This window comes from Bradyrhizobium sp. 164, assembly GCF_023073715.1.
Classification (GTDB): domain Bacteria; phylum Pseudomonadota; class Alphaproteobacteria; order Rhizobiales; family Xanthobacteraceae; genus Bradyrhizobium.
Map to the genome: position 1 here is coordinate 1 of NZ_JADPKA010000076.1, position 96,845 is coordinate 96,845.

Sequence of the window (96,845 nt, forward strand, 5' to 3'; positions counted from 1 at the left end):
CGGCCTTTGAGCGCGACCGGGCTCAGATCCAGCAACGGGCGGTTTTGCGAGAACCGCCCGTTTGCACATTCTGGCAGATTTCCCAGACACAAGAGCGCGACATAAGCCGTTCCAACCATCCGCGCAGGGAAGGCCGGGATGTCTCCGGTTGCCCTGTTGTCCGCTATGCATGAAGCACACGCAATCTGCTCTTGGCATGGCGGCCCATGGGAGCCAACCGGCTCCCGGTCTTCCCTGCGCCCTCTTTCATGAGAGGGCAAGGCATCGAAGCAGAGCTCGGGCGAACAAGCCGCGAAGATGCGAAGGTGTGTCTGCAATTGAAAGCGAATTGAAAGCGCGATGCCATCACCCCACACTCCGTCATTGCGAGCGCAGCGAAGCAATCCAAAAATGTATCCGCGGATAGATTCTGGATTGCTTCGCTGCGCTCGCAATGACGATGTTGATACAGGCGCGCGACAAAACTCTCCGCTCGTGCCCTGGACGCAGCGCAGCGCTTCTTCAGCGGTGCGCTGCCGAGCCGGGGCCCATCCGCTAGTGCGGTGGCCTGCTGGGTCCCGGCTCTGCGCCACATCGCTTGCGCGCTGCGTCGCGTCCGGGACACGAGACCTTCAGTTAAACCGGCTTGCCCGTATACGGCATCGATGCCGTCAGGCCGCCGTCGACGGGGAATGCCTGACCATTCACGTACGAGGCCTCGTCGCTGGCCAAAAACAGTCCCATCGCCGCGAGCTCGTGCGGCTGGCCGGGGCGCTTGAGCGGGTTGAGCTGGCCGATCTTGTCTTGAGTGCCGCGCTCCTTGGCGCGGTCGAAGATCGGTTTGGTCATGCCGGTCTCGATCAGGCCGGGGCACACCGCGTTGATGCGCACGCCGGTGCCGGTGAGCGAATAGGCTGTGGTCTGCACCAGGCTGATCACGCCCGCCTTGCTCGCCGCATAGGGATGTCCGCTGGCGCCGGCCTTGAGGCCGGCGACGGACGCCGTCAGCACGATCGCGCCGGACTGTTGCTTGACCATGTGCGGCATCGCGTATTTCACCGCGAGGAACGGCCCGATGAGGTTGACGCGCAAAATCTCCTGCCAGTGCTCCACCGTCTGCTCGGCGAGCGGGATGAGCCCGCCCGAGATGCCGGCATTGGCCCAGATCACGTCGAGCCGGCCATGCGCCTTCACGGCCTTGTCGATCATTGCGATGACGTCCGTCTCGGAGCCGGCATCCGCGATCATGGCTTCCGCGATGCCACCGGCGTTCTTGATCTCCTCGACGGTCTCCTTCACCGCTTCGGTGCGATCGACGGCGATGAGCTTTGCGCCTTCCCTGGTGAAAAGCAGCGCAGCGGCGCGGCCGATGCCGCTGCCGGCGCCGGTGATGATGACGGATTTGCCTTGCAAGCGGCCCATGCGCTTCTCCCTTTGGCTCGCACGCGGCCCTTGCCGCGCGACGGAATTTCAAACAACATTTCAAACGGCAAAGTGTCTTGAGACACGTTCGCTACTGACGTACAGCGACATCACGCGGGATGGAAGGGTTTCGATGGCAGGCGCAGACAAGCCGAATGTGGTCACGACACGGTGGTGGTGGGTCCGGCACGCGCCGGTGCGCGATGACGGCGGCAACATCTACGGCCAGTCCGACATCGCCTGCGACATCAGCGACACCTATGTGTTCAACGCTGTTGCCAAGGTGCTGCCACGCAACGCAGTCTGGTATTCGAGCAATCTAATGCGCACACATCAGACGGCCGAGGCGATCTGGGCAACAGGCTTTCCACGGCCTGCGTCGATGAAATGGGAAGCGGATCTCGCCGAGCAGAATCTCGGCCGCTGGCAGGGCATGAACCGCGCCGAGTTCATCGCGAGCCGCCCCGTCGGCGCCAGCTGGTTCGCCGACATCAACGAGCCCGCGCCCGGCGGCGAAAGTTTCATGGACCTCTATAATCGCACGCGGCGCACCATCGAACGGATCAATGTGGAAGCGGCCGGGCAGGACATCATCGCGGTCGCGCATGGTGGCACCATCAAGGCGGCCGTAGGCCTTGCGCTCGGCGGCTTGCCGGAGCAGGGGCTCGCATTCGATATCGACAATTGCTCGGTGACGCGGCTCGATCATTTCGCAAGCCCCAAGCGCACGGTCTGGCGGTTGCCGATGGTGAACCAGCAGCCGTGGATCGCCGATGCTGCGCACGCAGCGATGCACCAGCCTGCGGGACCGGAAGTCAAGAAGCTTGCGTGAGCCGTTGTCCGGCCGCGCGGCTGCGGCGTAAGGTTCAAAGCCAAGTCAAATCATACTCTGGGAGAGAAACATGACCTTGTTCGACATGAAGGGGAAAGTTGCCGTCATCACCGGCTCGACCCGCGGCATCGGGCTCGCGATCGCCGAGCGTATGGCCGAGCACGGCGCTAAGGTGGTGATCTCCTCGCGCAAGGCCGACGTTTGCGAGCAGGTGGCCAATAGCATCAACGATAGATTCGGCAAGGGCACCGCGGTCGCGATCGCCGCCAACATCTCCTCGAAAGAGAATCTGCAAAACCTCGTCGACGAGAGCAACCGCGCTTTCGGCAAGATCGACGTGCTGGTCTGCAACGCGGCGTCGAACCCGTACTACGGTCCGCTCGCCGGCATCTCCGATGATCAGTTCAGAAAAATCCTCGACAACAACATCGTCGCCAACAATTGGCTGATCTCGATGGTGGTGCCGCAGATGATCGAGCGCAAGGACGGCTCGATCATCATCGTCTCGTCGATCGGCGGCCTCAAGGGCTCGACCATCCTCGGTGCCTACGCGATCTCGAAAGCCGCCGACATGCAGCTCGCGCGCAACCTCGCCTGCGAATACGGCAAGCACAATATCCGCGTGAACTGCATCGCGCCCGGCCTGATCAAGACCGACTTTGCGAAAGCGCTGTGGGACAATCCGGAGAATCTGAAAGCCTCGACCTCGCGCTCGCCTCTCTTGCGCATCGGCATGCCAGACGAGATCGCGGGCGCGGCGGTGTTCCTCGGCTCGAAGGCCGGCGACTTCATGACCGGGCAGACCATGGTGATCGACGGCGGCGCGACGATCAGTTGAGGCTTTGGCGTGATCCCGGGGCACGCGAAGCGTGAACCCGGGATCGCGAGATTCTCAGGTGCGCAATTGCGCACCATAGTTCGATGCTTTGCATCGCCCCGGAATGACCCTTCGGGTCACTCCACCGCCGCGTAAACCAGATCCCGCACCAGCGTACGCGTATAGTCGCGTTGGCCCGGGCCTTGGCTCATGAACACCGCGAACAGATCCTCCTTCGGATCGATCCAGAAGAACGTGCCCGCAATGCCGCTCCAGAAATACTGGCCGACGCTGCCGGGGAAGGGCGCGATGCCGGCCTCGCGGCGCACGGCAAAGCCGAGACCGAAGCCGTGGCCGGGCGACAGCAGCGTGCCATTTGTTGCAACATGCGGCCCGAGATGATCGGACGCCATCAGCTCCAGCGTCTTACGGCCGATGATCCTGTTGCCGTCGAGCGTGCCGCCGTTGCGCAGCATCAGGCAGAAGCGCGCATAATCCATCGTGGTCGAGACCAGCCCGCCACCGCCGGACTCCATCACCGGCTGCTCGAGCATGTTGAAGAGCGCGACCTTGTCGCCGGTCCAGGGATCGGCCGCGAACGGTTCGGCGAGGCGGCCGGAATTGGTCTCGGGCGTCGCAAAGCCGGTCTCGGCCATCTGCAAGGGCGCGAGGACGCGTTCGGCGAGGTACGCGCCGAGCGACTTGCCGCTGACGACTTCGACGATGCGGCCGAGGATGTCGGTGGAGCGGCTGTAGTTGAACTCGTCGCCGGGATGGCAGATCAACGGAAAGCTCGCCACCAGCGCGGCGTGCTCGGCATTGGTGATCTTGCGGCTGCGGACGCGGGACTCCTGGTAGAGCTTGTGCACCGGGCCGTCGCCCTGGTGCTCGTAGGTCAGGCCCGAGGTGTGACGGAGCAGGTCCTGCACCGTCATCGGCCGCCTCGGCGGAACCAGGTTGAGCCGGCCGCCGCTGACCACGCCGACCTTTTGCTCGGCGAACTCCGGAATGAACTTGGCGACCGCGTCGCTGAGAAGGAGATGGCCATCCTCGATCAGCGCCATGATAGCGACCGAGACAATCGGCTTGGTCATCGAGAAGATCCGGAAGATCGAATCGCGCGCCATCGGCGCCGCGCCCGTCGGGCTCTGCCGTCCCAGTGCCTCGAACCAGCCGATTTGGCCGCGGCGGGCCACCAGCACGGTGACGCCGAGAACGGTTCCCCTGTCGATCTCGCGCTTGAAGGCGTCCGACATGGCCTGGAGGCGGGGACGCGACAGCCCGAGCGTCTCGGGGCGGGCTTCCGGCAGAGGCGGGGTCTGCGGCGCGATCGTGGCGTGTTGGGCGGCTGTGGCGGTCATGGGCGCTCCCGGTTGCTCTTGATTATCTGGAATGGACTGTGGCCCCAAAACCCCGGCACAAACAAGCGAAGCCGGCGCGGTTCACCCTTGCAAACCGGCCGTCCCCTGTGCTTGAAAGCGGCCCTGATCCTAAGGCGACGCGGGGTCTGTAGGAGTGTAGCTCAATTGGTAGAGCACCGGTCTCCAAAACCGGGGGTCGCAGGTTCGAGCCCTGCCACTCCTGCCAGCAAAATCAATTAGGCGGCTCGATCCGCTCGCTTGCCGCGCAAGCCGTCCCCATATCTTGACCTTTGGCCCCATCCGCAGTATTTACCCCGCACTCGCAGCCGGCCCGTTAGACGCGGATTTCCGGCGCGGCTTTGAAATCCCCGAACAATCGAGCCCGGTTTCCGGCTCATCCTTCAGACGAGGGCTGGGCCAAAGGCGGCTGTTCGGATCCCTTTGAAATCAGTAGCCGTCTTGCGACGGACGTTGGACATCAAACGATGGCAGTCAGCCCGTTCAAGTTCTTGCAGGAAGTGCGCTCGGAGACCGCCAAGGTCACCTGGCCGACCCGTCGTGAGACCACGATCACCACCATCATGGTGTTCGTCATGGTTGCCGTGGCCTCGGTCTTCTTCTTCGCCGCCGACCAGATCATCCGTTACCTCATCACCTTCCTTCTGGGCATCCACTGATGGCAACAGCAACCGCTCAAGTGTCCGACAAGCGCTGGTACATCGTCCACGCCTATTCGAACTTCGAGAAGAAGGTCGCCGAATCGATCCGCGAGCAGGCCAAGCAGCGCGGGCTCGAGGAGCTGTTCGACCTGGTACTGGTGCCGACCGAGAAGGTCACGGAAGTGCGCCGCGGCCGCAAGATCGACGCCGAGCGCAAGTTCTTCCCCGGCTATGTGCTGGTGAAGATGAAGCTGACCGACGAGGCGTTCCATCTGATCAAGAACACGCCGAAGGTGACGGGATTCCTCGGCGCCGAGAACAAGCCGATGCCGATCTCGGAAGCCGAGGCCATGCGCATCCTGCATCAGGTGCAGGAGGGCGTGGAACGGCCGAAGGCGTCGGTCTCGTTCGAAATCGGCGAGAACGTGCGCGTGGCCGACGGCCCGTTCGCCTCGTTCTCGGGTGTGGTCGAGGAAATCGACGAGGCGCGCTCGCGCGTGAAGGTCGCGGTGTCGATCTTCGGCCGCGCCACGCCGGTCGAACTGGAATTCGGTCAGGTCGAGAAGGTCTGACCGGGTAGGCGTGAGACTTCGGTCTTGCGCAGCAAGAGGCCGTGGGAGGGAGAGGGCGGTTGCCAGCCGCATCCGACCCAGACCACGAACCTGAAACCGCCGGCGGACATGCCGGCACAACAGGAGTGATACATGGCAAAGAAAGTGACCGGATACCTGAAGCTTCAGGTCCCGGCCGGTGCGGCGAATCCTTCGCCCCCGATCGGTCCCGCGCTCGGTCAGCGCGGTCTCAACATCATGGAGTTCTGCAAGGCGTTCAACGCGCAGACCCAGAAGGAAGAGAAGAACACCCCAATCCCGGTGGTCATTACCATCTATGCGGACCGTTCCTTCACTTTCGAGATGAAGACGCCGCCGATGTCCTACTTCCTCAAGCAGGCCGCCAAGATTCAGTCCGGCTCGAAAGCACCGGGCCGTGACAAGGCGGGCAAGGTGACCAAGGCGCAGGTGCGCGAGATCGCCGAGAAGAAGATGAAGGACTTGAATTGCGACAGCATCGAATCGGCCATGAAGATGGTCGAGGGCTCCGCCCGTTCGATGGGTCTGGAAGTTGCGGGGTAAGCGGTCATGGCAATCGGAAAGCGTTTGAACAAAGCCCGCGAAGGCATTGATCGCGAAAAGCTTTACCCGCTCGCGGACGCGATCAAGATGGTCAAGGAACGCGCCAAGGCGAAGTTCGACGAGACCATCGAGGTCGCGATCAATCTCGGCGTCGATCCGCGTCACGCCGACCAGATGGTTCGCGGCGTCGTGACCCTGCCGAACGGCACCGGCCGTACGCTCCGCGTCGGCGTGTTCGCCCGTGGCGCCAAGGCCGACGAGGCAAAGGCGGCGGGTGCTGACGTCGTCGGCGCCGAGGACCTGGTCGAGAAGGTGCAGAACGGCTCGATCGATTTCGACCGCTGCATCGCCACCCCCGACATGATGCCGCTGGTCGGCCGCCTCGGTAAGGTGCTCGGCCCGCGCGGCCTGATGCCGAACCCGAAGATCGGCACGGTGACCATGGATGTCACCGGCGCGGTGAAGGGTGCCAAGGGTGGCTCGGTCGAGTTCCGTGTCGAGAAGGCCGGCATCCTGCAGGCCGGCGTCGGCAAGGCGTCGTTCTCCGAGGAGAAGCTGGTTGAGAACATCAAGGCCCTGGCAGACGCCGTCTCCAAGGCGAAGCCGGCCGGCTCCAAGGGCACCTACATCCAGCGCGTTGCGGTGTCCTCGACGATGGGCCCCGGCGTGAAGGTCGAGCCGGGCACCATCCTCGGCTAAGGCTTGCCTCGGCTGAGATTTGCAAATTGCATGAGGCGAGGGGCGGAATTGGGCAACCGATTCCGCCCCTCGTCGTTTGTGACCGCGTTCACGGGAAACAAGAACAATGGCTGACAAGGTCCTGATCTACTCCCGCTTTCCCAAGACGATGATGGTGCTTTTCGCCGAGCGCTTCGAACTGCTCGACACTGGCGGCAAGCCCGCGCGCGAGGTGTTTTCGGCCGACGAGCTCGGCGGCATCCGCGCGGTACTGACGGCAGGCGGCACCCCGCTGGGAGCGGAGGCGATGGACCTGTTTCCCAAGCTCGGTGCGATCGTCTGCTACGGCACCGGCTATGACGGCGTCGACTTGGAGGCGGCCGCCGCGCGCAACGTTGCGGTCGGCCACAGTCCGGGTGCCAACGCAGCTTCGGTCGCCGATATTGCGATGACCCTGATGCTGGCGACGACGCGGCGGATCCTGGCTGCCGACCAATATGTCCGCAGCGGCGATTGGGCGGCGTCAAAACCCTCGCCGATGATGCGGCCACAGACGGGCATGCCCGGCCGCCGCATCGGCGTCTACGGCATGGGTGAGATCGGCCGCAAGATCGCGGCGCGCTGCGCCGCTTTCGAGAGCGAAGTCGGCTATTTCAGCCGCACCAAATACGATTTGCCGTATCAATATTTCCCGTCGCTGGAAGGACTCGCCGACTGGTGCAGCGTGCTGATGATTGCGGTCCGGGCAGGGGCCGAGACCCAGCACGTCGTCAGCGCCGACATCCTGAGGCGCCTTGGCGCGGACGGGTATGTCATCAACATCTCCCGCGGCTCGGTCATCGACGAGAAGGCCCTGGTCGCGGCGCTGACCGACAAGACCATCGCCGGCGCCGGCCTCGACGTCTATGAGAGGGAACCGCACGCGCCCGACGCGCTAACCGCGCTGCCCAATGTGGTGCTCGCCCCCCATCTCGGCGGCCATACCCTCGAATCGCACGTCGCCATGCAGAATTGCGTGCTGGCCAACCTGACCGCGTTTTTCGATGGCAGGCCGCTGCCCTATGAGGTCAAAAAGGCCTGAATCGATCCTTCTCTGCCCTAATTGGTCAAACGCTTGCGGCAGCGGCTTGGAACTGGTGCGAATTTTGCTCTTGGCAAGCCGGCTCCGAGCGGTTAAAGAACCGCTTCCGGACGTGCCGGCCTCGGCTGGCGCGTTCGTGCTCGCATTCCGAAAACCCGACACGACAGGAGATCATTCCTTTCCAGGACGTCCGTAAGGATTTTCCGGACAAGGAAAGAGAGCCCGTCATTTGGTGGAATGCGGACAGAGGTCGGACGGTTCGCCGGCTGACCTTGTCCTGTCCAAGACTGCAGGCGTCCGCGGGGAATTTCGATTTCTCAACGGCTTAATCGCATGGCCTGCATAGACGGGTGAAGACCGGATTTCACTTCGCGCCCCAGCTTCAAAACTGGCTTCGCGAAACGGGGTCTGGTTCGGACCTCGACACGCCGTGGGCCTCATGGGCTCCCGGAGGGCAGGCTTTGAATTGTCGTCTTGCCCGGCGTGTCCGATGGGTTTGGCCCGGAGGTTCAGGTTTGGGCGGGACGATGGGTGCAACCCGGCGGTCCCGCTTCTCGCGATGACCGCCAACCGGAGAGAGCTTGCTGTGGAACGAGCGGCAAAAAAGGAAGCGGTCGAACAGCTCAACGAGGTCTTCAAGACCACGAGCGTCGCGATCGTTGCTCAATATTCCGGCCTCACCGTTGCCCAGATGCAGAAGCTGCGCACGCAGATGAAGCAGGCTGGCGCCTCGGTGAAGGTCTCGAAGAACCGTCTCGCCAAAATTGCTCTTGAAGGCACTGACGTCGTTGCCATCGGCCCCATGCTGAAGGGGCCGACCGTGATCGCGACTTCCAACGATCCGGTAGCGGCGCCAAAGGTCGCCATCGAATTCGCCAAGGCGAACGAAAAGTTCGTCATCGTCGGCGGCTCGATGGGCAAGACCGTCCTGAATGTCGACGGGGTGAAGGCGCTTGCCTCGCTGCCGTCGCTTGACGAACTGCGCGGCAAGATCGTCGGCCTCATCGTGGCCCCGGCGACCAAGCTCGCTCAGCTCGCCAACGCGCCCGCGGGCAAGCTCGCGCGCGTCATCCAGGCTCATGCCTCAAAGGGCGAAGCGGCCTGACACCCTTCGCAAAACTCAAACCCGAACCAGACTTACACGTAAGGAAACTGAACAATGGCTGACTTGCAGAAGATCGTTGACGACCTCTCGAGCCTCACCGTGCTCGAAGCTGCCGAACTCGCGAAGCTCCTCGAAGAGAAGTGGGGTGTTTCGGCTGCCGCGGCTGTCGCCGTGGCCGGCCCGGCCGCTGGCGGCGCCGCTGCCGCTCCGGCGGAAGAGAAGACCGAGTTCACGGTCGTTCTCGCCAGCGCTGGCGACAAGAAGATCGAGGTCATCAAGGAAGTCCGCGCCATCACCGGTCTCGGCCTGAAGGAAGCAAAGGACCTCGTCGAGGGTGCTCCCAAGCCGCTGAAGGAAGGCGTGAACAAGGAAGAAGCCGAGAAGATCAAGGCGCAGATCGAGAAGGCTGGCGCCAAGGTCGAGCTCAAGTAAGCGCAGCTTGCTGGTGAGGTCCCGGGCGAGCATCAGCGCGACCCGGGGTCTTGGTCCGCTCCTCATCGAAGGGGTGAGCCGGATGCAAAAGGCGTGCGACGGAACGTCCCGACGCAGGCCGAACACGAAAAAGTGTGGGGATTTGAGGGTTTACCCCTCGAATCTCCACTATTGTCGCCCCATATCGGGTCGGCAGCACGAAAGCGCGGTGGGCAGGGATGCCGGATTTCCCTGTAAGCCGTTGGGAGAGCAGGCTATTTCGGGCTTTTGCAGTCCGTGAAGACAATCGTTGTGACGGGCGGGCGCGCTTCTGCGCCCCGCGCGTCGTTTTGCGTTTTGAAGGTCTGAAGAACAGATTCAGGACATTCCCGCCTGAACTGAGCTTTTGGCCCCCAAGACGGGTTCGAAAAATTCAACCCGGGAGCGGCGGCAGCCGCGTTCCGGACGGCGCGCCCAAGCGGGCGACGAAATGAGAGGCCACGATGGCGCAGCAGACATTCACCGGTCGCAAACGCGTTCGCAAGTTCTTCGGACACATCAAGGAAGTCGCCGAGATGCCGAACCTCATCGAGGTTCAGAAGGCGTCGTATGACCAGTTCCTGATGGTCGACGAACCGCCGGGCGGCCGTCTTGACGAGGGTCTGCAGGCGGTGTTCCGCTCGGTGTTTCCGATCTCCGACTTCTCGGGCACCTCGATGCTGGAATTCGTCCGCTACGAGTTCGAGCAGCCGAAATACGACGTCGACGAGTGCCGCCAGCGCGGCATGACCTTCGCGGCTCCGCTCAAGGTAACGCTGCGCCTCATCGTATTCGATATCGACGAGGAGACCGGCGCGAAGTCGGTGAAGGACATCAAGGAGCAGGACGTCTACATGGGCGACATCCCGCTCATGACGATGAACGGCACCTTCATCGTCAACGGCACCGAGCGCGTCATCGTCTCGCAGATGCACCGTTCGCCCGGCGTGTTCTTCGACCACGACAAGGGCAAGACCCATTCCTCGGGCAAGCTGCTGTTCGCCGCCCGCGTGATCCCGTACCGCGGCTCCTGGCTCGACATCGAGTTCGACGCCAAGGACATCGTCTATGCGCGTATCGACCGTCGCCGCAAGATTCCGGTGACGTCGCTGATGTTCGCGCTCGGCCTCGACGGCGAGGCGATCCTGTCCACGTTCTACAAGAAGATCCTCTACAAGCGGACCAAGGAAGGCTGGCGCGTTCCGTTCGACGCCAATCGCTTCCGCGGCTACTCGACCGTCAACGATCTGATCGACGCGGATACCGGCAAGGTCGTGCTCGAGGCCGGCAAGAAGCTCACCGTCCGTGCCGCCCGCCAGTTCCAAGAGAAGGGGCTGAAGGCGCTGCGCATGGCCGATGAGGAACTGGTCGGCAACTACGTCGCCGAAGACCTCGTCAATCCGAAGACGGGCGAGATCCACGCTGAAGCCGGCGAGGAAATCACCGACAAGCTGATGAAGGCGCTCAACGAGCAGGGCTACAAGGAGCTGCCGCTGCTCGACATCGACCACGTCAATGTCGGCCCCTACATTCGCAACACGCTCTCGGCCGACAAGAACATGACGCGTGAGGACGCGCTGTTCGACATCTACCGTGTGATGCGTCCGGGCGAGCCGCCGACGCTGGAATCGGCGCAGGCCATGTTCCAGTCGCTGTTCTTCGACGCCGAGCGGTACGACCTCTCCGCGGTCGGCCGCGTCAAGATGAACATGCGCCTCGACCTCGATGCGCCCGATACTCAGCGTACCCTGCGCAAGGAAGACATCCTCTCCGTCATCAAGACGCTGGTGGATTTGCGCGACGGCAAGGGCGAGATCGACGACATCGACCATCTCGGCAACCGCCGCGTGCGTTCGGTCGGCGAGCTCATGGAGAACCAGTACCGCATCGGCCTCCTGCGCATGGAGCGCGCGATCAAGGAGCGCATGTCCTCGGTCGACATCGACACGGTGATGCCGCAGGACCTGATCAACGCCAAGCCGGCGGCCGCCGCCGTGCGCGAGTTCTTCGGCTCCTCGCAGCTCTCGCAGTTCATGGACCAGACCAACCCGCTCAGCGAGATCACCCACAAGCGACGCCTGTCGGCGCTCGGACCGGGCGGTCTGACCCGCGAGCGTGCCGGCTTCGAGGTGCGCGACGTGCATCCGACGCATTACGGCCGCATCTGCCCGATCGAGACGCCGGAAGGCCCGAACATCGGCCTGATCAACTCGCTCGCGACCTTCGCGCGCGTGAACAAGTACGGCTTCGTCGAGACGCCGTACCGCAAGGTCAAGGACGGCCGAGTCACCGACGAGGTCGTGTACCTCTCGGCGATGGAGGAGGGCCGCTACACGGTCGCGCAGGCCAACGTGCCGCTCGACCCGAAGGGCCGCTTCACCGAAGACCTCGTGGTCTGCCGTCACGCCGGCGAAGTCTTGCCGGTGACGCCTGACAAGGTCGACTACATGGACGTGTCGCCGAAGCAGCTCGTTTCGGTGGCCGCGGCGCTGATCCCGTTCCTCGAGAACGACGACGCCAACCGCGCGCTGATGGGCTCGAACATGCAGCGTCAGGCGGTGCCGCTGGTTCGCGCCGAGGCGCCGTTCGTCGGCACCGGCATGGAAGGCGTGGTTGCGCGTGACTCGGGTGCCGCGATCGCGGCGCGCCGTTCGGGCGTGATCGACCAGATCGACGCGACCCGCGTCGTCATCCGCGCCACCGAAGATCTCGATCCGACCAAGTCGGGCGTCGATATCTACCGGCTGATGAAGTATCAGCGCTCCAACCAGTCGACCTGCATCAACCAGCGTCCGCTGGTGAAGGTCGGCGACGTCGTCAAGAAGGGCGACATCATCGCCGACGGTCCCTCGACCGATCTCGGCGAGCTCGCTCTGGGGCGCAACGTGCTGGTCGCGTTCATGCCGTGGAACGGCTACAACTTCGAAGACTCGATCCTGCTCTCCGAACGGATCGTGAAGGAAGACGTCTTCACCTCGATCCACATCGAGGAGTTCGAGGTGATGGCCCGCGACACCAAGCTCGGGCCCGAGGAAATCACCCGCGACATTCCGAACGTCTCGGAAGAAGCGCTGAAGAACCTCGACGAAGCCGGTATCGTCTACATTGGTGCGGAAGTGCGCGCCGGCGACATCCTGGTGGGCAAGATCACGCCCAAGGGCGAAAGCCCGATGACGCCGGAAGAGAAGCTCCTGCGCGCCATCTTCGGCGAGAAGGCTTCCGACGTTCGCGACACCTCGCTGCGCGTTCCTCCGGGCGTGCAGGGCACCATCGTCGAAGTGCGCGTGTTCAACCGTCACGGCGTCGACAAGGACGAGCGTGCGCTGGCGATCGAGCGGGAAGAGATCGAGCGTCTGGCCAAGGACCGCGACGACGAGCAGGCGATCCTCGACCGCAACGTCTACAACCGTCTTGCCGAGCTGCTCGAAGGGCGGCAGGGCATCGCCGGTCCGAAGGGCTTCAAGAAGGACACCAAGATCACCCGTGCGGTGCTCGAGGAGTACCCGAAGTCGCAGTGGTGGCTGTTCGCTTCGCCGAACGACAAGCTGATGGCCGAGATCGAGGCCATGCGGAAGCAGTACGACGAGTCGAAGAAGGGGCTGGAACAGCGCTTCCTCGACAAGGTCGAGAAGCTTCAGCGCGGCGACGAATTGCCGCCCGGCGTGATGAAGATGGTCAAGGTCTTCGTCGCGGTGAAGCGCAAGATCCAGCCCGGCGACAAGATGGCCGGCCGCCACGGCAACAAGGGCGTGGTGTCCAAGATCGTGCCGATCGAGGACATGCCGTTCCTCGAAGACGGCACGCATGCCGACATCGTGCTCAATCCGCTGGGCGTGCCCTCGCGCATGAACGTCGGACAGATTCTCGAGACCCATCTCGGCTGGGCCTGTGCCGGCCTTGGCAAGCGGATCGGCCAGACGGTCGATGCTTACCTGTCGAAGCAGGACATCAAGCCGCTGAAGGAAACCTTGAAGAAGGTCTATGGCGAGGACGAGACGATCAAGTCGCTCAACGACAGCGAACTGATCGAGCTCGGCCACAATCTGAGCCGCGGCGTGCCGATTGCGACGCCGGTGTTCGACGGCGCCAAGGAAGCCGACATCGAGGAGATGCTTAAGCTCGCCGGTCTCGACGCTTCGGGGCAGTCGACCGTCTATGACGGCCGTACCGGCGATCCGTTCGATCGCAAGGTGACGGTCGGCTACATCTACATGCTCAAGCTGCACCATCTCGTCGACGACAAGATCCACGCGCGTTCGATCGGTCCGTACTCGCTCGTCACCCAGCAGCCACTGGGCGGCAAGGCGCAGTTCGGCGGCCAGCGCTTCGGCGAAATGGAGGTGTGGGCGCTCGAGGCTTACGGCGCGGCGTACACGCTCCAGGAGATGCTGACGGTGAAGTCGGACGACGTCGCCGGCCGCACCAAGGTGTACGAGGCGATCGTGCGCGGCGACGACACGTTCGAGGCCGGTATTCCGGAATCGTTCAACGTGCTGGTCAAGGAAATGCGCTCGCTCGGCCTCAACGTCGACCTGCACAACTCCAAGATGGGACCGGCGCCGACGTCGGAAGCGGCCGAGTAATTCGACCTGTCGTGCCCGGCCTTCGCGGCCGGGCATTGGCGCCCCGCCTGAGGCCTTGAGGGCAGGGCGCCCCGCTAAGTGATTTTCGAATTTGCGGCCGGAGGCGACCGGCACGCGAGGAGAAGACGATGAACCAAGAAATTATGAATCTCTTCAACCCGACGACGCCGGCTCAGGTCTTCGACCAGATCCGGATCTCGATCGCGTCTCCAGAGAAGATTCTGTCCTGGTCCTACGGCGAGATCAAGAAGCCGGAGACCATTAACTACCGTACCTTCAAGCCCGAGCGCGATGGCCTGTTCTGCGCCCGCATCTTCGGGCCGATCAAGGACTACGAGTGCTTGTGCGGCAAGTACAAGCGCATGAAGTACAAGGGCATCATCTGCGAGAAGTGCTCGGTCGAGGTCACGCTGTCGCGCGTCCGGCGCGAGCGCATGGGCCATATCGAGCTCGCAGCCCCCGTCGCCCACATCTGGTTCCTGAAGTCGCTGCCCTCGCGCATCGGCCTCCTGCTGGACATGACGCTGAAGGATCTCGAGCGGATCCTCTACTTCGAATATTACGTCGTGCTGGAGCCGGGCCTCACCGCGCTGAAGGACCGTCAGCTCTTGTCGGAAGACGAGTATCTGAAGGCGCAGGACGAGTACGGCCAGGATTCCTTCACCGCCATGATCGGCGCGGAAGCGATCCGCGAGCTGCTCAAGGGCATGGACCTCGAGAAGCTCGAGGCCTCGTTGCGCCTCGAGATGCAGGAGACCGACTCCGACATCAAGCACAAGAAGCTGGCCAAGCGCCTGAAGATCGTGGAAGCGTTCCGCCACTCCGGCAACAAGCCGGAATGGATGATCATGACCGTGGTCCCGGTGATCCCGCCGGACCTGCGTCCGCTGGTGCCGCTGGACGGCGGCCGCTTTGCGACCTCGGACCTCAACGACCTCTACCGCCGCGTCATCAACCGCAACAACCGCTTGAAGCGGCTGATGGAGCTGCGCGCGCCCGACATCATCATCCGCAACGAGAAGCGCATGCTTCAGGAAGCGGTCGATGCGCTGTTCGACAACGGCCGCCGCGGCCGCGTCATCACCGGTGCCAACAAGCGCCCGCTGAAGTCGCTCGCCGACATGCTCAAGGGCAAGCAGGGCCGCTTCCGTCAGAACCTGCTCGGTAAGCGCGTCGACTATTCGGGTCGTTCGGTGATCGTGGTCGGTCCCGAGCTGCGTCTGCATCAGTGCGGCCTGCCGAAGAAGATGGCGCTCGAGCTGTTCAAGCCGTTCATCTATTCGCGGCTTGACGCCAAGGGTCTGTCCACCACCGTGAAGCAGGCCAAGAAGCTGGTCGAGAAGGAGCGGCCCGAGGTCTGGGACATCCTGGACGAGGTGATCCGCGAGCATCCGGTGCTGCTCAACCGCGCACCGACGCTGCACCGCCTCGGCATCCAGGCGTTCGAGCCCGTGCTGATCGAGGGCAAGGCGATCCAGTTGCACCCGCTGGTCTGCTCCGCGTTCAACGCCGACTTCGACGGCGACCAGATGGCCGTGCACGTTCCGCTGTCGCTCGAAGCGCAGCTGGAAGCGCGCGTGCTGATGATGTCGACCAACAACATCCTGCATCCGGCGAACGGCCAGCCGATCATCGTGCCGTCGCAGGACATCGTGCTGGGTCTGTACTACGTCTCGATCATGCGCGAAGGCCTGCCCGGCGAGGGCAAGGTCTTCGGCGACATGGCCGAGCTCGAGCACGCGCTACACGCGAAGGTCATCCACCTCCACACCAAGATCAAGTACCGGTGGGAAGGCATGGACGAGACCGGCAAGGTCTCCAGGCGCTGGATCGAGACCACCGCCGGCCGCGTGATGCTGGGCAATCTGCTGCCGAAGAATCCGCGGATCTCGTACGAGATCATCAACAAGCTGATGACCAAGCGCGAGATCTCGGGCGTGATCGACCAGGTCTACCGTCATTGCGGCCAGAAGGAGACGGTGATCTTCTGCGACCGCATCATGGCGCTCGGCTTCTACAACGCGTTCAAGGCCGGCATCTCGTTCGGCAAGGACGACATGGTCGTGCCGCACGGCAAGTGGAAGATCGTCGATACCACCCGTACGCTGGCGAAGGATTTCGAGCAGCAGTACAACGACGGCCTGATCACTCATGGCGAGAAGTACAACAAGGTCGTCGACGCCTGGTCGAAGGCCACGGAAGAAATCGCCAAGGCGATGATGAAGGAGATCTCCGCCACCAAGAAGACGGCGAGCGGAGCCGACGCCGACATCAACTCGATCTACATGATGGCTCACTCCGGTGCCCGCGGTTCGCCGGCCCAGATGCGTCAGCTCGCCGGCATGCGCGGCCTGATGGCCAAGCCGTCGGGTGAGATCATCGAGACGCCGATCATCTCGAACTTCAAGGAAGGCCTCTCGGTGCTCGAGTACTTCAACTCGACCCACGGCGCCCGCAAGGGCCTCGCGGACACCGCGTTGAAGACCGCGAATTCCGGCTACCTGACCCGTCGTCTGGTCGACGTGGCGCAGGACTGCATCATCACGCAGAGCGATTGCGGCACCAAGCTCGGCATCAAGATGCGTGCCATCGTCGATGCCGGCACCGTGGTCGCCTCGCTTGGTTCGCGCATCCTCGGACGCACGGCCTGCGAAGACGTGCGTGACAGCTCGGGCAAGGTGATCATCAAGCGCGACACGCTGATGGAAGAGAGCCATCTGGATGCCATCCAGCAGGGTGGCGTGCAGGAGGTGAAGATCCGCTCGGCACTGACTTGCGAGCTCGTCAACGGCATCTGCGGCAAGTGCTACGGCCGCGACCTCGCCCGCGGCACGCCGGTCAATCACGGCGAAGCGGTCGGCGTCATCGCGGCGCAGTCCATCGGCGAGCCGGGCACCCAGCTCACCATGCGCACCTTCCACATTGGCGGTGCGGCGCAGCTCAACGAGCAGTCCTTCGTCGAAGCCAACTTCGACGGCAAGATCATGATCAGGAACAAGGCCATCGCCCGCAACAGCGAAGGTCACCTGATCGCGATGGTGCGCAACATGGTGGTGGCGATCGTCGATGCCGACGGTACCGAGCGTGCGACGCACCGTATCCAGTACGGCTCGCGCCTGCACGTCGACGAGGGCGACAACGTCAAGCGCGGCCAGCGCATCGTCGAGTGGGATCCCTATACCCGTCCGCTCCTCACCGAGGTCGAGGGCACCATCGGCTTCGAGGATCTGGTCGAAGGGCAGTCGATCTCGGAAACGCTGGACGAGGCCACCGGCATCGCCAAGCGCGTGGTCATCGACTGGCGTTCGACCCGCGGCGGTTCGGACCTGCGTCCGGCCATCGTGGTCAAGGGCAAGGACGGCAAGGTGCTCAAGCTCGCCCGTGGCGGCGATGCCCGCTACATGCTGTCGGTCGACGCCATTCTCTCGGTCGACATCGGAGCCAAGGTTCAGCCGGGCGACATCCTCGCCCGTATCTCGACCGAAAGCGCCAAGACGCGCGACATCACCGGCGGTCTGCCGCGGGTGGCGGAGCTGTTCGAGGCACGGCGTCCGAAGGATGCGGCGATCATCGCCGAGATCGCGGGCACCATCCGGTTCGGCCGCGACTACAAGAACAAGCGTCGCATCTCGATCGAGCCGATGGACAAGACCGAGGAGCCGCGCGAGTACCTGATCCCGAAGGGCAAGCACATCCACCTTCAGGACGGCGACGTCGTCGAAAAGGGCGACTTCATCGTGGAAGGCAACCCGGCGCCGCACGACATTCTGGCGATCAAGGGCATCGAGGAACTCGCGGCCTATCTGGTCAACGAGATCCAGGAGGTCTACCGGCTCCAGGGCGTGCTCATCAACGACAAGCACATCGAGGTGATTGTTCGCCAGATGCTCCAGAAGGTGGAAGTCACCGACCAGGGCGACACGGACATGATCTCGGGCGAGCAGGTCGACAAGATCGAGTTCGACGCGCTGAACGAGAAGGCCAGGGAAGAGGGCAAGAAGCCCGCCACGGGAACGCCGGTTCTGCTCGGCATCACCAAGGCCAGCCTCCAGACCCGCTCGTTCTTCTCGGCGGCCTCGTTCCAGGAGACCACCCGCGTCCTCACGGAAGCGGCGGTCAACGGCAAGATCGATCCGCTCGAAGGCCTCAAGGAGAACGTCATCGTCGGCCGGCTGATCCCGGCAGGCACCGGCGCCTCCATGGCCAAGATCCGCGAAGTCGCCATGAAGCGCGACAAGCTGATCCTGGACGAGCGCGAGAAGCAGGCGGCCGTCGTGTCGCCCGCCCCGGAAGCGGAGCCGATGGCGCTGCCGCCGGCGGAATGATGCTTCATCCGTAGGAATACCGAGGACAATGAAAAGGCCGGCTTTTGCCGGCCTTTTTGCTGCTTTCCATGTTTATTGCGATGCGGGATCAGCTCTTGTTCATCTTTCCTTCAGCCGCAAAAGCGCTTCTGCTAGGAGAGCTTAGGCCGGTGGTCCCGTGTCGGGGGCAGGGCCGGAGACCACGGAACTCACATGCTTGATCTTGCAATCGTAGGCGGCGGCCCCGGCGGGCTGATGAGCGCTTGGTATCTGAAGCGCAAGCTCGGCGACCTCTGCCGCGTCACCATCTTCGAGGCATCCGATCGGCTCGGCGGCAAGATCGTCACGCGCAAATTCGATTCTGCGCCCGCGATGTACGAGGCCGGCGTGGCCGAGATCTACGACTACTCGATGACCGGCCCCGATCCGCTGCGCGAACTGATCCAGCATTTCGGGCTTCAGACCATTCCGATGGATGCCGAGCAGGTCCAGTTCGGCGGCGAGCTCCTCAACGACGTCGCGGGCATGCGCCGCAAATATGGCGCCAAGACCGCGGCCGCGATCGAGGCATTCCGCAAGCGCTGTACCGAGGTGATGTCGCCGATCGAATATTACGAGGGCGTCGGCGCGCACGACAACGAGAACCCCTGGGCCTACAAGACCGCCGAGCAGGTCCTCGACGAGGAGGTCGAGGACGAGACGGCAAAGCGCTTCTTCAAGGTCATGGCGCGCTCGGACATTGCGACCGAGAGCCACAACACCAACGGCCTCAATGCGCTCAAGAACTATCTGATGGACGTCGACGGCTATATCGGCCTCTATTCCATCCAGAACGGCAACGAGCAACTGATCGAGTGCCTCCAGTCGGAAGTCAATGCCGACATCCAACTCAACCACCGGGTGCTCACCGTCGGCAAGGCGCCGACCGGTCGCTACCAGCTCAAGATGATGAACGGCAGGGGGCCCGAGACGCGCGATTTCGATCTCGTGCTGATGTGCCTGCCGCATTCCTGGCTCGCCACCGTCGGCTGGGAAGGCGAGCAGCTGCGCAAGTCGATGGTCAAGCACGTCTCATACTTCGACCGCCCCGCGCATTACCTGCGCGTCTCGATCCTGTTCGACGAGCCGTTCTGGGGCCAGAAGATTTCCGGCGCCTGGTTCATGTCGGAGGCCTTCGGCGGCTGCTGCGTCTACAATGAGGGCGCGCGCCACGACGTCGGCAAGCATGGCGTCTTGAACTGGCTCATTGCCGGCTCTGACGCGCTGGCCTTTGCCAATCTGTCGGACCAGGAGCTGATCGACGCGGCGCTGAAATCGCTGCCGGCATTCCTCGGCAACGCGCGTTCGCATTTTATGGAAGGCAAGATCCACCGCTGGCTGTCGTCGGTGAACGCGCTGCCGGGCGGTCTGCCGGTGCGCGACGTGATGACCAATCACCGGCCCGAGCCGAAGGAGCATCCCGGTATCGTCGTGGTCGGCGACTATCTGTTCGACTCGACGTTGAACGGTCTGCTCGACTCCTCGGATGCGGCGACCGACATCATCCTGACGGAGATGATGCGGCTGCGCCGCGAGCGCGCGCAGGAGGACAAGCCGCGCTCCGACAAGATCGACCGCAATTATTTCGAGAACTATCGCGGCCTCGGTCCCTATCACGAGGCGTGGCGCCACTTCACCGATCCCGATTATCTCACCAAGCTGGTCGGCATCGTCTGGGGCGAGCCGAGGGGCGCCAAGCTGCTGGTCGCGGGCTCCGCCAGCGGCGAACTGGTCGGTGCACTGCGCGATCGCGGCATCGATGCATGGGGAATCGAGAACAACCGCGCCATTCATGCCAAGACGCCGAAGGCACTGAAGAAGTTCAACAAGCTCGGCTCGATCACAGACATGCCGTTCAAGGACGGTGCGTTCGACTTCGTGTTCGAGACCAGCCTCTGCCACGTTTCCCCGAAACAGGTGGCCCGCGCGATCCGCGAGCTGAATCGTGTGGTCAAGACCGGCGTCGTGTTCGGCTCGATCACCTCGGACATGGCGCCGGCACTGATCGACCGCTACGACCTGCTGCGCGGGGTCAAGAAGCTCGGCACCTGGTGGGAATGGTCCGAACTGTTCTTCGGCAACGGCTTCGATCTGTCGATGCACCGCAAGGACTGCACCGATGCGCTCTGGGAGGCCACGCTCGCCGCCAACAAGGGGCCGGGCCAGTGGTATGCCGACGCTGACAGCTTGCGCTATTCCTTCTTCGACAAGGTCGAGGACGAGGACGACGACTAGCAAGCCGCGGCCCCCCCGAATTTGCCAATTGTTTGCCGAATTCATCTTGATCGCATAGAATCGGTGCAATAGCGGTTGCCGCTATTCCTGCTTTCTCTGCGGTCATGCCGGCCGTCAGCATCGGTTGGTTTCATGGCGTCCAAGCCCCTCTCGCCCGACAAACAGAAGCCCGCCGTGGAAGAGGCGGCCGAGCGCGACGACAGGCTCGCCTCCAGCGCCAAGCCGGACCTCGAGGACCATGAGGATGACGAAGGCAAGGGGAAGCATGAGCTGGAGCTCGATGAGGACGATGAGGACGAGGATCTCGTCGTCTTTACTGCGCGCGAGGCTGCCGGTGCGCTCGCCACCATTGTCGGGTTCGTCAGGCCCTATCTGACCAACTACAAGCGGATGCTGTCATTCGTGGCGTTCGGCGTCTTGGTCGAGACCCTGTTCAACGTCATCATGCCGCTCAGCCTGAAGTACCTCATCGACGACGCGCTCGGCGAGGAGGACTTCCAGGCCCTCTACAAGATCCTCGGCGTGCTCGCGGTCGCCGGCATCTTCACCTCGATCGTCGCGGTCTGGTACGAGCGCTGGGACGCGCGGCTCGCTGCCTGCATCATTTCCGACGTGCGCAAACGCCTGTTCGAGCACGTCCAGGATCTGCCGGCGGCCTATTTCGGCCGCACCCGGCGCGGCGAGATCCTGTCGCGCTTTTCCGTCGATCTCTCGGCCTTCGAAGGTTCGGTCAAGACCTTTGCCAATAGCGCAGCGCTGCCGTTCCTGGAGCTGATCGCCGGCATCATCCTGATGGTGTTCCTGAACTGGCAGCTCGCGGCGGTCGCGCTGCTGGTGTTCCCGATCACGCTGATCGGTCCGCGCATCCTCACTCCGAAGGCAGTGCAGGCCAATTACGAGCAGAAGCTCAACGAGAGTGCGCTGCTCGGCATGGTGCAGGAGAACGTGGCGGCCCAGGCCGTGATCAAGGCGTTCAGCCTGCAGCGCAAGATGTTCGGCTTCTTCACCTTCCGCAACGACGAGACGCGCAACAAGATCGCCTCCGCCGCGTTCCTGTCGACCATGGTGGAGCGGACGGTCACCATCTCGGTGCTGCTCCTGCACCTGGTCGTGCTCGCGATCGGCGCATATCTGGCGACCAAGGGCCAGATCACCATCGGCACCTTCGTCACCTTCGAGAGCGCGTTCTGGGAGGTCTCCTACAACATCGCCCATGTGATGCATTTCATTCCGGTGTCGATCTCCTCGGCCGCCGCGATCCGGCACATCCAGGAATTGCTGGACGAACCGACGCGCGGCGCCGATCGCCCTGGCGCGCCCGACCTGCCACGCATCACCCACGACATCACCTTCGACCGTGTGACGTTCCAATACGAAGGCAGCCAGACGCCGGTGCTGGACAATCTCAGCCTTAAGCTCAATGCCGGCAAGCGCATTGCCATCGTCGGTCCCTCCGGCTCCGGCAAGAGCACGCTGCTCAATCTGATCCTGCGGCTCTACGTGCCCGACGAAGGCCGCCTCACCATCGACGGCGTCGACGTCCGCAAGGTGACGCTGGATTCGCTGCGCCGGAGCATGGCGGTAGTGTTTCAGGAGAACATGCTGTTCAACATGTCGATCCGCGAGAACATCCGGCTCGGCAAGGAGGGTGCGACCGATGAAGAGGTGGAGGAGGCGGCCAAAAAGGCCGAGATCCACCGCTACATCATGGGCCTGCCGCAGCGATACGACACCCCGGTGGGCGAGCGCGGCGATACGCTTTCGGGCGGCCAGCGCCAGCGCATCGCGATCGCGCGCGCGATCATCCGCAATCCGTCGGTGCTGCTGCTGGACGAAGCCACCTCGGCGCTCGACCAGACCACGGAAGCCGCGATCAACCGCACGCTGCTGAAGGTCGCCAAGGGCCGCACCATGATCTGGTCGACCCACCGCCTGACCTCGGTGGTCGAGATGGACGAGATCATCGTGATATCAGGGGGCAAGGCGATTGAGCGCGGCTCCCATGCCGAGCTGCTCGCCAGCAACGGCACCTATCGCAAGCTGTGGAACGATCAGGTCCACCAGCCCCATGGCGCGGTGGCTCACGCCGACGGCGACAGCGACGATGTTGACGAGGATGAAGACCTCGATGATGATGAGGACGACGAGGAGGAGTGACCGGGGTCGTTCGGCTGCAAAGCAATCGCCGTGCGCGATCCATGTCTCCTCGCCCAGAACGCGGACCCCGGCACCGAGTCGCTGATTCCCTGATGCGTGGCGTTCGGCCGACGCGAAGCCGCAGATTTTCGGCCCTTGGATTGGGCGCGCCGGCCCATCGGGGATCGACCAACGCTAGCCGAAAATCCAGGCGAGACTGGGCATCGTGGCGCGCCACGGAAGACTGGAAAGCCTGCCACGAGCCAGCGGATTGGGGTGTGGGCTGGAAAACACGCTCACTTTGGTAATAAAGCTACATTTAGTCCGGGTATAATTGTCTTCGGACCTAGCAAATCGAGCGCTTCATTCCCATGTGAGGCAGGGGCAGTGAGGTGGCCAAGAGGCTGTTTCTGCAGGCGCCTGAAGCGCTTTGTGACTGTCGTTTCACCTTGACTTGATCGATTCTCACTTATAGAAAGCGCCTCACTTAACGACAGGCGGTGAGCATCGCCAGCGTCGGAACGGGCCACCCGTTTGATCCCTCAGGGGATCGCTAAGGCGGGCACCAACCTCGACGAATGCCGCTCAAACGCTGTCGATCATAGCTAGGCAATGCCAGTGCGATTTTAGTTCTCTTGAGCACGTTCTCATGAGATCGAACTCGGATGCATGACCTCAGTGCGCGGGCCACGGCATTGTGCTGACCGGTCCAATACTGCGGTCCTCTGTGGCGTCGAAGCGCTTTCCGCTCGGTGATGGAGCGGTTGGCGCAATTTCGCTTTGTGCGGATTGATCTGCGCAAGGCGGCTCCGTCGGGCCGGTAGCTCGAAAGAATTTGCGGTCCCGGCAACGGGCCGCGGCAAGACAGCGGACCCGAAAGGGGCCGCGGCAGAACAAAGGGTAAGGCCAGGATGCCGACGATCAACCAGCTGATCGCTCAACCGCGGGAAGTGCAGAAGTCGCGCAAGAAGGTGCCGGCGCTGCAGCAGTCGCCGCAAAAGCGTGGTGTTTGCACCCGCGTCTACACCACGACCCCGAAGAAGCCGAACTCGGCGCTTCGTAAGGTCGCCAAGGTGCGCCTGACCAACGGCTTCGAGGTGATCGGCTACATCCCCGGCGAAGGTCATAACCTCCAGGAGCACTCGGTGGTCATGATCCGCGGCGGCCGCGTCAAGGACTTGCCCGGCGTGCGCTACCACATCCTCCGCGGCGTTCTGGATACCCAGGGCGTCAAGAACCGTAAGCAGCGTCGTTCGAAGTACGGCGCCAAGCGTCCGAAGTAAGCGGGAACCTCGTCCATGTCTCGTCGCCATTCTGCTGAAAAGCGTGAAGTCCTTCCCGATCCGAAGTTCGGGAACATCATCGTCACGAAGTTCATGAACTCGGTGATGTATGCCGGCAAGAAGTCGGTCGCCGAGGGCATCGTCTACGGTGCGTTCGGTATCATCGAAACCAAGACCAAGCAGAACCCGCTCGGCGTGTTCGAGCAGGCGCTCGAGAACGTCATGCCGACGATCGAAGTGCGTTCCCGCCGCGTCGGCGGCGCGACCTACCAGGTTCCGGTCGAGGTTCGCTCGACCCGCCGGCAGGCTCTCGGCATTCGCTGGCTGATCGCGGCCGCGCGCGAGCGCAACGAGAAGACGATGACCGAGCGGCTCTCGGCGGAGCTTTTGGACGCATCGAACAACCGGGGGAACGCCGTCAAGAAGCGCGAAGACGTGCACCGCATGGCGGAAGCCAACCGCGCCTTCTCGCACTATCGCTGGTAACGGCGAAACCAACGGACTCGCAAGGAACACCCATGCCCCGCCAACATGCCATCGAGGACTACCGTAATTTCGGTATCATGGCGCATATCGACGCCGGCAAGACGACGACGACCGAGCGCATCCTCTATTACACCGGCAAGAGCCACAAGATCGGCGAAGTGCACGAAGGTGCCGCGACGATGGACTGGATGGAGCAGGAGCAGGAGCGTGGCATCACGATCACCTCGGCTGCGACCACCGCGTTCTGGAACGGCAAGCGCCTGAACATCATCGACACGCCCGGCCACGTCGACTTCACCATCGAAGTTGAGCGCAGCTTGCGCGTGCTCGACGGCGCCGTCTGCGTGCTCGACTCGAACCAGGGCGTCGAGCCCCAGACCGAGACGGTCTGGCGCCAGGGCGACAAGTACAAGGTTCCGCGCATCGTCTTCGCCAACAAGATGGACAAGATCGGTGCGGACTTCTTCAAGTGCCTGGCTGACATCGTCGATCGCCTCGGCGCCAAGCCCGTCGCGATTCAGCTTCCGATCGGTGCCGAGAACAACTTCAAGGGTCTCGTCGACCTCGTGAAGATGAGGGGCGTCGTCTGGAACGATGAATCGCTCGGCGCGAAGTTCGACTATGTCGATATTCCGGAAGAGCTCGTCGATCAGGCCAAGGAATACCGCGAGAAGATGGTGGAAGCCGCCGTCGAGCTCGACGACGACGCCATGGCCGCTTATCTCGACGGCAAGGAGCCGGACGAGGCGACGTTGAAGCGGCTGATCCGCAAGGCGGTGCTGACCGGCGCGTTCTATCCCGTGCTGTGCGGCTCGGCCTTCAAGAACAAGGGCGTGCAGCCGCTGCTCGACGCCGTCGTCGACTATCTGCCGTCGCCGCTCGACGTGCCCGCGATCAAGGGCACCGACGACAAGGGCAACGAAGTCGTGCGCAAGGCGGACGACAAGGAGCCGTTGGCGCTGCTCGCGTTCAAGATCATGGACGACCCGTTCGTCGGCACCATCACCTTCTGCCGCATCTACTCCGGCGTTCTACAGAGCGGCACCGGCGTCGTGAACTCGACCCGCGAGAAGAAGGAGCGCATCGGGCGCATGCTGTTGATGCATGCGAACAACCGCGAGGACATCAAGGAAGCCTATGCCGGCGACATCGTCGCGCTGGCCGGCCTGAAGGAAGCGCGCACCGGCGACACGCTGTGCGATCCCGACAAGCAGGTGATTCTGGAGAAGATGGAATTCCCCGAGCCGGTCATCGAGATCGCGATCGAGCCGAAGTCCAAGGCCGACCAGGAGAAGCTGGGCGTGGCGCTGGCCAAGCTCGCCGCGGAGGATCCGTCCTTCCGCGTGTCGACCGACCACGAGTCCGGCCAAACCATCCTCAAGGGCATGGGCGAACTTCATCTCGACATCAAGGTCGACATCCTCAAGCGCACCTACAAGGTCGACGCCAACATCGGTGCGCCGCAGGTGGCGTTCCGTGAGCGCATCACCAAGCGGGTGGAGCACAGCTACACCCACAAGAAGCAGACCGGCGGTACCGGCCAGTTCGCGGCCGTGTCGTTCATCGTCGAGCCGAACGAGCCCGGCAAGGGCTTCGAGTTCGAATCGAAGGTCGTCGGCGGCGCGGTGCCGAAGGAATACATCCCCGGCGTCGAGAAGGGCCTGGAGAGCGTGCTGTCGTCCGGCGTGGTCGCTGGCTTCCCCGTGGTCGACGTCAAGGTGACGCTCGTCGACGGCAAGTATCACGACGTCGACTCGTCGGCGCTCGCCTTCGAAATCGCCTCGCGCGCCTGCTTCCGCGAAGCGCTCCAGATGGGCAAGTCCGTCCTGCTCGAGCCGATCATGAAGGTCGAAGTGGTGACCCCGGAAGACTACACCGGCTCGGTCATCGGCGACCTGAACTCCCGGCGCGGTCAGATCCAGGGTCAGGACATGCGCGGCAACGCCAACGTCATCAATGCGATGGTGCCGCTCATGAACATGTTCGGTTACGTGAACAATCTGCGCTCGATGAGCCAGGGTCGCGCGACCTTCACCATGCAGTTCGACCACTACGCAGAAGCGCCGGCCAACGTGTCGGCAGAAGTCCAGAAGAAGTTTGCCTGATTGTCGTCGGTCTCAAGCTGACGATTGAACGGAGAGTCAAATGGCCAAAGCAAAGTTTGAACGTAACAAGCCGCACTGCAACATCGGCACCATCGGTCACGTCGACCATGGCAAGACGTCGCTGACCGCGGCGATCACCAAGATCCTCGCCGAGACCGGCGGCGCGACGTTCACCGCGTACGACCAGATCGACAAGGCGCCGGAAGAGAAGGCGCGCGGTATCACCATCTCGACCGCCCACGTCGAGTATGAGACGAAGAACCGCCACTACGCCCACGTCGACTGCCCCGGCCACGCCGACTACGTCAAGAACATGATCACCGGCGCCGCCCAGATGGACGGTGCGATCCTGGTCGTGTCGGCCGCTGACGGCCCGATGCCGCAGACCCGCGAGCACATCCTGCTCGCCCGTCAGGTCGGCGTGCCCGCGCTCGTCGTGTTCCTCAACAAGTGCGACATGGTTGACGATCCGGAGCTGCTCGAGCTCGTCGAACTCGAAGTCCGTGAGCTGCTCTCGAAGTACGAATTCCCCGGCGACAAGATTCCGATCATCAAGGGTTCGGCACTGGCCGCTCTCGAAGATTCCGACAAGAAGCTCGGCCACGACGCCATCCTCGAGCTGATGCGCAACGTCGACGAGTACATCCCGCAGCCGGAGCGTCCGATCGACCAGCCGTTCCTGATGCCGGTTGAAGACGTGTTCTCGATCTCGGGCCGCGGCACCGTCGTGACCGGCCGTGTCGAGCGCGGCGTCGTCAAGGTCGGCGAGGAAATCGAGATCGTCGGTCTGCGCGCGACCCAGAAGACCACCGTCACCGGCGTCGAAATGTTCCGCAAGCTGCTCGATCAGGGCCAGGCCGGCGACAACATCGGCGCGCTGCTCCGCGGCACCAAGCGCGAGGACGTCGAGCGCGGCCAGGTTCTGGCCAAGCCCGGTTCGGTCAAGCCGCACACCAAGTTCAAGGCAGAGGCCTACATCCTCACCAAGGAAGAGGGCGGTCGCCACACCCCGTTCTTCACCAACTACCGTCCGCAGTTCTACTTCCGCACCACCGACGTGACCGGTGTCGTGCACCTGCCGGAAGGCACCGAGATGGTGATGCCGGGCGACAACATCGCGATGGAAGTGCACCTGATCGTGCCGATCGCGATGGAAGAGAAGCTCCGCTTCGCGATCCGCGAAGGCGGCCGCACCGTCGGTGCCGGCGTCGTCGCCTCGATCATCGAGTAAACAAGCGAATAGGGAATGGTGAGTGGCGAATAGGGAGTTCTATTTCGCTACTCGCTACTCGCCACTCTACTCAAAGAAAGCACGGCAATGAACGGCCAAAACATTCGTATCCGTCTCAAGGCGTTCGACCATCGTATCCTCGATACGTCGACCCGTGAGATCGTGAACACGGCGAAGCGCACCGGCGCGCAGGTCCGCGGACCCATTCCGCTGCCCACCCGCATCGAGAAGTTCACCGTCAACCGTTCGCCCCACGTCGACAAGAAGAGCCGCGAACAGTTCGAGATGCGCACTCACAAGCGCCTGCTCGACATCGTCGATCCGACCCCGCAGACCGTCGATGCTTTGATGAAGCTCGACCTTGCCGCCGGTGTCGACGTCGAGATCAAGCTCTAAGATTTTGGATCCCGTTCGCGTCAAGCGGACAGAAAGAACAGGAAGCAAGCCGATGCGCTCCGGAGTGATCGCACAAAAGGTCGGGATGACGCGGGTCTTCACGGAGGCCGGCGAACATATCCCCGTGACCGTGCTGAAGCTCGGCAATTGCCAGGTCGTAGGCCACCGCACCGAAGAGAAGAACGGTTACGTCGCGCTCCAGCTCGGTTCTGGCAGCCGCAAGACCGTTTACATGCCCAAGGCCGAGCGCGGTCAGTTCGCCGTCGCCAAGGTCGAGCCGAAGCGCCGGGTCGAGGAATTCCGCGTCACCGCGGATGCCATGATCCCGGTCGGCGCCGAGATCCAGGCCGATCACTTCGTCGTCGGCCAGTTCGTCGACGTGACCGGCACCTCCGTCGGTAAGGGTTTTGCCGGCGGTATGAAGCGCTGGAACTTCGGCGGTCTGCGCGCCACGCACGGTGTGTCGATCTCGCACCGCTCGATCGGTTCGACCGGTGGCCGTCAGGACCCCGGCAAGACCTGGAAGAACAAGAAGATGCCCGGCCACATGGGTGTCGATCGCATCACCACGCTCAATCTTCGTGTCGTCCAGACCGATGTCGAGCGCGGCCTGATCCTCGTCGAAGGCGCCGTTCCCGGCTCCAAGGGCGGCTGGATCCGCGTGCGCGACGCCGTCAAGAAGCCGCTGCCGAAGGAAGCTCCGAAGCCCGGCAAGTTCAAGGTTGCTGGCGAAGCGGAAGTCGCCCCGGCTGCGCAGGAGGCGTGAGATGGAATTGAAGGTCACGACCCTCGAAGGTAAGGAAGCCGGCTCGGTCCAGCTTTCCGACGCCATTTTCGGCCTCGAGCCGCGCGAGGACATCATCGCGCGCTGCGTGCAGTGGCAGCTCAACAAGCGCCAGGCCGGCACGCACAAGGCCAAGGGCCGCGCCGAGATCTGGCGCACCGGCAAGAAGATGTACAAGCAGAAGGGCACCGGCGGTGCTCGTCACGGCTCGGCCCGCGTGCCGCAGTTCCGTGGCGGCGGCCGTGCCTTCGGCCCGGTGGTGCGCTCGCACGCCACCGACCTGCCGAAGAAGGTCCGCGCGCTCGCGTTGAAGCATGCGCTCTCGGCCAAGGCCAAGGACGGCGATCTCGTCGTGATCGAGAAGGCCGCGCTGGAAGCCGCCAAGACCAAGGCGCTGCTCGGTCACTTCTCGGGCCTGGGACTCACCAACGCGCTGATCATCGATGGTGCCGAGCTCAACAACGGATTTGCCGCGGCCGCGCGTAACATCCCGAACATGGACGTGCTGCCGATCCAGGGCATCAACGTCTATGACATCCTGCGCCGTCAGAAGCTCGTTCTGACCAAGGCCGCCATCGATGCGCTGGAGGCGCGCTTCAAATGACGAAGAACATTGAGCCTCGCCACTACGACGTGATCCTGTCGCCGGTCGTGACCGAAAAGGCGACGATCGCCTCGGAGCACAACAAGGTGCTGTTCAAGGTGGCCGCGAAGGCGACCAAGCCGCAGATCAAGGAAGCGATCGAGAAGCTGTTCGACGTCAAGGTCAAGAGCGTCAACACGCTGGTCCGCAAGGGCAAGACCAAGGTCTTCCGCGGCAATCTCGGCTCGCAGTCGAACACCAAGCGCGCGATCGTGACCCTCGAAGAGGGTCACCGGATCGACGTCACCACCGGTCTGTAAGGTCGTACGACGATGGCACTGAAGACATTCAATCCCACGACGCCGGGCCAGCGCCAGCTGGTCATGGTCGATCGTTCGGCCCTTTACAAGGGCAAGCCGCTGAAGGCGCTGACCGAGGGCAAGAAGTCCTCGGGCGGTCGCAACAACACCGGCCGCATCACCGTGCGCTTCCGCGGCGGCGGTCACAAGCAGACGCTGCGCACCGTCGACTTCAAGCGCGAGAAGATCGACGTGCCCGCGACGGTCGAGCGGCTCGAATACGATCCGAACCGCACCGGATTCATCGCCCTGATCAAGTATCAGGACGGCGAGCAGGCCTACATCCTGGCGCCGCAACGCCTGGCCGTTGGCGACACCATCGTCGCCGGCAACTATGTCGACGTGAAGCCGGGCAATGTCATGCCTCTCGGCAACATGCCGGTCGGCACGATCATCCACAACATCGAGGTCAAGATCGGCAAGGGCGGCCAGCTCGCCCGTTCCGCGGGCACCTACGCCCAGCTCGTCGGTCGCGACCAAGACTACGTCATCATCCGCCTGAACTCGGGCGAGCAGCGCCTCGTGCACGGCCGTTGCCGCGGCACGATCGGCGCCGTGTCGAACCCGGATCACATGAACACCTCGATCGGCAAGGCCGGCCGCAAGCGTTGGATGGGCCGTCGGCCGCACAACCGCGGTGTCGCGATGAACCCGATCGACCATCCGCACGGCGGTGGTGAAGGTCGTACCTCGGGCGGTCGCCACCCGGTCACTCCGTGGGGCAAGCCGACCAAGGGCAAGAAGACCCGCACCAACAAGTCGACCAACAAATTCATCCTCCTAAGCCGCCACAAGCGGAAGAAGTAAGGAACGCCGGACATGGTTCGTTCAGTCTGGAAAGGCCCGTTCGTCGAGGGTTCTCTGCTCAAGAAGGCAGATGCCGCGCGCGCGTCCGGCCGTCACGACGTCATCAAGATCTGGAGCCGTCGCTCGACGATCCTGCCGCAGTTCGTCGGCCTGACCTTCGGCGTCTACAACGGTCAGAAGCACGTGCCGGTGGCCGTCAACGAGGAAATGGTCGGTCACAAGTTCGGCGAGTTCTCGCCGACCCGGACCTTCCATGGCCACTCCGGCGACAAGAAAGCCAAGAAGGCTTGAGGATTAAACGATGAGCAAACCTAAGCGCGAACGGAGCCTCGCCGACAACGAGGCCAAGGCGGTCGCCCGGATGCTGCGGGTAAGCCCGCAGAAGCTCAACCTGGTCGCCCAGCTCATTCGCGGCCGGAAGGCGTCTGCCGCGCTCGCTGACCTGCAGTTTTCGCGCAAGCGGATCGCGGTCGATGTGAAGAAGTGCCTGGAATCGGCTATCGCCAATGCCGAGAACAATCACGACCTCGACGTCGATGATCTCGTCGTGGCGCAGGCTTTCGTCGGCAATGGCCTCGTGATGAAGCGCTTCGCCGCCCGCGGCCGTGGCCGCTCGGGCCGTGTCTACAAACCATTTTCGCAACTGACGATCATCGTTCGTCAGGTCGAAGCCGAAGCAGCAGCCGCTTAAAGGCGCAGGAGAACACGATGGGTCAAAAGATCAATCCGATCGGTCTGCGTCTCGGCATCAACCGGACCTGGGATTCTCGCTGGTTCGCCGGCAAGCAGGAATACGGCAAGCTGCTGCACGAGGACGTCAAGATCCGCGAGATCCTGCACAAGGAACTCAAGCAGGCCGCCGTCGCCCGCATCGTGATCGAGCGTCCGCACAAGAAGTGTCGCGTCACCATCCACTCGGCCCGTCCGGGCGTGGTGATCGGCAAGAAGGGCGCCGACATCGACAAGCTGCGCAAGAAGGTCGCGGACATTACCTCGTCCGACGTCGTCATCAACATCGTCGAGATCCGCAAGCCGGAGCTCGACGCGACGCTGGTGGCCGAGTCGATTGCGCAGCAGCTCGAGCGCCGCGTGGCGTTCCGCCGCGCCATGAAGCGCGCCGTGCAATCGGCAATGCGTCTCGGCGCGGAAGGCATCCGCATCAACTGCTCGGGACGCCTTGGCGGTGCGGAAATCGCGCGCATGGAGTGGTACCGCGAAGGTCGCGTGCCGCTGCACACGCTGCGCGCCGACATCGACTACGGCGTTGCGACCGCGTTCACAACCTTCGGCACGTGCGGCGTCAAGGTCTGGATCTTCAAGGGCGAGATCCTCGAGCACGATCCGATGGCCCAGGACAAGAGAATGGCCGAAGGCGAGACGGGCGGCAGTGGTGATCGTGGTGGCCGTCAGCGCCGCGATTCGGCTGCAGCCTGAGCCAGCACAGGAATTTGAGGGCTTAAAGCCATGATGCAACCTAAGAAAACGAAGTTCCGGAAGGCGCATAAGGGCCGCATCCACGGCGTTGCGTCTTCGGGCGCGACGTTGGCCTTCGGCCAGTACGGCTTGAAGGCGACCGAGCCTGAGCGCGTCACCGCGCGGCAGATCGAAGCCGCCCGCCGCGCGCTGACCCGCCACATGAAGCGCGCCGGCCGCGTCTGGATCCGCGTGTTCCCCGACGTTCCGGTGTCGAAGAAGCCGGCCGAAGTCCGCATGGGCTCCGGCAAGGGTTCGCCGGAACTGTGGGTCGCGCGCGTCAAGCCGGGCCGGGTGCTGTTCGAGATCGACGGCGTCAACACCCAGACCGCGCGCGAGGCGCTGACCCTGGCGGCCGCCAAGCTGCCGATCAAGACGCGCTTCGTCGAGCGCATTGCGGAGTAATGCCCATGGCCCAGATGAAGATCGAAGACATCCGCGCGATGAGCCCCGACCAGCAGGATGATGCCATCCTGAACCTGAAGAAGGAGCGCTTTAACCTGCGCTTCCAGCGCGCCACTGGGCAGCTCGAGAACACCTCGCGCCTGCGCGAGGCTAGGCGCGACATCGCCCGGATCAAGACCGTCGCCGCGCAGACGCGCGCGAAGAAGAAGTAAGAGGCTTACGAAGATGCCGAAACGTACTCTGCAGGGCGTGGTCGTCAGCGACAAGCAAGCCAAGACCATCGTGGTGCGCGTCGACCGCCGCTTCACGCACCCGATCTACAAGAAGACGATCCGCCGTTCGAAGAACTATCACGCGCACGACGAGAGCAACCAGTTCAAGCCGGGCGACGTGGTGTGGATCGAGGAATCGAAGCCGATTTCGAAGTTGAAGCGCTGGGTCGTGATCCGGGGCGAGCACAAGAAAAGCGCCTGATCTGTTGGCTTTAGCCGACCGACTTCAGGGAAATGTTGAGCGCCGGCTGGGCTGGCGCAAAGAGAAGAGGACGAGGTGCATCAATGATTCAGATGCAGACCAACCTCGACGTGGCCGACAATTCTGGCGCACGCCGTGTCATGTGTATCAAGGTGCTCGGAGGCTCCAAGCGCCGCTACGCCACGATCGGCGACATCATCGTCGTCTCGATCAAGGAAGCCATTCCGCGTGGCAAGGTGAAGAAGGGCGACGTGATGAAGGCCGTCGTGGTGCGCGTCCGCAAGGACATCCGCCGCGCCGACGGTTCGGTGATCCGCTTCGACCGCAACGCGGCCGTCCTGATCAACAACCAGGCCGAGCCGGTCGGGACCCGCATCTTCGGGCCCGTGCCGCGCGAGCTGCGCGCCAAGAACCACATGAAGATCATTTCGCTCGCGCCGGAGGTGCTGTGATGGCTGCGAAGATCCGCAAGGGCGACAAGGTCGTCGTGCTGACCGGTCGCGACAAGGGCCGGACCGGCGAGGTGTTCGAGGTGCGCCCCGACGCCGGGACCGCGCTCGTGCGCGGCATCAACATGGTCAAGCGTCACCAGAAGCAGACGCAGGCCCAGGAGGGCGGCATCATCTCGAAAGAGGCGCCGATCCAACTGTCCAACATCGCGTATGTCGGCAAGGACGGAAAGCCGACCCGCGTCGGATTCAAGATTCTGGCGGACGGCAAGAAGGTCCGCATCGCCAAGAGCTCGGGAGCTGAGATCGATGGCTGAGGCCGCTTACACGCCGCGCCTGCGCGCGGAATATGATGCGAAGATCCGCACGGCTCTGACCGAGAAGTTCGGTTACGAGAACGTCATGCAGGTTCCGCGTCTGGATAAGGTCGTGCTAAATATGGGCGTTGGCGATTCCGTCAACGATCGCAAGAAGGCCGAGACCGCCGCTGCCGAACTGACCCAGATCGCCGGCCAGAAGGCGATCGTGACCTATTCGCGCGTCGCGATCGCGACCTTCAAGCTGCGTGAGAATCAGCCGATCGGCTGCAAGGTCACGCTGCGCAAGGCGCGCATGTACGAGTTCATCGATCGCCTAGTGACGGTCGCGCTGCCGCGCGTCCGCGACTTCCGCGGCCTGAACCCGAAGAGCTTCGACGGCCGCGGCAACTACTCGCTCGGCATCAAGGAGCACATCATTTTCCCCGAGATCGACTTCGACAAGGTCACGGAAGCCCGCGGTATGGACATCACCGTCTGCACCACGGCCAAGACCGACGAAGAGGCGAGGGCCTTGTTGACCGCTTTCAATTTCCCGTTCCGGCAGTGAGACGCTGAGCTAAAGCCTCTCAAACGCGGATACCCAGGAGCCAAGCATGGCAAAGAAGAGTTCAGTCGAGAAGAACAACCGGCGCAAGCGGATGGTGAAGAACGCCGCCGCCAAGCGCGAGCGGTTGAAGGCGATCATCGCCGACAAGAAGCTACCGATGGAAGAGCGCTTCGCTGCGACGTTGAAGCTGGCGGAAATGCCGCGCAACTCGTCGGCGACCCGCATCCGTCTGCGTTGCGAGCTGTCGGGCCGTCCCCGCTCGAACTACCGCAAGAACAAGCTGTCCCGTATCGCGCTGCGCGACCTTGGCTCCAAGGGCATGGTCCCGGGCCTCGTCAAGTCGAGCTGGTAAGGAGGGTCGTTTAGATGTCTACGCACGATCCAATCAGCGATCTGATCACCCGCATCCGCAACGCGCAGATGCGCTCCAAGACCAAGGTCTCCACGCCTGGCTCGAAGATGCGCGAGAACGTGCTCGAGGTGCTGAAGTCCGAGGGCTACATCCGCGGTTACGCCACGCTTGAGCATCCCTCGGGCCGCAGCGAGATCGAGATCGAGCTGAAGTATTTCGACGGCGAGCCCGTCATCCGCGAGATCGAACGGGTCTCCAAGCCGGGGCGTCGTGTCTACGCCTCGGTGAAGGCTCTGCCGCGGGTCAACAACGGACTCGGCATTTCGGTGTTGTCGACGCCGAAGGGGATTATGGCCGACCACAGCGCGCGCGACGCGAATGTGGGCGGCGAAGTCCTCTTCACGGTGTTCTGAGAAGGATTTTTGATCCATGTCACGTGTTGGCAAAAGGCCTGTAGCGGTTCCGTCGGGCGTTACCGCGACCGTTGATGGGCAGACCGTCAAGATGAAGGGGCCGAAGGGCCAGCTTCAGTTCGTCGTCCATGACGACGTCGAGGTGAAGCTCGAGAGCGGCGAGATCAAGGTCAAGCCGCGGTTCGAGACCAATCGCGCGCGGGCGCTGTACGGCACCGCTCGCGCTCAGGTCGCGAACCTCGTCGAGGGCGTCACCAAGGGCTTCGAGAAGAAGCTCGAGATCACCGGCGTCGGCTACCGCGCCGCGATGCAGGGCAAGAACCTGCAGCTTGCGCTCGGTTACAGCCACGACGTGATCTATCCGATCCCGGAAGGGATCACGATCACCGTGCCGAAGCCGACCGAGATCACGGTGACCGGCAGCGACGTCCAGCGCGTTGGCCAGGTCGCAGCCGAGATCCGCGGCTATCGCCCGCCGGAGCCCTATAAGGGCAAAGGCGTGAAGTATGTTGGCGAATTCATCTTCCGCAAGGAAGGCAAGAAGAAGTAACGGAGCCGTCATGTCGAAAGCCAAGGTTACGAATGCCCGGCGCAAGCGGAGTGTGCGGCTGAAGCTGCGCCGCTCCGGTGGTGGCCGTCCGCGCCTGTCGGTGTTCCGCTCGTCCAAGCACATCTACGCCCAGGTCATCGACGACCTGAAGGGCGAGACGCTGGCCTCTGCCTCTTCGCTCGAGAAGTCGATGCGGGACGGCGGCAAGACCGGCGCCGACATCGATGCGGCGAAGGCGGTCGGCAAGCTGCTGGCGGAGCGCGCTGCCGAGAAGGGCGTCAAGGAAGTCGTGTTCGATCGCGGCAGCTATCTCTATCACGGGCGCGTCAAGGCTCTTGCCGACGCCGCGCGTGAGAGTGGGCTGAGCTTCTAACAGAATTTGAGGATTGAGGCGCAAGCCTCTGAAGGATTGGAAAAACCATGGCAGCTGAACGCGAACAACGTGGTGGACGCGATCAACGCGGCGGCGGACGTGAACGCAGGGAGCGCGAGGAGCGCGACAGCGAGTTCGTCGACAAGCTCGTCCACATCAACCGCGTGGCCAAGGTCGTCAAGGGCGGCAAGCGCTTCGGTTTCGCAGCGCTGGTCGTGATCGGCGATCAGAAGGGCCGCGCCGGCTTCGGTCACGGCAAGGCGCGCGAAGTGCCTGAGGCGATCCGCAAGGCGACCGAATCCGCCAAGCGCAACCTGACTCGCGTGTCGCTGCGCGAGGGCCGCACGCTCCATCACGACATCGCCGGCCGTCATGGCGCGGGCCGTGTCTACCTGCGTGCCGCCCCGGCCGGCACCGGCATCATCGCCGGTGGCCCGATGCGCGCCGTGTTCGAGACGCTCGGCGTCCAGGACGTGGTGGCGAAGTCGATCGGCTCGTCGAACCCGTACAACATGGTTCGCGCCACCTTCGACGCGCTGAAGCATCAGGATTCGCCGCGCTCGGTTGCTGCCCGCCGCAACATCAAGGTGTCCACCCTCCAGTCCCGTCGTATCGGCGGTGACGCCGAGGCGACTGCCGACTAACGGAAGCTTTTCGGAGTAGACTCCCATGGCCAAGGCCGCAAAGACGATCAAGCTCGAGCAGACCGGCAGCGCGATCCGCCGCCATCACTCGCAGCGCTCGACGCTGATCGGGCTCAAGCTCAACAAGATCGGGCGCACCAGCGAACTGCCGGATACCCCGGCCGTTCGCGGCATGATCGAGAAGGTTCACCATCTCGTCCGCATCGTCGACGAGAAGTAAGAAGCGGCGCAGGATCCCGAAAAGCGGGCACCCGGTTTTCGGTGAAGATCGTGCGCAAGACACAAGGAGAAGGGCGATGAAGCTCAGCGATATCGCCGACAACGCCGGCTCGCGCAAGAAGCGTATGCGCGTCGGCCGCGGCATCGGTTCGGGCAAGGGCAAGCAGTCGGGCCGCGGCGGCAAGGGCCAGACCGCGCGTTCGGGCGTGCGCATCAAGGGTTTCGAAGGCGGCCAGATGCCCATGCATCGCCGTCTGCCCAAGCGCGGCTTCAACAACATCTTCCGCGTCGAGTTCGCCGAGATCAATCTCGACCGGCTCCAGGAGGCAGTCGATGCCAAGAAGATCGACGCCGGCAGCGTCGTGAACGTCGAGGCGCTGGTGAAGGGCGGCGTGCTGCGCCGCGCCAAGGGCGGTCTGCGGCTGCTCGGCCGCGGCGAGCTCAAGTCCAAGCTCAACATCGAAGCGCATGGCGCCTCCAAGACCGCGATCGCGGCGGTCGAGAAGGCCGGCGGTTCGGTGAAGATCCTCGCCCCTGCCAAGGAAGAAGGCGAGGCGGCGTAACAACTGCGTCATTGGCCCGCGCCTCGCGGGCCTTTACGCATGCGGGACGATGGACTTATCGGAGCCGAGCCCCAGATAATGTCCGGCGTCCGCTAAAGCATGATCGGGACCCGAAGGACCGCGTTAACGCAAAGTGTGAAGCGGTTTTCCGAGAAGATCATGCTGAAAACGACAATCTAGAGCGCGACGGTGAGGCATCCTGATCTCATCGCGCTTTAGAGTAGCCCGGCCGCGGGCATGACGGCGCAACAGGCGGCGGGAGAAAGTCCAAGATGGTCTCTGCAGCGGAACAACTGGCAGCCAATCTCAATTTCGGCGCGTTCGCCAAGGCCGACGAACTGAAGAAGCGCATCTGGTTCACTCTGGGTGCGCTGCTCGTTTATCGGCTCGGCACCTACATCCCGCTGCCCGGCATCGATCCCAACATCTGGGAGCAGGTGTTCCGGTCCCAGGCGGGCGGCATCCTCGGCATGTTCAACATGTTCGCCGGCGGTGGCATCCACCGCATGGCGATCTTCGCCCTGAACATCATGCCGTATATCTCGGCCTCGATCATCATCCAGCTCCTGACCACCGTCTCACCGCAGCTTGAGGCGCTGAAGAAGGAAGGCGAGGCCGGCCGCAAGACGCTGAACCAGTACACCCGCTATCTCACCGTCATCCTGGCCGCGTTCCAGTCCTACGGCATCGCGGTGGGCCTCGAGGGCGCCGGCAACGTCGTCAGCGAGCCTGGCCTATTCTTCCGCCTGTCCACGGCGATCACACTGACCGGCGGCACCATGTTCCTGATGTGGCTCGGCGAGCAGATCACCTCGCGCGGCATCGGCAACGGCATCTCGCTGATCATTCTCGCCGGCATCGTCGCCGAGCTGCCCGCGGCGCTCGCCAATATGCTCGAGCTCGGCCGTCAGGGTGCGATGTCGACCGGTCTGATCCTGGTCGTCATCATCATGGCGGTCGCCGTGATCGCCTTCATCGTGTTCATGGAGCGCGCGCAGCGCCGCCTGCTGATCCAGTATCCGAAGCGTCAGGTCGGCAACAAGATGTTCGAGGGCCAGTCCTCACATCTGCCGCTCAAGCTCAACACCTCGGGCGTGATCCCGCCGATCTTCGCGTCCTCGCTGCTGCTGCTGCCGACCACGGTGGCGAACTTCAACGCCGGCAGCGGACCGGAATGGTTCCAGTGGATCACCACCCAGCTCGGCCACGGCCGTCCGCTGTTCCTGATCATGTATCTGGCGCTGATCGTTTTCTTCGCCTTCTTCTACACCGCGATCGTGTTCAACCCGACCGAGACCGCGGACAATCTGAAGAAGCACGGCGGCTTCATTCCGGGCATCCGTCCCGGCGAGCGCACCGCCGAATATATCGACTACGTGCTGTCACGCATCACCGTGCTCGGCGCGATTTATCTGGCGATCGTCTGCTTGATTCCGGAGATCCTGATCTCCTACGCCTCGGTGCCGTTCTACTTCGGCGGCACCTCGCTGCTGATCGTCGTCAGCGTCACCATGGACACCGTGGCGCAGGTGCAGGGCTATCTGCTGGCGCATCAGTACGAAGGCCTGATCCGCAAGTCGAAGCTGCGCGGCCGCCGCCGCTAAGCGCAGCGTCCCCCGAAGGCGGCGCGATTGCGCCGCCGATTCGCTCCGCCAGCAACACGCGGCGCCTGCACGGCAGCAGCAGCCATTCGGTCATATCGGCAGAGCTGTTCTCACAGCAGCACAATCACTGATTTCAAAGCCCTTCTTGGCGACAGCCCATCCGCTCCCCTATGATGTGGGTAGCGGTGCAGCGCCGATTATGGTTTGCACTGTCCTTGATCTTCAAACACAGGTGCGCGACGTATCGCTCACCAATCCGGGGGGCGTACGCCGATGAGAATTATACTTCTGGGACCGCCGGGGTCGGGCAAGGGGACCCAGGCGCAGCTGCTGGTGCAGCGCTATGGCATCGTCCAGCTCTCGACCGGCGAGATGCTGCGCGCGGCCGTTGCGGCAGGAACGCCGGTCGGGCTGAAGGCCAAGGAGATCATGGCGAGTGGCGGCCTCGTGCCCGACGAGGTCGTGGTCGGAATCATCTCCGACCGCATCGACCAGCCGGATGCCAAGAACGGTTTCATCCTCGACGGTTTCCCACGCACCGTGCCGCAGGCCGAGGCGCTGGACGAGCTGCTCAAGCGCAAGCATCTCAAGCTCGATGCCGTGATCGAGCTGCGTGTCAACGAGAGCGCACTCCTGAACCGCGTCGAGACCCGCGTCGCCCAGATGCGCGAGCGCGGGGAGGAGGTCCGGGTCGACGACACCCCGGAGGTCCTGACCAAGCGCCTCGCCAGCTACCGCAGCCAGACGGAACCGCTGATTCACTACTATTCCGAGCGGCGGAAGCTCTCGACCATCGACGGCATGATGGCCATCGACGAGGTCACCCGTGCCATCCACCGCCAGCTCCTGGCGCTCGGGGCGGTCGAGCCCAAGACCCACGGCAAGACGCATGCCCGCAGCGCGGCCAAGGCTGCGCCGGCCAAGAAGGCGAAGACAGCGAAGACAGCGGCCAAAAAGCCGGCAAAAACGGCCAAAAAGGCGGCCAATTCCGCTAAAAAGGCCGCCAAGAAAGCCCTGAAGAGCGCCGGGAAGGCCACCCGGAAGACAGCAAAGAAGGCGACCAGGAAGACTGCCAAGAAGGCCGTCAAGAAGGGTGCCAAAAAGGCCGCAAAAAAGGTCACGAAAAAGCGAGCCAAACGCTAGCAGCGGTTGACGAGCGCCCCCGGAATCCCCTAATAAGCCCCGCATCCAAGTCGGATAGTTTCAGACGATGCCGGGCCCCAGGAAGACCGGGGGTGGGCGTCGTGTTCGCGTTTGTGAACACCTGCCCGAGAACACAAGCACTTAAAGCCCGATCCTGACGAGGATCGGCGATAGGAGAGAAGGCCGTGGCCCGTATTGCCGGCGTGAACATTCCCACCAACAAGCGCGCGCTGATCGCGCTCCAGTATATCCATGGCATCGGCCCGAAGATCGCCAGTGAGATCCTGGAGAAGGTGAAGATCCCCGCGGATCGTCGCGTCAATCAGCTCAGCGACGCCGAAGTGCTCCAGATCCGCGAAGTGATCGACCGCGACTATCTCGTCGAGGGCGATCTGCGTCGTGAGGTCGGTATCAACATCAAGCGTCTGATGGACCTCGGCTGCTATCGCGGCCTGCGTCATCGTCGCGGTCTGCCGGTGCGCGGTCAGCGCACTCATACCAACGCGCGCACGCGCAAGGGCCCGGCGAAGGCCATCGCCGGCAAGAAGAAGTAAGTTTTCGCAGCCAATCGCGGCGTGTGGTGAACGGGGGATGACCCGTTCGCCACGCGCCTTTCGTTCCACAGGTGTAGCCGCTGGCATTACGGCGGCGTTTGAGATCGTCAGGAAAGGGACTCAATGGGCAAGGAAGCCACCCGCGTTCGCCGTCGTGAGCGCAAGAACATCGCCTCCGGCGTCGCGCATGTGAACTCGTCGTTCAACAACACGACCATCACCATCACGGATGCGCAGGGCAACACGATTGCCTGGTCTTCCGCCGGCACGATGGGCTTCAAGGGCTCGCGCAAGTCGACCCCGTATGCCGCGCAGGTTGCAGCCGAGGACGTGTCCAAGAAGGCGCAGGAGCACGGTATGCGCACGCTGGAAGTCGAAGTGGCCGGTCCCGGTTCGGGCCGCGAATCGGCGCTCCGCGCGCTCCAGGCCGCGGGCTTCACCGTCACCTCGATCCGCGACGTGACCACGATCCCGCACAACGGTTGCCGTCCCCGGAAGCGTCGGCGCGTTTAATACGAAATTGCGAGCGCGTCGGCGCTCGCGATGTTTTTTTTGCGAAGCCGCGGGAATCATCCGCGGCCTTTCTCCAACGCCAGTATTTGAGTTTTTCAAATTGACTGGCCTGTATGGGTGAAACAGTGACGATCCAGAAAAATTGGCAAGAACTGATTCGACCGAACAAGCTCCAGGTTACGCCTGGCAGCGACTCGAACCGTTTCGCGACCATCGTCGCCGAGCCGCTCGAGCGCGGCTTCGGCCAGACCCTCGGCAACGCGCTGCGGCGCATCCTGCTCTCCTCGCTCCAGGGCGCGGCGGTGCAGTCGGTGCACATCGACGGCGTGCTGCACGAGTTCTCCTCGATCGCTGGCGTCCGTGAGGACGTCACCGACATCGTGCTCAACATCAAGGACATCTCGATCAAGATGCAGGGCGAGGGCCCCAAGCGCATGGTCGTGAAGAAGCAGGGCCCGGGCGTCGTCACCGCTGGCGATATCCAGACCGTCGGCGACGTCACCGTGCTCAACCCGGACCTCCAGATCTGCACCCTCGACGAGGGTGCGGAGATCCGCATGGAGTTCACGGTCTCGACCGGCAAGGGTTACGTGCCCGCCGAGCGCAACCGTCCCGAGGACGCGCCGATCGGCCTGATCCCGGTCGACAGCCTGTACTCGCCGGTCCGCAAGGTCTCCTACAAGGTCGAGAACACCCGCGAGGGTCAGATCCTCGACTACGACAAGCTGACCATGACGATCGAGACCAACGGTGCGATCTCGCCGGATGATTCCGTGGCCTACGCCGCGCGCATCCTCCAGGATCAGCTCAACGTGTTCGTCAATTTCGAAGAGCCGCGCAAGGAAGTTGCCCAGGAGATCATCCCGGACCTCGCCTTCAACCCGGCTTTCCTCAAGAAGGTGGACGAGCTCGAGCTCTCGGTGCGTTCGGCCAACTGCTTGAAGAACGACAACATCGTCTACATCGGCGATCTCGTGCAGAAGAGCGAAGCGGAAATGCTCCGCACCCCGAACTTCGGCCGCAAGTCGCTGAACGAGATCAAGGAAGTGCTGGCCCAGATGGGGCTGCACCTCGGCATGGAAGTGCCGGGCTGGCCGCCGGAGAACATCGACGAGCTCGCCAAGCGCTTCGAGGATCACTACTGATCGACTTCACCGTCGTGGCCGGAGACATCCGGCCACGATTTTCATGGGCGAACGCAGGAAGCCCACCTGAGCAACTTGTCCGACGAACCGTCGCGGCAGTTCATACGTAAGGAATAAACACATGCGTCACGGCAAGGTTCATCGGAAGCTCAACCGCACGGCCGAGCATCGCAAGGCGATGTTCGCTAACATGGCGGCTGCGCTGATCAAGCACGAGCAGATCGTCACCACGCTGCCCAAGGCCAAGGAGCTCCGCCCGATCGTCGAGAAGCTCGTCACCCTCGGCAAGAAGGGCGGCCTGTCGCTGCGCCGCCAGGCGATCGCGGAGCTGCGCGACCTCGACATGGTCAAGAAGCTCTTCGATACGCTCGCGACCCGCTACAAGGACCGCCAGGGCGGCTACACCCGCATCATCAAGGCCGGCTTCCGCTACGGCGACAACGCCCCGATGGCCGTAATCGAGTTCGTCGATCGCGACGTCGATGCCAAGGGCCAGGATTCTGGTCCGGTGCAGGAAAAGGAAGCCGAGGCGGCGTAAGCCTTTCGGCAGTACGAAATTTGAAAGCGGCGCCCTCGGGCGCCGCTTTTTTTCCGTGCCGTGCTTCGAGCGCCGGAAGGGTGGAGCTTCGCTTTTTTGGAGCAGCGGGAATCCGAAGGAGCTCGATCAAAGCCATCGGAGGATCAGCAGCAAGCCCTACGATAGCCGCGGAACGTGGCTTGTGCATGTGGATGTCTCTTCCGAAGTTTGGAAGACGCCCGACCCGGATCTGCAGAATTCGGCGACCGTGCGTTTCGCACCGAACGCTGCAGAAAGCTTCGCGAGCACTCTGAATGATGGCACGCTTTCGCTTTGCGCGCCCTAAGATTCCCGTGTTGTGGCCGTTGGTACTCACGCGTCGGTGAGCGGTGATTGCGATGGCACGTGGGGCACATATCTCCACCAACCTCAATGGAGATAACGCATGAACATCGACCTTTCGGGAAAAACCGCGCTGGTGACCGGCTCCACTGCCGGCATCGGCCGCGCCATCGCCAAGGGCCTTGCCGCTTCGGGCGCCAGCGTCGTGATCAACGGCCGCGGCCGGAACAAGGTCGATGCCGCCGTCCGCAAGCTGGAAGAGACCGGCGCCAAGATCCGTGGCATCGCCGCCGACGTCTCAACGGCGGCAGGCTGCGAGGCGCTCGTGGCGGCGCTTCCCGAGATCGACATCCTCATCAACAATGCCGGCATCTTCGAGCCGAAGGAGTTTTTCGAGATTCCCGACGAGGACTGGAGTCGCTTCTTCGAAGTCAACGTGATGAGCGGCGTCCGTCTGTCGCGGGCGTATATGAAAGGCATGTTGAAGCGCAATTGGGGCCGCATCGTCTTCATCTCCTCGGAGTCCGGACTCAACATTCCCGTCGAGATGATTCACTACGGCATGAGTAAGACGGCCCAGCTCTCGGTCGCGCGGGGCCTCGCGCAGCTCACTCGCGGCACCGGCGTCACAGTTAATTCCGTGCTGCCCGGCCCGACCATGTCCGAGGGCGTCGAGACCTTCGTTAAGGATCTCGCTGGGCAGAACGGACAGTCGGTGGAAGAGGCCGCCGCCAATTTTGTCAGGCAGCATCGCCCGAGTTCGCTGCTGCAACGCTTCGCCAGCGTCGACGAGATCGCCAACATGGTGGTCTATGTCGCGTCCAAGGAAGCATCCGCGACCAACGGTGCGGCGTTGCGGGCGGAAGGCGGCATCGTCAACACCATTGCGTGAGGCCGGCATGACAGCCTATGTGATTTCCGAAGTCGAGATGCGCGATCCCGATGAATTTGAAGCCTATCGTACGCTGGCCGCGAAGACGATTGCGCAATACGGCGGGCGTTATCTGGTCCGCGGCGGCAAGGCTGAACTGGCCGAAGGTAATCTTCCACCGAAGGCTATCGTCATCGTCGAATTTCCGTCGATGGCGAGGCTGAAGGAATGGTACGCTTCAACGGAATATGCCGAAGCGCTAAGAGTGCGGCAGACGGCGCTGGAGCGGCGGCTGATGTTCGTCGAAGGCGTGGCGGAAACGTAGGGTGGGTTACGCCTTCGGCTAACCCACCCTACGCACCGACGCCGGAGCCGCTACCACCCCTCCAGCACGATCTTGCCGCGTGACTTGCCGCTTTCGAGCAGCGCGTGCGCGCGCTTGAGGTTGGCCGCATTGATGGTGCCGAAGGTCTGGTCGAGCGTGGTGCGCAACACGCCCTTGTCGATGAGGTCGGCGACGTCATTGAGCAGATGATGCTGCGCGATCATGTCGGGGGTCTGGAACGAGGAACGCGTGAACATCGACTCCCAGTGCACCGAGATCGCCTTGCCCTTGAATGTGCTCATGGCGAATTCCTGCGGATCGTCGATCAGGCCGAACTTGCCCTGCGGTGCCATGAACTCAGCGATCGCCTTGTAGTGCTGGTCAGTGAAGGTGAGGCTTGCGACCAACGCGACCGGCGGCAGCCTCAAGCTCTCGATCTGCTCCTTCATCGGCTTGCCGTGGTCGATCACCGCATGGGCGCCGAGATCGAGGCACCATTTTTGCGACTCCGGCCGCGTCGCGGTCGCGAGCACCGTGAGGCCAGTGAGGCGGCGGGCGAGCTGGATCAGAATCGAGCCGACGCCACCGGCGCCACCAGTGATCAGCAGTGTGCGCGGATCGACGCTCTTGCCGGGTACTGCGCCGAGACGGTCGAACAGAAGCTCCCATGCGGTGATGGAGGTGAGGGGAAGGGCGGCCGCTTGCGCGAACGACAGGCTCTTCGGCTTGTTGCCGACGATGCGCTCCTCAACCAGGTGGTATTCCGAGTTGGTGCCCTGACGCAGAATAGAACCAGCGTAAAACACTTCATCACCTGGCTTGAACAGCGTGACGTCGGGACCGATGGCATCGACGACGCCCGCCGCGTCATAGCCGAGGATCTTGATCTCGCCCTCGGACGGGGTGGCGCGCTTGCGCACCTTGTAGTCGACCGGGTTGGCCGAAATCGCCTTCACGGCGACGCGGATGTCGCGCCCTCCGGGCTCGGGTTTTGCGGTCTCGAAATCAATGAGTGAATCCGCGTCCTCGATCGGAAGCGATTTCTTGTAGCCGACGGCCTTCATGGCTTGTCTCCATCAGATGGCTTCTGTTCGCCCGCCGCCCTAACTGTCGCTCTGGCCCCGATTTGGCAAGTACTGTAAATTTGGGGATATAGTCCCTGTTTGGATACTATCGGGAAAACACGCATGAAACGGCGCAATTTTGCCCGGCGCCCCGGCTGCTCGGTCGAGGCGACGCTGGATCTGATCGACGGCAAGTGGAAGGGTGTCATCCTCTACCACCTCCAGAGCGGCACCCAGCGCTTCGGCGAATTGCGCCGCCGGATGCCCGGCATCACCCAGCGCATGCTGACCAAGCAGCTTCGCGCGCTGGAGGAGGACAAGCTCGTGATTCGGAAGGTCTATGCGGAGGTGCCGCCGCGCGTGGAGTATTGCCTCTCCGAACTCGGCGAGAGCCTCAAGCCAGTCATCGACATCCTGAAGGCCTGGGGCGAGAGCCACCAGCAGCGGCTGTCCTGTGCGCCGCCGCCGGTCGTGGTGAAGAAGCCGAAGCGCGCGGCGTAAACATCCGGGAGCGGATCGTTCTGCTCCCGGATGAGATTGCCTCAGAACGCGAACTGTGTGCGCATCGCGACGGCGTCGAACTTCGAGCCGACATCGGCGGTCGAGATCGGCGCGGCCTGCCGTGACACAGTTCCGTGCAGGTAGTCGAGCATGAAGCGGACGTTGCCGTTGACGTACCAGTTGAGCGCGAGCGTGTAGACCGTCTGCCGTCCGCCGGCGACGCCGTTGGCGGTTGCCAGCTGGTCGTTGAGATCGATGGTGGAGAAACGTCCCGCGATCTCCCAGGCGCCCCAGCCGCCACCGTCGAGCGAGAACGGGTGCGCCGGCTTGACGCCGCTATAAGCCGCGTTCGCCGCATTGTAGGTCCGGCCTTCGCCCGTCAGCACGTATCCGGCCTGGGCATAGCCGCCCTGGAATTTCAGGCTCGGTGCGCCGACCAGCGGCACGCCGGTATTGGCTGTGCGATCGACATTGTACCAAAAGTACTCACCCTGAACGATGAACGGGCCGTACGTCGCCGCTGCCTCGACGCTGTAGACCTGCGCGCCTGAGGCATTGGCGATAGCGCCGGTGGAGATCAGCGTGGTCGGGTCGAGACGCAATTCCGGACGGTCGCTGAGCGTGACCGTCTGCGTGTTGGCGATCAGGTTGCGCGGCGGCTGGATCAGCCATTGCGCGTCGGCGCCGATATGCACCGAATAGTCCTTGCCGCTGATCGGATTGCCGGCCACGCGCGCCACGGCGCCATATTGCTCGCTGGTACCGGGTGGTGCCGCGCTCGACGCGGAGTGGATCGCACCGGTCGACGGTCCCGTGACATAGCCGCCGATCCAGAGCTGGTCGTTGAACCAGCGCGCACCGGCTGCGGAGCGGAAGTCGCCGGCCGCGATGTTGGTGGCGATCACGCCGGGCGAGGCGCGCTCCATGAACATGATGTCGTTGGAGCTCGTCGCCTCGTCCATGGTGTAGGGCAGGTCCATGATGCCGGCCTCGATCGCCATCCGTCCGCCGAACGGCTTCAAGCCGGTGTAGCTGAGATAGGCGTTCTCGACCCCGGAGACGCCACCGCCCGGAAGGGATCCCGGCGCCGCGCCGCCAAATCCATCGGACGAGCCGCCGAAGTCGTAGACCAGCGCGAAGTTCCAGTCGTTGAAGAACTTGCCGGTCAGGCCGATGCGCGCGCGGCGAACGTTCTGGCCGCTGTCGAGCTTCTGCGGCACGGTCGCCGCGGTGTTTGGACGATAGTCATAACCACCGACATCCCAGTGCAGGCGGCTGGTGATGGCGACGCAATTGGCCTGGTCGGCGGTGCAGACAGTTGGCCGGTTGTTCGGCATCGTCACGACCACACCGGAGGCCGGCGCCGGTCCTTTGACGGGGATTGCCGCATTGGCGTTGGCAACGACGGCCTTTGCCTCCGAGCGCGCCTCGGCCTTGGCTTCAGCCTTCGCTTCGGCTCTGGCCTTCGCCGTAGCCGCCGTGTTCGCCGCGGTCTGGCTCTGGAGCTTGTCGAGCTTCTGCTCCAGCATCTTCAGCTGCTGCTTCAACAGCGCGATCTCCTGCTCGCTGCTGCTTACCGTTTGGGTCTGGGCTTGGGCCTGCGAGGCCGCCAGCGCGCCGGCGAGACCGATCGCCGTGGCCGCAATCCTTGTTCTGCTCATGTCATGACTCCATCGTTTGACGAACTTCCCCAAGTCGCTGGCGGAGCCTAGGTGTGATCGATGACTGCCCCGCGACGCTGCGCCCGGTTGCGCGGTTCCCACTGATGCCAATTCGCCGCAACCGAATCCGCTCGACACTACAATGGTGGATGACGCGCATCATGCCAATCCATCACTCTGGCAAATTGCCGCTTAGTACGCTGTGCTTGCATCTCGGACACCACGGGGAAGAGGCCGAATATTGCCGCCCGGCGCCCTTCTATTGGCGGGCGAACGCGCCTATATTCCGGCGTCTTTTCCAAGAGGTAGGAATGTTTCGATCGACCTGGAGCGCCGTCGTCGCGGCCCTGTGCATAGCGTTTTCAGCCCACTTCAATCCGACTGCTGCGCAGGACCGTCGGGTGCCATCGTCGCCGGCCGAGCTGCGGCTGTCCTATGCACCGATCGTGCAGCGTGTGCAGCCGGCCGTCGTCAACGTCTATGCCGCCAAGGTGGTGCAGAACCGCAATCCGCTGCTCGACGACCCGATCTTCCGCCGTTTCTTCGGCGTGCCGGGCCAGCAGCCCGAGCAGATGCAGCGTTCGCTCGGCTCCGGAGTCATCGTCGATGCCTCCGGCCTCGTCGTCACCAACGTCCACGTCATCGAGGGCGCGGACCAGGTGAAAGTGTCATTGTCGGACAAGCGCGAATTCGAGGCCGAGATCCTGCTGAAGGATTCCCGCACCGATCTCGCCGTGCTCCGCCTGAAGGACTCCAAGGAGAAATTCCCGACCCTGGACTTCACCAATTCCGACGAATTGCTGGTCGGTGACGTCGTCCTCGCCATCGGCAATCCCTTCGGCGTCGGCCAGACCGTGACCCACGGCATCATCTCGGCGCTGGCGCGCACGCAGGTCGGCATCACCGATTACCAGTTCTTCATCCAGACCGATGCGGCGATCAATCCCGGCAATTCCGGCGGCGCGCTGGTCGACATGAGCGGCAAGCTCGCCGGCATCAACACTGCGATCTATTCGCGCTCCGGCGGCTCGCAAGGTATCGGCTTTGCCATTCCCGCCAACATGGTGCGCGTCGTCGTCGCTTCCGCCAAGAGTGGCGGCAAGGCAGTGAAGCGGCCGTGGCTGGGGGCAAAATTGCAGGCGGTGACGCCCGAGATCGCCGAAAGCCTCGGCTTGCGTTCGCCGACCGGCGCGCTGGTCGCAAGCGTGGTGCCGAATGGCCCCGCGGCGAAGGCCGGCCTGAAATCCTCCGACCTCATCACCGGGATCGACGGCCAGATCGTGGACGATCCCAATGCCTTCGACTACCGCTTCGCAACCCGTCCGCTGGGCGGTACCGCGCAGATCGACGTGCAGCGCGGCAGCAAGCCGGTCAAGCTGACGGTGGCGCTGGAGACTGCCCCCGACACCGGCCGCAACGAGCTCGTCGTGACCGCGCGCTCGCCATTCCAGGGCGCGAAAGTCTCGACCATCACGCCGGCGCTCGCCGACGAATTGCATCTGGATGCCGACACCGAAGGCGTCGTGATCACCGATATCGGCGGCGATACCGCGGCCGCAAATGTCGGTTTTCAGAAAGGCGACATCATCCTGGCCGTCAACAACCAAAAGATCAGCAAGACCGGGGACCTCGAGAAGGCTGCCGGCGAGCGGTCGCGGATCTGGCGCATCACGCTGGTGCGCGGCGGCCAGCAGATCAACGTCACGCTAGGCGGATGAGTTCGAAGCGACCACAGGAGACGCCAACTCTCTTCGCCGCGGCGGGGCTCGATCACGACGCTCCACATCCGCTGCCGGACCGGCTGCGTCCGCGCGCGCTGTCGGAGGTTGTGGGCCAGGACCACATCCTCGGTCCGGACGGTGCGCTGACGCGCATGCTGGAGACGCGCACGCTCGGCTCGCTCATCTTCTGGGGGCCGCCGGGTACCGGCAAGACCACGGTGGCGCGGCTGCTGGCGGATGCAACCGACCTGCATTTCGAGCAGATTTCCGCGGTGTTCTCCGGTGTCGCCGATTTGAAGAAGGCCTTCGATGCCGCGCGCGCCCGCCGCGAGACGGGCAAGGGCACGCTGCTGTTCGTCGATGAGGTGCATCGATTTAATCGTGCCCAGCAGGATTCGTTTCTGCCTGTGATGGAAGACGGCACGGTGGTCCTGGTCGGCGCCACCACCGAGAATCCGTCGTTCGAGCTCAACGCGGCGTTGCTCTCTCGCGCGCGCGTCCTGGTGTTTCGCTCGCTCGATGCTGCCGCGATCGAAAAGCTGTTCGCCCATGCCGAGGCGGTCGAGGGCAAGAAGCTGCCGCTCGATGCCGAGGCACGCGCGGTTCTGGTGCGCATGGCCGACGGCGACGGACGTGCCTCGCTGACGCTCGCCGAGGAAGTCTGGCGCGCCGCGCGCAAGGACGAGATTTTCGACGCCGCGCAGCTGCAGGAGATTTTGCAGCGCCGCGCCCCGATCTACGACAAGTCGGCCGATGGCCATTACAACCTGATCTCGGCGCTGCATAAATCGGTGCGCGGCTCTGATCCCGATGCCGCGCTCTATTACCTCGCGCGCATGCTCGATGCCGGCGAGGATCCGCTGTTCCTGGCCCGCCGCGTCGTGCGCATGGCCGTGGAGGACATCGGGCTTGCCGATCCACAGGCGCTCGTCATCGCCAATGCGGCTAAGGACGCCTTCGACTTTCTCGGCCATCCCGAGGGGGAGCTCGCGATCGCGCAGGCCGTGGTCTATCTCGCCACCGCGCCGAAATCGAACGCGGTCTACACTGCCTTCGGCACGGCGATGCAGGTGGCAAAACAGGCCGGCTCGCTCCTGCCGCCAAAACACATCCTCAATTCCCCGACCAAGCTGATGAAGTCGGAAGGCTACGGCGCAGCTTACGAATACGACCACGACACGCCGGAAGCCTTCTCCGGCCAGGATTATTTCCCGGAAGCCCTGGGCCGCCAGACTTTTTATGACCCGCCCGAGCGCGGTTTCGAGCGCGAGATCAGAACACGGCTGGATTACTGGGCCAAGCTGCGCAAGGAGCGGGGTGGCTGAGGCCCAATCGCCATTTCGTCGTGACGAAAGGGCTCTTTTGGGATAGGCAGGCAGCCATGAGCCGCCGCATCAAGAGAATGAACCCAAAGCCCCGTTCGCGCGACGAGCGCGGTGACGCGCGTCCCTTCAAGGCGCGCAGCGCGCAGAAAGCGGGGCCGCGGCCGGGCGGCAAGGCAGCGAGCAAGCCGCCGCGCTTTGCAGGCGAGCGCGCCGAGCGGCGCGCACCCAAAGCTGCGCTGGAAAAGACCGCGCCGGAAAAGTCCGTCGAGGCATTGCTGCCGACCAAGGTGCAGACTGTCACCGTCACGGCCGACGAGAACAACATGCGCGTCGACCGCTTTCTCGAAGCACGCTTTCCCGGCCTGTCGTTCTCCCACATCCAGCGCGTCGTGCGCAAAGGCGAGCTGCGCGTCGACGGCAAGCGCGTCGACAGCAAGGACCGCCTGGAGGAGGGCCAGAGCGTCCGCATTCCGCCGCTGAAGCTCGACACGCCGAAGGCCGCCGGCCCACTCTCGGAAGCCGCGCAGAAGACGCTGGCCGCGCTGAAGGAGATGACGATCTGGGAGGACGATGACGTGCTCGTGCTCAACAAGCCCGCCGGACTTGCCGTGCAGGGCGGCTCGGGCATGACGCGGCACATCGACCAGATGCTGGAGGTGATGCGCGATTCCAAAGGCCAGAAGCCGCGCCTCGTGCACCGTATCGACCGGGAGACGTCGGGCTGTCTCCTGATCGCCAAGACGCGCTTTGCCGCCTCGCATCTGACCGGCGCGTTCCGCTCGCGGTCGGCGCGAAAGGTCTATTGGGCGCTGGTCCCGGGCCTGCCGAAGCCGAAGCAGGGCCGCATCTCGACCTTTCTCGCGAAGGAGGAGGGCGAGGACGACACTATCATGCGCATCGCCCAGCATGGCGATGAGGGTGCAAGCCACGCGGTGACCTACTATGCGATGGTCGAGACCGCCGGCAACAAGCTGACCTGGGTGTCGCTGAAGCCGGTGACGGGACGCACCCACCAGCTCCGCGCCCACATGGCCCATATCGGCCATCCCATCGTCGGCGACCCCAAATATTTCAACATCGAGAACTGGCAGCTGCCGGGTGGCTTGCAAAACCGTCTGCATCTCCTGGCACGCCGGATCGTCATTCCGCATCCGCGCGGCGGCGTGATCGACGCCACGGCACCACTGCCGCCGCATATGCAGCAATCGTGGAATCTGCTCGGGCTCGACGCAACCCGGTTTGATCCGATCGAGAACGCGCCGGAGGAGTAGGGCTAGGCGCCGGGGCCAGCCAAAGCCCGGCGAACGGGCCGCAATGCCCGCAAGTTCCCTTATGCCTGCCGCTCGCTTTGTCGCCCGCCGCCCTTATCTTTGAAAGCTTAGCACTCAGCGACCGGGACCGAAGACTCACATGCGCGAATTGTTCGAAGAAGCTGCGGGGCAACCCGCGTCGGATCCGCAGGAATCGGCGCGCGCCTCCGCGCGCGCGCCCCTGCGCAAGCGCTTCTACAAGGATGCCGGCGCAGTCGAGGCCGAGGGCGGTTTCGCCATCGCCCTCGACGGCAAGCCGATCCGCACGCCCTCCGGCCGCCAGGTGCTGATTCCCTCGCGCGAGCTCGCCGATGCGGTTGCTGCCGAATGGGCGGCACAGGGCGAGACGATCGATCCCGTGACCATGCCACTGACGCGGATCGCCAACAGTGTAGTCGAGGGTGTGATCGACCGGATCGATCTCGTCAGCGACGACCTCGCAAAATACTTCGAGACCGACCTGTTGTTCTATCGCGCCGGCCACCCCGAAGGGCTGGTTGCCCGCGAGGCCGCGCATTGGGACCCCGTGCTGTTTTGGGCCGCAGAGACGCTGGGCGCGCATTTCATCCTGTCCGAAGGCATCATGCATGTGAAGCAGCCGGACGAGGCGGTCAGGGCCGCGCGCGCCGCGCTGCCGGGGGATGCCTGGTCGGTCGCGGCGCTCCATATGGTGACAACGTTGACCGGCTCGGCGCTGCTGGCGCTGGCCCTGGCCCATGGCGTGCGCGATGCTGGGCAGGTCTGGGCCGCCGCCCATGTCGATGAGGACTGGAACATCGACCAATGGGGCGTGGACGAGGAAGCGGCCGCTCGCCGCGCCACGCGCCTGCGGGATTTCGAGGCCGCCGTGACGGTCTTGGCGACGGTAAAGCCGCAAGCACCGGAAGGTCCTTAACGAGAGGTTTACGAGGCGGCCTTAGGGTGGCGCCAGCATTCCCTGGGCCCTTCGAGATGCCGACGCCGATAAGCTCGATCGTTCCGATCAGCGCCGCCAGCCCTGTGGCTGACGCGGCGACGCCCGATCTCGTGCTTCAGGCCGGCAGCGTTGTCGACGCCAAAGTGGTCAGCGTGCTCGCCGACAATCTCGTGCGGATCGCAATCGCCAACCTTTCGATGGACGTGATGTCGGAAGTGGCGTTGTCGCCGGGGCAGAATCTCCAGCTCGCGGTGTCGCAGAACGACGGCACCATCCGGCTCGCCGTCGTCGTGGGCGGGGCAGACGGGGCGGCGTCCGATCAGATTACGCTGACGCCGGCTGCGGCCTCGCTGATGGATAGCCCGCCGCTTGCGCCGTCGACGAGCGCTGCGCGCAATACGCTGACGCCAGCGGAGCAGATTGCCGTCACTGCGGCGTCCGCCGAGGCCGTGACCAGGCAGGGCAGCCAAGCGCCGCTATTCGCCAATCTCGCCGCGGTCGTCGTCGGCAGCGATTTGCCGGCGGGGCTGAAGCAGGCCGTGCTGGACGTGCTGGCGCAGCAGACGCCGCTCAACGCCGGGCTCGACGGCGGCGATATCGAGACTGCCTTCCAAAAGTCTGGCCTCTTCCTCGAAGCCTCGCTGGCCGCCGGCCGCACGCCGGCGTCCGGCGCAACGCCCGATTTGAAAGCGGCGTTGCTCGTGCTGCGCCAGACGCTGGCCGCGCTCGGGACAACCTCGCCTCAGACGCAAGGCGCCGCCATTCCTGCCAGCGCCACGGGCACACCGCAGGTCAACGCCGCGCCGGCGCAGGCAGCAGGTGAGGCCGCGCAGGCCGCATTGTCGTCAGCGGCCCCCGATATTGCCCAAACGGCGCAACATCCGCGCGGCGCTAATCTCGCGGCCGCGGTCCTCGCCGACATGGCTGCCAAGGCGCCACAAATGGCGATGCCGCGAACCGTGACGGCCGGCCTTGCCGCCAGCCTCTTGCAGGAGATGACGCAGAACCTGCCGCGGATCATCGGCAACGTGCCCGGCTCCAACAAGGCCGTACCGGATGGCCACATCTTCGAGGTGGCCACCCATGCGACCGCGCCACCACCGTTCCGCGGCGCATTGCCGGTGCCCCAACCCATCGCCTCGCCATCGCTCGCGCCCGATACCCCGCTCGCTGCAACCGTGCACCGTCTGCTCGACGACACCGATGCCGCGATCGCGCGGCAGACATTGCTTCAGATCGCCTCGCTCCCTGATCGCGCCGATGCCTCCGGCCACCGCATCGACCCGGCCGTGCCGCAATGGAGTTTCGAAATTCCCTTCGCAACCCAACAGGGCACCGCGATGGCGCAGTTCGAGATCTCGCGCGACGGCGGCAACGAATCCGCCGATCCCGCCACGCGTGCCTGGCGCGCGCGCTTCTCACTTAATGTCGAGCCGGCAGGTCCCGTGCATGCGCTGATCACGCTGAGCGGCGACAAGACTTTTGTGCGGATGTGGGCGGAGCGGCCGGCGACGGCGCAGCAGCTCCGCGCCGGAATCGGTGAACTCAACCAGGCACTGACGAGAGCCGAGCTCAAGCCCGGTGATATCGTGGTGCGCGAGGGCACCCCGCCGCAACCGGCGCCGGCCCGCGCCGGACATTTCCTGGATCGGGCCACATGAGCGACGCCTCCAAGCTTGCGATTGCCCTGCACTACGAGAAGGGCACCAACGCCCCCGTCGTCGTCGCCAAGGGCAAGGGCACGATCGGTGAAAAGATCGTCGAGATCGCCAAGGCCCATGACATTCCGATCGAGGAGAACGAGGTCTTGGCCGGCGCGCTCTCCAAGCTCGAGCTCGGCGAGGAGATCCCTCCAGACCTCTACAAGGCCGTCGCCGAAGTGCTGGTGTTCGTGCTGCGGCTTTCGGGTCGCGGGCGGTAGAGCATGATCCGGACCCCGGAGGACCGCGTTAGCGCAAAGTGTGGAGCGGTCTTCCGAAAAAACATCGTGCTCAAGAAATAACCTGTCATCGTTTCACCAGATATCGGCGGCATTGTCGCGACCACTCTCATCATCATTGGATACCGCTCTTGCTGACCCGTCGTTCCACCCTCGGTCTGCTTGCCGCAGCCGCCACCGTGCCGTCACGCGCGCTCGCTCACGTCGCGCCGCCGCGCAACGAAATCCGCGACAGCTTGGCCAAACGCTTCACCGATCTCGGCACATCGGGCACCTTCGTCGGCTACAAGGTCGAGGACTATCTGATCGTCGCCAGCGACAAGGAGCGCTCGGGCGAGGGGAAGCTGCCGGCCTCGACCTTCAAGATTCCAAACTCGTTGATTGCGCTCGAGACCGGTGTGGTCACTGACCCCGACAAGGACGTGTTTCCCTGGGACGGCGTGAAGCGTCCGATCGAGGCCTGGAACAAGGATCACACGCTGCGGACTGCGATTGCAGTCAGTGCGGTGCCGGTCTATCAGGAGATCGCGCGCCGCATCGGCCAGCAGCGCATGCAAAAGTATGTTGACGAGTTCGACTACGGCAACCGCGACATCGGCGGCGGCATCGACCAGTTCTGGCTCACCGGGGCCTTGCGCATCGATGCCGTCGAGCAGATCGACTTCGTCGACCGGCTGCGCCGGCGCGCGCTGCCGATCAGCAAGCGCAGCCAGGATCTCGTCTGCGACATCCTGCCGGTGACCAAGGTGGGCGAAAGCGTCATTCGCGCCAAGTCCGGCCTGCTTGGTGCTGAGCGCGGCGAGCCGTCGCTCGGCTGGATGGTGGGCTGGGCCGAGAAAGGCGAAGCGCACACCGTGTTCGCGCTCAACATCGACTGCCGCGAGCCACGCCACATCGAAGCCCGCATGACGCTGACGCAAGCCTGCCTTGCCGATATTGGTGCGATCTAGCGCTACCGCGCTGGTGCCGCTCGACTAGCATCCTCCCGCCAAAGAAAACCGGGAGGATGGAAAATGAATGCAACGCCGCTCTGGCTGTCGTCGCTCACGCTTGCCGCAGCAAGCGGCTGGTTCGCTGCCACGATGTTTGCCGGCCCCGCCACCAGCAAGGAGCCACGGTTTCCGCAGCTCACCATGGATCAGCTCGACGCCAGGCAGAAGCCGCTCGGCGAGCAGATCATGAAGGTGTCGAGCGTCGGCATCGGCGGACCCTACAATTCGATGATCCGCAGCCCCGTGCTCGGCCAGCGCCTGTTCGACCTGTTCCACTATCTGCGCTGGGAGACCTCGGTCCCGGTCAAGCTCAACGAGTTCGCGATCCTGATCATCGGGCGTCAATGGCGGTCGCAGGTGGAATGGTACGCGCACGCGCCGCTGGCGGCGAAGGCAGGGCTGTCGGCCGACATCATCGCGGAGCTGAAGGCCAACAAGCGGCCGTCGAAGATGGCCGATGACGAGGCGGTGGTCTACGACTTCGTCACCGAGCTCACCACCACCAAGAAAGTCACCGACGAGACTTATGCGCGCGCGAAGAAGGTGTTCAACGACCAGCAGATTGTCGATCTCACTGCAGTTGCCGGCAATTACGTGATGGTCGCGATGCTGCTGGCAATGGCCGAGGAGACGGTGCCGCCTGGCAAGGAGGAGCCGTTCAAGCCAGGGGAGCCGTAAGGCTCGCCATTGCGAGGAGCTCGCGACAAACTGCAGTACCGTAGGGTGGGCAAAGGCACGCAGCGCCGCGCCCCACCTTCGTCTCATGACTGTGATTGGTGGGCACGCTCCGCTTTGCCCACCCTACGAGAGCTGGGGCGGAGCAAACAGTCTCACCCCAATTTGAACAGCACCTGCAAAAACTCCTCCACGGCCTTGCGCGCTTCGGCGGCTGTCTTCGGATTGCCGCCGACATGCGGGTTGAGCTCGACACAGGCGTCCTTGTAGGAGAAGGGCGCGTTGGTATCGCCGTTCATCAACACGCCGCCGTCACCTTCCTTGATATGGCAGTTGCGCACGGTTTGCGCGTTGGCGGACACAGTGACGGTGTTGAGGCCGAGCAGGCCGCTGTCGAACCCATGTGCACTGTCAGGATATTCGGTCAGCACCACGTCGCCCGACCGCCTTGAGCCGCTCGACGAAAGCCCTGCAGCTTTTCACGGGATTGTAGTCGTCGGGCGCGCCGTGGAAGATGCGGATCGGTCGCGCGACGACTTCGCTATCGCCAACATAGGTCGTCGAGCAATCCGGATAGAACGGGATATAGGCCGCGAACTGGATGCCTGACTTATTCCACAGCTTGTTGAAGCGCTCGAGGCTCGCATAGAGCGTCGCCTGTCCGCCGCGTGAAAAGCCCATCAGCACGATGCGGTCAGGATCGACGCGGGGATGCTTCGCCAAAATCTCCAGCGACCGGTAGATGTCCACGATCAAATTGAGTCGGCCCAGCAAGGCCTGGTTCGGCCCGACCACCGTCAGGCCGCGCCCTGTAAAGCCGTCGATCACGAAGGTGGAGATGCCCATAGCGTTGAACGCGTGCACCCAGGCTTCCGTAGTGGCGCCGACGCCGCTCGAGCCGTGCATCAGCACCACGACGGGGAGTTTTCCGGTCCCTTGCGCGACACGCAGTTCGCCCGCGACCGTCACCGGCTTGCCGGCCGCCGCATCACCACTGAGGAATTGCTGGTCGGAGAGGGTGAGCGAGGGGATCGGGTAGATCTCGGCGCGGGTGGCGACCTCTTTCGGAAGCGATTGTGCGTTGGCGCCAATGCCCGCGAACAGAGTCGATATAAAGAGCGCCACAGCAACGCGGAATGCCCTCGGCATCGGATCTCCTCTCAGGATTTTGATCGGGTGCAACAACAGGCTCGCGCGCTGGGACGATCATCGTGGACATTGCGCGATGCTTGCGCCAGACATGAGGACCGCCGCCGTACCAACTCGGCTCACGCAACATTGGCGCCTGATCGTGGGTTCGGAGCAAGCCTGAATCGGCTGGCCTGGTCAACCGGGCTGGACGGCAATTTGCGGGCGACGGCCAGGATCGGGCGCTCCCGCCGAGAGGGGCGAAGCCGAACCCGGCCTGTCCTGGCGATGCCCCTGGCCATGCTCGCCTCCCAGGCAAAACTTTGTAATTCCTTGCGCTTTCACGCTGCGGCAGGGCAGCCCTGCGGCGCCGAAAGGCGCTTTCCGGGCCGCAAAATGCCGTGTTAGAACCCGGCATCGCTTAAGGCTTAAGAACTGGCGGGAGCAAATGAAACACATCCTGGACGCCCTTGAAGATCGTCGTGCCGGTGCCAAGCTCGGCGGCGGGGAGAAGCGCATCGAGGCGCAGCACGCCCGCGGCAAGCTGACCGCGCGCGAGCGCATCGAGCTCCTGCTCGACAAGGGATCGTTCGAGGAATTCGACATGTTCGTCGAGCATCGCTCCACCGAGTTCGGCATGGAGAAGAACAAGATCCCGGGCGATGGCGTCGTCACCGGCTGGGGCACCGTCAATGGCCGCAAGACCTTCGTCTTCGCCAAGGATTTCACCGTGTTCGGCGGCTCGCTGTCCGAGACCCACGCGCTGAAGATCACGAAGCTGCAGGACATGGCGATGAAGGCGCGGGCGCCGATCATCGGCCTCTATGACGCCGGCGGCGCCCGTATCCAGGAGGGAGTCGCCGCGCTGGCCGGCTATTCCTACGTGTTTCGCCGCAACGTGCTCGCCTCGGGCGTGATCCCGCAGATCTCCGTCATCATGGGCCCGTGCGCCGGGGGCGACGTCTATTCACCCGCAATGACCGACTTCATCTTCATGGTGAAGAACACCAGCTACATGTTCGTCACCGGCCCCGACGTCGTGAAGACGGTAACGAACGAGGTCGTCACGGCCGAAGAGCTCGGCGGCGCCTCGGTGCACGCCACGCGCTCCTCGATCGCGGATGGCGCCTTCGAGAACGACGTCGAGACGCTGCTCCAGATGCGCCGTCTGATCGACTTCCTGCCATCCAACAACACCGACGGCGTGCCGGAATGGCCGAGCTTCGACGACATCGGCCGCATCGACATGTCGCTCGACACGCTGATCCCCGACAATCCGAACAAGCCCTACGATATGAAGGAATTGATCCTGAAGGTCGTGGACGAGGGCGACTTCTTCGAGATCGCGGAGGCCTTCGCCAAGAACATCGTCACAGGCTTTGGCCGCATCGCGGGCCGCACCGTTGGCTTCGTCGCAAACCAGCCGATGGTGCTGGCCGGCGTGCTCGACTCTGATGCGTCGCGGAAAGCGGCGCGCTTCGTCCGCTTCTGCGACGCCTTCAACATCCCGATCGTCACCTTCGTCGACGTGCCGGGCTTCCTGCCGGGCACCGCGCAGGAATATGGCGGCCTGATCAAGCACGGCGCCAAGCTGCTGTTCGCCTATTCGCAATGCACCGTGCCGCTGGTGACCATCATCACCCGCAAGGCCTATGGTGGTGCCTTCGACGTCATGGCCTCCAAGGAGATCGGCGCCGACATGAACTACGCCTGGCCGACCGCACAGATCGCGGTGATGGGCGCCAAGGGCGCGGTCGAGATCATCTTCCGCAGTGACATCGGCGACCCCGACAAGATCGCGGCGCGAACCAAGGAATACGAAGACCGGTTCTTATCGCCGTTCATCGCCGCCGAGCGCGGCTACATCGACGACGTCATCATGCCGCATTCGACAAGAAAGCGGATCGCCCGGGCGCTGGCGATGCTGAAGGACAAGAAGACGGAAATGCCGGCGAAGAAGCACGACAATTTGCCGTTGTGAGCGCACACAGCCCGGATGCGCGCAGCGACATCCGGATCTTTGCCTAAGCCCCGCATCTCGCTTCGCTGATGCGGGTTACCAATATCTTCTGAATTCGCATGACCGAAGACGATCCGATCGATGAGATCTCCGATATCGAGGCGCGGATCGAAGCGCTCGCCGCGATTGCCGAGCGGTGCCGGAAATACATTCTGGCGTCCAAGATCGCCATCGGCGGCGGGACCGCGCTGCTGCTCGTCACGATCCTCGGTCTGTTGGGATTAGGCCAGACCGCCGCGCTCGGATCGATCGCTCTGGTGTTGGGTGGGATCGTCTCGCTCGGCTCGAACGTCAGCACGTTGCGGCAGACGGACGAGGCCATCAGTGCTGCGGAGGCGCGTCGTTCGGCGCTGATCGGAAGCATCGATCTTCGCGTCGTTGCCGATACGCCGCTGAAGCTGGTGTGACGCGACGCGTCGCACGCCCTACGCCGCAGTCCTGAGCGTCAGCACCTGCAACTCCGCGCGGCATTCGGCTGCGAAGGCCTGAAGGCGTTCCGCGGTTTGCTGGTCGAGGATCGCCTTTGCCAAGCGCTCGGCGCGGGCAATCTGTTCTTTGAGATACGCGATACGGGCCATGGGTCACCTTTCGCCTCGAATAATTTGAGGCAAATTGCTTCGTTCCGATGGCTATGAGCGTACGCTTACCACCGGGTTAATGATGTGCGGCAGGTCACGCTCGGCGGGCCGCATCCCCCGCGGCGAAATGCGCCATTTGGTCCGCGCGGGCTTTGAGGAAGGCCGGGCGGGCCGTGGCCCGGGCGAGGTAAGCGCGACAGGCCGGGTGGTTCGCAAGTCCCTCGAAACGGTCGACGGGGCGCAGCACGTCCGACATCAGGATGTCGGCGACGGAGAAGGACCCCGCCAACCATTCGCGGCGGGCCAGCACCGGTTCGAGATGCTTGAGACGAACCGTAAGGAACCCGTCTAGGAATTTCCATCCCGGCGTGCCGTCCGCATTGCCCATGAAGTTCAGCATCGCCCAGGGCAGGCTCGCCATCTCCACCGAATTGAGCGCGGCGAACACCCATTTCGTCGCCTGGCTGCGGCGGCGCGGATCCGATGGCATCAGCTTGTCGCTGCGCTCGCCGAGATGCAGCAGGATCGCGCCGCTCTCGAAGATCGAGAGGTCGCCATCGGTCAGCCACGGCACCTGGCCGAAGGGCTGGTGCGCGAGATGTGCGGCGCCGCGGTCCTCGAACGGCACGCTCGCGACGCGATAAGGCAAAGCGGCTTCTTCGAGCGCCCAGCGCACACGGAGGTCGCGCACGAAACCCCTGGGCATCTCGGGAACCCAGTCGAAGGTGGTCAGCGTGAGGTCGGCCATGTCGTCTCTCCGTATCTTGGCTCAGACCAAGGACGAGCAAAGGGCACGCATTCCGACACCGGTGACAACTGTTTTTGTCGCCGGCGAGTGAAGCGGCTAGTCTTCGCTCAAACAATGGGAGGAAACCCGATGCCATCAGCGTTCTTCGTCGTCCGCGCCACCCTCACCGACGCGAGCAAGCGCGCCGCCTTCGACAGATGGTACGAGACGGAACATCTGCCCGATGCGGTGAGGGCGTTCGGCGTAGCCAAGGCCTGGCGGTTCTGGAGCCTGGACGATCCCTCGCTGCATCAGGCCATGTATCAGTTCGATGACGAGGCGAAGCTCGCGGCGATGCTGAAAGGTGATGCGCTGAAGCGCCTGACGGCCGACTTCAACCGCGACTGGCCCGAAGTGAGGCGCACGCGCGAGACGCTGGTGCTGGCGCAGGAGTTCGCGACGTAGGCGACAGGCGATACCGTCCGCTTCTCATCGAAACTGAACGCATGATTCAGCTTCGGTTCATGTCGTCACCGCGAGACTTACTCGGCATCACGGGCACGATGATCCAAGAGGAAGAAGTCATGGAGCGCCGAAATTTTTTGAAACTTGCACTGGGGGTGACGGCGGGAGCCGCCGCCTTCGCTGCGACCGTGCAGGCCGCGCCGCTGTCACCGCAGCCACTCGCTGATCCCACCCGCATGCCGCAAGGTCACTCAGACGCTCATCCCGCAGTCACTACCAGCGAAGAAGCCGGGCAGGCGAAACCTGAGCAGGTGCACTGGCGTGGGCGCGGCCGGCATTGGGGCTGGCGCCACCGCCATTGGGGCTGGCGTCGCCGGCGCTGGCACCGCCGCCGTTACTGGTAAGCCCGCGGCAACCGCGAATTGGACCGGGGATCGCCGCTGGCGGTCCCCGTCTCGCGCTCAAGGGACACCGTCGACTAGCGCCAAAACGAAATTGGCCGCGCAGGCGGTCCCGCGCGGCCATTTTGCAATGCGAAAGGATCAGAACGGACGGCAGCGGCCGGCGTACCAGCGGAAGCCATAGGGGCACGCGCGTGCGCGGGGCACCACGACGACCGGCGCCGGGGCGACCACTACGGGCGCGGGGCGCACAACGACTGCCCCGCGCATCGGACGGCAGCCGCCATAGGGGCCACGATACCAGCCGGGGCCGCAGCCGCCGGCGGCGCTGGCCGCTTCGCTGAAACCGACGACCGCGCTGGCGAGCATGACGGCGGCGAACAGGTATTTCATTTGATCTTCCTTCTGGTCCTTCGGGAGAGGCTTAGGGGATGGCGCTTGCGGCGAACAATGAATCAACAGACACGATTCGACACGTTAAATCGGGGACGTGCCGACACATCGCGATCCAAGCCTGCCAATCATGACCTGAATGCGGCACGAACATTGCTCCGCATGCCGCTTCACGCGATGGCGACGGCACTAGCGGCCAAGAAACTCCAGCACCAGCTCCCGATACTTCTCCAGCGCCTCCAGGAAGACGAGATGGCCGGTGTCCGGGATCACCTCGGCCCGCGCATTCGGCATCTTTGCGGCGAACGCTTTCGCGAGTTCGGCATTCTGCCCCATCTTGGCGCGCAGCGCCTCCGGCGCGCTCACTCGTCCCGGCGCGTTGTGATCGTCGGCGCCCATCACAAACAGCGTGGGCAGTGTGATGAGCGGGATCTCGTGTGCCACCGGCTCGCGATAGATCATCTGGCCGGAGCTGACGAAGGCGCGCAGCCAGCGCGGATAATCGGGGCTGCCCTTGATGTTGAAACGGGCATCGATGAACGGGGTGATCGCCTCCGGCGGCAGCTTGATCGAATAGTTGGTCTGGAGCTGCTTGCGATAGCCGTCCGCCGTGAGCTTGTCCTCGGTCTGGATCATCTTCTCGGTCGGCGTCGGCGGCACGTAGAGGCGGTAGTCCTCCAGTCCGATCGGCGCGGTCAGCACCAGATGGGCGATGCGGTCGGGATAGGCGCGGGCGAGGCGCACACCGAGCATGCCGCCGAGCGAATGAGCGACGATCTCGGCCCTGTCGATCTTGAGATGATCGAGCAGCGCAATCGTGTTGCGCGCCAGCGTGTCGAAATGGAGTTCACCCTGCGGCTTGGAGGATTTGCCGAAGCCGACCTGGTCCGGCACGACCACGCGATAACCCGCCTCGCTCAGCATCTTGATCACGGGGGCCCAGTAGCTTGACGGGAAATTACGCCCGTGCAGCAGCACCACGGTGCGGCCGTTCGGCTCCGCGGCAGACACGTCCATATAGGCCATGCTGAGCTGCTCGCCGTCATTGACGAGCGGCAAGAGGTGCACGGGATAGGGATAGGCAAAGCCTTCGAGCGCGGCGCCATAGGGCTCGCGCGGCGCGGTGTCGGCGGCGCGGGCGGATGTGAGCGGGAATGCGAGGAGGGCGGCGCAGAGCGCGGCCCGGAGGAAGCGGTTCATTGGGGGTCTCGTGTTTGGAGCCGTCATTCCGGGGCGCGTCGACGACGCGACCCCGGAATCTCGAGGTTCCGAGTTCGCTGCACCGCATCGCCCCGGGACGACAGTGCGCATAAAGTGATGGATGGCCGGGTCAAGCCCGGCCATGACAACAATGGGAGTTCACACGGCATTGTGTGCCGTCACGCAGCTTCGTGATCAGTCCTTGCCATTCCCGAACAGCGCAGCGAACTGTTTCTCGCCGGTGCGGGTGAAATTCACAACGCGGCTTCCGGGCGTGGCGTCGCGTGCGGCCCATTTGAGTTCGGCGAAGCGCTGCATCATGGCCGCCCCCAGTGTGCCGGCGAGATGATGCCGCCGCTCGCTCCAGTCGAGACAGGCCTTGCACACCGGGCGGCGCGGATGGGTCAGCATGTCGGGCGAGATCTGCAAATGCTTGGCGAGGAAGCGCTCGCCCTCCGCCGTCAGCTCGATCTCCTGCTTCTTCTGCCTGACCAGCTGCCGCGCGCGCATGGTGTCGAGCATCTGCACGCCGAGATCGCCGGCGAGATGGTCGTAGCAGATCCGCGCGCGCCGCAACGCCGGATCCTTCGGCCCGGTGCGCACGCGCATGTGGCCGGTCCGCGCGGCAAGCCCCGCCAGGCCCTCGAGCACGCCGGCGACGTCGTCATCGGTGAGGCGGTAGTAGCGATGCCGGCCCTGCTTCTCCGGCTCGACGAGGCCGCCGGCCTCGAGCTTCGACAGGTGCGAGCTCGCAGTCTGCGGCGTGATGCCGGCCTCCTGTGCCAATTCGCTCGCGGTCAGCGCACGGCCGTTCATCAGCGCGGTGAGCATGTTGGCGCGCGCGGGATCGCCGACCAGGGAGGCGACCATGGCGATGTCAGGACCTGATTTCATGCTTCGATGGTAGCCGAAGCATCAACGTCCGGCAAGGAGGTAGGTTTTCACCAAATCGTCATTGCGAACGACGGCGAAGCGATCCTCACTACTTAACCCTCATCCTGAGGAGCGCGCCTTTGCGCGCGTCTCGAAGGAGGAAGGCCCGGATGGTGGCCTCGCCCTTCGAGACGCCGCGCACGCGGCTCCTCAGGGTGAGGGGCTGACTTTGGTGATCGCTGCGCTCGCAACGACGACGGAAACACAGGAGCCCATCATGTCCATCACCGTCTTCATCCGCTACCAGCTTGATCCATTCAAGCGCGCCCAATTCGAGGAATATTCGAAACGCTGGCTCACCATCATCCCGAAATGCGGCGGCGACCTGATCGGCTACTTCATGCCGCATGAGGGCACCAACAACATCGCCTTCGCGCTGATCACCTTCGAGAGTCTGGCCGCCTATGAAGCCTATCGGGCGCGGCTGCGGCAGGACGCCGAAGGCATGGCGAACTTCCATTTCGCCGAGGAGAACAAGTTCATCCTCGCGGAAGAGCGCACCTTCCTGCGCAAGGTGGTATTGTAGGCCACGACATCGTTAGCAGGAGACGCCCATGATCGCCGTGATCTTCGAAGTCTGGCCGAAGCCGGAACACCGCCAGGACTATTTCGACCTCGCGGCCGATCTGAAGCCCATCCTGCAAACCATCGACGGCTTCATCTCGGTCGAGCGCTTCGAGAGCCTGACCGAGAAGGGCAAGATCCTGTCGGTATCGTTCTGGCGGGATGAGGCGGCCGTGCAAGCCTGGCGCAACACGATGGAGCATCGCCGTACCCAGGCCACAGGCAGGGCGAAGATCTTCGCCGATTATCATTTGCGCATCGCCAGCGTCATCCGTGACTACGGCATGAATGATCGCGAGCAGGCGCCGAAGGACAGCCGCGCCGTGCACGATGCACACTAGCGCTGCCCGGGCGCGCACTTGCGCTGCCGGGCGCGCACTAGTGCTGCCGGGCGCGCACTAGCGCTGCCCTGAATGCGCGCCTATGTCTTCGCGGCCAATAAGGGAGAGAAACATGCACGTGACAACCGCTGACAAGCGCGCGACGTTCAGGAAGATGCACGAGAGCGGCTGCTTCATCCTGCCCAATCCGGTTGACGTCGGCAGCGCCAAGGCGTTGCAGCATCTCGGTTTCAAGGCGATTGCGTCATCGAGCGCGGGCTTTGCCTGGACCATCGGCAAGGCCGATAATCACGTCAGCGTCGAGGAGGTCTGTCAGCATCTGGCAGCATTGAGCTCCGCCGTCGACATTCCCGTGAATGCGGATTTCGAGGGCGGCTTTGCCGTCGAGCCGGACAAGGTCGCTGACAATGTCGAGCGCTGTGTCCGCACCGGCGTTGCCGGCCTGTCGATCGAGGATTCCACCGGTGACAAGGCCAAGCCGCTCTACGACCGCGCGCTCGCGGTCGAGCGGATCAAGGCCTCGCGCAAGGCGATCGGCGACAGCGGCACGCTGCTGGTCGGCCGCTGCGAGGCTTATCTTTGGGGCGCGACCGATCTCAAGCTCGTCATCGACCGGCTCACCGCCTACGCGGACGCCGGCGCTGATTGCCTTTATGCGCCGGGCCTGAAGAGCCGCGAGGACATTGCGGCGGTGGTGAAGGCGGTGCATCCAAAACCGTTCAATCTCCTGGTCGGCGGCTCCGGCCTGTCGTTGCAGCAGGCGGCCGATCTCGGCGTGCGTCGCATCAGCGTCGGCGGATCGCTCGCCCGCGCCGCCTGGGGCGGTTTCATGCGCGCGGCCAAGGAAATGGCGGAGCAGGGGACCTTCACCGAGCTCGGCAATGGCTATTCCGGCGGCGAGCTCAACAAGATGTTCAGCTGACCCAAAGGAAAAGCGGCGGGACCTTTTTGGGTCCCGCCGCTCTCGTAGCCTCTCGGTGTCCTGCCCCGCCTAGTGCGCAATTGCGCACGGGCCGGGCATCCAGTACGCCGCGGCTTTTGATTTGGCCACGACGGTCTCGGAGTGCTGGGTCCCGCCAGGTCAGCGGGCGAGCTATCGTGTTACTTTTACTTCGCGCCGTCAGACGGCGTCTGCGTATCGGGCGCCGGCTTGCTCGGTGCTGCACCCGTGGTCACGCCCGGCCCGGTGTTGTTGCGCGGCGTCACGTCGCGCATGCCGGGAGGCGCGGTCGGATTGGTCGGCTGCGTCTGCGCGGTCTGCGACGTCGGCGCGTTGCTGGCCTGGTTGGTCGTGCTGGTATTGTTCAGGCCGTAGAACACGGCACCCAGCACCAGCGCAATCGCAACGGCGAACAGCGCAACCTTGCCGCTGGAGGCGGGGCCTTCGCCAAGCTCGGGATCGGCCTGAAGGTCGGCATCCCGGCGCGCCGCGCGAAGATACTCATCGTCGGCGAGGTTCGGGCGGTACGGATCGTTGGGAAAACGGTCGTCAGCCATCGATTGGTCTCCTCGGGTTATTGCCGCGGGACAACCCGTGGATGCGAGATTCCGTTCCCGGCGCTTTATGCTTTCGTCGCATGTTGCTCCCGCCGCGGGAATCAGGACCTTGTCTACGGGAACCGTGGACCAGGTTCCACAGAGGGAGAACAAATCCATGTGGAGCCTGCCGCCGACGGACGGCGTCCTGCATCTTCTGGCGTTGGTCGCCTTGACGGCGGAGGGCATGACGGCCGCGCTGGCCGCCGGTCGAGGGAGCATGGACTATGTCGGCGTTTGTCTTCTCGCCTGCGTGACCGCGCTTGGCGGTGGCACACTGCGCGACCTGTTTCTCGGTCACTATCCGCTGGTGTGGGTCGCCAACCCGATCTACCTCGCGCTGCCGGGCGGGGCAGCGCTGCTGACGATCCTGATCGCGCGGCTGGTGCATCGGCTGCACCTCGCTTTCATCGTTCTCGATGCCATCGGCCTCGTCGTCTTCACCATGATCGGCTGCAATGTCGGCTGGCAGATGGATGCCTCGCTGCCGATCGTGATCGTCTCGGGCATGGTGACAGGCTGCGCCGGCGGCGTGCTGCGCGACGTGCTCTGCAACGACGTGCCGCTCCTGTTCCGATCCGAACTCTACGCCAGCGTCTCGGTCGTGACCGGGCTGTTCTACGCCACCGCCTTCGCTCTCAATCTCAATGCCGAGCTCTGGACGATCCTGACCTTCGTGCTCGGCCTCAGCTTCCGTCTGCTCGCGGTCCGCTACAGATGGGAGATGCCGAAATTCGTGTTCACCGGGGATGAAAAGAAATAGCGCGCTTTCTTCGCCTCGCTCCGCTTGCGAGAGGCCGACGCGCGAAGCGCGGCCCGATGACAGGCTCCGCGAAGCAAATCCAGAATCCCTCCGCGAAAGACTTTGGATTGCTCGCCAATGACCGAGAGAAGGCGACGGCGCGGATTTACGGCTCTTCCTTCCTCGCCTTTGCCACCTGCGCCGGCGTCACCATTGGGCCCGCATTGCCCCAGGAATTGCGGATGTAGTTCGTCACTGCCGCGATCTCGTCGTCGGACAATTGCTTGGCATAGGCCGGCATCTCGGCGGTGTTGGGCGCGCGCGCCGTCGTCACGGTGTGGGCGCCATCGAGGATGATGCGCAAGGTGGAGGACGGATTGACCGATTGCAGCAGGGCGTTGCCGGGCAGCGGCGGATAGATCCGTGGGCTGCCTGTGCCGTCGGCCTCGTGGCAGGCGACACAGAGCTTTGCGTAGACCGCCTGGCCGGCCTTCATCTCGGCAACGTCAGCCGGCGTCACGATGGTCTCGCGCCGCGCCGGCGGCAGGCTCTTCAGGTAGACCGCGATCGCACGCACGTCGGCATCGCTCATCTTCGAGGTCGAGTTGACGATCACCTCCGCCATCGGCCCGCCGGCATGGCTTTTGGCGTTGCGGCCGCTTTGCAGATATTCGGTGATATCGTCGGCGCTCCACGACTTCAGCCCGGTGCGCGCGGCGCCGTCGAGCCTTGGGGCATACCAACCGCCGACCTCGTTGCCGGACAGCGCCTGCGCTTGCTTGTCCGCGCCAAAATAGTTCTTCGGCGTGTGGCAGGCGCCGCAATGGCCGAGACCGGTGACGAGATAGCCGCCTCTGTTCCACGCGGCGCTCTGGCTCTGGTCCGGCTCGAACAGGCCGGGCTTAAAGTACATATAGTTCCACACCCGCATCAGCCCGCGATAACCGAACGGCCAGCGCAGCTCCGGCGGCTTGTTGCGGTTGGCGACGGGCGCCAGCGTTCCCAGATAGGCCCGGATCGCCAGCGTGTCGTCCTTCGTCATCCGCGTGAAATAGGGATAGGGAAACGCCGGGTAGTAGTTCGAACCGTCAGGCGCGAGGCCATAGCGCAAGGCGCGCGTGAAGTCGGCATCGGTCCAGGCGCCGATCCCGACGTCGCGGTCTGGCGTCAGGTTTGGCGCGTAGATCGCACCGAAGGGCGTATCGATGCGCTTTCCGCCGGCGAACGGCTTTGCCGGATCGGCGGTGTGGCAGCCCGCGCAGTTGCCGGCTTCGACCAGCGTCTTGCCGTAGGCGATCAGCTCCGGCGAGGGCTCGGCGGCGCGGGCTGCGCCTTCAACTGCACTGCACAACGCCAAACCCACGAGAGCCGAGCCAGCCAGAATCGTCCGCATCGAAAGCCTCTCCTGCGACCAATCGACGTCGTCCCGCAGTATAGGGGCCTCACGTCATTTCGCGACGGCGGGGGTATGGTGACACAAATTGAAAACGCCCAGCGTGTTTCAGGCCACGAAATTGCTATTTTTACCCGGCGCTCCCTTTGCTCCAGATTTGTGATGCGGAGCGTGAAATTTCCGACATAGAGTGGCGGAGATGGTCGGCGCGCCCTAGCTAAAAATGACGGGCAGGCAACGGCTTAAGTGGCCAAAGGCCAAGAAGGGCGGAAGAGGACAGCATGGGCATCAACCAGGGTCCGATCAGTCTCGATCAGAAATACACCCAGCAAACCGGACACGTTTTCACCACGGGCATCCAGGCGCTGGTGCGCCTGCCCATGGCCCAGATCCGGCGCGACCGCGCCAACGGCCTCAACACCGCGGGCTTCATCTCCGGCTATCGCGGCTCGCCGCTCGGCGGCTATGACCAGCAGCTCTTCGCCGCGCGGAAGCATCTCGAACAGTACAACATCAAGTTCCAGCCCGGCGTGAACGAGGATCTCGCGGCGACCGCCGTGTGGGGCTCGCAGCAGCTCAACCTCTCGCCCGGCGCCCAATATGATGGCGTGGTCGGCATCTGGTACGGCAAGGGCCCCGGCGTCGACCGTTGCGGTGACGTCTTCCGCCACGGCAATGCCGCCGGCTCGGCCAAGAACGGCGGCGTGCTCTGCCTTGCCGGCGACGACCATGGCGCAAAATCCTCCACCGTCCCGCATCAGTCCGACCATGCCTTCATCTCGGCGCTGATGCCGTATCTCTATCCCTCGAGCATCCACGAGATGATCGAGATGGGCCTGCTCGGCATCGCGATGTCGCGCTACTCCGGCTGCTGGGTCGGCATGAAGGTGATCACGGAGACGGTGGAGACCACGGCCGAGATCGACCTCACCGACGAGATGAAGCCCTTTATCATCCCCTCCGATTTCGAGCTGCCGCCCGGCGGCCTCAATCTGCGCTGGCCCGACGACCGCTTCGAGCAGGACCGTCGCTTACAGGACTACAAGGGCTTTGCGGCGATCGCCTTTGCGCGCGCCAACAAGGTCAACCGCGTCACCATGGATTCGCCAAACGCCCGCTTCGGCATCATGGCATCCGGCAAGAGCTATGAGGACGTCCGCCAAGCGCTGCGCGAGCTCGGGATCACCGAGGAGGTCGCCGCCAAGATCGGCCTTCGCCTTTACAAGATCGGCATGCCATGGCCGCTGGAGCCGGAGGGCGTACGGCAGTTCGCTGTGGGGCTCGAAGAAATCTTCATCGTCGAGGAACGGCGCGAGATCGTCGAGAACCAGGTCAAGCAGGAGCTGTTCAACTGGCGTGACGACGTCCGCCCACGCATCGTCGGCAAGATGGACGAGCACGACAAGCGCTTTTTGACCTTCGCCGCCGAGCTCAGCGTCGCCTCGCTTGCGACCTCGCTGACCGAGCGGCTGCTTCGACTTAATCTCAACCCTGAAATTGCGGAGATGCTCCGCGTCAAGGCCGACTGGTTCAACGGCCGCCAGGCCACGCAGATGCAGGCGGTCGCGCCCATCTCCCGTACCCCGTATTTCTGCTCAGGCTGCCCCCACAATACATCCACGAAAGTCCCCGAAGGCAGCCGCGCCATGGCCGGCATCGGCTGTCACTTCATGGCGCTGTGGATGGACCGCTCGACCGAAACGTTTACGCATATGGGCGGGGAGGGCGTGCCCTGGGTCGGCATCGCGCCTTTCACCAAGGAGAATCACATCTTCGCGAATCTCGGTGACGGCACCTATTTCCATTCGGGCATTCTCGCCATCCGCCAGGCGATCGCCTCCAAGGCGAACATTACCTACAAGATCCTCTACAACGACGCCGTTGCCATGACCGGCGGTCAGCGCCATGACGGCGATCTCTCGCCGCAGCAGATCACCCAGCAGCTTTACGCCGAAGGCATCCGCGAGCTCTATCTGGTCTCGGAAAACCCCGATGCTTACCCGGCCGACACCATCGCGCCCGGCGTGAAGAAGTATCACCGCGACGAGCTCGACAATGTCATGAAGATGTGCCGCGAATACAAGGGCACGTCTGCCATCGTATTCGTGCAGACCTGCGCGGCCGAGAAGCGTCGCCGCCGCAAGCGCGGCTTGATGGAAGACCCGCCGCGCCGCGTCATGATCAACCCGGCGGTCTGCGAAGGCTGCGGCGACTGCTCGGTGCAGTCGAACTGCATCTCGGTCGAGCCGCTCGAGACCGAGTTCGGCCGCAAGCGGGCTATCAACCAGTCCTCCTGCAACAAGGACTATTCCTGCCTGAAGGGCTTCTGTCCGTCCTTCGTCACGATCGACGGCGGTGCGCCGCGCCATCGCGCGCCGGCGGAGCTCAGCGAGATCGGCGAGCTTCCGGAGCCGGCCTCACGCCCGATCCTCGACAAGCCGTACAACATCGCGGTCGGCGGTGTCGGCGGCACCGGTGTGCTCACCATAGGCGCGCTGCTCGGCATGGCCGCCCATATCGAGGGCAAGGCCTCGATGATCCTCGACATGTCGGGTCTCGCGCAGAAGGGCGGGGCGGTGCTCAGCCACGTCCGCCTGTCCGATCATCCGGCCGAGGTGACCTGCTCGCGCATCGTCACTGGAACGGCCGATCTTGTGCTCGCAGCCGACGAGGTGGTCGCGGTTGCCAAGGACACGATCTCGCTCTGCGACTCCAGCCGCACCCGCGGCATTATCAACAGCCACGTCATCCCGACCGCCGACTTCGTCCTCAACCGCGACTTCAATTTCCAGACCCGCAAGCTCAACGCGGTGCTGGAAACGGCGCTGCACAAGGACTCCGTGTTCTTCGATTTCACCAAGCCGGCCGAGCAGCTGCTCGGCGATGCTATCGCCACCAACATGATGATGATGGGCTATGCCTATCAAAAAGGGCTGTTCCCGCTGTCGGCGGCGTCGATCGAGCAAGCTATCGAGGTCAACGGCGTCTCGATCAAGATGAACAAGGAGGCCTTCCGCCTCGGCCGCCTCGCGGTCGCCGATCCCAAGCGCTTCGCCGACATGCTGAAGGGGACGGACGAGGTCGTTGCACCCAAGACGCTGGAGGCGATGACGTTGGACGAGGTCATCGAGCATCGCGCCAAGCACCTCACCGCCTATCAGAATGCTCGCCTGGCAAACCGTTATCGCAAGCTGGTCGACCAGGTCCGCGAGGTTGCGGTGAACGGTGGCTATGGCGAAGCGCTGCCGCGCGCGGTCGCGGTGAACTACGCCAAGCTGTTGGCCTACAAGGACGAATACGAAGTCGCGCGCCTCTACACCGACGGCGCCTTCGAGCAGCAGCTCCGCGACCAGTTCGAGGGCGAGTTCAAGTTCAACTTCAACCTGGCGCCGCCGATCCTCAGCCGCGGCGTTGATGCGCTCGGCCGTCCGAAGAAGCGCGCCTTCGGCCCGTGGATGCTGAACGTTTTCCGCGTGCTGGCCAAATTCAAATTCCTGCGCGGCACGCCGTTCGACATTTTCGGCCGCAGCGCCGACCGCAAGCTCGAGCGCGACCTGATCGCCGGCTACGAGAAGGACGTTTCAACCGTGCTCGGCCTGCTGTCGCCGGTCACGCACGACACCGCCGTGGAGCTGCTGTCGCTGCCCGACCGCATTCGCGGCTACGGCCCGGTGAAGGAGAAGGCCGTAAACGACGCCAAGGCCCGCTACGCCCAGCTCGCCGCTGACCTCGCCAACCCGCCGCCCGCGCCAAGGCAGATCGCGGCGGAGTAGGTCTCCTAGCTCTGCGATTTTCCTCTTTGAAATCAACCCCGTTCTACTGTGCATGGGGTTGTTTTCGTTAAAAAAGAAAATCGCTTGCGCGGTCGGGCAAAGCAGCTTTAGGATTCTGCTGTCGCCTGCATCATTGGCGAGGAGCTCTTGCGACGACGCAATCCAGCACAAGAGGCGGACCCCATTTGGGCCCACCCGCTACCCTCTCGCAGGGCGGAATATTTCCGCGCTTGCCAAGCAGGCCACCGCGGTTCAGAAAAACGGAGCAAGAAAAAACGCGAGCGGAGACCTGAAGTTTGACCATCAAGGGCAAGGCCTACATTGCCGGGATTTTTGAACACCCGACCCGGCATGCGCCGGACAAATCCACCGCCCAGCTCCACGCCGAGGTCGCCAAGGGCGCGATCGAGGATGCCGGGCTCTCCAAAGACGATGTCGACGGCTATTTCTGCGCGGGCGATGCGCCCGGCGGCGCTTGGCCGATGGTCGATTATCTCGGCCTGAACACCAAAAAACTCCGCCATATCGATTCGACCGAGACCGGCGGCTGTTCCTACATCATCCATCTCGGCCACGCCGCCGAAGCGATCGCGGCAGGCAAGTGCTCGATCGCGCTGATCACGCTGGCCGGCAAGCCACGCACCGGCGTGATGCCGCCGCGCGCGGCCGGCGCAGAGGTTGATTTCGAATCCGCTTACGGCGCGACCACGCACAATGCCTATGGCATGTGTGCCATGCGCCACATGCACGACTATGGCACCACGAGCGAGCAGCTCGCCTGGATCAAGGTCGCGGCCTCGCATCATGCGCAATACAATCCGCATGCGATGCTCAAGGACGTCGTCACCGTCGAGGACGTCCTGAACTCGCCGATGATCTCCGATCCCCTCCATCGCATGGATTGCTGCGTCGTCTCCGACGGCGGTGGCGCGCTGATTGTGACGACGCCAGAGATTGCCAAGAGCCTGAAGAAGCCTCAGGTGCGCCTGATCGGCCATGGCGAGGCCATGAAGGGCCCGCGCGGCGGCAAGGATCTCGACCTCACTTATTCCGCGGGTATCTGGTCCGGCCCGCGCGCCTTCGAGGAAGCCGGCATCACGCCGAAGGACATCAAATACGCCTCGATCTACGACAGCTTCACCATCACCGTCTTGATGCAGCTCGAAGATCTCGGATTCTGCAAGAAGGGCGAGGGCGGCAAGTTCGTCGCCGATGGCAATCTGATCTCGGGCGTCGGCAAGCTGCCGTTCAACACCGACGGCGGCGGCTTGTGCAGCAATCATCCCGTCAACCGCGGCGGCATGACCAAGATCATCGAGGCCGTCAGGCAGCTGCGCGGCGAGGCGCATCCGAAGGTGCAGGTCAAGAATTGCGATCTCGCCATCGCCCATGGCACGGGCGGCCTTTTGGGTGTTCGCCACGCCGCCTCGACCGCCATTCTGGAGCGCGTGTGATGAGCGAAGCAAAAAAATACCCGGCCCCGGTGACCAATCCCGAGACCGCAGCGTTCTGGGACGCCGCTGGCCGCGGCAAGTTCATGATCAAGCGCTGTACCGCCTGCGGCGAAGCGCATTACTTCCCGCGCGCGATCTGCCCGTTCTGCTATTCGGACAAGACGGTGTGGGAGGAGGCTTCGGGCGAGGGCACGATCTACACTTACAGCCTGATGCGGAAGTCGCCGAGCGGTCCTTACGCGATCGGCTACGTCACGCTGAAGGAGGGGCCGTCGGTGCAGACCAACTTCGTCGACTGCGATCTCGATAAGCTGAAGATCGGTCAAAAGGTGAAGGTGGTGTTCAAGCCGACCGACGGCGCACCGCTGCCGTTCTTCACGCCGGCCTGATTGCTTTCTTCCTTCTCCCCTTGCGGGAGAAGGTGGCATAGGCCGCCTCCGGCGGCCGCCCTTAAAGACGCCGAAGCGAAGCTTCGGCTTTGGCGCCGGATGAGGGGTATCGCTCCGCGAAGAGATTGCTCGATGCGGAAGCAACCCCTCACCCAAACGAGTTTGCCGCACCGTCCTCGCTGCCCTCTCCCACAAGGGGAGAGGGCACTTCAACTGGCGGTGCCGAAGACATTCGGGAGGAAGACAAACAACATGTCCGCCAGATACGAAGAACTCAAATGCCTGAAAAACATCGGCCAGAGATACGCCTACACCGACCGCGACGTAATGCTCTACGCCTATGGCATCGGCCTAGGCGCCGATCCCATGGACGAGAAGGAGCTTGCCTTCGTCAACGAGGGCACGCTGACGCCGCGGCCGCTCAAGGTAGTGCCGACGTTTGCGTCCGTCGCAGCGTGGGGTTCGGGTCCCGGCGAGATGAACCTCAACCGCGTGATGGTGGTCGACGGCGAGCGCGACATCACCTTCCACCAGCCGCTGCCGGTCGCCGCGAACATCACCGCCGATTCCTCCGTGCTCGAGGTCTACGACAAGGGCAAGGACAAGGGCGTCGTGATCAGCCACCAGACGGTGCTAAAGAACGAGAAGGGCGAGAAACTGGCAACGCTGGTCGCTTCGCGCTTCGCCCGTGGCGACGGGGGCTTCGGCGGGCCGAACCTGACGCAGCCGGATCCGCACAAGATTCCATCGCGCGCACCCGACAAGACCATCGACATCACCACGCGCCCAGACCAGGCGCTGGTCTATCGCCTCTGCGGTGACCGTAACCCGCTGCACTCGGATCCCGAGTTCGCCAGGAAGGCCGGCTTCCCGCGCCCGATCCTGCACGGCATGTGCACCTACGGCATCACCTGTCGCGGTGTGCTCCAGACCTATGCCGATTACGACGCCTCGGCCTTCCGCCAGCACGTTGCCCGGTTCTCTTCGCCCGTCTATCCCGGCGAGACCGTAACCATGGACCTCTGGAAGGACGGCAACGTGATCTCGTTTGAAGCCAAGGTGAAGTCGCGCGGGGTCACCGTGATCAAGAACGGCAAGACGGTGCTGGGTTAGGTCGGTCTCGTGCCCCGGGCGCAGCGCAGCACTCAGTGATGCGCTGCTGAGCTGGGGCAGGGAATGCTCGACGAAGAACTGGGTCCCGGCTCTGCGATGCAGCGTTCACGCTGCATCTTGTCCGGAACACGAAAACAAAACAGGGAGACGCCACCATGGGACTACTCGACGGCAAGGTTGCGCTGATCACTGGTGCGGGCGGGGGGCTCGGTGAGGCCTATGCAAAGCTGTTCGCGCGGGAAGGGGCCTCGGTCGTCGTCAACGACCTTGGCGGGCCCCGCGACGGCTCCGGCGCCGACACCTCGATGGCCCAGAAGGTGGTGGACGCGATCAAGGCCGAGGGCGGCAAGGCCGTCGCCAACGGCGCCGACATCTCCACCATGGAGGGCGGCCAATCGGTGTTCGACGACGCCATCAAGCACTTTGGCCGGGCAGACATCCTGGTGAACAATGCCGGTATCCTGCGTGACCAGACTTTCGCAAAAGCCTCCGAGGCGGATTGGGACAAGGTCATCAAGGTGCATCTGAAGGGCACCTTCTGTTGCACCCTGCCGGTGTTTCGCTGGATGCGGGAAAACGGCGGCGGCGTCATCGTCAACACCTCCTCGACCTCGGGCCTGATCGGCAATTTCGGCCAGACCAATTACGGTGCGGCCAAGGGCGGCATCTGGGGCCTGTCCAACGTGCTGGCGATCGAGGGCCGCAAGTACAACATCCGGATATGGACGCTGGCGCCGGGCGCGCTGACCCGCATGACAGCAGACCTGCCCCGCTATAAGGAGAACCCCGGCGCGGCGCTGGGGCCGGACGGCATCGCGCCGGCCGTGCTATACATGGTCAGCGACTTGTCGGGCGGCCAGACCGGCAAGGTGCTGGGTGTGTCCGGGCCCCGCGGCGTGCGCGAGATGCGGATGATGGAGATGGAAGGCTGGAAACCGCCGCACTCGGGCTGGAAGGCCCAGGACATCGTTGATCATGCCAAGGAGATCTTCTTCTCCGATGAGCAGATCAAGATGGGGGCGCGGCGGTTTTAGGCTGAGTTGTCGTTCCGGGGCGATGCGAAGCATCGAACCCGGAACCTCGAGATTCCGGATCTGGTCCTTCGGACCATCCCGGAATGACAAAAGAAAGAGAGACGAGACGAACATGAAACTCACCGCCGACGCCAAGGGCACTTTCGCAATCGCGCCGACGCCGTTCCATGACGACGGCCGGATCGACGAGCGCTCGATCGACCGCCTGACCGATTTCTACGAGGAGGTCGGCTGTGACGGCGTGACGGTGCTGGGCATTCTCGGCGAGGCGCCGAAGCTCGATGCCGCCGAGGCCGAGCAGGTGGCGGTGCGCTTCGTCAAGCGGGCCAAGAAGATGCAGGTGATCGTCGGCGTCTCGGCGCCGGGTTTTGCCACCATGCGCTCGCTGGCAAAGGCCTCGATGGACGCCGGCGCGGCCGGCGTCATGATCGCACCGCCACCATCGCTCCGCACCGACGACCAGATCGTCGGCTATTTCAAGCAGGCTGCCGAGGCGATCGGGCCTGACGTGCCCTGGGTGCTTCAGGATTATCCGCTGACGCTCTCGGTGGTGTTCACCCCCGCCGTGATCCGCAAGATCGTTATGGACAATGCGAACTGCGTGATGCTCAAGCACGAGGACTGGCCGGGGCTGGAAAAGATCTCGACGCTGCGCAATTTCCAGAAGGACGGCTCGCTCCGTCCGCTCTCGATCCTCTGCGGCAATGGCGGGCTCTTTTTGGATTTCGAGATGGAGCGCGGCGCCGACGGCGCTATGACCGGCTATGCCTTCCCCGAGCTCCTGATCGATGTCGTGCGCCTCTCGAAGGAAGGCAAGCGCGATGCCGCGCATGATCTGTTCGACGCGCATCTGCCGTTGATCCGCTACGAGCAGCAGCCGGGCGCCGGCCTTGCCGTGCGCAAATACGTGCTCCAGAAGCGCGGCATCATCGCCTCCAGCGCGCAGCGCAAGCCCGGCGCGACAATCACGCCGGCGGCGAAGGCGGAGGTCGAATACCTGCTGTCGCGCGTCGCCCGAATCGACAAGCGCGCCAATCTCGGCCCGCAATCCAGCGCCGCAGGTTAGCCGCATGCCTGAAGCCGCCGCATCACGCCCTGCCTCGACGATCCTCCTGCTGCGCGACGGCGTGGATGTCGACGGCAAGAACCGCGGCGAGATCGAGGTCTTCATGATGGTCCGCCATCATCAGATCGAGTTCAACTCGGGCGCGCTGGTATTTCCCGGCGGCAGCGTCGATGCAGGCGACAAGGAGATCGTGGTCCGCGCCGACCTCTATTCGGGCGGCGAGGGCTTAAGCGAGGCGGACCGCGGCTTTCGGATCGCGGCAATCCGCGAGACTTTTGAAGAGAGCGGCATCCTCCTGGCGCGATCGAAGGATTCGGGCGCACCGGTCGATGCCAAGCGTGCCGGCGAGATCGCCGATGCGCATCGCGTCGCGCTCAACGAGCACAAGGTCAGCTTCCTCGATATCCTTGCCGATAACCGTCTTCAGCTCGCGCTCGACACGCTCGTGCCGTATGCGCACTGGATTACGCCAGAGGGCATGCCGAAGCGGTTCGACACCTGGTTCTTCCTTGCGGCCGCGCCGCCCGATCAGCTCGGCGCCCATGATGGTCGCGAGTCCACCGATTCCATCTGGGTCTCGCCGCGCGAGGCGGTGGAGGGCGGGGCGAGCGGCCGCTTCAAGCTGCCGTTCCCGACCACCCGCAATCTGATCCGGCTTGCCAAGCAGGGCAGCGTGAGTGCTGCACTGGAGCACGCCCGCGGGATGTCGATCGTCACGGTCATGCCTGTGATGACCAAGACCGAAACCGGCCGCCAGCTCCGCATCCCCCGCGAGGCCGGCTACGATGGCGAGGTGTTCGAGGTCGGCGCGGTCGGCTAGATACTTCGACGCCAAACGAAGTATCGGCGGCCGCGGACACGCTAGGTTCTGTCCATCGCGAATGGATGGGACGCAAGTCATGGACAACCGGCAGGGTACCAACATCGCCGTCGAGCTGGCGTTGCTGGTCGCGCTCGCAACGCTCTGGGGCGGCTCCTACACTTTCATCAAGCTGGGCGTTGCCACCATTCCGCCGGTCACGCTGATCGCGGCGCGCACCACGATCGCAGGCCTCTTGCTGCTGGCCGTCATGCGGGCGCGCGGCATCGGGATGCCGACCGACCGCGAGACCTGGCAGCGCTTCGCCTTCCAGGCCGTGCTCAACAGCGTCATCCCCTGGACGTTGATCGCCTGGGGCGAGCGCCATGTCGATGCTGCGCTTGCTACGATCCTCAATTCGGCCGGACCGATCTTCACCTTCCTGCTCACGGCGCTGATCACCCGTCACGAGCCGACGACGCCGCGAAAGCTGTTTGGCGTGATCGCCGGCATGGCCGGCATCCTGCTGATCGTCGGCGTCAATGCCTTCCATGACATCGACAGCGGCCTGCTGGCGGAGGCGGCGATCGTCGCCGCGACGATCTGCTATGCCTGCGCCGCGATCTTCGGCCGCAGTTTTAAGGGGCTCGACCCCATGGCGCCGGCCGCCGGCTCGCTGCTGGCGGGCGCAGCCGTGCTGATTCCGGCCTCGCTCGCGATCGAACAGCCCTGGAGGCTGTCGCCTTCGCCGACTTCCGTATTGGCGCTGCTCGCGCTGGCCGTGTTCTCGACTGCGGCGGCTTTCGCGATCTACTTCCGCCTGATCCAGACATTGGGCTCGGTCGGGACCACGGCGCAGGCCTATCTGCGCGTCCCGATCGGGGTTGCCATCAGCGTCGCGTTCCTCGGCGAGACCTTGAGCCACACCGCCTGGATCGGTCTGGCCTGCGTCGTCCTCGGCGTTGCCGCCATGACGATCCCGGCCGGGCGGCCGGCAAGCGTCAAGAGCTCTTAGTCCGAGACGAAGAAGGGGCGGCAGGCTCCGGATATTAAGGATATTCGGCGGCCAGAGGCATGTTCCCCCGGGGGCGCAATACGTCGTATATTGGGCCTCCAGCAGCCTGGTCCTCAAAAGCCCCAATGTCCGCCGAATTGATGCCGACCCCAGAGAAAAAGCGAACCTTCTCGCTCTCCATCGGCCAGCTCACCTTCGGCAGCTTCCTGTTGGTGCTGGCGGTGATCATCGTCACCTCGACCGCGAGCGTGATTGCGATCCGGCATATCGACACCACCTTCGCCGAGCTGCAGCGGCTCCAGAGCGTCGGGGACCTTGCCGAGGACATCGATCGCCGCATGAACGAATTGCGCCTTGCCGCGCGCGACTTCGTCACCGATCCCGGCGCCGGCATCCAGTTCCAGCAGGTGGGCGAGGCGGCCTCCGCCTTAAGCGATATCCTGAAGAAGACCCGCATCGAGCTCGCGCCCGAGCAGCAGGACATGATCGACGGGGTCACCGAGCGGCTTGCGACCTATCGGACCGGCCTGGAGCGGATCTCGACCCTGATCGACCGCCGCGCCCAGCTGCTCGCCGGCCTGCCACCGCTGCGCGACCGTTTCGACGCGGCCGTCGCCGGCACCGCGGACCGCGAGCTGGCCTCCCGCCTGTCCGAGGCGCAGAGCCGGATCGCGCTCGGGCTGCTGGCGCGCAACCCTTCCGCGGCCGAGCAGGCCGCGGAGGGAATGCGGGCGATGGACACCGCCGATAGCAAGCTGAGGTCGGCTGTCAACGATTACGCCGAGGCAATCATGGCGGTCGCCGTCCGCGAGCGGCAGATCGCCGACATCGACCGCGAGGTGCTGGGCACCGAGGGCCGCCTGATCGGCCGCGTCACCGAATTGCTGCGCGAGGTCAGTTCGCGCCGCGGCCACGTGCTGTCGCGCGATTTTGCCCGCACGCTGACCGAGGCGCGGTGGCAGAGCATCGTGCTCGGCACGGTCGGCGTGCTGATCGGCATCGGCGCCGCGTTGTTCGTGGTGCGAAGGACGGTCCGTCCGCTCGCCCAGATCGCGCGCTCCATTCGCGCGCTTGCAGCGGGCCAGAAGGACACGTCGATCCCTTCGGCCGACCTCGACAACGAGATCGGCGATATCGCGCGCGCGGCCGAAGTGTTCCGCCGCGCGCTCGAGGAGGCCGACACGGCGCGCGAGGCGGCGGTGCGCGCGCTCACCGAGCAGCGCCTCGCGGAGGAGAGCTACCGAAAACTGTTCGAGGGCTCGGTCGATGGCATTTACGTGACGACGCCGGCCGGCGACCTCCTCAACGCCAATCCGGCGCTGGCGCGGATGATGGGTTACGACAGCCCGCAGCACCTCATCGACAGCATCAACGACATCGCCCACACGATCTACGTCCACCCCGAGGCGCGTGCCGAATATCAGCGGCTAATGGCGCGCGACGGCATGGTACGCGAGTTCGAGTATCAGGTTCGCCAGCGCAGCGGCAACATCCTGTGGCTCTCCGACAGCGCCACGGGCGTGCGGGACGAGCAGGGCAACATCGTCCGCTACGAGGGCACGCTGCGCGACATCACCGACCAGAAGCGGGCGGAAGATGCCATCGCCGAAGGCCGGCGCCTGCTCCAGCAGGTCATCGACACCGTGCCGGCGGTGATCAACGTCAAGGATCGCGACCTGCGCTATGTGCTGATGAACCGTTACATGGCCGGTATCTTCGGCATCGAGCCGAGCGACGCGCTCGGCCGCACCACGGCCGACCTGATGTCGCGCTACGGCGCAGCCAAGTCTGACGAGAGCGACAAGCGCGTGCTCAAGCTCCGCAAGGGGCTCGGCTTCTATGAGGAGGAGTACAAGGACGCCTCCGGCAACATGCGGCAATGGCTGGTCAACAAGCTGCCGCTGCTCGACGCCGAAGGCGAGATCGAACGCATCGTCACCGTCGCGCTCGACATTGGCGAGCGCAAGCGCGGCGAGCAGGAGATGCGCAAAGCCAAGGAAGCTGCCGAGACCGCGCTGCGCAATCTGCGCGAGACCCAGGCCTCGTTGATCGAGGCGGAGAAGCTCGCCGCGCTCGGGCGCCTGGTCGCCGGCGTCGCGCACGAGGTCAACAATCCGGTCGGCATCAGCCTCACGGTCGCGTCCGCGCTGGAGCGCAAGACCGCGATGTTCACCGCCGAGGTGGAGCGCGGCGAGCTCCGCCGCTCCACGCTCAACGAGTTTCTCAACACCAGCCGCGATGCCTCTTCGCAGCTCGTTTCCAATCTCAACCGCGCCGCCGAGCTGATCCAGTCTTTCAAGCAGGTCGCGGCCGACCGCAACTATTCGGACCAGCGCAGCTTCGACCTTGGCGACCTCACCGAGCAGGTGGTGATGAGCCTGCGGCCCGGTCTGCGAAAGCACAATCTGACGCTCAATGTCGAGTGTCAGCCGGATCTCACCATGAACAGCTATCCCGGCCCGTACGGCCAGGTGCTGACCAATCTGTTTCTCAATTCGGTGGCGCACGCCTTTCCGGACGGCCGGCCGGGGACCATCGACATCCAGGTGCGCGAGTCCGGCAAGGACAATGTCGAGATCGTCTTCTCCGACAATGGCTGCGGCATGTCGCTCGACGTCCGCCGCCGTGCCTTCGATCCGTTCTTCACGACGCGGCGCGATCAGGGCGGCACCGGCCTCGGCCTGCACATTGTCTACAGCATCGTCACCAACCGGCTCGGCGGCCGGCTCGACCTAGATTCCGAGCCGGGCGGTGGCACGCGCATCCAGATGATCCTGCCGCGCACAGCGCCGCTCGAGCAAGCGGCGGAATGATCAGGTCGCGGACTCGCTAGCGCGCCGCGCTGCCGGCGATCGTTACCCGCGAACGAGAGCCGCGCCCAGGATGAGACACCCGGCGCCCAACGCCCGTGTCAACGTGATCGGATGGTGCGGCAGGCCGAACAGGCCGACGTGGTCGAACGCCAATGAACCAAGCAACTGACCCACGACGATCAACGTCAACACCGTCGCCACGCCGAGGCGCGGCACCATGAGGATGCTGGTCGCGATGAAGATCGCGCCGAAAATTCCCCCGGTCCATGCGATCCAAGGCGCTCGTCCGGCCAGGGCGGCAGCGGGTATCGGCTCGCGCACGACGATCAGGACCAGCAGTAATGCGATTGTCCCGCCAAGATAACTCACGAACGCCGCCCACCTCCCTGATTGCATGGCCTTGCCAAGACTGGCGTTCAGCACCTGCTGAAAGGCGAGGCTCAGGCCCGCGGAGAGGACGACGAAGGCTGCCAGAAGGTTCATGCGCGGCTCGTAATGGCATGGGAAGTGGCGCCAGCTTAGCGCCTGGAGCCAATTCACGTCTGGAACGAAATCGACCGCCTCAATCTGCGAACGCGCAGCGGTAGGCGGCAGGCGTTGCGCCGTAAGCGCGCCGAAACAGGCGACCAAGGTGGCTCTGGTCGGAGAACGAGCCGGCATAAGCCACGTCCGCGACGGTGTCGCCGCACTTCAAACGTGAGCGTGCCGCTGCCAGTCGCAGCGCAAGACGATAGGCGGCAGGGGTCATTCCAATCTCTCGCTTGAACTGCCGAATGAAGCCGTCGGTCGATCGGCCCTGGCGTGCCGCGATCGTGCGGATGTCGAGATCGTCGCACGAAACCAGCTCCGTCAGCGCGGCACGTTTGGCCGGCAGCGTCAGACGTCTCGGGCACGGATCATGCGAGCCGATCGCGTCGAGCATCTCCTCTGGCAAGGTTGCCCGCGAGTTACGGATGCAGAACGGCCCCGAGATCCTTCTCACCGCCGCATGAACGCCCGGTAAATAGAGATGGTTGACGATCGAGCCCGCGCCGCCTTGCGAGGCGTGCGGTACGCCCGCCGGGATGACGACGATATCGCCCGCGATGGCGAGAAACTCTCCGAATGTGGTCATGTACATGCGCCATCCCTTGTGGACGGCGGCGACCTGGACATTCGGGTGAAGGTGACAGGCGAGCGCGACCGCCTGTGCCGCCGCGAGGTGGCCGAACTCGATCGCCGAGTCACGTGCCCATGGGCGATATGTCCACGATCTAGGCATCCTCACTGCATACGATCTATTGCTCAGGATGTCAGGAGGCTGCTGCAGACTGGTTTTGAGCCGTGCGTCGTGACTTATTGGCACGCCCTAATCGACGTCGGCGAGCCTGTGCAGCGTCGCGCCGAAGATCTGGCTGGCCTTGCCGACCAGCGCCGTGCCGGTCATCTCCCCGCGCGTCTCCGTGAAGGTGCCACTGACGCCGATGCCGACCGGGGCGGGGCCGCCGAACAGCGGATTGTCGTCGCCCCGCGGCGAGGTGTGGCGCTGCACCAGCACTTCGCCCTTGAAGGTGTTGTCCTTCACGGTGTAGCTGCCGGTGTAATAGAGGTAGGCGTCGCCGCCAAGAATCTTGCCGTCGCGGAAAAGGATCACGCCGCTGCCTTTGCCGACCCGACCGTCGAGCAGGCTCACGTGAATCGAATAGAGGCCGTTCTTCATCACGTCCCGCAGGCCGGCCGCCATCGCCCAACGGCGTAACCGGTAGAGCATTTATGCCAAAGCGCATCCGCACGCGCAACGCGGCAGTTTAGCGGGCGGCAGGGGCATCGCCGTCGCGAGCCGTGATTGTTCCGGCTTGTGCGTGACGCCGTCATGACGCTCTGATGATGAGGCGAGGCCGGACGTTGCGCATTGGAGTTGGCCCGCGAAATGCATAGCCATTATCGCACTGGCCGCGGAGTGCTGGAGCAAGACGAACGTGAGCAACTGGATCGATTCCGGCGGCGTTGAGCCGCGTCTGTACAGTGTGCGTCCCGCGAATTGCAAAAGCGAACGACGGCGGAGCGGCACCGCGACACGCTGGCGAAGCTTGATAAGGCTCGCGTGCGCCTTGGGCCTGAGTGCGCTTGCGGCCTCCTTCGGGCACGCGCGTGACCGTGGCCAATTCGCGAACACCAATCCGGACTTGAAGGCCTGGTTCGACGGCTTGCGAAGCGGCAAGGGGCCTTGCTGCTCGGACGCCGACGGCTCGGCCGTCTCGGATTCCGACTGGGACAGCAAGGACGGGCACTATCGTGTCCGCATCCCGCGCTACGGCTCGGGCATCGACGGCCAGCCGCAAGAGCTCGTCTGGGTGGACGTGCCCGAGGAGGCCGTGATCTCGGAGCCCAACCGGGTCGGACGAACCATGGTCTGGCCGATCTACGGCCCCATGGGCGTCACCATCCGCTGCTTTATGCCTGGTAGCATGACATAGGCCACCAAGCGACGCTTCGCCCGGAGGGCTGATGCCTGATGCCGCCCGCGCCGCGTCACGTATACTTGGTGTCGCGCTCGAGCAGTTCGATGGAGATGCCTTCGGGGCCGCGGATGAAGCAGATGCGTACGCCGGGCCTGATCGTCGTCGGCTCGCGTGTGAAAGTGACGCCCTTGGCCTTGATCTCGGCGGCGACGGCGTCGATGTCCTTTACCGTCAGACCAAAATGGTCGAGGCCCTGATGCGGATGCGCGGGCGGCGGGCTGACGGCGCTGTCGCCTTCGAGCGGCGCGATGAATATCCTGGCCCCGCCAAGGTTCACGTCGATCCGTCCGGGCGCCCGCACGATCTCGCCACCGAGGATGTCGCGCAGCCAGGCCGCCGTGGCCTCCGGATCAGGGCTGCGCAGATGGACGTGATCCCAAGTGACGACTGGCATTTCATTCTCTCCCAATGGGACCTTCGGATGTTGCGCCGCATGTTAACGGCCCCTGCCGGTGATCACCACCGTCGTTGCCGATTCGCAACGGCCGGGAACCTTGGTTCGTGTTCCCGATTAAGGTATCCAGCGGCTCGGTCCGTCGTCGGACGGGCGTAAGCCGCTGTCGGTGACGAAAACCATGAACGCTGGGCTTGACCGGATCGGGTTGAGGCGTTTCGCCGGAATCGGCGAGCGATTGGCGCGGACCGTGACGGTTGCGAGCGTCTCGTTTGGCCGAAGTTTGCTGTGGTTGCTGGCAGCGATCATCGTCGGCTGCGGAATCTGGATGCTGCTGCCTCTCTCCAAAAGCAATAGCGCTGAGTCGGGGACGTCGGAGCTGGCAGCCGTCGAGACGGCTCCTTCGGGCGATTCGGCCGGCGCGGGCGCGCCGGCCCCCGAAGCTCGGGCGCCGGCAATGGCAGAACTCGGTCGTCTCAGGATTTCATCGCAGACCTGGCGCCGCGGCGGCCTCGGCTCGAAGGCGCTGGTGACGTTCACGCTGCGAAACGACAATGACTATGCCGTAAAGGATGTCGAGATCGTCTGCGCTTTCGCGCGGCGCGACGGCAGTCATCTCACCGATCGCAGCCGTGTGCTGGCGGACCCCGTCAGCATGAAGAGCCGCAAGACCTATGCGCAGATCCCCGTCGGCTACGTCAATGTGAACGCCGATCAGGCGAAGTGTTCGCTGGTTGCAGCGCGCCGCGCGTAAAGCGCTGCATTTTCCGATAGCGGAAAAGTTACCGTCCGCAAGACTTGGCCAAAAAACTTCGCGTCGCCATTTGAACCGTACGGCTGGGCTAGGAACCAATTAGAAGATCGCCTGTTGAGGCGGAGAGCCCACGCGGGGATGCGGGGGGCGGAGCGCGGCTATGCCCATCTTTCGGTATTTCATCTTTGTCGGTGGAGCTTTGCTCGCACTGTTATTTGCCGTGGACTTCGTTCTGCCGGCGTCACCAGTGACGCAAACTGTTGCGACGGCGAGCAACGACCAGCCACTGATCCGGATCCGGTCCGATCGCCATTTGCCTGAGCGCGTGGTGCTCGATACCAGCCAGCCGACGATTGCCGCGCCTGCGATGAAGACCGCCACCGTCGCGGCGCCGCAGCCGCCGGATACCGCGTCGGCAGCGGCCCTCGCGGAGATGTCGGCCAAGGCGCGGGTGCGCGAGACCTTTGCCCAGTTTACCCCTGGCTCGAAGGCCGACAGCGCCGCCAAGAAGCCGCAGGCCCAGGCTCAGCCCAAGCGTAAGGTCGCCAGAGCGCACACGGCCCCGCAATATGGTGGGCCGCAGTATGGTGGGCCACAACAGTTTGGCCGGCCGATGCTGGTGGCCCAGCAGCCGCATTTCGGTCTTTTCAACACGACCTGGTGAGAGAGCCTTCGACTCGTCTCGAACGGCGACGGGTGGGGCTTTATATTGGGCAGCCTCTCTGCTAATTCGAACCCATCCGAACGCCGCCCGCTGTGCGGGCTCGCCAACAGTGGTCAGGCGCGTCTCGGTTGCGGCCCAATCTTTGGGCCAGGGCGCTCGTAGCTCAGCTGGATAGAGCATCGGATTTCGATTCCGAGGGTCGGAGGTTCGAATCCTTCCGAGCGCGCCACGCTTATGTTTGTCCAGCCCGGAGACATAGGTAGCAGGTCGTACCTGAGACATGGGTGACAACCTCGTGCCGAACGGGTTGTCGAGGGTTGCAGGGTTTACGCCATGCATTGATGGCACAGCCCATTATTGCTCGGCCCGCGCTTTCACCGTCAACCCCGCGCGCCAAGGGCGCGCCCCTGCGGGCTTCCAGATGCGTCTTCTCGCAAAAGCGAAGGGGCCCCGAGGGCCCCCTTTGATATTACCAGCGGCGATAGCCGTAACCATAATAGCGTGGGCCGTAGTAGCGCGGCGCATAATACCGGGGGCCGTAGTACGGCCGCGGCCCGTAATACCCATAATAGTTCGGACGCCACCAGCAGCGTCCCCAGGCGTTGCAGACCATGCGGACCTGCTCGACGTCGGAGACCTGCGAAGTTGCAGGCGCGGGCGCGATGGGCATGGCGGACGCCGCCGGCGATACCGCGAGGGCACCGAACAAGGATGCGGCGACGAGGCCAATCTTGAGCTTCATGATGTCTTCCTCCGCTGACGCGAGGCAGGATATCGATGATGTTCTGATCAAATTGTGGCGGACCCGAAATGTAATGCTGATGAACAAATCTTCGGTCAGCCGAGCGTCAGGGATATCTTAACGGCACCAAACCATCTCTGATTCAGTGTTGCGCGTGCGCCGGCAGGTGCTCGCACGACTTGCCGCCAGCCTTGATCCTGCGCAATTTTGCGGGGCACGGGGCGGCCGTCTCGATGTTGACGTCAGCGCGGGCGAGACCTCGGCCCCGACCATGGTGGCCTCACCGCGCGCGCTGGCATGATCCGCGCCGATTATTCTGACTCGTGCACAAGGCGTATCGGTCTACGAGATCGAGAAGCAATTGCTGCTCTCGGGCGCCGCGAAATAAGAACGCCCGCGGGAAGGAGCGGCGCCCCTCAGTAGCAGGGGTGCCGGCGACCGTCCTGGCCGATATAAGCGGCTGCGCTTCGGTAGCAGTGGTTGGTCGACGGGCCGTCGTAATAGGCGAAGGTGCCGGGGGTGATGCCGGGTCCGTAATTGTGCAGATAGCTGATCGGGTAGGGCAGCGGGTTGACGTAGGAGCGGTGGTAGCGGTGGTGTCCCCGCGCCTCCGCGAGGCCGGGGGCTAGGATTGCAGCCGACAGGACAGCAACTGCGGCTACAAGCTTCAACTTGCTCATCTGATTCTCCGGAACCTGCGCGAATGGGTCCGCTATTTATAGCAATTTCGGGTGGTCAGGACATCGGTCCGGAGGCTCGGAATCACGCCCAAACCGCAGATTTCCGGGTGGGTGCGACAGAATTGCCGACATGCGGTCGAAAGCTGCCCATTTTTGGCCTTTTCGGGATGCTTAACGAATTCCCCACACAAGTGTGACCAAATAGTATTCGGTTTAGAATCCCTCGCCGGCCTTTTGGGGGCTCCTTCGAGGCCGGTCCATTCCTGAAGGCTTTCGCCGTCACGTCGCCATGCGCATCATGCTTCCGAGCCTGCTGTTGTTGTGCCTCGCCGCCGCCATGCCGGCGCGCGCCGAGCTGCACATCACCCGCGACCACGGCGGCTATGTCGAGGAGTACAAGACCAAGTACAAGCGCGTGCGCGAGAAGGGCGAGCGCGTCATTATCGACGGCATCTGCAATTCGGCGTGCACGCTCGTGCTTGGCATCGTCCCGATGAACAAGATCTGCGTAACGCCGCGCGCCAGCCTCGGCTTCCATCAGGCCTATTACGACAAGGCCTTCACCTTCGGCATCAAGGTTACGAGCGCCGAAGGCACCTCCGATCTGATGTCCTACTATCCCGACAAGGTGAAGGACTGGATCCGCCGCAATGGCGGGCTCACCACTGATATGAAGAAAATCAAGAACGGGGTCGAGCTCTGGAAGATCATCGACCCCTGTCCGGAAGAGTGGTGAGCGGCTGAGCCGCGGCTCCCGCTGTCGTCGCAGCGCAGCATCGCTCGTCCGGAAATTCGTATTGCCGCATGGGGCCCCATCGGGCAAGGAGGCGGCAATGAAGCACAATCCGGAAGCCCTGACCGCCCGCGCGGCGCCGATCCTGTTCGTCCTGCTCTGGAGCACCGGATTCATCGGCACGAAATACGTCGTCGACAATGCCGATCCCTTGACCTATCTCGCCATCCGCATGGCGATCGTGGTCGGCCTGATGGCGATCATCGCGGCGATCGCGCGGCCGAAATGGCCTGATGGCACCGGCATTGCGCACAGCGCGGTCGCCGGCATTCTGGTCCATGGCTTCTATCTCGGCGGCACCGCGATCGCGATCGCGCATTCGATTCCGGCAGGCCTTTCCGCGCTGATTCCGGGTTTGCAGCCGATCCTGACCTCGACCATCGCCAATCGCTGGCTCGGCGAGAAGGTGACGCCGGTGCAATGGGCCGGCCTCGTGCTCGGCCTCGGCGGCGTCGTGCTGATCCTGCACAACCGCCCGATGAGCGGCGAAGCCGGGCTCGGCTGGCTCGCCTCGGTGGTCTCGCTGATCAGCATCACCCTCGGCACGCTCTATCAGCGCCGCTACTGCAATCACATCGACTGGCGCGCCGGCAATCTCGTGCAATACCTGTCCGTCACCATTTTCTTCGCGATCGGCGCCTTTCTGTTCGAAGACCGCGTGGTGCACTGGACGCGCGAATTCGTGCTCGCGCTCGCCTGGCTGGCCGTGGCGCTCTCGATCGGATCGATCGGGCTGTTGTACTGGCTGATCCGCCACGCCGCGGCAACCTCGGTCGCGAGCCTGTTCTACCTGGTGCCGGCCGTGACGGCGCTGATGGCCTACCTGCTGTTCGGAGAAAAGCTGGACGCAATTGCCATTGCCGGCATGGCGCTCTGTGCCACAGCGGTCTTTGTGGTCAATCGACGCTTCTAGCAGTTTCCGAGCGTTGCGGTCAGCGCTTGGCCTTCTTGGCCTTCTTCTTCGATTTGGTGGCTTTCCTGGCGGCCTTCTTCGCAGATGTCTTGGTGGCCTTTTTTGCGGCTTTCTTGGACGACTTCTTCGCGGCTTTCTTCGTGGTCTTGTTGGCAGCCTTCTTGGCCGTCTTTTTGGCAGCCTTCTTCGCCGCGACCTTCTTTGCGGCTTCCTTCACCTGCTTGACGGCGGCGACTGCGGCGTCCTTGGTCGCTTCCACGGCGGTGGTGATCGTCTCCATCGCCAGCTCGGTGATCGGCTTCTCGTTGTCCATATCGTCCCCCATTGTTTGAACGGAGCGATGACGATAGCGGGTTTCAAGATTGTGTCAAAGCAACGCTCAACCTATGCGGATCTTGCGTAGGCTGCGAGCGCGGCGTCCCGCTCGCGTGATCGCTGACCGGCTGCGGAGTGGCGGGTGGCCGGACAGGCGGAGATCGCCGCCGAGCGAGACGATGAGGGGCGGAGCGCTTGGCGTGGTGAGGGGGCTTCTTTACGATTTGGAAAGGATGCCCGCGCCCGGCGGTGCAAACGGTCGTTAATGGGGCCGTAAGCCGATTGCATCAATATGCAGGAGCTACGGGGGTCACTCGATTCATGTCCAACTTTCTACCGGCGAAACTTCTGCCGCAGTTCAAGCTCGGCACCAAGGCAGTCCTGTGCGCCGTGCTGCTGATCGCCGTGAACACGGCGCTCGTGGTCGGCGCCGGCTATTGGTCGCTGACATCCGCATTCAATGATCGTGCTCTCCGCGACATCGAGGTCAATCTGCGCACGCTGGCGCTGGCCTTTGCCGAGACCGTTCCAGACGTCAAGATCACGGTGAGGGACGGCGCAGTCGCACGCGCCGAGATTCCCAAGATGCCCGAGCTCAGGGATCACGCCATCGTCGATCGCGCAGTGTCCTATGTCGGCGGCAATGCGACCCTGTTCGTGTTCGACGAGGCGAGCCGACAATTCGTGCGACGCTCGACCAATGTGAAGAAGGAGAATGGCGATCGCGCGGTCGGCACCCAGCTTGCCGCCGATCATCCGGGACAGGCGCCGCTGCGTCGTGGCGAGGCCTATAAGGGGCCGGCGACGCTGTTCGGCAAGTCGTTCATGACCGCCTATTTCCCGATCTTGGACGCGACCGGCAAGGTCGCCGGCATTCTCTATGTCGGCATCCCCATGGCCCAGTTCGAGAGCATGCTGTCCCAGGCGATCTCGAGCATGGCCGCGGCGGCCGGTCTCGCGGCGCTCCTGGTCCTGATCCTTACCTTGGTGATCGTCCGCCGTGTCACGAAACCGCTCACCTCGGTCACGCACTCGCTCACGGCGCTTGCCAACGGCCAGAGCGACGTCGCGATCGAGTGCGAAGATCGCGCCGACGAGATCGGCGAGATCGCCCGCACCGTCGCGGTCTTCAAGAGCAATTCGCTGGAGCGGGCGCGCCTGCGCAGCGAGCAGGCGGCGGCAACGACTGCCGCGGCCGAGCAGCGGAAGGCGGAGCTTCGCAGCTTCGTCGAGGAGTTCCGCGGCAGCGTCGGCGGCATTCTCGACAAGGTGCTCGCATCGTCGGGCGAATTCGAGCGCGTGGCACGGCAACTCACCGATGTTGCGCGCTCCACCGCCGAACTGTCGGCGCACTCGGCCGGAGCTTCCGAAAACGCCTCCGAGCACGTGCGTTCGGCAGCGTCGGCCTCCGACGAGCTGTCCCAATCGATCTCCGAAATCACCCGCCGGGTGCAGGAATCCAACGAGATCTCCGCCGAAGCGGTGCGGCAGGCCGAGGCGACCGACCAGCGCATCGCGCAGCTCTCGGAAGCCGGCGCGCGTATCGGCGACGTCGTCAAGCTGATCACCTCGATCGCCGAGCAGACCAACCTGCTGGCGCTAAACGCTACCATCGAGGCCGCCCGCGCGGGCGACGCCGGCCGCGGCTTCGCCGTGGTGGCCCAGGAGGTCAAGACGCTGGCCGGCCAGACCGCCAAGGCGACCGACGAGATCTCGAACCAGATCGAGAGCATGCAGCTCGCGACCGAGGAATCGGTTGCCGCCATCAAGGCGATCAGCCAGACCATCGAGCGCATCAGCGGCATCGCCGGCTCGATCTCGGCTGCGGTCGAGCAGCAGAAAAGCGCGACCCACAACATCGTGGCCAGCGTTCGGGCGGCGGTGTCGGGCACGGCCGATGTCGCCGTCAATGTCCGTCACGCCGCCAAGGGCGCGAGCGAAACCGGCGAGACCTCGAGCCGGATGTTTGCCTCCGCTCAGGCGCTGTCGGGCGAGAGCCTGCATCTGAAGGCCGAGGTTGACGGCTTCCTCGACCGCGTCCACGCGGCCTGATCCAACGCGGTCATTGCGGGCCGTTCAAAGGACCGAACTCTGGTGCGCAATTGCGCACCAGAGAATCTCGAGATCCCCCGGTGCGCAATTGCGCACCAGAGGTCTGGTCGGTCGGACCATCCCGGGATGGAAGTTGGGTTATTTCGGCTGCGGCACGATGCGAATGTAGGGCTTCGGCTCCTTCCAGCCCTGCGGGTAGATCGTCTTGGCCTCGTCGTTGGAGACCGAGCCAGCGATGATGACGTCTTGCCCTTGCGTCCAGTCGGCCGGCGTCGCGACACGATGCTTGGCGGTGAGCTGGAGCGAGTCGATGACGCGCAGGATCTCCTGGAAGTTCCGCCCTGTGGTCATCGGATAGACCAGCACCAGTTTGATCTTCTTGTCCGGGCCGATGATGAAGACGTTGCGAACGGTCTGGTTGTCGGCCGGCGTGCGGGTGAGGGGATCGCCCGAGGTCGAGGCCGGCAGCATGCCGTAGAGTTTGGAGACGTTGAAATCGGTGTCGCCGATCATCGGATAGTTCGGCGCGGCGCCTTGCGTCTCCTTGATGTCCTCCGACCATTTGGAATGGCGGTCGACTGGATCGACCGACAGGCCCATCAGCTTGACGCCGCGTTTGTCGAATTCCGGCTTCAGCTTGGCCAGCGCGCCGAGTTCGGTCGTACAAACCGGCGTGAAGTCCTTGGGGTGCGAGAACAGCAGGGCCCAGCTGTTGCCGATCCAGTCATGGAACTTGATCTTCCCTTCGGTGGTCTCAGCTTCGAAGTCGGGGGCGGTGGCGCCGATCGGAAGTGTCATGGTTCTACCTCATCTCTTTGAATTTACTATGGAATTCATCTCGGGCCGTCATCATCAGTATAGGGTTTTGGCGAAGCCAAGTGAACCGGCTCAAGTAAAATGTGAATTCCTTCTTCGAAAGACCGATTTTCTAGCACCTTTCTGTTACCGCGGCGCCTGCGGCGAAACATCTCCACCCGGGGTGACACGGTGCCGATTGCCCCGATAATGCCGTTTATGACTTCCATCACGCTCGCCCGGCGCTTCCTAGAACCAAAATGGTCCTGACAGCGACCAATTGGCAACCATCTAGAAAAGTCGCGATCCCCGTATCGAATCGTTAACCACCCCTTTACGTCGGCATGAAAATGCTGGCCGATCAGAAGAAGTCTGGAAGTGAACTATGTCTGCCGCTGCGCCTAAGCCTACCGAGCCGTCGTCCCTCGAACCGTCCTGCCGCGATACGGCGGCCCATGCGCTGAGCATCGTGCGCGACGGCGTGATCACGGGCGAAGGCCCGACCACCAAAGGAAGGGTGCATTTCTCCCGTTCGCTCGATGCCGACGACACCGCCTGGTGCGTACGCATCCTGACGGCCACTGCCGTCAACGACCAGCCGGTGAGCCGCACCGAGGCCGAAGTATTGTTCGAGATCAACGAGGCCGCGACCGAACGTACTGACGGTGGCCGGTTCGACGACCTGCTCGCCAAGTCCGTTGCCCATTATGCAGCCAGCGCCTCGGGCCTAAAGGTGCCGCCGCGAAGCGTTGCGCTATCGGCCGACACCGAGATCGAGAGCTGGGCACCGTCCTATGCCTCCAAGGTCAACAGCGAGATGCTGGAGTGGATCGCCGGCCAGATGCGCGGCAAGCGCCAGAACAACCGTCGCCTAATGGCGATGGTGGCGACCTTCCTGGGCGCTACCGCACTGCCTCTGGCGGGCCAATTGCCCAACGTGTTCGACATTGGCATGTAAGATTTTGAGCATTTAACATCGACGCGCCTCATGCAGACGCGATCGAGCGGCGGGGTCATTTCCCCGCCGTTTTTTGTTTACCGCCCTCAAGCTCGAGCCCGAGCGTGCGGCCGGGGAAGCCGGCGGCATCGAAATAGCGCTGGCTGCCGACGCGCTGGAAGTTCAGCACGGTCATCAGGCCACCCTCGGCCGGTTTGGACTTCAGCGTGCCGGCATAGGCCTTCGGCATCGTGCCATTGAGCAGGGCTTCCGAGATCACGCGGCCGACGAGAACGCCGTTCTGCGCGCTGCGCAGGCCCAGGAGCCGGGCCGCGGTCATGCCGACGTCGGCGTTGCTGACCGGGATCTCGTCGACATAGCCGGCTTTGAAGTCCGGACCAATGGCGGCCATGAAGTTCATGGTGTCGCCGCGGCTGAAGCTGCCATGCATGCCCTGGCCCTGGCGCAGGACGGTATCGGCGACCTGCACCGAGCAGTTGGTCGGCGCCTCGCCGCAATCGCTGGCATAGGAGCGGAAGTTGACGACGATCGACGGCGTCGGCGTCGCCGCCTTGCCGCGCAGATTGATGCTTGACAGTGGCAGCGTGCCGGGGAAGCGGCCGAGCGAGTCGTGGACGAACAGGCCGGAGACGTAGTCCTGCTCGAGCAGCGCCTTGATCGTCTTCGCCGCCAGCGTCTTGTCTTTGTTGGGCAGATAGATCAGGTCGGAGCCGCCATTGGTCGCGACGACGAGATCGGGCTTGGTCGGATCCTTGCCGAGCACGCCGTTACCGGCCTTGGGATGCTTATTGCCTTCGATCTTTGCATTCTTGTCGTTGGGATCGAACAGCGGCAGGTCGAGCGCTTTGGCGAGGTCGAGCGCCAGGAAGCCCATCGGCAAAAAGTCCTTCGGCGTGTCGTCATAGCTGATCTTGGCCGAGGGGCTGGTCTTGCTCTCCTTGGAGATGGTCGAGAAGCCGTGGTCCGCGGAAACGATGATGTTCGTCGATGTGGCGAGCCCGAGCTCGTCGAGCGCCTTGCGGAGCTGGGCGAGGTTGGTGTCGGCATTCTTGATGCCAGCCATCGAGGTGGGACCGTTGATCCCAGGCATGATCTGATTGAGGCTGTCACCGGTATTGTGCTGGCTGCCGTCGGGGTCGCGCGACCAGAACACCAGCACGAACGGCTTGTTGCGCGCCTTGAACATCGGCAGCACCACCTTGGTGGCGACATCGGCAAAATAGGCCTGTTGCGCGACGTTGGCGACGGTGGTGCCAGGGGTTTTGGCGTCGCCCGCCTTGGAATTGTCGCCGCGTGGTGGCGTGGCGGTGGGCAGGCCGGCCTTGGTCAGCGCGTCCTTCACCTCGTCCGACAGCGCGACACCGTTCTTGCCGCCGGTGGAGTCGTCGAACACGACCGAGTGCAGACCAGCCCTGTCGGGCTTGTCCGTGTGGTCGAACTGGTAGGTCGGGCCGACCTTGCCGATCGCCGCGGTGCTGAACCCCTTGTCGCGGGCCATCTTCAGGATGGTCTCTTCGTTCAGATAGTCGCCCTTGAAATGCTCGTCGATGTCGCCGAGCACGGCATCGTTTTCGATAAAGGGGACCACGGTGTCGCCGGCGGGGACGGAGGTGTAGTTGGTCCAGATCGTGTTGGAGAAAACGCCGGTATCACCGAGATAGTGTCCGGTCGACATCGCCGAGCCGTTGGCCATGGTGAAGGTCGGGAACAACGAATGCGGGTTCTTGAAGTTGACGCCCTTGTCGCGGACCTCGGCCATCGCCGGGGCCGTCTCCGGTGTGACCTTCAGCGCGCGAAGACCGTCCGGAATGAACAGGATCAAGTTGCGGGGCGTGTTGTTCTGGGAGGAGGCAAGTCCGGTGGACAGGAATGTCAGTCCGGCGGACAGCAACACCAGTGAGCGGCGCATCAAATCTCTCCCTGCGGTGAGGCGGCTTGGCCGCGACCGCGGCCCCAGGCTCGTTTAGTTTCGCTGCATGACACTTTCGTTACAAGTGCCGTTGGCGATGCAGGAGGCGGGGAAGGGTGGCGATGCATGAATCTCGTGTCCCGGACGCGCTGCGTCGCAAGGGCTCCTCGCGATGACGATCAAGAGGCGGCGGCCTGATTCTCCAGGTGACGCCGTCATTCCCCGCCACCGGGTCTCGCCTTCGGCGAGCCCGATGACAGGCTCCGGCGGGGAATCCAATACGCCGCGGCGTCTCTGTTCAAGCACTGCCGTCTCGGCGTACCGGATCGCCCGGTCCCGGCTCCGCCAAGGCTACGCCGAGGCCCACAGGAGTGCTCGGCCCGCCGAAGCCTTGGCGAAGGCGGCAAGCCGGGCGATGACAGCGAATGTGTGGTGGCAGACACATCTTCGCATCCTCGCGGCTTGTTCGCCCGAGCTTTGCTTCGTCGCTCCACCCTCAAAACGGCCGAGGGCGCAGGGAAGGCCGGGAGCCGGTTGGCTCCGATGGACCGCCATGCCAAGAGCAGGTTGCGTGTGCTTCATGCATAGCGGACAACAGGGCAACCGGAGCATCCCGGCCTTCCCCGCGCGGATGGTTGGAACGGCTTATGTCGCGCTCTTGTGTCTGGGAAATCTGCCAGAATGTGCAAACGGGCGGTTCTCGCAAAACCGCCCGTTGCTGGATCTGAGCCCGGTCGCGCTCAAAGGCCG

The 96,845-nt window shown here is 63.8% G+C and carries 99 protein-coding genes, 2 tRNA genes and 1 pseudogene; 81 read left to right on the forward strand and 21 right to left on the reverse strand.

All coding sequences use genetic code 11. The features are described 5' to 3' along the window. Positions 1–615: 615 nt before the first annotated feature. A complete protein-coding gene (locus tag IVB01_RS23930) occupies positions 616–1,401 on the reverse strand; it encodes an SDR family oxidoreductase (RefSeq protein ID WP_247279350.1) in 786 nt (261 codons plus the stop codon). Between the two features lie 133 nt (positions 1,402–1,534). Between IVB01_RS23930 and IVB01_RS23935 the strand changes: the two genes are divergently transcribed. Both IVB01_RS23935 and IVB01_RS23940 read left to right on the forward strand, forming a co-directional pair. Beyond that, positions 1,535–2,233: a histidine phosphatase family protein gene (locus IVB01_RS23935; protein ID WP_247279351.1), complete on the forward strand. Its 699-nt coding sequence runs from the start codon at positions 1,535–1,537 to the stop codon at positions 2,231–2,233. A 70-nt stretch (positions 2,234–2,303) separates the two neighbouring features. Beyond that, positions 2,304–3,071 carry an SDR family oxidoreductase gene (locus tag IVB01_RS23940; RefSeq protein ID WP_247279352.1) on the forward strand — a complete coding sequence of 256 codons (768 nt, stop codon included), beginning with the start codon at positions 2,304–2,306 and terminating at the stop codon, positions 3,069–3,071. Between the two features lie 116 nt (positions 3,072–3,187). Here IVB01_RS23940 and IVB01_RS23945 read toward each other — a convergent pair whose 3' ends face one another. Beyond that, positions 3,188–4,411, reverse strand: coding sequence for a serine hydrolase domain-containing protein (locus IVB01_RS23945; RefSeq protein ID WP_247279353.1), 1,224 nt, complete (start codon positions 4,409–4,411; stop codon positions 3,188–3,190). Positions 4,412–4,561: 150 nt separating this feature from the next. Here IVB01_RS23945 and IVB01_RS23950 point away from each other — a divergent pair. The 45 genes from IVB01_RS23950 (at position 4,562) to IVB01_RS24170 (ending at position 44,644) form a co-directional block, all read left to right on the forward strand. Then, positions 4,562–4,637 (forward strand) — tRNA-Trp (locus IVB01_RS23950). 259 nt (positions 4,638–4,896) lie between these two features. Further along, the gene (gene secE / locus IVB01_RS23955) at positions 4,897–5,088 is read left to right on the forward strand and encodes a preprotein translocase subunit SecE (protein ID WP_027564420.1); all 192 of its coding nucleotides are present in this window, start codon (positions 4,897–4,899) and stop codon (positions 5,086–5,088) included. Continuing rightward, positions 5,088–5,642, forward strand: a complete 555-nt coding sequence (gene nusG, locus IVB01_RS23960; protein ID WP_247279354.1) for a transcription termination/antitermination protein NusG — start codon at positions 5,088–5,090, stop codon at positions 5,640–5,642. The genes secE and nusG overlap by 1 nt, the downstream gene beginning before the upstream one ends. A gap of 132 nt (positions 5,643–5,774) precedes the next feature. Beyond that, on the forward strand, positions 5,775–6,203 hold the full coding sequence (rplK, locus tag IVB01_RS23965; RefSeq protein WP_012045056.1) for a 50S ribosomal protein L11: 429 nt from the start codon (positions 5,775–5,777) through the stop codon (positions 6,201–6,203). Positions 6,204–6,209: 6 nt separating this feature from the next. Further along, positions 6,210–6,902: a 50S ribosomal protein L1 gene (gene rplA / locus IVB01_RS23970; RefSeq protein WP_018647230.1), complete on the forward strand. Its 693-nt coding sequence runs from the start codon at positions 6,210–6,212 to the stop codon at positions 6,900–6,902. Between the two features lie 106 nt (positions 6,903–7,008). Beyond that, positions 7,009–7,962, forward strand: a complete 954-nt coding sequence (locus tag IVB01_RS23975) for a 2-hydroxyacid dehydrogenase (protein ID WP_247279355.1) — start codon at positions 7,009–7,011, stop codon at positions 7,960–7,962. Between the two features lie 586 nt (positions 7,963–8,548). Next, the gene (rplJ, locus tag IVB01_RS23980) at positions 8,549–9,067 is read left to right on the forward strand and encodes a 50S ribosomal protein L10 (RefSeq protein WP_247279356.1); all 519 of its coding nucleotides are present in this window, start codon (positions 8,549–8,551) and stop codon (positions 9,065–9,067) included. Between the two features lie 54 nt (positions 9,068–9,121). Continuing rightward, a complete protein-coding gene (gene rplL, locus IVB01_RS23985; RefSeq protein ID WP_124157674.1) occupies positions 9,122–9,499 on the forward strand; it encodes a 50S ribosomal protein L7/L12 in 378 nt (125 codons plus the stop codon). A gap of 482 nt (positions 9,500–9,981) precedes the next feature. Next, positions 9,982–14,100, forward strand: a complete 4,119-nt coding sequence (gene rpoB / locus IVB01_RS23990; protein WP_247279357.1) for a DNA-directed RNA polymerase subunit beta — start codon at positions 9,982–9,984, stop codon at positions 14,098–14,100. A 128-nt stretch (positions 14,101–14,228) separates the two neighbouring features. Further along, positions 14,229–18,425, forward strand: a complete 4,197-nt coding sequence (gene rpoC, locus IVB01_RS23995; protein ID WP_247416824.1) for a DNA-directed RNA polymerase subunit beta' — start codon at positions 14,229–14,231, stop codon at positions 18,423–18,425. Between the two features lie 192 nt (positions 18,426–18,617). Beyond that, entirely contained in the window at positions 18,618–20,678 is a 2,061-nt protein-coding gene (locus tag IVB01_RS24000) for an FAD-dependent oxidoreductase (protein ID WP_247279359.1), read from the forward strand. A 132-nt stretch (positions 20,679–20,810) separates the two neighbouring features. After that, on the forward strand, positions 20,811–22,835 hold the full coding sequence (locus IVB01_RS24005; RefSeq protein WP_247279360.1) for an ABC transporter ATP-binding protein: 2,025 nt from the start codon (positions 20,811–20,813) through the stop codon (positions 22,833–22,835). Between the two features lie 890 nt (positions 22,836–23,725). Next, the gene (gene rpsL / locus IVB01_RS24010; protein ID WP_007603006.1) at positions 23,726–24,097 is read left to right on the forward strand and encodes a 30S ribosomal protein S12; all 372 of its coding nucleotides are present in this window, start codon (positions 23,726–23,728) and stop codon (positions 24,095–24,097) included. 15 nt (positions 24,098–24,112) lie between these two features. Further along, the gene (gene rpsG, locus IVB01_RS24015; RefSeq protein ID WP_035709569.1) at positions 24,113–24,583 is read left to right on the forward strand and encodes a 30S ribosomal protein S7; all 471 of its coding nucleotides are present in this window, start codon (positions 24,113–24,115) and stop codon (positions 24,581–24,583) included. Positions 24,584–24,615: 32 nt separating this feature from the next. Further along, positions 24,616–26,688, forward strand: a complete 2,073-nt coding sequence (gene fusA / locus IVB01_RS24020) for an elongation factor G (RefSeq protein ID WP_247279361.1) — start codon at positions 24,616–24,618, stop codon at positions 26,686–26,688. 40 nt (positions 26,689–26,728) lie between these two features. Beyond that, positions 26,729–27,919 carry an elongation factor Tu gene (gene tuf / locus IVB01_RS24025; RefSeq protein ID WP_211406468.1) on the forward strand — a complete coding sequence of 397 codons (1,191 nt, stop codon included), beginning with the start codon at positions 26,729–26,731 and terminating at the stop codon, positions 27,917–27,919. 87 nt (positions 27,920–28,006) lie between these two features. Next, complete coding sequence (gene rpsJ / locus IVB01_RS24030; protein WP_002712302.1) at positions 28,007–28,315, forward strand: 30S ribosomal protein S10; 309 nt, start codon at positions 28,007–28,009, stop codon at positions 28,313–28,315. A 52-nt stretch (positions 28,316–28,367) separates the two neighbouring features. Next, the gene (gene rplC / locus IVB01_RS24035) at positions 28,368–29,081 is read left to right on the forward strand and encodes a 50S ribosomal protein L3 (protein ID WP_247279362.1); all 714 of its coding nucleotides are present in this window, start codon (positions 28,368–28,370) and stop codon (positions 29,079–29,081) included. A gap of 1 nt (position 29,082) precedes the next feature. Then, positions 29,083–29,703: a 50S ribosomal protein L4 gene (rplD, locus tag IVB01_RS24040; RefSeq protein ID WP_018647243.1), complete on the forward strand. Its 621-nt coding sequence runs from the start codon at positions 29,083–29,085 to the stop codon at positions 29,701–29,703. Continuing rightward, positions 29,700–30,002, forward strand: a complete 303-nt coding sequence (locus IVB01_RS24045; RefSeq protein ID WP_247279363.1) for a 50S ribosomal protein L23 — start codon at positions 29,700–29,702, stop codon at positions 30,000–30,002. Before rplD ends, IVB01_RS24045 begins: the two co-directional genes overlap by 4 nt. Positions 30,003–30,014: 12 nt before the next feature. After that, on the forward strand, positions 30,015–30,848 hold the full coding sequence (gene rplB, locus IVB01_RS24050) for a 50S ribosomal protein L2 (protein ID WP_194467932.1): 834 nt from the start codon (positions 30,015–30,017) through the stop codon (positions 30,846–30,848). A gap of 12 nt (positions 30,849–30,860) precedes the next feature. After that, positions 30,861–31,139: a 30S ribosomal protein S19 gene (gene rpsS / locus IVB01_RS24055; RefSeq protein ID WP_008136357.1), complete on the forward strand. Its 279-nt coding sequence runs from the start codon at positions 30,861–30,863 to the stop codon at positions 31,137–31,139. A 10-nt stretch (positions 31,140–31,149) separates the two neighbouring features. Beyond that, positions 31,150–31,539 carry a 50S ribosomal protein L22 gene (gene rplV / locus IVB01_RS24060; RefSeq protein ID WP_035729589.1) on the forward strand — a complete coding sequence of 130 codons (390 nt, stop codon included), beginning with the start codon at positions 31,150–31,152 and terminating at the stop codon, positions 31,537–31,539. A gap of 17 nt (positions 31,540–31,556) precedes the next feature. Next, entirely contained in the window at positions 31,557–32,282 is a 726-nt protein-coding gene (gene rpsC, locus IVB01_RS24065; protein ID WP_247279364.1) for a 30S ribosomal protein S3, read from the forward strand. 30 nt (positions 32,283–32,312) lie between these two features. Then, positions 32,313–32,726: a 50S ribosomal protein L16 gene (rplP, locus tag IVB01_RS24070; protein WP_018647247.1), complete on the forward strand. Its 414-nt coding sequence runs from the start codon at positions 32,313–32,315 to the stop codon at positions 32,724–32,726. A gap of 5 nt (positions 32,727–32,731) precedes the next feature. Further along, complete coding sequence (rpmC, locus tag IVB01_RS24075) at positions 32,732–32,938, forward strand: 50S ribosomal protein L29 (protein ID WP_011088144.1); 207 nt, start codon at positions 32,732–32,734, stop codon at positions 32,936–32,938. A 13-nt stretch (positions 32,939–32,951) separates the two neighbouring features. Then, positions 32,952–33,200: a 30S ribosomal protein S17 gene (gene rpsQ / locus IVB01_RS24080; RefSeq protein ID WP_008549247.1), complete on the forward strand. Its 249-nt coding sequence runs from the start codon at positions 32,952–32,954 to the stop codon at positions 33,198–33,200. Positions 33,201–33,283: 83 nt separating this feature from the next. Beyond that, complete coding sequence (gene rplN, locus IVB01_RS24085) at positions 33,284–33,652, forward strand: 50S ribosomal protein L14 (protein ID WP_008549246.1); 369 nt, start codon at positions 33,284–33,286, stop codon at positions 33,650–33,652. Next, on the forward strand, positions 33,652–33,966 hold the full coding sequence (gene rplX, locus IVB01_RS24090) for a 50S ribosomal protein L24 (RefSeq protein WP_011088142.1): 315 nt from the start codon (positions 33,652–33,654) through the stop codon (positions 33,964–33,966). Before rplN ends, rplX begins: the two co-directional genes overlap by 1 nt. Further along, the gene (gene rplE / locus IVB01_RS24095; protein WP_247279365.1) at positions 33,959–34,516 is read left to right on the forward strand and encodes a 50S ribosomal protein L5; all 558 of its coding nucleotides are present in this window, start codon (positions 33,959–33,961) and stop codon (positions 34,514–34,516) included. Before rplX ends, rplE begins: the two co-directional genes overlap by 8 nt. A 46-nt stretch (positions 34,517–34,562) precedes the next feature. Then, entirely contained in the window at positions 34,563–34,868 is a 306-nt protein-coding gene (rpsN, locus tag IVB01_RS24100; protein WP_018647251.1) for a 30S ribosomal protein S14, read from the forward strand. A 14-nt stretch (positions 34,869–34,882) separates the two neighbouring features. Continuing rightward, complete coding sequence (rpsH, locus tag IVB01_RS24105; RefSeq protein WP_008549240.1) at positions 34,883–35,281, forward strand: 30S ribosomal protein S8; 399 nt, start codon at positions 34,883–34,885, stop codon at positions 35,279–35,281. 16 nt (positions 35,282–35,297) lie between these two features. Beyond that, a complete protein-coding gene (gene rplF, locus IVB01_RS24110) occupies positions 35,298–35,831 on the forward strand; it encodes a 50S ribosomal protein L6 (RefSeq protein ID WP_247279366.1) in 534 nt (177 codons plus the stop codon). A gap of 10 nt (positions 35,832–35,841) precedes the next feature. Further along, positions 35,842–36,204, forward strand: coding sequence for a 50S ribosomal protein L18 (rplR, locus tag IVB01_RS24115; protein ID WP_007603036.1), 363 nt, complete (start codon positions 35,842–35,844; stop codon positions 36,202–36,204). A gap of 47 nt (positions 36,205–36,251) precedes the next feature. Next, entirely contained in the window at positions 36,252–36,848 is a 597-nt protein-coding gene (gene rpsE / locus IVB01_RS24120; protein WP_247279367.1) for a 30S ribosomal protein S5, read from the forward strand. Between the two features lie 25 nt (positions 36,849–36,873). After that, complete coding sequence (gene rpmD / locus IVB01_RS24125; protein WP_011088137.1) at positions 36,874–37,068, forward strand: 50S ribosomal protein L30; 195 nt, start codon at positions 36,874–36,876, stop codon at positions 37,066–37,068. Positions 37,069–37,144: 76 nt separating this feature from the next. Beyond that, positions 37,145–37,630: a 50S ribosomal protein L15 gene (rplO, locus tag IVB01_RS24130; RefSeq protein WP_247279368.1), complete on the forward strand. Its 486-nt coding sequence runs from the start codon at positions 37,145–37,147 to the stop codon at positions 37,628–37,630. Positions 37,631–37,902: 272 nt separating this feature from the next. Continuing rightward, complete coding sequence (secY, locus tag IVB01_RS24135; protein ID WP_247279369.1) at positions 37,903–39,234, forward strand: preprotein translocase subunit SecY; 1,332 nt, start codon at positions 37,903–37,905, stop codon at positions 39,232–39,234. 273 nt (positions 39,235–39,507) lie between these two features. Beyond that, entirely contained in the window at positions 39,508–40,377 is an 870-nt protein-coding gene (locus tag IVB01_RS24140; protein ID WP_247279370.1) for an adenylate kinase, read from the forward strand. Positions 40,378–40,562: 185 nt separating this feature from the next. Beyond that, positions 40,563–40,931, forward strand: coding sequence for a 30S ribosomal protein S13 (rpsM, locus tag IVB01_RS24145; protein WP_247279371.1), 369 nt, complete (start codon positions 40,563–40,565; stop codon positions 40,929–40,931). A gap of 123 nt (positions 40,932–41,054) precedes the next feature. Beyond that, positions 41,055–41,444 (forward strand): 30S ribosomal protein S11, encoded by a 390-nt coding sequence (rpsK, locus tag IVB01_RS24150; RefSeq protein ID WP_007603045.1) that lies wholly within the window; start codon positions 41,055–41,057, stop codon positions 41,442–41,444. A gap of 113 nt (positions 41,445–41,557) precedes the next feature. Then, positions 41,558–42,589 (forward strand): DNA-directed RNA polymerase subunit alpha, encoded by a 1,032-nt coding sequence (locus IVB01_RS24155; RefSeq protein ID WP_247279372.1) that lies wholly within the window; start codon positions 41,558–41,560, stop codon positions 42,587–42,589. A gap of 121 nt (positions 42,590–42,710) precedes the next feature. Then, positions 42,711–43,127 (forward strand): 50S ribosomal protein L17, encoded by a 417-nt coding sequence (gene rplQ / locus IVB01_RS24160; protein ID WP_247279373.1) that lies wholly within the window; start codon positions 42,711–42,713, stop codon positions 43,125–43,127. A 424-nt stretch (positions 43,128–43,551) separates the two neighbouring features. Next, the gene (locus IVB01_RS24165; RefSeq protein WP_247279374.1) at positions 43,552–44,340 is read left to right on the forward strand and encodes an SDR family oxidoreductase; all 789 of its coding nucleotides are present in this window, start codon (positions 43,552–43,554) and stop codon (positions 44,338–44,340) included. Between the two features lie 7 nt (positions 44,341–44,347). Next, positions 44,348–44,644 (forward strand): DUF1330 domain-containing protein, encoded by a 297-nt coding sequence (locus IVB01_RS24170; protein ID WP_247279376.1) that lies wholly within the window; start codon positions 44,348–44,350, stop codon positions 44,642–44,644. A gap of 50 nt (positions 44,645–44,694) precedes the next feature. Here the strand turns inward: IVB01_RS24170 and IVB01_RS24175 are convergent, their stop codons facing one another. Beyond that, on the reverse strand, positions 44,695–45,708 hold the full coding sequence (locus IVB01_RS24175; RefSeq protein ID WP_247279375.1) for a zinc-binding alcohol dehydrogenase family protein: 1,014 nt from the start codon (positions 45,706–45,708) through the stop codon (positions 44,695–44,697). A gap of 123 nt (positions 45,709–45,831) precedes the next feature. On the opposite strand from IVB01_RS24175, the gene IVB01_RS24180 reads away from it, so the two are divergent. Next, positions 45,832–46,209: a helix-turn-helix domain-containing protein gene (locus IVB01_RS24180; RefSeq protein WP_018647266.1), complete on the forward strand. Its 378-nt coding sequence runs from the start codon at positions 45,832–45,834 to the stop codon at positions 46,207–46,209. A 41-nt stretch (positions 46,210–46,250) separates the two neighbouring features. Here the strand turns inward: IVB01_RS24180 and IVB01_RS24185 are convergent, their stop codons facing one another. After that, positions 46,251–47,870, reverse strand: a complete 1,620-nt coding sequence (locus IVB01_RS24185; RefSeq protein ID WP_247494930.1) for an OprO/OprP family phosphate-selective porin — start codon at positions 47,868–47,870, stop codon at positions 46,251–46,253. A gap of 311 nt (positions 47,871–48,181) precedes the next feature. On the opposite strand from IVB01_RS24185, the gene IVB01_RS24190 reads away from it, so the two are divergent. The 8 genes from IVB01_RS24190 to IVB01_RS24225 all read left to right on the forward strand — a co-directional run bounded on the left by IVB01_RS24190 (position 48,182) and on the right by IVB01_RS24225 (position 56,751). Next, complete coding sequence (locus IVB01_RS24190) at positions 48,182–49,588, forward strand: DegQ family serine endoprotease (protein WP_247276192.1); 1,407 nt, start codon at positions 48,182–48,184, stop codon at positions 49,586–49,588. Further along, positions 49,585–50,916: a replication-associated recombination protein A gene (locus tag IVB01_RS24195; protein WP_247276193.1), complete on the forward strand. Its 1,332-nt coding sequence runs from the start codon at positions 49,585–49,587 to the stop codon at positions 50,914–50,916. The genes IVB01_RS24190 and IVB01_RS24195 overlap by 4 nt, the downstream gene beginning before the upstream one ends. Positions 50,917–50,972: 56 nt before the next feature. Beyond that, entirely contained in the window at positions 50,973–52,187 is a 1,215-nt protein-coding gene (locus IVB01_RS24200) for an RluA family pseudouridine synthase (protein WP_247276194.1), read from the forward strand. Positions 52,188–52,326: 139 nt separating this feature from the next. Continuing rightward, complete coding sequence (locus IVB01_RS24205; protein WP_247416832.1) at positions 52,327–53,121, forward strand: ATP12 family protein; 795 nt, start codon at positions 52,327–52,329, stop codon at positions 53,119–53,121. A 56-nt stretch (positions 53,122–53,177) separates the two neighbouring features. Next, complete coding sequence (locus IVB01_RS24210) at positions 53,178–54,803, forward strand: flagellar hook-length control protein FliK (RefSeq protein ID WP_247276196.1); 1,626 nt, start codon at positions 53,178–53,180, stop codon at positions 54,801–54,803. Next, complete coding sequence (locus tag IVB01_RS24215) at positions 54,800–55,063, forward strand: EscU/YscU/HrcU family type III secretion system export apparatus switch protein (RefSeq protein ID WP_247276197.1); 264 nt, start codon at positions 54,800–54,802, stop codon at positions 55,061–55,063. The genes IVB01_RS24210 and IVB01_RS24215 overlap by 4 nt, the downstream gene beginning before the upstream one ends. Positions 55,064–55,212: 149 nt before the next feature. After that, positions 55,213–56,031 (forward strand): class D beta-lactamase, encoded by an 819-nt coding sequence (gene blaOXA, locus IVB01_RS24220; RefSeq protein ID WP_247276198.1) that lies wholly within the window; start codon positions 55,213–55,215, stop codon positions 56,029–56,031. Between the two features lie 63 nt (positions 56,032–56,094). After that, entirely contained in the window at positions 56,095–56,751 is a 657-nt protein-coding gene (locus IVB01_RS24225) for a carboxymuconolactone decarboxylase family protein (protein WP_247276199.1), read from the forward strand. A gap of 152 nt (positions 56,752–56,903) precedes the next feature. Here the strand turns inward: IVB01_RS24225 and IVB01_RS24230 are convergent. Next, positions 56,904–57,897 (reverse strand): annotated as a pseudogene (locus IVB01_RS24230) (dienelactone hydrolase family protein). A 427-nt stretch (positions 57,898–58,324) separates the two neighbouring features. Here IVB01_RS24230 and IVB01_RS24235 point away from each other — a divergent pair. Together IVB01_RS24235 and IVB01_RS24240 are read left to right on the forward strand one after the other, a co-directional pair. Beyond that, a complete protein-coding gene (locus IVB01_RS24235; protein ID WP_247276200.1) occupies positions 58,325–59,857 on the forward strand; it encodes an acyl-CoA carboxylase subunit beta in 1,533 nt (510 codons plus the stop codon). Between the two features lie 98 nt (positions 59,858–59,955). Continuing rightward, positions 59,956–60,303 carry a hypothetical protein gene (locus tag IVB01_RS24240; RefSeq protein WP_247494931.1) on the forward strand — a complete coding sequence of 116 codons (348 nt, stop codon included), beginning with the start codon at positions 59,956–59,958 and terminating at the stop codon, positions 60,301–60,303. 18 nt (positions 60,304–60,321) lie between these two features. Here the strand turns inward: IVB01_RS24240 and IVB01_RS24245 are convergent, their stop codons facing one another. Both IVB01_RS24245 and IVB01_RS24250 read right to left on the reverse strand, forming a co-directional pair. Next, on the reverse strand, positions 60,322–60,474 hold the full coding sequence (locus IVB01_RS24245; RefSeq protein WP_247276202.1) for a hypothetical protein: 153 nt from the start codon (positions 60,472–60,474) through the stop codon (positions 60,322–60,324). Positions 60,475–60,568: 94 nt separating this feature from the next. Beyond that, positions 60,569–61,222, reverse strand: a complete 654-nt coding sequence (locus IVB01_RS24250) for a glutathione S-transferase family protein (RefSeq protein WP_247276203.1) — start codon at positions 61,220–61,222, stop codon at positions 60,569–60,571. Positions 61,223–61,351: 129 nt separating this feature from the next. Between IVB01_RS24250 and IVB01_RS24255 the strand changes: the two genes are divergently transcribed. Together IVB01_RS24255 and IVB01_RS24260 are read left to right on the forward strand one after the other, a co-directional pair. After that, positions 61,352–61,666, forward strand: a complete 315-nt coding sequence (locus IVB01_RS24255) for a hypothetical protein (RefSeq protein ID WP_247276204.1) — start codon at positions 61,352–61,354, stop codon at positions 61,664–61,666. A gap of 119 nt (positions 61,667–61,785) precedes the next feature. Next, positions 61,786–62,070 (forward strand): twin-arginine translocation signal domain-containing protein, encoded by a 285-nt coding sequence (locus IVB01_RS24260; protein WP_247276205.1) that lies wholly within the window; start codon positions 61,786–61,788, stop codon positions 62,068–62,070. Between the two features lie 138 nt (positions 62,071–62,208). Here IVB01_RS24260 and IVB01_RS24265 read toward each other — a convergent pair whose 3' ends face one another. The 3 genes from IVB01_RS24265 to IVB01_RS24275 form a co-directional block, all read right to left on the reverse strand. Further along, positions 62,209–62,460: a hypothetical protein gene (locus IVB01_RS24265; RefSeq protein ID WP_247276206.1), complete on the reverse strand. Its 252-nt coding sequence runs from the start codon at positions 62,458–62,460 to the stop codon at positions 62,209–62,211. A gap of 189 nt (positions 62,461–62,649) precedes the next feature. Continuing rightward, a complete protein-coding gene (locus IVB01_RS24270) occupies positions 62,650–63,660 on the reverse strand; it encodes an alpha/beta hydrolase (RefSeq protein WP_247276207.1) in 1,011 nt (336 codons plus the stop codon). 195 nt (positions 63,661–63,855) lie between these two features. After that, positions 63,856–64,554 (reverse strand): winged helix-turn-helix domain-containing protein, encoded by a 699-nt coding sequence (locus IVB01_RS24275; protein ID WP_247276208.1) that lies wholly within the window; start codon positions 64,552–64,554, stop codon positions 63,856–63,858. Between the two features lie 256 nt (positions 64,555–64,810). Between IVB01_RS24275 and IVB01_RS24280 the strand changes: the two genes are divergently transcribed. The 3 genes from IVB01_RS24280 to IVB01_RS24290 all read left to right on the forward strand — a co-directional run bounded on the left by IVB01_RS24280 (position 64,811) and on the right by IVB01_RS24290 (position 66,420). Continuing rightward, positions 64,811–65,119, forward strand: a complete 309-nt coding sequence (locus tag IVB01_RS24280) for an NIPSNAP family protein (protein WP_247276209.1) — start codon at positions 64,811–64,813, stop codon at positions 65,117–65,119. A 28-nt stretch (positions 65,120–65,147) separates the two neighbouring features. Next, entirely contained in the window at positions 65,148–65,498 is a 351-nt protein-coding gene (locus IVB01_RS24285) for an antibiotic biosynthesis monooxygenase (RefSeq protein WP_247276210.1), read from the forward strand. Between the two features lie 112 nt (positions 65,499–65,610). Further along, positions 65,611–66,420, forward strand: coding sequence for an isocitrate lyase/phosphoenolpyruvate mutase family protein (locus IVB01_RS24290; protein WP_247276211.1), 810 nt, complete (start codon positions 65,611–65,613; stop codon positions 66,418–66,420). A gap of 185 nt (positions 66,421–66,605) precedes the next feature. Here the strand turns inward: IVB01_RS24290 and IVB01_RS24295 are convergent, their stop codons facing one another. Next, complete coding sequence (locus tag IVB01_RS24295; RefSeq protein WP_247276212.1) at positions 66,606–66,995, reverse strand: hypothetical protein; 390 nt, start codon at positions 66,993–66,995, stop codon at positions 66,606–66,608. Positions 66,996–67,152: 157 nt separating this feature from the next. On the opposite strand from IVB01_RS24295, the gene IVB01_RS24300 reads away from it, so the two are divergent. Continuing rightward, positions 67,153–67,797 (forward strand): trimeric intracellular cation channel family protein, encoded by a 645-nt coding sequence (locus tag IVB01_RS24300; RefSeq protein ID WP_247276213.1) that lies wholly within the window; start codon positions 67,153–67,155, stop codon positions 67,795–67,797. 145 nt (positions 67,798–67,942) lie between these two features. Here IVB01_RS24300 and IVB01_RS24305 read toward each other — a convergent pair whose 3' ends face one another. Beyond that, positions 67,943–69,169, reverse strand: coding sequence for a c-type cytochrome (locus IVB01_RS24305; RefSeq protein ID WP_247276214.1), 1,227 nt, complete (start codon positions 69,167–69,169; stop codon positions 67,943–67,945). Between the two features lie 281 nt (positions 69,170–69,450). Between IVB01_RS24305 and IVB01_RS24310 the strand changes: the two genes are divergently transcribed. The 9 genes from IVB01_RS24310 to IVB01_RS24350 all read left to right on the forward strand — a co-directional run bounded on the left by IVB01_RS24310 (position 69,451) and on the right by IVB01_RS24350 (position 82,625). After that, positions 69,451–72,942, forward strand: a complete 3,492-nt coding sequence (locus IVB01_RS24310; protein ID WP_247449489.1) for an indolepyruvate ferredoxin oxidoreductase family protein — start codon at positions 69,451–69,453, stop codon at positions 72,940–72,942. 296 nt (positions 72,943–73,238) lie between these two features. Beyond that, complete coding sequence (locus IVB01_RS24315) at positions 73,239–74,396, forward strand: thiolase domain-containing protein (RefSeq protein WP_247276216.1); 1,158 nt, start codon at positions 73,239–73,241, stop codon at positions 74,394–74,396. After that, positions 74,396–74,785 carry a Zn-ribbon domain-containing OB-fold protein gene (locus IVB01_RS24320; RefSeq protein WP_247276217.1) on the forward strand — a complete coding sequence of 130 codons (390 nt, stop codon included), beginning with the start codon at positions 74,396–74,398 and terminating at the stop codon, positions 74,783–74,785. Before IVB01_RS24315 ends, IVB01_RS24320 begins: the two co-directional genes overlap by 1 nt. 252 nt (positions 74,786–75,037) lie before the next feature. Then, a complete protein-coding gene (locus IVB01_RS24325; RefSeq protein WP_247276218.1) occupies positions 75,038–75,898 on the forward strand; it encodes a MaoC/PaaZ C-terminal domain-containing protein in 861 nt (286 codons plus the stop codon). Between the two features lie 155 nt (positions 75,899–76,053). Further along, on the forward strand, positions 76,054–76,932 hold the full coding sequence (locus IVB01_RS24330; protein ID WP_247276219.1) for an SDR family oxidoreductase: 879 nt from the start codon (positions 76,054–76,056) through the stop codon (positions 76,930–76,932). A gap of 112 nt (positions 76,933–77,044) precedes the next feature. After that, a complete protein-coding gene (locus IVB01_RS24335; RefSeq protein ID WP_247276220.1) occupies positions 77,045–77,998 on the forward strand; it encodes a dihydrodipicolinate synthase family protein in 954 nt (317 codons plus the stop codon). A 4-nt stretch (positions 77,999–78,002) separates the two neighbouring features. Further along, entirely contained in the window at positions 78,003–78,818 is an 816-nt protein-coding gene (locus tag IVB01_RS24340; RefSeq protein WP_247276221.1) for an NUDIX hydrolase, read from the forward strand. A gap of 79 nt (positions 78,819–78,897) precedes the next feature. Further along, positions 78,898–79,812, forward strand: coding sequence for an EamA family transporter (locus tag IVB01_RS24345; protein ID WP_247276222.1), 915 nt, complete (start codon positions 78,898–78,900; stop codon positions 79,810–79,812). Positions 79,813–79,937: 125 nt separating this feature from the next. Next, on the forward strand, positions 79,938–82,625 hold the full coding sequence (locus tag IVB01_RS24350; RefSeq protein ID WP_247276223.1) for a PAS domain S-box protein: 2,688 nt from the start codon (positions 79,938–79,940) through the stop codon (positions 82,623–82,625). A gap of 42 nt (positions 82,626–82,667) precedes the next feature. Here IVB01_RS24350 and IVB01_RS24355 read toward each other — a convergent pair whose 3' ends face one another. The 3 genes from IVB01_RS24355 to IVB01_RS24365 all read right to left on the reverse strand — a co-directional run bounded on the left by IVB01_RS24355 (position 82,668) and on the right by IVB01_RS24365 (position 84,324). Continuing rightward, entirely contained in the window at positions 82,668–83,108 is a 441-nt protein-coding gene (locus tag IVB01_RS24355) for a DMT family transporter (RefSeq protein WP_247276224.1), read from the reverse strand. 79 nt (positions 83,109–83,187) lie between these two features. Beyond that, positions 83,188–83,739 (reverse strand): AraC family transcriptional regulator, encoded by a 552-nt coding sequence (locus tag IVB01_RS24360; protein WP_247276225.1) that lies wholly within the window; start codon positions 83,737–83,739, stop codon positions 83,188–83,190. Positions 83,740–83,973: 234 nt separating this feature from the next. After that, positions 83,974–84,324, reverse strand: coding sequence for a GrlR family regulatory protein (locus IVB01_RS24365; RefSeq protein ID WP_247276239.1), 351 nt, complete (start codon positions 84,322–84,324; stop codon positions 83,974–83,976). Between the two features lie 259 nt (positions 84,325–84,583). Between IVB01_RS24365 and IVB01_RS24370 the strand changes: the two genes are divergently transcribed. Continuing rightward, a complete protein-coding gene (locus IVB01_RS24370) occupies positions 84,584–85,081 on the forward strand; it encodes a hypothetical protein (RefSeq protein WP_247276226.1) in 498 nt (165 codons plus the stop codon). 55 nt (positions 85,082–85,136) lie between these two features. Here IVB01_RS24370 and IVB01_RS24375 read toward each other — a convergent pair whose 3' ends face one another. Continuing rightward, positions 85,137–85,520, reverse strand: a complete 384-nt coding sequence (locus tag IVB01_RS24375) for a VOC family protein (RefSeq protein WP_247276227.1) — start codon at positions 85,518–85,520, stop codon at positions 85,137–85,139. A gap of 238 nt (positions 85,521–85,758) precedes the next feature. On the opposite strand from IVB01_RS24375, the gene IVB01_RS24380 reads away from it, so the two are divergent. The 3 genes from IVB01_RS24380 (at position 85,759) to IVB01_RS24390 (ending at position 87,167) form a co-directional block, all read left to right on the forward strand. Then, complete coding sequence (locus IVB01_RS24380; RefSeq protein WP_247416855.1) at positions 85,759–86,274, forward strand: hypothetical protein; 516 nt, start codon at positions 85,759–85,761, stop codon at positions 86,272–86,274. Positions 86,275–86,434: 160 nt separating this feature from the next. Further along, the gene (locus IVB01_RS24385; RefSeq protein ID WP_247276229.1) at positions 86,435–86,938 is read left to right on the forward strand and encodes a hypothetical protein; all 504 of its coding nucleotides are present in this window, start codon (positions 86,435–86,437) and stop codon (positions 86,936–86,938) included. Positions 86,939–87,090: 152 nt separating this feature from the next. Continuing rightward, positions 87,091–87,167: transfer RNA gene (locus IVB01_RS24390), tRNA-Arg, on the forward strand. Between the two features lie 240 nt (positions 87,168–87,407). Here the strand turns inward: IVB01_RS24390 and IVB01_RS24395 are convergent. Both IVB01_RS24395 and IVB01_RS24400 read right to left on the reverse strand, forming a co-directional pair. Then, a complete protein-coding gene (locus IVB01_RS24395) occupies positions 87,408–87,680 on the reverse strand; it encodes a hypothetical protein (RefSeq protein ID WP_247276230.1) in 273 nt (90 codons plus the stop codon). A gap of 416 nt (positions 87,681–88,096) precedes the next feature. Continuing rightward, on the reverse strand, positions 88,097–88,360 hold the full coding sequence (locus tag IVB01_RS24400) for a hypothetical protein (RefSeq protein ID WP_247276231.1): 264 nt from the start codon (positions 88,358–88,360) through the stop codon (positions 88,097–88,099). A gap of 289 nt (positions 88,361–88,649) precedes the next feature. On the opposite strand from IVB01_RS24400, the gene IVB01_RS24405 reads away from it, so the two are divergent. Continuing rightward, on the forward strand, positions 88,650–89,096 hold the full coding sequence (locus tag IVB01_RS24405; RefSeq protein ID WP_247276232.1) for a hypothetical protein: 447 nt from the start codon (positions 88,650–88,652) through the stop codon (positions 89,094–89,096). A gap of 97 nt (positions 89,097–89,193) precedes the next feature. Continuing rightward, the gene (locus tag IVB01_RS24410) at positions 89,194–90,066 is read left to right on the forward strand and encodes a DMT family transporter (protein ID WP_247276233.1); all 873 of its coding nucleotides are present in this window, start codon (positions 89,194–89,196) and stop codon (positions 90,064–90,066) included. A 19-nt stretch (positions 90,067–90,085) separates the two neighbouring features. Here the strand turns inward: IVB01_RS24410 and IVB01_RS24415 are convergent, their stop codons facing one another. After that, positions 90,086–90,379, reverse strand: coding sequence for a hypothetical protein (locus tag IVB01_RS24415; RefSeq protein WP_247276234.1), 294 nt, complete (start codon positions 90,377–90,379; stop codon positions 90,086–90,088). A 323-nt stretch (positions 90,380–90,702) separates the two neighbouring features. Between IVB01_RS24415 and IVB01_RS24420 the strand changes: the two genes are divergently transcribed. Next, positions 90,703–92,433, forward strand: a complete 1,731-nt coding sequence (locus IVB01_RS24420) for a Cache 3/Cache 2 fusion domain-containing protein (protein WP_247416858.1) — start codon at positions 90,703–90,705, stop codon at positions 92,431–92,433. 138 nt (positions 92,434–92,571) lie between these two features. Here the strand turns inward: IVB01_RS24420 and IVB01_RS24425 are convergent, their stop codons facing one another. Further along, positions 92,572–93,231 carry a peroxiredoxin gene (locus IVB01_RS24425; protein WP_247276236.1) on the reverse strand — a complete coding sequence of 220 codons (660 nt, stop codon included), beginning with the start codon at positions 93,229–93,231 and terminating at the stop codon, positions 92,572–92,574. Between the two features lie 382 nt (positions 93,232–93,613). Between IVB01_RS24425 and IVB01_RS24430 the strand changes: the two genes are divergently transcribed. Further along, positions 93,614–94,186: a hypothetical protein gene (locus tag IVB01_RS24430; RefSeq protein WP_247276237.1), complete on the forward strand. Its 573-nt coding sequence runs from the start codon at positions 93,614–93,616 to the stop codon at positions 94,184–94,186. 55 nt (positions 94,187–94,241) lie between these two features. Here IVB01_RS24430 and IVB01_RS24435 read toward each other — a convergent pair whose 3' ends face one another. Then, on the reverse strand, positions 94,242–96,095 hold the full coding sequence (locus IVB01_RS24435; protein ID WP_247276238.1) for a nucleotide pyrophosphatase/phosphodiesterase family protein: 1,854 nt from the start codon (positions 96,093–96,095) through the stop codon (positions 94,242–94,244). Positions 96,096–96,845 lie beyond the last annotated feature (750 nt).

Coding starts and splice junctions, on each gene's coding strand:
- IVB01_RS23930 (WP_247279350.1), bottom strand. CDS start 1,401: ATGGGCCGCTTGCAAGGCAAATCCGTCATCATCACCGGCGCCGGCAGC.
- IVB01_RS23935 (WP_247279351.1), top strand. CDS start 1,535: ATGGCAGGCGCAGACAAGCCGAATGTGGTCACGACACGGTGGTGGTGG.
- IVB01_RS23940 (WP_247279352.1), top strand. CDS start 2,304: ATGACCTTGTTCGACATGAAGGGGAAAGTTGCCGTCATCACCGGCTCG.
- IVB01_RS23945 (WP_247279353.1), bottom strand. CDS start 4,411: ATGACCGCCACAGCCGCCCAACACGCCACGATCGCGCCGCAGACCCCG.
- secE (WP_027564420.1), top strand. CDS start 4,897: ATGGCAGTCAGCCCGTTCAAGTTCTTGCAGGAAGTGCGCTCGGAGACC.
- nusG (WP_247279354.1), top strand. CDS start 5,088: ATGGCAACAGCAACCGCTCAAGTGTCCGACAAGCGCTGGTACATCGTC.
- rplK (WP_012045056.1), top strand. CDS start 5,775: ATGGCAAAGAAAGTGACCGGATACCTGAAGCTTCAGGTCCCGGCCGGT.
- rplA (WP_018647230.1), top strand. CDS start 6,210: ATGGCAATCGGAAAGCGTTTGAACAAAGCCCGCGAAGGCATTGATCGC.
- IVB01_RS23975 (WP_247279355.1), top strand. CDS start 7,009: ATGGCTGACAAGGTCCTGATCTACTCCCGCTTTCCCAAGACGATGATG.
- rplL (WP_124157674.1), top strand. CDS start 9,122: ATGGCTGACTTGCAGAAGATCGTTGACGACCTCTCGAGCCTCACCGTG.
- rpoB (WP_247279357.1), top strand. CDS start 9,982: ATGGCGCAGCAGACATTCACCGGTCGCAAACGCGTTCGCAAGTTCTTC.
- rpoC (WP_247416824.1), top strand. CDS start 14,229: ATGAACCAAGAAATTATGAATCTCTTCAACCCGACGACGCCGGCTCAG.
- IVB01_RS24000 (WP_247279359.1), top strand. CDS start 18,618: ATGCTTGATCTTGCAATCGTAGGCGGCGGCCCCGGCGGGCTGATGAGC.
- IVB01_RS24005 (WP_247279360.1), top strand. CDS start 20,811: ATGGCGTCCAAGCCCCTCTCGCCCGACAAACAGAAGCCCGCCGTGGAA.
- rpsL (WP_007603006.1), top strand. CDS start 23,726: ATGCCGACGATCAACCAGCTGATCGCTCAACCGCGGGAAGTGCAGAAG.
- rpsG (WP_035709569.1), top strand. CDS start 24,113: ATGTCTCGTCGCCATTCTGCTGAAAAGCGTGAAGTCCTTCCCGATCCG.
- fusA (WP_247279361.1), top strand. CDS start 24,616: ATGCCCCGCCAACATGCCATCGAGGACTACCGTAATTTCGGTATCATG.
- tuf (WP_211406468.1), top strand. CDS start 26,729: ATGGCCAAAGCAAAGTTTGAACGTAACAAGCCGCACTGCAACATCGGC.
- rpsJ (WP_002712302.1), top strand. CDS start 28,007: ATGAACGGCCAAAACATTCGTATCCGTCTCAAGGCGTTCGACCATCGT.
- rplC (WP_247279362.1), top strand. CDS start 28,368: ATGCGCTCCGGAGTGATCGCACAAAAGGTCGGGATGACGCGGGTCTTC.
- rplD (WP_018647243.1), top strand. CDS start 29,083: ATGGAATTGAAGGTCACGACCCTCGAAGGTAAGGAAGCCGGCTCGGTC.
- IVB01_RS24045 (WP_247279363.1), top strand. CDS start 29,700: ATGACGAAGAACATTGAGCCTCGCCACTACGACGTGATCCTGTCGCCG.
- rplB (WP_194467932.1), top strand. CDS start 30,015: ATGGCACTGAAGACATTCAATCCCACGACGCCGGGCCAGCGCCAGCTG.
- rpsS (WP_008136357.1), top strand. CDS start 30,861: ATGGTTCGTTCAGTCTGGAAAGGCCCGTTCGTCGAGGGTTCTCTGCTC.
- rplV (WP_035729589.1), top strand. CDS start 31,150: ATGAGCAAACCTAAGCGCGAACGGAGCCTCGCCGACAACGAGGCCAAG.
- rpsC (WP_247279364.1), top strand. CDS start 31,557: ATGGGTCAAAAGATCAATCCGATCGGTCTGCGTCTCGGCATCAACCGG.
- rplP (WP_018647247.1), top strand. CDS start 32,313: ATGATGCAACCTAAGAAAACGAAGTTCCGGAAGGCGCATAAGGGCCGC.
- rpmC (WP_011088144.1), top strand. CDS start 32,732: ATGGCCCAGATGAAGATCGAAGACATCCGCGCGATGAGCCCCGACCAG.
- rpsQ (WP_008549247.1), top strand. CDS start 32,952: ATGCCGAAACGTACTCTGCAGGGCGTGGTCGTCAGCGACAAGCAAGCC.
- rplN (WP_008549246.1), top strand. CDS start 33,284: ATGATTCAGATGCAGACCAACCTCGACGTGGCCGACAATTCTGGCGCA.
- rplX (WP_011088142.1), top strand. CDS start 33,652: ATGGCTGCGAAGATCCGCAAGGGCGACAAGGTCGTCGTGCTGACCGGT.
- rplE (WP_247279365.1), top strand. CDS start 33,959: ATGGCTGAGGCCGCTTACACGCCGCGCCTGCGCGCGGAATATGATGCG.
- rpsN (WP_018647251.1), top strand. CDS start 34,563: ATGGCAAAGAAGAGTTCAGTCGAGAAGAACAACCGGCGCAAGCGGATG.
- rpsH (WP_008549240.1), top strand. CDS start 34,883: ATGTCTACGCACGATCCAATCAGCGATCTGATCACCCGCATCCGCAAC.
- rplF (WP_247279366.1), top strand. CDS start 35,298: ATGTCACGTGTTGGCAAAAGGCCTGTAGCGGTTCCGTCGGGCGTTACC.
- rplR (WP_007603036.1), top strand. CDS start 35,842: ATGTCGAAAGCCAAGGTTACGAATGCCCGGCGCAAGCGGAGTGTGCGG.
- rpsE (WP_247279367.1), top strand. CDS start 36,252: ATGGCAGCTGAACGCGAACAACGTGGTGGACGCGATCAACGCGGCGGC.
- rpmD (WP_011088137.1), top strand. CDS start 36,874: ATGGCCAAGGCCGCAAAGACGATCAAGCTCGAGCAGACCGGCAGCGCG.
- rplO (WP_247279368.1), top strand. CDS start 37,145: ATGAAGCTCAGCGATATCGCCGACAACGCCGGCTCGCGCAAGAAGCGT.
- secY (WP_247279369.1), top strand. CDS start 37,903: ATGGTCTCTGCAGCGGAACAACTGGCAGCCAATCTCAATTTCGGCGCG.
- IVB01_RS24140 (WP_247279370.1), top strand. CDS start 39,508: ATGAGAATTATACTTCTGGGACCGCCGGGGTCGGGCAAGGGGACCCAG.
- rpsK (WP_007603045.1), top strand. CDS start 41,055: ATGGGCAAGGAAGCCACCCGCGTTCGCCGTCGTGAGCGCAAGAACATC.
- IVB01_RS24155 (WP_247279372.1), top strand. CDS start 41,558: ATGGGTGAAACAGTGACGATCCAGAAAAATTGGCAAGAACTGATTCGA.
- rplQ (WP_247279373.1), top strand. CDS start 42,711: ATGCGTCACGGCAAGGTTCATCGGAAGCTCAACCGCACGGCCGAGCAT.
- IVB01_RS24165 (WP_247279374.1), top strand. CDS start 43,552: ATGAACATCGACCTTTCGGGAAAAACCGCGCTGGTGACCGGCTCCACT.
- IVB01_RS24170 (WP_247279376.1), top strand. CDS start 44,348: ATGACAGCCTATGTGATTTCCGAAGTCGAGATGCGCGATCCCGATGAA.
- IVB01_RS24175 (WP_247279375.1), bottom strand. CDS start 45,708: ATGAAGGCCGTCGGCTACAAGAAATCGCTTCCGATCGAGGACGCGGAT.
- IVB01_RS24180 (WP_018647266.1), top strand. CDS start 45,832: ATGAAACGGCGCAATTTTGCCCGGCGCCCCGGCTGCTCGGTCGAGGCG.
- IVB01_RS24185 (WP_247494930.1), bottom strand. CDS start 47,870: ATGAGCAGAACAAGGATTGCGGCCACGGCGATCGGTCTCGCCGGCGCG.
- IVB01_RS24190 (WP_247276192.1), top strand. CDS start 48,182: ATGTTTCGATCGACCTGGAGCGCCGTCGTCGCGGCCCTGTGCATAGCG.
- IVB01_RS24195 (WP_247276193.1), top strand. CDS start 49,585: ATGAGTTCGAAGCGACCACAGGAGACGCCAACTCTCTTCGCCGCGGCG.
- IVB01_RS24200 (WP_247276194.1), top strand. CDS start 50,973: ATGAGCCGCCGCATCAAGAGAATGAACCCAAAGCCCCGTTCGCGCGAC.
- IVB01_RS24205 (WP_247416832.1), top strand. CDS start 52,327: ATGCGCGAATTGTTCGAAGAAGCTGCGGGGCAACCCGCGTCGGATCCG.
- IVB01_RS24210 (WP_247276196.1), top strand. CDS start 53,178: ATGCCGACGCCGATAAGCTCGATCGTTCCGATCAGCGCCGCCAGCCCT.
- IVB01_RS24215 (WP_247276197.1), top strand. CDS start 54,800: ATGAGCGACGCCTCCAAGCTTGCGATTGCCCTGCACTACGAGAAGGGC.
- IVB01_RS24225 (WP_247276199.1), top strand. CDS start 56,095: ATGAATGCAACGCCGCTCTGGCTGTCGTCGCTCACGCTTGCCGCAGCA.
- IVB01_RS24235 (WP_247276200.1), top strand. CDS start 58,325: ATGAAACACATCCTGGACGCCCTTGAAGATCGTCGTGCCGGTGCCAAG.
- IVB01_RS24240 (WP_247494931.1), top strand. CDS start 59,956: ATGACCGAAGACGATCCGATCGATGAGATCTCCGATATCGAGGCGCGG.
- IVB01_RS24245 (WP_247276202.1), bottom strand. CDS start 60,474: ATGGCCCGTATCGCGTATCTCAAAGAACAGATTGCCCGCGCCGAGCGC.
- IVB01_RS24250 (WP_247276203.1), bottom strand. CDS start 61,222: ATGGCCGACCTCACGCTGACCACCTTCGACTGGGTTCCCGAGATGCCC.
- IVB01_RS24255 (WP_247276204.1), top strand. CDS start 61,352: ATGCCATCAGCGTTCTTCGTCGTCCGCGCCACCCTCACCGACGCGAGC.
- IVB01_RS24260 (WP_247276205.1), top strand. CDS start 61,786: ATGGAGCGCCGAAATTTTTTGAAACTTGCACTGGGGGTGACGGCGGGA.
- IVB01_RS24265 (WP_247276206.1), bottom strand. CDS start 62,460: ATGAAATACCTGTTCGCCGCCGTCATGCTCGCCAGCGCGGTCGTCGGT.
- IVB01_RS24270 (WP_247276207.1), bottom strand. CDS start 63,660: ATGAACCGCTTCCTCCGGGCCGCGCTCTGCGCCGCCCTCCTCGCATTC.
- IVB01_RS24275 (WP_247276208.1), bottom strand. CDS start 64,554: ATGAAATCAGGTCCTGACATCGCCATGGTCGCCTCCCTGGTCGGCGAT.
- IVB01_RS24280 (WP_247276209.1), top strand. CDS start 64,811: ATGTCCATCACCGTCTTCATCCGCTACCAGCTTGATCCATTCAAGCGC.
- IVB01_RS24285 (WP_247276210.1), top strand. CDS start 65,148: ATGATCGCCGTGATCTTCGAAGTCTGGCCGAAGCCGGAACACCGCCAG.
- IVB01_RS24290 (WP_247276211.1), top strand. CDS start 65,611: ATGCACGTGACAACCGCTGACAAGCGCGCGACGTTCAGGAAGATGCAC.
- IVB01_RS24295 (WP_247276212.1), bottom strand. CDS start 66,995: ATGGCTGACGACCGTTTTCCCAACGATCCGTACCGCCCGAACCTCGCC.
- IVB01_RS24300 (WP_247276213.1), top strand. CDS start 67,153: ATGTGGAGCCTGCCGCCGACGGACGGCGTCCTGCATCTTCTGGCGTTG.
- IVB01_RS24305 (WP_247276214.1), bottom strand. CDS start 69,169: ATGCGGACGATTCTGGCTGGCTCGGCTCTCGTGGGTTTGGCGTTGTGC.
- IVB01_RS24310 (WP_247449489.1), top strand. CDS start 69,451: ATGGGCATCAACCAGGGTCCGATCAGTCTCGATCAGAAATACACCCAG.
- IVB01_RS24320 (WP_247276217.1), top strand. CDS start 74,396: ATGAGCGAAGCAAAAAAATACCCGGCCCCGGTGACCAATCCCGAGACC.
- IVB01_RS24325 (WP_247276218.1), top strand. CDS start 75,038: ATGTCCGCCAGATACGAAGAACTCAAATGCCTGAAAAACATCGGCCAG.
- IVB01_RS24330 (WP_247276219.1), top strand. CDS start 76,054: ATGGGACTACTCGACGGCAAGGTTGCGCTGATCACTGGTGCGGGCGGG.
- IVB01_RS24335 (WP_247276220.1), top strand. CDS start 77,045: ATGAAACTCACCGCCGACGCCAAGGGCACTTTCGCAATCGCGCCGACG.
- IVB01_RS24340 (WP_247276221.1), top strand. CDS start 78,003: ATGCCTGAAGCCGCCGCATCACGCCCTGCCTCGACGATCCTCCTGCTG.
- IVB01_RS24345 (WP_247276222.1), top strand. CDS start 78,898: ATGGACAACCGGCAGGGTACCAACATCGCCGTCGAGCTGGCGTTGCTG.
- IVB01_RS24350 (WP_247276223.1), top strand. CDS start 79,938: ATGTCCGCCGAATTGATGCCGACCCCAGAGAAAAAGCGAACCTTCTCG.
- IVB01_RS24355 (WP_247276224.1), bottom strand. CDS start 83,108: ATGAACCTTCTGGCAGCCTTCGTCGTCCTCTCCGCGGGCCTGAGCCTC.
- IVB01_RS24360 (WP_247276225.1), bottom strand. CDS start 83,739: ATGACCACATTCGGAGAGTTTCTCGCCATCGCGGGCGATATCGTCGTC.
- IVB01_RS24365 (WP_247276239.1), bottom strand. CDS start 84,324: ATGAAGAACGGCCTCTATTCGATTCACGTGAGCCTGCTCGACGGTCGG.
- IVB01_RS24375 (WP_247276227.1), bottom strand. CDS start 85,520: ATGCCAGTCGTCACTTGGGATCACGTCCATCTGCGCAGCCCTGATCCG.
- IVB01_RS24385 (WP_247276229.1), top strand. CDS start 86,435: ATGCCCATCTTTCGGTATTTCATCTTTGTCGGTGGAGCTTTGCTCGCA.
- IVB01_RS24395 (WP_247276230.1), bottom strand. CDS start 87,680: ATGAAGCTCAAGATTGGCCTCGTCGCCGCATCCTTGTTCGGTGCCCTC.
- IVB01_RS24400 (WP_247276231.1), bottom strand. CDS start 88,360: ATGAGCAAGTTGAAGCTTGTAGCCGCAGTTGCTGTCCTGTCGGCTGCA.
- IVB01_RS24405 (WP_247276232.1), top strand. CDS start 88,650: ATGCGCATCATGCTTCCGAGCCTGCTGTTGTTGTGCCTCGCCGCCGCC.
- IVB01_RS24410 (WP_247276233.1), top strand. CDS start 89,194: ATGAAGCACAATCCGGAAGCCCTGACCGCCCGCGCGGCGCCGATCCTG.
- IVB01_RS24415 (WP_247276234.1), bottom strand. CDS start 90,379: ATGGACAACGAGAAGCCGATCACCGAGCTGGCGATGGAGACGATCACC.
- IVB01_RS24420 (WP_247416858.1), top strand. CDS start 90,703: ATGTCCAACTTTCTACCGGCGAAACTTCTGCCGCAGTTCAAGCTCGGC.
- IVB01_RS24425 (WP_247276236.1), bottom strand. CDS start 93,231: ATGACACTTCCGATCGGCGCCACCGCCCCCGACTTCGAAGCTGAGACC.
- IVB01_RS24430 (WP_247276237.1), top strand. CDS start 93,614: ATGTCTGCCGCTGCGCCTAAGCCTACCGAGCCGTCGTCCCTCGAACCG.
- IVB01_RS24435 (WP_247276238.1), bottom strand. CDS start 96,095: ATGCGCCGCTCACTGGTGTTGCTGTCCGCCGGACTGACATTCCTGTCC.